Source organism: Chryseobacterium sp. 22543 (assembly GCF_052044565.1).
In the GTDB taxonomy this organism is placed as follows: domain Bacteria; phylum Bacteroidota; class Bacteroidia; order Flavobacteriales; family Weeksellaceae; genus Chryseobacterium.
In genome coordinates, this window is the sequence record NZ_JBQENH010000001.1 from 459,525 (window position 1) to 574,867 (window position 115,343).

101 protein-coding genes and 1 pseudogene (1 of these 102 only partly in view) are annotated in these 115,343 nt (G+C 37.7%); 54 read left to right on the forward strand and 48 right to left on the reverse strand.

Features of this window, described 5'->3' with window-relative positions; translation table 11 throughout:
* Nucleotides 1-6: 6 nt before the first annotated feature.
* From ACTJIP_RS01950 to ACTJIP_RS01985, 8 genes are all read right to left on the reverse strand, one after another.
* Nucleotides 7-2,187, reverse strand: coding sequence for an outer membrane beta-barrel protein (locus ACTJIP_RS01950; RefSeq protein WP_440704049.1), 2,181 nt, complete (start codon nucleotides 2,185-2,187; stop codon nucleotides 7-9).
* 381 nt (nucleotides 2,188-2,568) lie between these two features.
* Nucleotides 2,569-3,120 carry a DUF2652 domain-containing protein gene (locus ACTJIP_RS01955; RefSeq protein WP_047388034.1) on the reverse strand — a complete coding sequence of 184 codons (552 nt, stop codon included), beginning with the start codon at nucleotides 3,118-3,120 and terminating at the stop codon, nucleotides 2,569-2,571.
* Nucleotides 3,121-3,179: 59 nt separating this feature from the next.
* On the reverse strand, nucleotides 3,180-4,592 hold the full coding sequence (locus ACTJIP_RS01960; RefSeq protein ID WP_077418744.1) for an efflux transporter outer membrane subunit: 1,413 nt from the start codon (nucleotides 4,590-4,592) through the stop codon (nucleotides 3,180-3,182).
* A gap of 16 nt (nucleotides 4,593-4,608) precedes the next feature.
* Entirely contained in the window at nucleotides 4,609-7,749 is a 3,141-nt protein-coding gene (locus ACTJIP_RS01965) for an efflux RND transporter permease subunit (protein ID WP_077418562.1), read from the reverse strand.
* Between the two features lie 9 nt (nucleotides 7,750-7,758).
* Nucleotides 7,759-8,904, reverse strand: a complete 1,146-nt coding sequence (locus ACTJIP_RS01970; protein WP_077418561.1) for an efflux RND transporter periplasmic adaptor subunit — start codon at nucleotides 8,902-8,904, stop codon at nucleotides 7,759-7,761.
* A 218-nt stretch (nucleotides 8,905-9,122) separates the two neighbouring features.
* Nucleotides 9,123-10,037 carry a helix-turn-helix domain-containing protein gene (locus tag ACTJIP_RS01975; protein WP_077418560.1) on the reverse strand — a complete coding sequence of 305 codons (915 nt, stop codon included), beginning with the start codon at nucleotides 10,035-10,037 and terminating at the stop codon, nucleotides 9,123-9,125.
* A gap of 102 nt (nucleotides 10,038-10,139) precedes the next feature.
* Nucleotides 10,140-10,886, reverse strand: a complete 747-nt coding sequence (locus ACTJIP_RS01980) for a metallophosphoesterase (RefSeq protein ID WP_440704050.1) — start codon at nucleotides 10,884-10,886, stop codon at nucleotides 10,140-10,142.
* Nucleotides 10,887-10,996: 110 nt separating this feature from the next.
* Nucleotides 10,997-12,385: an MFS transporter gene (locus ACTJIP_RS01985; RefSeq protein ID WP_440704051.1), complete on the reverse strand. Its 1,389-nt coding sequence runs from the start codon at nucleotides 12,383-12,385 to the stop codon at nucleotides 10,997-10,999.
* A gap of 144 nt (nucleotides 12,386-12,529) precedes the next feature.
* On the opposite strand from ACTJIP_RS01985, the gene ACTJIP_RS01990 reads away from it, so the two are divergent.
* On the forward strand, nucleotides 12,530-13,000 hold the full coding sequence (locus ACTJIP_RS01990) for an Lrp/AsnC family transcriptional regulator (protein WP_047388015.1): 471 nt from the start codon (nucleotides 12,530-12,532) through the stop codon (nucleotides 12,998-13,000).
* A gap of 150 nt (nucleotides 13,001-13,150) precedes the next feature.
* Here the strand turns inward: ACTJIP_RS01990 and ACTJIP_RS01995 are convergent, their stop codons facing one another.
* Together ACTJIP_RS01995 and ACTJIP_RS02000 are read right to left on the reverse strand one after the other, a co-directional pair.
* Entirely contained in the window at nucleotides 13,151-13,666 is a 516-nt protein-coding gene (locus ACTJIP_RS01995) for a hypothetical protein (RefSeq protein ID WP_440704052.1), read from the reverse strand.
* A gap of 16 nt (nucleotides 13,667-13,682) precedes the next feature.
* Nucleotides 13,683-14,735, reverse strand: a complete 1,053-nt coding sequence (locus ACTJIP_RS02000; protein WP_139348574.1) for a hypothetical protein — start codon at nucleotides 14,733-14,735, stop codon at nucleotides 13,683-13,685.
* A gap of 454 nt (nucleotides 14,736-15,189) precedes the next feature.
* Between ACTJIP_RS02000 and mnmE the strand changes: the two genes are divergently transcribed.
* The 5 genes from mnmE (at nucleotide 15,190) to ACTJIP_RS02025 (ending at nucleotide 19,339) form a co-directional block, all read left to right on the forward strand.
* On the forward strand, nucleotides 15,190-16,575 hold the full coding sequence (mnmE, locus tag ACTJIP_RS02005; protein ID WP_440704053.1) for a tRNA uridine-5-carboxymethylaminomethyl(34) synthesis GTPase MnmE: 1,386 nt from the start codon (nucleotides 15,190-15,192) through the stop codon (nucleotides 16,573-16,575).
* 521 nt (nucleotides 16,576-17,096) lie between these two features.
* Nucleotides 17,097-17,447 carry a helix-turn-helix domain-containing protein gene (locus ACTJIP_RS02010; protein WP_440704054.1) on the forward strand — a complete coding sequence of 117 codons (351 nt, stop codon included), beginning with the start codon at nucleotides 17,097-17,099 and terminating at the stop codon, nucleotides 17,445-17,447.
* A 121-nt stretch (nucleotides 17,448-17,568) separates the two neighbouring features.
* Nucleotides 17,569-17,805, forward strand: coding sequence for a hypothetical protein (locus tag ACTJIP_RS02015; RefSeq protein ID WP_139348573.1), 237 nt, complete (start codon nucleotides 17,569-17,571; stop codon nucleotides 17,803-17,805).
* A 128-nt stretch (nucleotides 17,806-17,933) separates the two neighbouring features.
* Nucleotides 17,934-18,494 carry a TetR/AcrR family transcriptional regulator gene (locus tag ACTJIP_RS02020; protein WP_440704055.1) on the forward strand — a complete coding sequence of 187 codons (561 nt, stop codon included), beginning with the start codon at nucleotides 17,934-17,936 and terminating at the stop codon, nucleotides 18,492-18,494.
* Nucleotides 18,491-19,339 carry a sialate O-acetylesterase gene (locus ACTJIP_RS02025; RefSeq protein ID WP_077418550.1) on the forward strand — a complete coding sequence of 283 codons (849 nt, stop codon included), beginning with the start codon at nucleotides 18,491-18,493 and terminating at the stop codon, nucleotides 19,337-19,339. Before ACTJIP_RS02020 ends, ACTJIP_RS02025 begins: the two co-directional genes overlap by 4 nt.
* Nucleotides 19,340-19,375: 36 nt before the next feature.
* On the opposite strand, the gene ACTJIP_RS02030 is transcribed toward ACTJIP_RS02025, so the two are convergent.
* Nucleotides 19,376-20,074, reverse strand: coding sequence for a DUF1826 domain-containing protein (locus tag ACTJIP_RS02030; RefSeq protein WP_180564178.1), 699 nt, complete (start codon nucleotides 20,072-20,074; stop codon nucleotides 19,376-19,378).
* Between the two features lie 193 nt (nucleotides 20,075-20,267).
* Here ACTJIP_RS02030 and ACTJIP_RS02035 point away from each other — a divergent pair, with 193 nt between their 5' ends.
* The gene (locus tag ACTJIP_RS02035) at nucleotides 20,268-21,086 is read left to right on the forward strand and encodes a helix-turn-helix domain-containing protein (protein WP_440704056.1); all 819 of its coding nucleotides are present in this window, start codon (nucleotides 20,268-20,270) and stop codon (nucleotides 21,084-21,086) included.
* A 2-nt stretch (nucleotides 21,087-21,088) separates the two neighbouring features.
* On the opposite strand, the gene ACTJIP_RS02040 is transcribed toward ACTJIP_RS02035, so the two are convergent.
* The 3 genes from ACTJIP_RS02040 to ACTJIP_RS02050 form a co-directional block, all read right to left on the reverse strand.
* Entirely contained in the window at nucleotides 21,089-21,532 is a 444-nt protein-coding gene (locus tag ACTJIP_RS02040) for a YybH family protein (RefSeq protein ID WP_077418547.1), read from the reverse strand.
* Between the two features lie 160 nt (nucleotides 21,533-21,692).
* Nucleotides 21,693-23,558 carry a T9SS type A sorting domain-containing protein gene (locus tag ACTJIP_RS02045; RefSeq protein ID WP_440704057.1) on the reverse strand — a complete coding sequence of 622 codons (1,866 nt, stop codon included), beginning with the start codon at nucleotides 23,556-23,558 and terminating at the stop codon, nucleotides 21,693-21,695.
* A gap of 71 nt (nucleotides 23,559-23,629) precedes the next feature.
* Nucleotides 23,630-28,498, reverse strand: coding sequence for a PKD domain-containing protein (locus ACTJIP_RS02050; RefSeq protein ID WP_440704058.1), 4,869 nt, complete (start codon nucleotides 28,496-28,498; stop codon nucleotides 23,630-23,632).
* A gap of 530 nt (nucleotides 28,499-29,028) precedes the next feature.
* Between ACTJIP_RS02050 and glsA the strand changes: the two genes are divergently transcribed.
* From glsA to ACTJIP_RS02110, 12 genes are all read left to right on the forward strand, one after another.
* Nucleotides 29,029-30,042 (forward strand): glutaminase A, encoded by a 1,014-nt coding sequence (glsA, locus tag ACTJIP_RS02055; protein ID WP_440704059.1) that lies wholly within the window; start codon nucleotides 29,029-29,031, stop codon nucleotides 30,040-30,042.
* A gap of 906 nt (nucleotides 30,043-30,948) precedes the next feature.
* Nucleotides 30,949-37,974 (forward strand): SDR family NAD(P)-dependent oxidoreductase, encoded by a 7,026-nt coding sequence (locus ACTJIP_RS02060; protein WP_440704060.1) that lies wholly within the window; start codon nucleotides 30,949-30,951, stop codon nucleotides 37,972-37,974.
* Nucleotides 37,975-37,993: 19 nt separating this feature from the next.
* A complete protein-coding gene (locus tag ACTJIP_RS02065; protein WP_440704061.1) occupies nucleotides 37,994-42,247 on the forward strand; it encodes a beta-ketoacyl synthase N-terminal-like domain-containing protein in 4,254 nt (1,417 codons plus the stop codon).
* Nucleotides 42,235-42,534, forward strand: coding sequence for an acyl carrier protein (locus ACTJIP_RS02070; protein WP_002977699.1), 300 nt, complete (start codon nucleotides 42,235-42,237; stop codon nucleotides 42,532-42,534). The genes ACTJIP_RS02065 and ACTJIP_RS02070 overlap by 13 nt, the downstream gene beginning before the upstream one ends.
* The gene (locus ACTJIP_RS02075) at nucleotides 42,525-43,307 is read left to right on the forward strand and encodes an alpha/beta fold hydrolase (RefSeq protein ID WP_219073035.1); all 783 of its coding nucleotides are present in this window, start codon (nucleotides 42,525-42,527) and stop codon (nucleotides 43,305-43,307) included. Before ACTJIP_RS02070 ends, ACTJIP_RS02075 begins: the two co-directional genes overlap by 10 nt.
* Nucleotides 43,300-45,702 carry a glycosyltransferase gene (locus ACTJIP_RS02080; RefSeq protein WP_440704062.1) on the forward strand — a complete coding sequence of 801 codons (2,403 nt, stop codon included), beginning with the start codon at nucleotides 43,300-43,302 and terminating at the stop codon, nucleotides 45,700-45,702. The genes ACTJIP_RS02075 and ACTJIP_RS02080 overlap by 8 nt, the downstream gene beginning before the upstream one ends.
* Nucleotides 45,703-45,717: 15 nt before the next feature.
* Nucleotides 45,718-46,989, forward strand: coding sequence for a condensation domain-containing protein (locus ACTJIP_RS02085; protein ID WP_228408886.1), 1,272 nt, complete (start codon nucleotides 45,718-45,720; stop codon nucleotides 46,987-46,989).
* Nucleotides 46,986-48,239 (forward strand): phthiocerol/phthiodiolone dimycocerosyl transferase family protein, encoded by a 1,254-nt coding sequence (locus ACTJIP_RS02090; RefSeq protein WP_077418539.1) that lies wholly within the window; start codon nucleotides 46,986-46,988, stop codon nucleotides 48,237-48,239. Before ACTJIP_RS02085 ends, ACTJIP_RS02090 begins: the two co-directional genes overlap by 4 nt.
* Nucleotides 48,236-48,787, forward strand: coding sequence for a hypothetical protein (locus ACTJIP_RS02095; protein WP_077418538.1), 552 nt, complete (start codon nucleotides 48,236-48,238; stop codon nucleotides 48,785-48,787). Before ACTJIP_RS02090 ends, ACTJIP_RS02095 begins: the two co-directional genes overlap by 4 nt.
* A 69-nt stretch (nucleotides 48,788-48,856) precedes the next feature.
* Nucleotides 48,857-49,819, forward strand: coding sequence for a Fic family protein (locus ACTJIP_RS02100; protein WP_440704228.1), 963 nt, complete (start codon nucleotides 48,857-48,859; stop codon nucleotides 49,817-49,819).
* Between the two features lie 239 nt (nucleotides 49,820-50,058).
* On the forward strand, nucleotides 50,059-50,385 hold the full coding sequence (locus ACTJIP_RS02105) for a nucleotide pyrophosphohydrolase (protein WP_440704063.1): 327 nt from the start codon (nucleotides 50,059-50,061) through the stop codon (nucleotides 50,383-50,385).
* A gap of 7 nt (nucleotides 50,386-50,392) precedes the next feature.
* On the forward strand, nucleotides 50,393-52,570 hold the full coding sequence (locus tag ACTJIP_RS02110) for a DNA/RNA helicase domain-containing protein (protein ID WP_219073039.1): 2,178 nt from the start codon (nucleotides 50,393-50,395) through the stop codon (nucleotides 52,568-52,570).
* A 42-nt stretch (nucleotides 52,571-52,612) separates the two neighbouring features.
* Here the strand turns inward: ACTJIP_RS02110 and ACTJIP_RS02115 are convergent.
* Nucleotides 52,613-52,973 (reverse strand): annotated as a pseudogene (locus ACTJIP_RS02115) (XRE family transcriptional regulator).
* Nucleotides 52,974-53,182: 209 nt separating this feature from the next.
* Here ACTJIP_RS02115 and ACTJIP_RS02120 point away from each other — a divergent pair.
* The 4 genes from ACTJIP_RS02120 to ACTJIP_RS02135 all read left to right on the forward strand — a co-directional run bounded on the left by ACTJIP_RS02120 (nucleotide 53,183) and on the right by ACTJIP_RS02135 (nucleotide 58,286).
* Nucleotides 53,183-53,686: a hypothetical protein gene (locus tag ACTJIP_RS02120; protein WP_440704064.1), complete on the forward strand. Its 504-nt coding sequence runs from the start codon at nucleotides 53,183-53,185 to the stop codon at nucleotides 53,684-53,686.
* 997 nt (nucleotides 53,687-54,683) lie between these two features.
* Entirely contained in the window at nucleotides 54,684-55,853 is a 1,170-nt protein-coding gene (locus tag ACTJIP_RS02125) for a PD-(D/E)XK nuclease family protein (RefSeq protein WP_219073041.1), read from the forward strand.
* 449 nt (nucleotides 55,854-56,302) lie between these two features.
* The gene (locus tag ACTJIP_RS02130) at nucleotides 56,303-56,623 is read left to right on the forward strand and encodes a GIY-YIG nuclease family protein (protein WP_219073042.1); all 321 of its coding nucleotides are present in this window, start codon (nucleotides 56,303-56,305) and stop codon (nucleotides 56,621-56,623) included.
* 520 nt (nucleotides 56,624-57,143) lie between these two features.
* Nucleotides 57,144-58,286, forward strand: coding sequence for a 1-acyl-sn-glycerol-3-phosphate acyltransferase (locus tag ACTJIP_RS02135; protein ID WP_440704065.1), 1,143 nt, complete (start codon nucleotides 57,144-57,146; stop codon nucleotides 58,284-58,286).
* 129 nt (nucleotides 58,287-58,415) lie between these two features.
* Here the strand turns inward: ACTJIP_RS02135 and ACTJIP_RS02140 are convergent, their stop codons facing one another.
* Nucleotides 58,416-59,465 (reverse strand): alpha/beta fold hydrolase, encoded by a 1,050-nt coding sequence (locus ACTJIP_RS02140; RefSeq protein ID WP_440704066.1) that lies wholly within the window; start codon nucleotides 59,463-59,465, stop codon nucleotides 58,416-58,418.
* Between the two features lie 227 nt (nucleotides 59,466-59,692).
* Here ACTJIP_RS02140 and ACTJIP_RS02145 point away from each other — a divergent pair, with 227 nt between their 5' ends.
* Nucleotides 59,693-60,238 (forward strand): hypothetical protein, encoded by a 546-nt coding sequence (locus tag ACTJIP_RS02145; protein WP_077418530.1) that lies wholly within the window; start codon nucleotides 59,693-59,695, stop codon nucleotides 60,236-60,238.
* Nucleotides 60,239-60,688: 450 nt separating this feature from the next.
* Here ACTJIP_RS02145 and ACTJIP_RS02150 read toward each other — a convergent pair whose 3' ends face one another.
* Together ACTJIP_RS02150 and ACTJIP_RS02155 are read right to left on the reverse strand one after the other, a co-directional pair.
* Nucleotides 60,689-62,173, reverse strand: coding sequence for a serine hydrolase (locus ACTJIP_RS02150; protein ID WP_440704067.1), 1,485 nt, complete (start codon nucleotides 62,171-62,173; stop codon nucleotides 60,689-60,691).
* An 87-nt stretch (nucleotides 62,174-62,260) separates the two neighbouring features.
* Nucleotides 62,261-62,833 carry a helix-turn-helix domain-containing protein gene (locus tag ACTJIP_RS02155; protein ID WP_077418528.1) on the reverse strand — a complete coding sequence of 191 codons (573 nt, stop codon included), beginning with the start codon at nucleotides 62,831-62,833 and terminating at the stop codon, nucleotides 62,261-62,263.
* A gap of 187 nt (nucleotides 62,834-63,020) precedes the next feature.
* Here ACTJIP_RS02155 and ACTJIP_RS02160 point away from each other — a divergent pair, with 187 nt between their 5' ends.
* Nucleotides 63,021-63,914: a CPBP family intramembrane glutamic endopeptidase gene (locus tag ACTJIP_RS02160; protein ID WP_440704068.1), complete on the forward strand. Its 894-nt coding sequence runs from the start codon at nucleotides 63,021-63,023 to the stop codon at nucleotides 63,912-63,914.
* Between the two features lie 100 nt (nucleotides 63,915-64,014).
* Here ACTJIP_RS02160 and ACTJIP_RS02165 read toward each other — a convergent pair whose 3' ends face one another.
* Nucleotides 64,015-65,493: a hypothetical protein gene (locus ACTJIP_RS02165; RefSeq protein ID WP_440704069.1), complete on the reverse strand. Its 1,479-nt coding sequence runs from the start codon at nucleotides 65,491-65,493 to the stop codon at nucleotides 64,015-64,017.
* 426 nt (nucleotides 65,494-65,919) lie between these two features.
* Here ACTJIP_RS02165 and ACTJIP_RS02170 point away from each other — a divergent pair, with 426 nt between their 5' ends.
* The 11 genes from ACTJIP_RS02170 (at nucleotide 65,920) to ACTJIP_RS02220 (ending at nucleotide 70,487) form a co-directional block, all read left to right on the forward strand.
* Nucleotides 65,920-66,135, forward strand: coding sequence for a RebB family R body protein (locus tag ACTJIP_RS02170; RefSeq protein ID WP_034697211.1), 216 nt, complete (start codon nucleotides 65,920-65,922; stop codon nucleotides 66,133-66,135).
* A gap of 17 nt (nucleotides 66,136-66,152) precedes the next feature.
* Nucleotides 66,153-66,668, forward strand: coding sequence for a hypothetical protein (locus ACTJIP_RS02175; protein WP_077418525.1), 516 nt, complete (start codon nucleotides 66,153-66,155; stop codon nucleotides 66,666-66,668).
* Between the two features lie 38 nt (nucleotides 66,669-66,706).
* On the forward strand, nucleotides 66,707-66,895 hold the full coding sequence (locus tag ACTJIP_RS02180; RefSeq protein WP_077418524.1) for a hypothetical protein: 189 nt from the start codon (nucleotides 66,707-66,709) through the stop codon (nucleotides 66,893-66,895).
* On the forward strand, nucleotides 66,892-67,722 hold the full coding sequence (locus ACTJIP_RS02185) for a hypothetical protein (RefSeq protein WP_077418523.1): 831 nt from the start codon (nucleotides 66,892-66,894) through the stop codon (nucleotides 67,720-67,722). Before ACTJIP_RS02180 ends, ACTJIP_RS02185 begins: the two co-directional genes overlap by 4 nt.
* A 41-nt stretch (nucleotides 67,723-67,763) precedes the next feature.
* Entirely contained in the window at nucleotides 67,764-68,150 is a 387-nt protein-coding gene (locus ACTJIP_RS02190; protein WP_077418522.1) for a hypothetical protein, read from the forward strand.
* Nucleotides 68,151-68,173: 23 nt separating this feature from the next.
* The gene (locus tag ACTJIP_RS02195) at nucleotides 68,174-68,401 is read left to right on the forward strand and encodes a hypothetical protein (protein ID WP_440704070.1); all 228 of its coding nucleotides are present in this window, start codon (nucleotides 68,174-68,176) and stop codon (nucleotides 68,399-68,401) included.
* 462 nt (nucleotides 68,402-68,863) lie between these two features.
* Nucleotides 68,864-69,121, forward strand: coding sequence for a RebB family R body protein (locus ACTJIP_RS02200; protein WP_047378383.1), 258 nt, complete (start codon nucleotides 68,864-68,866; stop codon nucleotides 69,119-69,121).
* Between the two features lie 78 nt (nucleotides 69,122-69,199).
* Nucleotides 69,200-69,457 (forward strand): RebB family R body protein, encoded by a 258-nt coding sequence (locus tag ACTJIP_RS02205; protein WP_077418520.1) that lies wholly within the window; start codon nucleotides 69,200-69,202, stop codon nucleotides 69,455-69,457.
* An 82-nt stretch (nucleotides 69,458-69,539) separates the two neighbouring features.
* Complete coding sequence (locus ACTJIP_RS02210; RefSeq protein ID WP_077418519.1) at nucleotides 69,540-69,797, forward strand: RebB family R body protein; 258 nt, start codon at nucleotides 69,540-69,542, stop codon at nucleotides 69,795-69,797.
* Between the two features lie 84 nt (nucleotides 69,798-69,881).
* The gene (locus tag ACTJIP_RS02215; protein ID WP_047421299.1) at nucleotides 69,882-70,139 is read left to right on the forward strand and encodes a RebB family R body protein; all 258 of its coding nucleotides are present in this window, start codon (nucleotides 69,882-69,884) and stop codon (nucleotides 70,137-70,139) included.
* Between the two features lie 84 nt (nucleotides 70,140-70,223).
* Nucleotides 70,224-70,487 (forward strand): RebB family R body protein, encoded by a 264-nt coding sequence (locus ACTJIP_RS02220; RefSeq protein ID WP_047378387.1) that lies wholly within the window; start codon nucleotides 70,224-70,226, stop codon nucleotides 70,485-70,487.
* 68 nt (nucleotides 70,488-70,555) lie between these two features.
* Here the strand turns inward: ACTJIP_RS02220 and ACTJIP_RS02225 are convergent, their stop codons facing one another.
* From ACTJIP_RS02225 to ACTJIP_RS02240, 4 genes are all read right to left on the reverse strand, one after another.
* Nucleotides 70,556-71,233 (reverse strand): response regulator transcription factor, encoded by a 678-nt coding sequence (locus tag ACTJIP_RS02225; protein WP_440704071.1) that lies wholly within the window; start codon nucleotides 71,231-71,233, stop codon nucleotides 70,556-70,558.
* A 7-nt stretch (nucleotides 71,234-71,240) separates the two neighbouring features.
* Nucleotides 71,241-71,885: a sensor histidine kinase gene (locus ACTJIP_RS02230; protein WP_180564200.1), complete on the reverse strand. Its 645-nt coding sequence runs from the start codon at nucleotides 71,883-71,885 to the stop codon at nucleotides 71,241-71,243.
* Nucleotides 71,886-71,959: 74 nt separating this feature from the next.
* On the reverse strand, nucleotides 71,960-72,604 hold the full coding sequence (locus ACTJIP_RS02235) for a hypothetical protein (protein ID WP_180564201.1): 645 nt from the start codon (nucleotides 72,602-72,604) through the stop codon (nucleotides 71,960-71,962).
* Nucleotides 72,591-73,301, reverse strand: coding sequence for a hypothetical protein (locus ACTJIP_RS02240; RefSeq protein WP_440704072.1), 711 nt, complete (start codon nucleotides 73,299-73,301; stop codon nucleotides 72,591-72,593). Before ACTJIP_RS02240 ends, ACTJIP_RS02235 begins: the two co-directional genes overlap by 14 nt.
* Before the next feature lie 206 nt (nucleotides 73,302-73,507).
* Between ACTJIP_RS02240 and ACTJIP_RS02245 the strand changes: the two genes are divergently transcribed.
* The 3 genes from ACTJIP_RS02245 (at nucleotide 73,508) to ACTJIP_RS02255 (ending at nucleotide 75,996) form a co-directional block, all read left to right on the forward strand.
* A complete protein-coding gene (locus ACTJIP_RS02245; protein ID WP_440704073.1) occupies nucleotides 73,508-74,143 on the forward strand; it encodes a LysE family translocator in 636 nt (211 codons plus the stop codon).
* Nucleotides 74,144-74,319: 176 nt separating this feature from the next.
* Nucleotides 74,320-75,192 (forward strand): helix-turn-helix domain-containing protein, encoded by an 873-nt coding sequence (locus tag ACTJIP_RS02250; RefSeq protein WP_428169256.1) that lies wholly within the window; start codon nucleotides 74,320-74,322, stop codon nucleotides 75,190-75,192.
* 81 nt (nucleotides 75,193-75,273) lie between these two features.
* On the forward strand, nucleotides 75,274-75,996 hold the full coding sequence (locus tag ACTJIP_RS02255) for an FAD-binding oxidoreductase (protein WP_219073049.1): 723 nt from the start codon (nucleotides 75,274-75,276) through the stop codon (nucleotides 75,994-75,996).
* A gap of 112 nt (nucleotides 75,997-76,108) precedes the next feature.
* Here ACTJIP_RS02255 and ACTJIP_RS02260 read toward each other — a convergent pair whose 3' ends face one another.
* From ACTJIP_RS02260 to ACTJIP_RS02275, 4 genes are all read right to left on the reverse strand, one after another.
* Nucleotides 76,109-76,687 (reverse strand): NAD(P)H-dependent oxidoreductase, encoded by a 579-nt coding sequence (locus ACTJIP_RS02260; RefSeq protein WP_077418511.1) that lies wholly within the window; start codon nucleotides 76,685-76,687, stop codon nucleotides 76,109-76,111.
* A complete protein-coding gene (locus ACTJIP_RS02265) occupies nucleotides 76,684-77,706 on the reverse strand; it encodes a saccharopine dehydrogenase (protein ID WP_077418510.1) in 1,023 nt (340 codons plus the stop codon). Before ACTJIP_RS02265 ends, ACTJIP_RS02260 begins: the two co-directional genes overlap by 4 nt.
* Before the next feature lie 53 nt (nucleotides 77,707-77,759).
* On the reverse strand, nucleotides 77,760-78,326 hold the full coding sequence (locus tag ACTJIP_RS02270; RefSeq protein ID WP_219073248.1) for a Crp/Fnr family transcriptional regulator: 567 nt from the start codon (nucleotides 78,324-78,326) through the stop codon (nucleotides 77,760-77,762).
* A gap of 469 nt (nucleotides 78,327-78,795) precedes the next feature.
* Entirely contained in the window at nucleotides 78,796-80,565 is a 1,770-nt protein-coding gene (locus ACTJIP_RS02275; RefSeq protein WP_440704074.1) for an aminopeptidase P family protein, read from the reverse strand.
* 403 nt (nucleotides 80,566-80,968) lie between these two features.
* Between ACTJIP_RS02275 and ACTJIP_RS02280 the strand changes: the two genes are divergently transcribed.
* Together ACTJIP_RS02280 and ACTJIP_RS02285 are read left to right on the forward strand one after the other, a co-directional pair.
* On the forward strand, nucleotides 80,969-81,406 hold the full coding sequence (locus ACTJIP_RS02280) for a DUF6526 family protein (RefSeq protein ID WP_047387789.1): 438 nt from the start codon (nucleotides 80,969-80,971) through the stop codon (nucleotides 81,404-81,406).
* A gap of 199 nt (nucleotides 81,407-81,605) precedes the next feature.
* On the forward strand, nucleotides 81,606-82,712 hold the full coding sequence (locus ACTJIP_RS02285; protein WP_440704075.1) for a DNA topoisomerase IB: 1,107 nt from the start codon (nucleotides 81,606-81,608) through the stop codon (nucleotides 82,710-82,712).
* Between the two features lie 119 nt (nucleotides 82,713-82,831).
* On the opposite strand, the gene ACTJIP_RS02290 is transcribed toward ACTJIP_RS02285, so the two are convergent.
* From ACTJIP_RS02290 to ACTJIP_RS02350, 13 genes are all read right to left on the reverse strand, one after another.
* Nucleotides 82,832-83,722 carry a helix-turn-helix domain-containing protein gene (locus ACTJIP_RS02290; RefSeq protein WP_077418506.1) on the reverse strand — a complete coding sequence of 297 codons (891 nt, stop codon included), beginning with the start codon at nucleotides 83,720-83,722 and terminating at the stop codon, nucleotides 82,832-82,834.
* A gap of 139 nt (nucleotides 83,723-83,861) precedes the next feature.
* Complete coding sequence (locus ACTJIP_RS02295; RefSeq protein ID WP_440704076.1) at nucleotides 83,862-86,108, reverse strand: TonB-dependent receptor; 2,247 nt, start codon at nucleotides 86,106-86,108, stop codon at nucleotides 83,862-83,864.
* Between the two features lie 145 nt (nucleotides 86,109-86,253).
* A complete protein-coding gene (locus ACTJIP_RS02300; protein ID WP_077418504.1) occupies nucleotides 86,254-87,141 on the reverse strand; it encodes an urea transporter in 888 nt (295 codons plus the stop codon).
* A 177-nt stretch (nucleotides 87,142-87,318) separates the two neighbouring features.
* Entirely contained in the window at nucleotides 87,319-88,020 is a 702-nt protein-coding gene (locus ACTJIP_RS02305; RefSeq protein WP_077418503.1) for a hypothetical protein, read from the reverse strand.
* Nucleotides 88,021-88,085: 65 nt separating this feature from the next.
* Nucleotides 88,086-88,874: an urease accessory protein UreD gene (locus ACTJIP_RS02310; RefSeq protein WP_077418502.1), complete on the reverse strand. Its 789-nt coding sequence runs from the start codon at nucleotides 88,872-88,874 to the stop codon at nucleotides 88,086-88,088.
* Complete coding sequence (gene ureG / locus ACTJIP_RS02315; RefSeq protein ID WP_045499433.1) at nucleotides 88,875-89,513, reverse strand: urease accessory protein UreG; 639 nt, start codon at nucleotides 89,511-89,513, stop codon at nucleotides 88,875-88,877. It lies immediately after the preceding gene.
* A gap of 131 nt (nucleotides 89,514-89,644) precedes the next feature.
* Complete coding sequence (locus tag ACTJIP_RS02320; RefSeq protein WP_232538978.1) at nucleotides 89,645-90,343, reverse strand: urease accessory protein UreF; 699 nt, start codon at nucleotides 90,341-90,343, stop codon at nucleotides 89,645-89,647.
* Nucleotides 90,336-90,845 (reverse strand): urease accessory protein UreE, encoded by a 510-nt coding sequence (ureE, locus tag ACTJIP_RS02325; RefSeq protein ID WP_180564213.1) that lies wholly within the window; start codon nucleotides 90,843-90,845, stop codon nucleotides 90,336-90,338. Before ureE ends, ACTJIP_RS02320 begins: the two co-directional genes overlap by 8 nt.
* Nucleotides 90,835-91,482: a hypothetical protein gene (locus ACTJIP_RS02330; protein ID WP_077418499.1), complete on the reverse strand. Its 648-nt coding sequence runs from the start codon at nucleotides 91,480-91,482 to the stop codon at nucleotides 90,835-90,837. Before ACTJIP_RS02330 ends, ureE begins: the two co-directional genes overlap by 11 nt.
* 173 nt (nucleotides 91,483-91,655) lie before the next feature.
* On the reverse strand, nucleotides 91,656-93,377 hold the full coding sequence (gene ureC, locus ACTJIP_RS02335) for an urease subunit alpha (protein WP_047387764.1): 1,722 nt from the start codon (nucleotides 93,375-93,377) through the stop codon (nucleotides 91,656-91,658).
* Nucleotide 93,378: 1 nt separating this feature from the next.
* On the reverse strand, nucleotides 93,379-93,747 hold the full coding sequence (gene ureB / locus ACTJIP_RS02340; RefSeq protein ID WP_047387761.1) for an urease subunit beta: 369 nt from the start codon (nucleotides 93,745-93,747) through the stop codon (nucleotides 93,379-93,381).
* An 11-nt stretch (nucleotides 93,748-93,758) separates the two neighbouring features.
* Nucleotides 93,759-94,061: an urease subunit gamma gene (gene ureA, locus ACTJIP_RS02345; RefSeq protein WP_047387758.1), complete on the reverse strand. Its 303-nt coding sequence runs from the start codon at nucleotides 94,059-94,061 to the stop codon at nucleotides 93,759-93,761.
* Between the two features lie 154 nt (nucleotides 94,062-94,215).
* Nucleotides 94,216-94,581 carry a hypothetical protein gene (locus ACTJIP_RS02350; protein WP_077418498.1) on the reverse strand — a complete coding sequence of 122 codons (366 nt, stop codon included), beginning with the start codon at nucleotides 94,579-94,581 and terminating at the stop codon, nucleotides 94,216-94,218.
* Nucleotides 94,582-94,987: 406 nt separating this feature from the next.
* Here ACTJIP_RS02350 and pruA point away from each other — a divergent pair, with 406 nt between their 5' ends.
* The 3 genes from pruA to ACTJIP_RS02365 all read left to right on the forward strand — a co-directional run bounded on the left by pruA (nucleotide 94,988) and on the right by ACTJIP_RS02365 (nucleotide 97,590).
* Nucleotides 94,988-96,613, forward strand: coding sequence for an L-glutamate gamma-semialdehyde dehydrogenase (gene pruA, locus ACTJIP_RS02355; RefSeq protein ID WP_077418497.1), 1,626 nt, complete (start codon nucleotides 94,988-94,990; stop codon nucleotides 96,611-96,613).
* Between the two features lie 306 nt (nucleotides 96,614-96,919).
* Nucleotides 96,920-97,141, forward strand: a complete 222-nt coding sequence (locus ACTJIP_RS02360; RefSeq protein ID WP_077418496.1) for a cytochrome C551 — start codon at nucleotides 96,920-96,922, stop codon at nucleotides 97,139-97,141.
* A 242-nt stretch (nucleotides 97,142-97,383) separates the two neighbouring features.
* Entirely contained in the window at nucleotides 97,384-97,590 is a 207-nt protein-coding gene (locus ACTJIP_RS02365) for a hypothetical protein (protein ID WP_077418494.1), read from the forward strand.
* Nucleotides 97,591-97,994: 404 nt separating this feature from the next.
* Here the strand turns inward: ACTJIP_RS02365 and ACTJIP_RS02370 are convergent, their stop codons facing one another.
* Nucleotides 97,995-99,623 (reverse strand): AraC family transcriptional regulator, encoded by a 1,629-nt coding sequence (locus tag ACTJIP_RS02370; RefSeq protein WP_180564216.1) that lies wholly within the window; start codon nucleotides 99,621-99,623, stop codon nucleotides 97,995-97,997.
* A 301-nt stretch (nucleotides 99,624-99,924) separates the two neighbouring features.
* Between ACTJIP_RS02370 and ACTJIP_RS02375 the strand changes: the two genes are divergently transcribed.
* Nucleotides 99,925-101,085 carry a thioredoxin family protein gene (locus ACTJIP_RS02375; RefSeq protein WP_077418490.1) on the forward strand — a complete coding sequence of 387 codons (1,161 nt, stop codon included), beginning with the start codon at nucleotides 99,925-99,927 and terminating at the stop codon, nucleotides 101,083-101,085.
* 217 nt (nucleotides 101,086-101,302) lie between these two features.
* Here the strand turns inward: ACTJIP_RS02375 and ACTJIP_RS02380 are convergent, their stop codons facing one another.
* The gene (locus tag ACTJIP_RS02380) at nucleotides 101,303-102,325 is read right to left on the reverse strand and encodes a 3-oxoacyl-ACP synthase III family protein (RefSeq protein ID WP_077418488.1); all 1,023 of its coding nucleotides are present in this window, start codon (nucleotides 102,323-102,325) and stop codon (nucleotides 101,303-101,305) included.
* Between the two features lie 73 nt (nucleotides 102,326-102,398).
* On the opposite strand from ACTJIP_RS02380, the gene ACTJIP_RS02385 reads away from it, so the two are divergent.
* The 5 genes from ACTJIP_RS02385 (at nucleotide 102,399) to ACTJIP_RS02405 (ending at nucleotide 106,460) form a co-directional block, all read left to right on the forward strand.
* Nucleotides 102,399-103,298: a magnesium transporter CorA family protein gene (locus ACTJIP_RS02385; protein ID WP_077418486.1), complete on the forward strand. Its 900-nt coding sequence runs from the start codon at nucleotides 102,399-102,401 to the stop codon at nucleotides 103,296-103,298.
* A gap of 107 nt (nucleotides 103,299-103,405) precedes the next feature.
* Nucleotides 103,406-104,992, forward strand: a complete 1,587-nt coding sequence (locus ACTJIP_RS02390; RefSeq protein ID WP_077418483.1) for a patatin-like phospholipase family protein — start codon at nucleotides 103,406-103,408, stop codon at nucleotides 104,990-104,992.
* Nucleotides 104,993-105,030: 38 nt separating this feature from the next.
* Nucleotides 105,031-105,531 carry a DUF2199 domain-containing protein gene (locus tag ACTJIP_RS02395; RefSeq protein ID WP_232538979.1) on the forward strand — a complete coding sequence of 167 codons (501 nt, stop codon included), beginning with the start codon at nucleotides 105,031-105,033 and terminating at the stop codon, nucleotides 105,529-105,531.
* Entirely contained in the window at nucleotides 105,532-106,005 is a 474-nt protein-coding gene (locus tag ACTJIP_RS02400) for a hypothetical protein (RefSeq protein WP_077418479.1), read from the forward strand.
* 2 nt (nucleotides 106,006-106,007) lie between these two features.
* Entirely contained in the window at nucleotides 106,008-106,460 is a 453-nt protein-coding gene (locus ACTJIP_RS02405) for a hypothetical protein (protein WP_077418477.1), read from the forward strand.
* Nucleotides 106,461-106,502: 42 nt separating this feature from the next.
* Here ACTJIP_RS02405 and ACTJIP_RS02410 read toward each other — a convergent pair whose 3' ends face one another.
* Nucleotides 106,503-107,033, reverse strand: a complete 531-nt coding sequence (locus ACTJIP_RS02410) for an NAD(P)H-dependent oxidoreductase (protein WP_180564218.1) — start codon at nucleotides 107,031-107,033, stop codon at nucleotides 106,503-106,505.
* Between the two features lie 91 nt (nucleotides 107,034-107,124).
* Between ACTJIP_RS02410 and ACTJIP_RS02415 the strand changes: the two genes are divergently transcribed.
* Nucleotides 107,125-107,502: a winged helix-turn-helix transcriptional regulator gene (locus tag ACTJIP_RS02415; protein WP_077418472.1), complete on the forward strand. Its 378-nt coding sequence runs from the start codon at nucleotides 107,125-107,127 to the stop codon at nucleotides 107,500-107,502.
* A gap of 76 nt (nucleotides 107,503-107,578) precedes the next feature.
* Here the strand turns inward: ACTJIP_RS02415 and ACTJIP_RS02420 are convergent, their stop codons facing one another.
* Nucleotides 107,579-108,139: a DNA-3-methyladenine glycosylase I gene (locus tag ACTJIP_RS02420; RefSeq protein WP_077418470.1), complete on the reverse strand. Its 561-nt coding sequence runs from the start codon at nucleotides 108,137-108,139 to the stop codon at nucleotides 107,579-107,581.
* 163 nt (nucleotides 108,140-108,302) lie between these two features.
* Between ACTJIP_RS02420 and ACTJIP_RS02425 the strand changes: the two genes are divergently transcribed.
* The 3 genes from ACTJIP_RS02425 to ACTJIP_RS02435 are packed head-to-tail and all read left to right on the forward strand — an operon-like array spanning nucleotide 108,303 to nucleotide 110,678.
* A complete protein-coding gene (locus ACTJIP_RS02425) occupies nucleotides 108,303-109,217 on the forward strand; it encodes an alpha/beta hydrolase (RefSeq protein ID WP_077418468.1) in 915 nt (304 codons plus the stop codon).
* A gap of 38 nt (nucleotides 109,218-109,255) precedes the next feature.
* Nucleotides 109,256-109,612 carry a hypothetical protein gene (locus tag ACTJIP_RS02430; protein WP_077418466.1) on the forward strand — a complete coding sequence of 119 codons (357 nt, stop codon included), beginning with the start codon at nucleotides 109,256-109,258 and terminating at the stop codon, nucleotides 109,610-109,612.
* A gap of 52 nt (nucleotides 109,613-109,664) precedes the next feature.
* Complete coding sequence (locus tag ACTJIP_RS02435; protein ID WP_077418464.1) at nucleotides 109,665-110,678, forward strand: TQO small subunit DoxD; 1,014 nt, start codon at nucleotides 109,665-109,667, stop codon at nucleotides 110,676-110,678.
* A 169-nt stretch (nucleotides 110,679-110,847) separates the two neighbouring features.
* On the opposite strand, the gene ACTJIP_RS02440 is transcribed toward ACTJIP_RS02435, so the two are convergent.
* From ACTJIP_RS02440 to ACTJIP_RS02455, 4 genes are all read right to left on the reverse strand, one after another.
* Nucleotides 110,848-111,444, reverse strand: coding sequence for a hypothetical protein (locus ACTJIP_RS02440; RefSeq protein ID WP_077418462.1), 597 nt, complete (start codon nucleotides 111,442-111,444; stop codon nucleotides 110,848-110,850).
* A 402-nt stretch (nucleotides 111,445-111,846) separates the two neighbouring features.
* Nucleotides 111,847-113,424, reverse strand: coding sequence for a DHA2 family efflux MFS transporter permease subunit (locus ACTJIP_RS02445; protein ID WP_077418460.1), 1,578 nt, complete (start codon nucleotides 113,422-113,424; stop codon nucleotides 111,847-111,849).
* Nucleotides 113,425-113,566: 142 nt separating this feature from the next.
* Nucleotides 113,567-114,670 (reverse strand): HlyD family secretion protein, encoded by a 1,104-nt coding sequence (locus ACTJIP_RS02450; protein ID WP_077418458.1) that lies wholly within the window; start codon nucleotides 114,668-114,670, stop codon nucleotides 113,567-113,569.
* Nucleotides 114,671-114,686: 16 nt separating this feature from the next.
* Nucleotides 114,687-115,343, reverse strand: partial view of a TolC family protein gene (locus ACTJIP_RS02455; RefSeq protein ID WP_180564220.1) — the final stretch only. The gene runs 657 nt beyond the window's last position; only the last 657 of its 1,314 coding nucleotides appear in the window; its start codon lies beyond the right edge, outside the window; it ends in the stop codon at nucleotides 114,687-114,689.

The following is a 115,343-nucleotide window of genomic DNA, read 5'->3' on the forward strand; positions in this document are numbered from 1 at the left end:
TTATGATTATTTTCCACCGCCACCATTTTTCTCTACATCGGTTTTAGTATTTTCTTTTACCTTCTGGTTTCCGAAACGCTTTACAAACGTAAGAGAAACTCCGTACCAATCCCATTTTGAATACTCTCTGAAAGTCCCATCCTGGCTGTAAGTAGTGTTATCACCATAAGGTCTTTTGAAAATATTCATCAGCTGCATGCTCAGTTCCATCTGAGTTTTCGGGAATATTTTGGTGACTGAAATATTGTGGAATACGTTGGTATTATTCGCATATGAATTTCCATTGTTCTGATTGGCAAGTTCCACCCATGCACTCAGATTAATGTTTTTATTGAAAAGGTTGGTATAAGAAACATTCGCAGAGGCTCCCCAATAACTGATATAATCTTTGGCACCTAGTTTATTTTTCTCGTTAAAATCTTTATTATTAATGTAATACCATCCAAATCCGGCATTTACATTCAGTTTATTTTTCAGGAAGTTCTGATTGGTATTGGCAAAAAGGTAATATTTTTCAACTTTTCCATCAAAGTTCCCTGGTAGAGAAACTGTTCTTCCGTTTTCCGTTACATAAGTAGTCCAGTAATCCTGATTGGTGTGCATATATCTTGCGGAAAGAAAATACTTTTTCAAAATTCCGAATTTCAGATAAAGCCTGTCGTTGGGGTTTGGATTCAGATAAAGGTTTCCTCTGGAATACGTTCCATTAATTTCAGGCGTCACAAAAGGGTTAAATTCAGAATACCAAGGTCTCCAGATACTTCGGTTATAGGTAAGACTCAAATCAAATTTCTCTGAAAAATTATATTTCAGCAATAGATTGGGAAGAAAAGTTCCGTAAGAATCTCTTCTCTCTGTACCTGCCACATCCTGTCTCACTTTATAATCAATATATTCATATCGGATTCCGACTCTTGTTTCCAGTTTTTCGAAAAATGTTTTGCTATAATTGGCATATAAAGAGCTCAGATGATCTTCATAATGGAATCTGTCGTTTTGGGAAAGATTAGCGTATTCCGGTGTACCATTATCAATACTGAATCCATAGAGACTGTTAGGAATAACATGATTGTTCAATTCCGTTTTCCCTCCTACTTCCATCGTACCTCCTGTTTTACCAAAAGGTTGTGTATAATCTATTTTCAGATAATAATTACGCATCTGATTGGAACTGATAGACCCCAGCTGCTGATTGGTTATCACACCCTGCTTATTAATCTGCTTGTCAATCAAATTATCATTGTCATTACTGGAATAATTGGTTCCTAAATTAATATCTAAAATTCTATTTTTTTCTTTATCATAGTATTTATAGAAAGCATTAGTACCCAGATTACGGCTGAATCCCCAGTTATTTTGAATTTGGTGAAAAGATTCACCCGGATCTCCATCTTTTGTAGTCATCCCATCAGATTCTGCTGAAAGCAAATTCCTGTTCTGGGAATACTCCAGTACAAGTCCGAAATTATTTTTATCATTGATTTCAAACTCTGAAGTGGAAGAAAGAGATGGACTTTCATTTCTCATTACATTTTCCAGATTAAACTGAGTAAGTTTATTTTCAGCATAACGGTTATCCCATGTCTGATTCTTCTGCACATAAGTTCCGTCATTATAACTTCCAATAAGGGTTTGGGTAAATTTTTTCTTATGATAGTTGAGATTAAAATTTGTGTATTGTGAGTTTTTGGTACTTTGTCTGTTGTTGAAAGATATACTTCCTTTTAAACCTTCATCATCCCTTTTCTTTAAAACAATATTGATGACGGAACCTGACGTTTCATAACGTGAAGAAGGACTGGTAATCACTTCAATTTTCATCAGGTTATCGGCAGGAATTGTCTTAAGATATTCCTTTAATTCCTTCCCTGTAAAAACCGATTTTCTATCATTGATGTATACTGTAACCATCTGTCCTTCGGCTTTTACATCATCATTATTATCTATGCTTACCAAAGGAGTCATTCTAAGAACGTCCCATGTTGTATTTCCTGCCAGAATTGCACTGTTGGCTACATTAAATACAGTTCTGTCTACTTTAGATTCTACGGTCGGCTTTCTGGCAACCAGGGTAACCGCTTCTATTTCTTTTGTATTTCCTTTTACAGTATCCTTTGCTGCCGGGGCCTGCTGAGCCATTGCAAATGAACCTGCTAGTATCGCTATTGGAAATAAGATTACTTTCATGTGAAATTATAGTTTTTTCTATAAGACCATTATCTTCACAAGTTTGTTACATCAAAAAGTAAAAAAAATAAAATAAATCCTTAATTTCCAGCAAGATATCAACTGAAAATAGAAGCATAAACTGGAAAACAGTGAAAATTTTTCAATAAACAAACACAATATAAATCACTTCCATAATAAATATTCTTAAAAACATATTTTATCTGTAATTTAATTTTTATTAAAAAACTTTACAATTTGTCATTGATATGAGAGTCTTCATTATGAAAATAAGTTGTTCATTCATTCAATTTCTAAAAGTCTTACCAACAAAAAAGCCCGGATCTCACCCGGGCCGCTAGCAATAGCAAATTTACAAGGAATAATATTAAAAAATATATGCTAGTTTAAATTTTCAAAATAATGGATAACGCCTACTTCAGGCAGACGACGCGGATCCTTATTAAAATCCGACTCCTTATTTTTGCTGTTTTCCAGAAAAGAATTGCTGAAAAGAGCATAAGAAGGCTGTTCTGCCAGTCCGTTTTTCAAAAGCTGATGGGCTTCCACAATTGTTTTCCCATATAGTTTTCTGAAGTTTCCAATATTGTATTGTGAAAAAGATCCATAATGAACAATAAACTTGAGAGCCAGATCAATAGTAGTGCTTAAACTCTTACTCAGCTCCTCTATCTTTCTGTTGAAAGCACTTCTCATCTTCCACAGCATTTTTGAAATGCTCTGGTAAGACGGATTTTCATCATAACGGTAAAATAAAATGGCATCTCCCTCAATCTCGGAAATTTCAAAATACTGATCGTTCACATCAATCAGTGTAGACAATAGCTGTCTTACAATATACTCGCCTGTATACAATTTTGTATTGAACACAAATTCGGTAAATCCGCTGAAATCCGGAATTAAAATGATTCCCTCCTGTATATTTGTCTTCATAATGATAATGGATTAAAAACCTGCTTCATCATTACAGACGAAGCAGATTCAATTTTACTTTATTGCCACCCGCCTCCTACTGAGCGGTAAAGTGCTGTTATAGCATTCAGTCTCTGGGTTTTCAGAGAAGCCAGTTCCAGTTCTGCCTGAAGTTTATTCGATTGGGCAATGATCACCTCTACATAAGTTGCTGAATTATATTTAAATAACAGATCAGCTTTTTTCACCGCTTCACCGGATTTCACGGCCAGCCCTTCTGCAATTTTCTGCTGCTCTTCCAGTTTTTGAATTTGTACCAGTGCATCAGAAACTTCGGCTACCGCTTTTAAAACAGACTGTTTAAAGTTGATTTCCGCCTGATCAGCAACTACTTTAGACTGTTCATACTGCGTTTTCAACTGTTTTCCATTCAAAATAGGCTGTGCTACTGCTCCTGCCACCATTCCGAAAAGAGATCCCGGAACGCTGAACCATTTACTGATCTGGAAAGCATTTACACCACCCTGTGCTGTAATATTCAGTGACGGATACATACTCATTTTGGCAACGTGAATCGCTGCAGCGCTCTTTCTTACGTCAAGCTCAGCCGTTTTAATATCCGGTCTGTAGCTTAATAATTCTGACGGAACTCCCGCCGCAATATGATCCGGAGACTGTACATTGTTCAGGCTTGCACTTCTTTCAATTTTCCCGGGCATTGAACCCGTCAGCAGACTCAAAGCATTTTCCTGGGTTGTCACAGAACTTTCAATCACCGGAATTGATTTCAGAATCTGATCTTTTACAATTTCCTGCTGCTGTACTGCCAAAGCTGTTGTTAATCCCAGTTCCTGCTGTTTGATCAGAAACTTCAACGTATTATCAGCATATGCCAGATTGGATTTTGTAATTTCCAGCTGAGTATCCAGCATCAGCAGATTATAATATCCCTGCACTACAGCAGACACCACTTGTGTTTTTACCACCTTTGCTGCTTCCTGTGTTTTAAGATATTCTGCTAAAGCCTGCTCTTTTCTGCCTTTGATCTTACCCCAGATATCTGCTTCCCATGAAAAACTAAGAGAAGTTGTATAATCTTCCATATACCTTTTCCCCATGAACTGTCCGGCCATCATTCCATTCATACTGTTGTCTGAGGGACGGTTGATATTCGCATTGGCAGAAGCACCGATCGTCGGGATATTTCCCCATTTACTCTGAGTATACGCCAGGGAGGCAAATTCTATCTGCTTTAAAGCCACCTGAAGATCATTATTCTGTACCATCGCTTTATCAATCAAGCTTACCAGAACCGGATCTTTGAAAAAATCTTTGTAGCTGATCTTAGCAATATTTTCATTTTGCCCTGAAACAATACTATCATTTCTGAAAGCTTCGGGCATTTTAACCTCAGGCTGCTCATATTTCTGAACTTTACAGGAAATTGCCGTCCCTGAAATGAATGCGATATATGCTATATTTTTAATTTTCATTTTTAAATCATTTGAATTAATATTCCCAATCCGCATCTGTTACTACCTTTCCATTGATTCTCTCATGCAAAGCCTGGAATACCACAAAAAGAACAGGAACCACAAAAATTCCTAAGATCGTTCCGAAAAGCATCCCTGAAATGGCCGCATATCCAATGGAGTGATTACCCATTGCTGAAGGTCCTACCACAAAGATCAATGGCAGCAATCCGGTAATAAATGCCAGAGAGGTCATCAAAATAGGACGTAAACGTGCTTTTGCTCCTTCCACTGCAGATGCAATAAGACTTTTCCCTGCTCTACGTCTCTGAATAGCAAATTCCACAATCAGGATACCATTCTTCGCTAAAAGTCCAATCAACATAACGAGAGCAATCTGTACATAAATATTGTTAGACAGCTCCGCGAATGTAATTCCGACAAATACTCCTGAAAGTCCTACCGGAATAGCGATCAATACAGCTAATGGAAGGATATAACTTTCATATTGTGCGGATAAAAGGAAGAATACAAAAACGATACATAATCCGAAAATCATGACAGATTGCGAGCTTGAACCTGCTTCTTCACGGCTCATTCCTTTATAATCATAAGTATATCCCGGAGGAAGTACCTGCTTGCTCACTTCTTCAATGGCGGCCATCGCCTGCCCTGTACTGTATCCCGGAGCAGCCATTACCGTTAAGTTGGATGAGTTGAATAGATTGAAACGGTCTACCACTTCAGCTCCCGTTACCTGTTTAAGGCTTACCAATGTATTGATAGGAACCATCTGGCCTAAATTATTTTTAACGAAAATTCCGTTCAGGGATTCTTTATCCTGTCTTGTTTCCGGAGTAGACTGTACCAGAACCCTGTAATACTTTCCAAATCTGTTGAAATCTGAAGCCTGAATACTTCCGTAATATCCCTGCATTACTCCCAGTACTTCAGAAACATTCACTCCCAGCTGGGCAGACTTCACTTCATCTACAAGTACTTCAAACTGAGGATACGTAACATCGAAGGTGGTAAATGCTACCGCCACTTCCGGTCTCTGCATCAGGGCTCCCATCATTCCATAGGAGATATTTCCCAAATTCTGAAGTTCTCCGTTTGTACGGTCCTGAAGCACAAGCTCCATACCACTTGTATTTCCGAAACCGTCTACCGTTGGCGTATTGATCACAAGGAAATTGGCTCTTTTATCCTGAGAAAGCATACCCTGCGTCTGGCCTATAATGTCATTGATGTTATTCACAGCTCCTCTCTCGCCTCCTTTTTTTAATTTAACAAAAATAGAAGCTGCAGAAGATGACATGGAACCACTGAACAGGTTTAATCCGTCTACTGAAATTACTTTGTCCACAGCAGGATTTTTCATCAATAGGTCTTCCGTGTCGGAAACTACTTTTGAAGTTCTGTCCTTTGATGCTCCCGGAGCAAGGTTTGCTGTTACAATAATAAAACTCTGGTCTTCATCCGGAATAAATCCTTTAGGTGTTGTCATAGACATCCATGCAAACAATCCTCCGAAGGCCACAATGATGATCAGGGCCACCCATTTTCTTTTTAAAAGGAAGAGTACAGCTTTACCATATCGGAAAGTCAGCTTATTGAAGCTCGCATTGAATCCTGCAAAGAAACGGTCTTTGAAATTCATTTTTTCATGCGTTCCCGGATGGTGTTGTTTTAAGAATAAAGCACACAGCGCCGGGCTCAGTGTCAATGCATTGATTGCTGAAATCACAATTGCAATTGCTAACGTCAAGGCAAACTGCTGGTAAAACAATCCTGTGGAGCCACTCATAAAGGCTACCGGAACGAATACGGCAGACATGATCAACGTAATAGAAACAATAGCTCCTGTAATCTCACTCATTGCCGACATCGTGGCAGCTCTCGGATTCAGTTTTTTATGCTCCATCTTGGCGTGAACCGCTTCCACCACTACAATAGCGTCATCCACTACAATACCAATCGCCAATACCAGGGCAAACAGCGTAAGAATATTAATAGAGAATCCGAAAACCTTCATAAAGAAGAAAGTTCCTATAATAGATACCGGAACTGCAATGGCCGGAATCAGAGTGGAACGGAAATCCTGAAGGAAGATATACACCACAATGAATACCAGGATAAATGCTTCTATCAATGTATGAATCACCTGCTCTATGGATTGATCCAACGCTTCTTTTGTTGCGTATGGAATTTCATAATCCATTCCTTCCGGGAAAGATTTTTCCAACTCTTTCATTCTCTCCTGAAGAGCAATCTGCACTTCATTCGCATTAGATCCTGCCATCTGGAAGATCGCCATCGTTACGGAAGCTTTTTTATTATAATTGGAAGAAACCGTATAGCTGTATGCTCCGAATTCCACTTTGGCAATATCTTTTAGTTTTAAAACAGAACCGTCGTTCAATGCTTTGATGGTGATATTTTCATATTGCTCAGGCTCTGTAAACTTACCTTTATACCGAAGAACATATTCCATTACTTCTTTACTTCTCTCTCCTAATCTTCCTGGTGCTGCTTCCAGGTTTTGAGTCTGAATGGCACGGGAAACATCGGATGGGGTAAGATTGTATGAAGTCAGCTTATTCGGGTCAAGCCAGATACGCATAGAGTAATCTTTATTTCCATACACCATTGCATCTCCTACTCCTTTTACCCTTTTCAGCTCCGGAACGATGTTGATTTTCGCATAGTTTTCAAGGAAAAGGTCGTTCATTTTTCCATCTTTACTGGTCAGCGAAACCATCGCAATCATACTGTTCTGTCTTTTCACTGTTGTGATTCCCGCCTGAATTACCTCCGCAGGAAGCTGGTTGGTCACCTGCGCTACTCTGTTCTGCACATTAATCGCTGCCTGATCGGGATCTGTTCCCAGTTTGAAAATAACAGTAATGCTTAATGTTCCGTCATTACTTGCGGTAGAAGTAATATAGTCCATATTTTCCACTCCGTTGATAGCATTTTCCAAAGGTGGCGCTACCGACCTGGCAATCGTTTCAGCATTGGCTCCCGGATAAGCAGCGGTTACCATAACAGTAGGCGGTGCAATGTCAGGAAATTTGGTAATCGGAAGGCTTACCATCCCGACAATCCCCAGTATAACAAGCAATACGGAAATAACCGTTGCCAGTACGGGTCTTTTTATAATTTTCTTTAACATGATTTCTTCTTACGATTTTTTCTGTTGAGCATTTTTCTTTTGTGCCACGACAGGGGTTCCCGGCTGTAATCGGTCAAAGCCGCTGGTAATATATTCATCTCCTGCCTTAAGTCCTTTGGCTACAATGAAGTTATCGCCGGCTTTTCCATTCACTTCAATGGGAACCATTGCTGCTTTTCCACCCTTAATTGTGAACACAAACACTTTATCCTGAATAGTTCTGGTAGAAACAATAGGAAGTAAAACAACATTGCTGTAGAACTGATCCAATACAATTTTACCGGTATTTCCGCTTCTTAAAAGATTATTGGGATTGTTGAATTTTGCTCTTAATGTAATTGATCCGGTTGTCTTATTAAACTGTCCTTCTACGGCATCAATCTTTCCTTTTTCAGCATATTGCTCACCACCGGAAAGAAGTAATGATACTGCCGGAGTATTTTTGATCACTTCATCAATGTTGTTTCCTACATACTGTTTTTGGAAATTATTAAAATCATTTTCGCTCAAACTGAAATATGTATATACCTGATGAATATCTGACAATAAGGTAATCGGTTCCTGATTCCCCGGTGTCATCAAACTTCCCAAACGATAGTTGAATCTCCCGATAAATCCACTTACCGGAGCTTTGATGGTAGAGAAATTCATATTGATTTTAGCTGATTCAATAGTGGATGTAGATTGGCTTACGGCTCCTCTTGCTCCATTGTAAGCAGCTTCAGCTTCTTTTACCTGAATTTCTGAAACCATTTTATTTCTGAACAGTTCTTTTTTCCTGTCAAGATCAATTTTAGAAGTTGAAAGGGTGGCCTGAGCGGTGATCAAAGCTGCCTGAGCACTTTTCAGCTGCTCGCGAAAAACCTGATCTTCAATTTTGAATAACGGCTGCCCTGCTCTCACAAAGTCTCCTTCATCTACATAAATTTTACTTAAATATCCTGTTACCTGAGGTCTGATTTCCACATTGGAAACACCCTCTACAGATGCTGCATATTCTCTGGAAAGAGAGGCGTCTCCCTGGGTCACTTTTGCCACAGGTAATTCCGGTGCCTGCTGCTGATAGCCTTGGTTCTGATTATTTTTCCTACACCCCGTCAAAACGATCAGTGAGAGGAAAAGTAGGGTTGATTTTTGAATAAAAAATCTTTGCATAACAATAGTCCTTTTAAATTTTCCGGACAAAAATCGAACGAAAAAAATTCAATAGGATTATTCAAAAAACCTCTTGTTTTGTCAAAAAGACTCCTTATTTCAAAAAACATGAAAAATATCATCCATAGACAATATAAATGGTACTATTTGTTATTTTTAATCGAAATTATAGTTTAAATTTGGTAAAAAGACGTCTTAAAATCATAAATCACTCATTATCAATACAAATCATCCTTTCTGTATTCCAAAGGGGATCTTCCCACATGTTTTTTGAAAAACTTACTGAAAGACGCCTGATCTGAAAACTTTAATTGAGAGGCGACTTCTGCAATATTCAGGTTAGGATTTCTTAGCAGTAATCTGGCTTCTACCGCTAAAACCTGATGGATAATATCTCTTGGGGATTTGAACACCGTTTTATTAATGACTTTCGTAAGGTATTTACGGCTGATAAAAAGCTTATCGGCATAAAACTGCACGTTATGCTCTTCTTTGAAATGACGCTGAACCAGCGTGAAAAAGCTGGTCGTCAACTCATCTTCTCGATTGGTTACCTGATGAGGTTTTTCTGTTTTCTTGAAGTAATTATCAATTTCATAGATGACCAGCGAAAAATGATGCCAGATCATTTCATTAAAATAATAATTATCTTTTTCCTTATCATTCAACACTTTAAGTTCATCGAGATGGAAATTCAGTTTCCTGTACACATCAGATTCATTCCTGATGATATGAGTAGGATCTGACGAAAGGCTCTTCAGAACATTATTTGACTTATAATTAAAACCTGCGTCAGAAATAAAATTCAATGAAAAGAAAATATACTTAGCATCATAGTCTTCAGTAATTTCATCCAGCCAAAAAGTTTCTAACATCGGGCAAAAAACAATATCACCTTTGGAGACTTCATAGCTTTTGTCATCCAACCTGAATGTGACCCCGCCCTTCTGTATCATGAAAATGCAGAAATAATCTGAGCGGTAAGGAATATTTGGCTGTATAATATAATTAGCCTTATCAATTTCCATCACCACAAATTCCTTGATTCTAAGATCAAATTCCACCTGCTGCAACACTTCATCAAAAGCTAGCTGCGAAACAAAATCAGATTTTGGCTGGGATTTTTTAGACATTGGAAAGAAAATTAAGCACGAAGATAATTGAAAAAGGAAAAAGAGCCAAGAAGTAAAGAGAGCTAAGAAGGCAAATAATCGAATTTTACTTTTTATTGTTTCCTAAACAACAATCAGCAATTCTTTATCATATCCGTTGTATTTTTCATCAATATAGCCGTGAGGATTACAGATAATTTCTGTTTCTCCGATTTTATATCTGCACGGAGTATGAATATGCCCATGAATCCAGTATAGTGGCTGATAGTGCGTAATTAAATCTTCCAGATCAGAAGCATAGGCTGTTGTTAACGGATCCTCTTTGTAATATTCCGGAACAGATTGTATACTGGGTGCGTGATGGGTAATGACTGTATTTTTAAGTCCTTTTGAATCTTCAAGACTTTCCTTCAGCCATTGTTTTGAAAACTGATGGATTTTAAAGGTATCCAATGTCCTCATTTTGGAATAGGAAGGATCTCTCCTGATCATTTTATAGTCATTCATTTTGGGCTGGCAAAGCATTCCGTACTGAACCGGATTCCCAAAGATGGAAAAATCCGTCCATAAGATTGCACCGTGAAAACGAATACCGTCAATATCTGCAAATGAATTTTCCAGTACGTGAATATTAGAACTGAAGGCAGCTTCTTTGATCTTATTGAGTGTTTTTGGGTAGGCCCCTTTATAATATTCATGATTACCCAAAACATATATCACAGGTTTATTGGGAATTGCATTTTTAATCCATTCAATTCCTTTGGTTCCCAAATTGACATCACCTGCCAAAACAACAATATCAGAATGATCAAAACATAATTCCGTACTCCCAAACTCCCGGTGAAGATCACTGATGATCTGTATTTTCATGATGTTTAGTAAAAAACAAAGGTAATGAAGTGATGTGGAAAGACAAAAAAAGAACCGATACCTAAGCACCGATTCTTCGTCATATAGTTTGTGTATTTTTAGACTGCCTGTTATGAAACAACAACTTCTGCCTGCTTCACTTTTAAGCTTTTCAATATAAAATAAAACAACATTCCGAGCGCTATAAGAGCATAACTGATTAAAACAATCAGATTCAGACTTCCTACTGAAAACTCTGAAGGAAAGATCTGGCTCATTAACGTCATGAATGACAATCCAATCCCAGCTCCCAAAAAGTAACTTGTAGAGCTCAAACTTGATGCCAATCCGTAGTTTGAAGGTTCAACATCCTGGATTCCCATTACAGAAAGTGCGGTAAAACAAAATGTCATTCCTACCCCCGAAATACATGCTGCGCCTAATAAAACTACAGCTAGCGGGTGTCCGGTATAAACAGAGATCAACAGTGACAATCCTCCCATCAGCATAAACAACCATCCTAAAACTCCCATCTGGGATGAACTCAGACGTTTTGATATATGAGGCAGAATAAATTTAGCCGTCAGAGCAGATATGATACTGAACGGAACAAGCATTAATCCTGCAGAAGCAGCGCTATAACCCATATCTTTCTGAAGCATCAGTGAAATCAGGAATAAAAACCCGATAAAAAATGCTCCCAACGTAAAGAATACAGCATTGGAAACCACTAAAGATTGATGTCTGAATAATTTTAAATCAACTAAAGGTTCTGCAACAAATTTCAGTCGGTAATATACCATAACCAAAAGCAGTATTGCCAGAATCAAGGAGCCTACAACCATGAACGGCTGTTCTTTAATATGCACCAATTCATGGGTACCGTAAGTAAGACTTAAAAGCCCAAGCACCATTAATATTCCGGAAATCATATCTGTTTTCTGTGCGGTTTCATTTTTCTCATCTGCAGGCAGATAGAAATAAGAGAGCACAAGTGTTACCAGAAGAATAGGTACATTAATCAGGAAAACCCAGTGCCAGCTTAGGTAAGTACTGATAATTCCCCCTACCGAAAGGCCGCTTCCTGAACCGATTGCAGCAAATGAACTGAAAATTCCGATAGCATGGTTTCTTTCCTGTTCTCCTCTGAATGTATTGGTCACAATGGATAATGCAGAAGGCATCACCAATGCAGCTCCTAATCCCTGTAAAGCACGGAATATTGCCAGCACTTCAAAGTTTTGAGATAATCCTGCTCCCAATGAAGTGAGCATAAAAATCAGTGCTCCGAGTAAGAACATTTTCTTTCTTCCAATCTGATCTGAAAGCTTTCCACCAATAATCAGAAATCCTCCAAAGAACAATACATAAAGTGTCTGCAGCCACTGAACCGTTTCTGCTCCGATCTGAAACTGCTGTTGAATAGAAGGAATTGTTAAATTAATAATGGCAATATCCAAAGCCTCCACAAATGTTCCCACCGATGCTAAAATTAATATTACATTCTTCCTTTTATCCATATATTCAAATTTCCTGCAAAATTAAAATTTACAGAACGTATTTAAAAATTTAACCTTAAATTTGGAACAACATCAGGAATATTAAATATAATAAAGAACAATACTACTGATACACAATACAACAATCCATGAAAACAGAACAAAATGGCAACTGAAAATTATATCCCTGACGAAAAAGACTTGTCTATCCTGCGACTTCTTCAGAAAGATGCAAAAATGAGTGTCCGAGATATTTCGGCAAGAATCAATTTGAGTCCTACTCCTACGCATGAGCGTATTAAACGTATGGAAAAACAAGGAATCATTAAAGAATATACCGCTGTAGTAGACCGTAAAAAGGTCAATAAAGGAATGATGGTGATCTGTATGATCGCACTGAGTGTTCACAATAAGAAAACAGCGGGAAAATTCATTGAGGAAGTGGGCAAACTGAAGGAAGTTGTAGAGTTTTACAATATCAGCGGAGATTTTGATTTTATGCTGAAGATTCTTGCTCCCAATATGGATGAGTTCCATGAGTTTTTTGTGAACAAATTATCAGAAATTGAAGGAATTGGCCAGACCAAGAGTATTTTTGTGATGAACAGCATCAAGGAAAGTGCTCAGATTGTTTAAACTCAGAAATAAAAAAAAGAGGTTGTCCCAAAACTGCCACTCTGAATACAGACAGCCTGCAAATGCAATTCAGAAATGAGATTCTTCCTACGTCAGCATGACAAAAGCCAATAATTTAGCTTTTGAGACGACCTCTTTCTATTATTTTAATTATTTCCAGTAATTCCAGACTGATCCGTCAAATATTGCCAGTGTTTTGCTGGTTGTATCATAACAGATCATACCGGGATAAGGATTTTTTACGCTAAGATGCGGTGCTGCTACTTTTGGAAGAATCATTGCTTTATCCTGAGATTCAAGAACCAATACTCCATCAGCAGTACTTGCTGCCTCTCCCATAATCACTCCTTTACCTGTTTCTGCAGAATTATTAAGAATAACTGCACTTGAATTACCAGTATCTGATAAAGATTTCCAGGTATCATTTTCGAAGACTTTTACTTTATTATCCGTAACATCAAAGATCAGTGTTCCATTTACCAAAGTCCCTGTAGGAAGTCCGGATGTTGCAGGAAGAATCAAGCCTTTTGTATTTCCGGGAACATTATCAAAATCCAATACGGTACTGTTTCCATCTACCGTCTGTTTACCAATAGCTATCTGAGCAAAAAATGAGTTAAAAACGATCAGGGCAACGGCTATACTTATATTTCTTATATTTTTCATACTCTTAGTGGTTAGATTAATCATTACAGCTTTTTTGCACACATTTCCATTCTGTACCGTTATAAAGCTTTACGCATTTGTCCTGGATATCATATAAAAGCATTCCTTCTTTCGGATCGGCAATGGCATCATCAGATTGCGGTGTCTGGCTTACATGCTGAACTCTCGTCATGACAAAACCTTTATTTTTTGATTCCATGGCCAGGAATCCATTAGGTATATTTTCCGGCCAGGCATTATTTTTCTGCTGTACTGTAATCCCAAATTTCGTAAATCCATCAGGTGTTCCTGAAACCGCTGGTTTTGTACAGAACCCATCCAGGTCATCGATGATAACCGGAGCATTCCCACAACTTGTTTTATCTTCGGACAGTCCTTCAGGCCAAAGACCCGGACACATGGCTTTTGTTGCATTAGGACCGCAGAAGCTTGAATTCCCCATCCCTAATCCTGTAACAGATCCCATGGCAATTGTTACAATCTGACTATCATCACTAATAATAGAAGCTCCCCCACCCCCACTTACGTCTGCTTTTGCAATACAGTAAGCTTTTCCGGTAGGAATTCCAATATATTCAACAGAAGGATACGTTGTAGACTGCTGGGTAAATGTTCCGCAAATCTCTACAACACTGTTTGTTCCCATTTCAATAACTGAGGTTGTTCCAGGGTAAAATCCTCCAAAAGTTGGATCTTCCTGAACTACCGATCCTACAAGAGATAAGAAGGATTTGGTTCCTAATTTAATTTTTGAGTTTTTCTGAGATCCGAAAGTTCCTACTTTCACTGTTCCTGTAGATTTAACACTGGCTCCATCACCGATTTCCAGAACCCCATCAACCTGAATACTATTAGATTGAAGCTGCCCGGATTGAATGACAAGTGTTGCCCCATTCGGAATACTTATATTCGTACTTACACTAAGGCTGCCATTAAGACAATAGGTATTTCCACTGGTCATGGCCTGTCCTGTGTAAGGAATACACTGAGCATATGCTACAGCGCTGAAAAAGAGCATTAATAAAAAAATGACTTTTTTATTAATTTTAAAAAAAAATAATTTATTCATGTACATTTACAATATTTTAACAGATTATTATTGTTTAATTGGAAAATATTTAAATTTTCAACATCATCGACGGACTAAGAATCAATTAACATACCAAACAGGTGTTTAATTTTTTATAATCTTAAAATACTCATCAAAATCCATATTTAACAATCCTATCAAAACATTCACAAAACACTATATTAAAACACATTAAACCTTTAAAAAAGATTACAATTAAGAATTTTTTTATATTATTTAAAAGTTTAAATATTCTTTTTCATCCCTAATTAGGTGATGGAATAAAGAATCCTATTTTTACATGCAGCATCCTTATTCACAATACAAAATGATCAAAACCATGATTAATTTTATCTGGATTCACTCTTCTCTGTTTTTCATCCGAATACAACAATAGATAATCTGAATAACAGACGTCAGCGAAAATTCATATTAAAAACCGTAAATTTGCAGCATGAATAACGATACGATATGTGCACTGGCTACTGCCAATGGAATAGGTGCTTTAGGCATCATCCGGGTTTCAGGAAATGAAGCTTTATCTGTAGTTCAGAAAAGTTTTCCGGCAAAAAATCTGGAAAAACAGAAATCCCATACCATTCATTACGGTTATTTTATGGATGAGGAGGAAGCCATTGATGAAGTAATGCTTTCCATCTTTCTGGCACCAAAAAGTTTCACCACTGAAAACTCTGTGGAGATTGCATTTCACGGCTCGCCGCATATCGGAAAACGTATTCTTGAAACACTGATCAAAAACGGAGCGAGAATGGCCAAAGCAGGTGAATTTACACTTCGTGCTTTTATTAATGGAAGAATTGACCTTTCCCAGGCAGAAGCCATTGCTGATGTGATTGCCTCTGAAAATGAAGCTTCCAGAAAGGTAGCCATCAATCAACTGAAAGGAGGAATTACCAATGAAATCTCTGTATTAAGAACGGATCTTTTAAATTTCGTTTCCTTAATTGAACTGGAGCTTGATTTTGCGGAAGAAGATGTGGAATTTGCCGACAGAAGTGCCTTAAGTGGATTATTGGATAAAATTGAAGTCAAATTAAATTCGTTGATTGAAAGTTTCCAATACGGAAATGCCATTAAGAACGGAACAGCCGTTGCCATCATTGGAAAACCGAATGCCGGAAAGTCTACGCTGCTGAACTCCCTTTTGAAGGAAGAAAGAGCAATTGTAAGTAATATTGCAGGAACAACAAGAGATACGATTGAGGAAATTCTTCATATTAAAGGACATGCTTTCCGATTGATTGATACGGCAGGACTTCGTGAAACAGTGGACGAAATTGAAGCTATCGGGGTAAAAAAAGCAAAAGAAAAAGTAGAGAACGCCAATATTCTTGTTTATCTGACTGATGCTGCTACTGAAGATTTTTCGGAGGATATTGAAATGATTCAGTCGCTGCTGAGAGAAGATCTGAAGCTGATCATCTGTGCAACAAAAATTGACGAAGTTGTTCCTACAAAATATGAAACAGTAGAGAATATTTTCAGAAATGCCATTTCTCACGAATTTGATTTTATCAAAATCTCAGCTGTTGAAAATCAAAACATTCAGGATCTGAAAAATGAATTTTCATCTTATGTTGAACATTTAAAATCTGAAGAAAATAACGTTGTGATCACCAACCAACGTCACTTTGAAGCCCTTAGAAAGTCTCTGGAAGCAGTTCATAAGGTAAAAGAAGCTATTTCCTCCCAGATTTCTACAGAATTACTGGCTTATGAGCTTAGAAACGCCCTGGAACATCTTGGAGAAATTTCCGGAGAGGTTACTAATGATGAGGTGCTGGGGAATATTTTTTCTAAGTTTTGTATCGGGAAATAAAATTATCAAACTACTGATAATCAGTAAGTTATATTTTTAAAGTTATTTATATAACATATTGATTTAATGAAACTTATGTAATTTTGAAGTTTCTAATGCTACAATTTTTGTCCCTTTTCTTGTCCCTTTGGTATAAAATCACAAAAATTTGAGCAAAAGAAAATAGAATGGTTATAGAATCCTTGGTCTAAAATAGTCTAATGATTATTAAATGATCTTTAAAGAGGATAATGGATTCTATAGACCCTTATTTTGGAGAAATCATTAATTTTTGACATCCAATGCTTGATGATTTATAAAAATTGTAATCAATCTAAAATCCTATTTAATTTGAATGAATCCCTATAAAAAATTAAATTTTCAATTATTTTTTCTCAGATAAACCTCTTCTTTGAGATAGATTTTGCATCAGTTTAAAACGCATTGACCCTGAATAGAAGGAGTATAATGACATTCCCAAATGCCATTATTGAAGCCTGTGGCCTAAAAAAGAATTCTTCTGGACGTAAAAGAATCTGATCATGAGCTCGAATATCAGAATTGAAAAAGTCTGCCAATATTGTGGTGCAAAATTTATAGCCAAAACAACCGTTACCCGATATTGCAGTCATACCTGCAATAAAAAAGCTTATAAACTCGAACAAAGAAATACAAAAATAAGCCATGCCAGGTATAAAGCACGCAATATTGAAGAACGACAGTACCCACCAGTACCCCATCCGGTATACCTCACGGCAAAGGAAACTTCTGCCATATTAAAATGCAGTACAAAAATGGTGTATTTTTTAATCAGTAGCGGCCGCCTGAAAGCCATCAACCTATCTGTGAGAAAAACAAGAATTAATGTATTAGATCTGGCACTAATTTATTAGAATCAATAGCCTCCAAAATAGATCAAAATTGACTTCATAATATTTTTGAGGACTTCAATAGCTTTTGCTATAAGTCAGTTTGACAAAGGCCAACTATAATCTAATCCCTAATACCAAGATCATGGCAAAAGTAACCCTTCGCCATAAACCGATAGGTAAAGGAAGAAAAAGTTTGTATTTAGACATTTATCCCCCTATCCAAAGTGAAACAACCGGCAAGCTGCTTAGAAAATTTTATCTTAAACTATACATTTACAATCGACCGAAATCCGAATTTGAAAAACTCCATAATAAACAAACCGTTTCATTAGCTCAGCATGTACGTGCCCAGCGGCAAATTGACCTTGCTTGGAGCTAAAAAAAACAATTTCAATCATCTGATTTACTGCCTGTTATTTTTAACATCTATTTCTATCTATCTTTATTTTCAAAATAAATGTCTCAAAATTGAGACATTTGTCATATATTTGAGGTGTCTAAAAAATAATGAATACACAACAAAAAATTATTGACACAGCAATATGTGTGTTCAATGAGAATTTTTCGGCAACATTTGAAGAGATCGCAGTAAACTGTAATCTTAACCGCAGGACATTGCACCGATACTTTAAAAACCGAAACGAATTATTGGAAGCCTGCAATGCAAATATGATGAAGGCCTGGGAAGAGGCGGCCATTAAAGCCTGCAACAGTTCTACCAATCCCCTGATACAACTGGAAAATTTATTATATGCTGGTATTGACAGCGGAACGAAGTATGCCTTTTTAATTAAGCTGAACGAAGTGGAGCCTGCTTATACAACTGAAATAAGTAAGGATTATTTAAAAGCAAGAAGCAATATATTCAGTGCAATAGTAACGTTGCAGAAAGAACAATTGATAGACAGTACACTGCCATTAACGTGGATAAGAATTCTGTTCACCAGTGTTATCACAGCAACTATCACCGCATACAGATCGGGAGATATTGCTCCTAATGAAGTAAAAAAATTAGCCTGGAATTCATTCAGCAGAAGCATAGGCTTAGTATTAAATAAACAAAAATGATACATTCTTTTTTAATGATAGGCCAGTCCAATATGGCCGGACGTGGCTACGCGAAAGAAGTTCCGCTTATTTTTGATGAACATATTAAAATGTTGAGAAACGGATTATGGCAGATTATGTCAGAACCAATTAATTTTGACCGTCCGAGCTCAGGTGTAGGGCTCGCTTCATCATTTGCAGCTTCCTGGAGAAAAGATCATCAACAAGATGAAATTGGATTAATTCCATGTGCTGATGGAGGAACCAGCCTTGATGACTGGGCTGTAGGGAGTGCTCTGTTTGAGAATGCCCTATCACAGGCCAGACTTGCCCAGCGAACAAGTGAGATTAAAGGAATCTTATGGCATCAGGGTGAAAGTGACTGCTCTCCTGAAAAGGCAGAACAATATCAGGAAAAATTCTCTAAGATTATTAATGCTTTACGCCAGGAACTCAATATTCCCGAAGCCCCGCTTATCATTGGCGGATTAGGAGATTATTTACCCAACGGATTATTTGGTCAGTATTTCATTCACTATTCTTTCGTCAACCGGGAACTTGAGGACTTTGCGCAATCTAATGAAAACTGTTATTTTGTTTCCGCAAAAGGGCTTACGGCTAATCCTGATGGTGTTCATTTCAATGCGCATTCACAAAGATTATTAGGAATCAGATATTATTGTGCTTACCGTGATCTAAAACATCTTCTGAACCCCAACGTTAATGAAAATGATATTTTGAACAAAATCTATGATCGTCCTTATACCAAGACTGAAAGACTTAAGCTGCTGGAACACGAATTTGCAATTGGGAATATTGAAGGTGAGCATTATTTAATACAACTAAAAGCTATAGGGCAAGAGTAAAAGAACATCTTACTTATTATTTCAGCATCTAATATATCAGCAAATCAACAGCAACCGATATTCACCATCGTTTTCTACAGGAGCTCTATGAACACATGGCAGCGCCTGCTGTTCCGGATGATCTACAGCGATTCTCCAAAGATGACCCTTCCCTAAATTTACTGGTTCTGCATTGGGTTTAGGCTGATAATGAAGATCAAAGAAATATTCTCTGAGGAAGTCTTCAAATTCTTCTTCGGGGCCATCGTGTAGTTTTTTGAGCTGTTCCCGGATTTCAGGAATCAAAATTTTCTGTTCCACATGATCATTGGGAATGATATCACTTGCAGCTCCATGGTAGGTACATAAAAAAGTATCTGTTCCGATGGGTGAACGATCTACATGATATGAATATACATCTGTTGAAATGAAACCGAGTTCTTCATCCCGTTCATAACATTTAAGCAAATTAAGAACCGGAGAAGCGCCAAAATCATTTAATAACTGTAAATCATTTAAGATCATTTTTCTTGCCATATCTCCTTCTTCTGATAATTGTAATGCTAAAAGATCCTGAGCGGAAATTACTGTTACATCTTCATTTAACTGAAGTTGAGAAACGATTTCTTTAAAATTTCCAACTAAATTCCGATGCCAGCAAATTGCATTCATCATTCCTTGAAAACTGGTATTTACAAGTTCAGAGAAAGAAGATACCACCTCTATTTGCTGATTGTCAGAAAATATATTACCCATTTTTTGAAATAAGCGGTTTAATTGCTTACTGGCTACAAAAATACGGAATAGGTTATTTAAATCGTCATTATAAAAATCAGATGTACTTTTAATATGGAAGTTTTTATTTGACATTCTTCTTTTCTATTCATATTATATTTATTCCTAACTTCGAAGAAACTATCTGTCAATGAATTAACACCCATTACCAGCTATGCAAATTTTACCTTCCGCCAGCTTAGCACCTTACATAAAGAGTTATACCGTTGTTACCATTGATAATGATCTCAGGGATGAAGTTTTTTATCCCAGCGGATATATAGATCTGATCATTAATATTTCCGGTGGTGCTGCAGCTACTATTATTAATGGAAAAAGAAAGGATACTCCGGATATAGAGCTTCTGGGACACCTCACACTTCCTACCAGGCTTACTGTTGCACAGGGAACTTCGGTGCTGATAGCAAGGATCTATCCGTATGCCGGTACTTTATTCTTTTCTGATCCTTTGTCGGAATTCACGAACTACGCTACTGATATGTATGATGTAGCAAAAAGTGGAAGCACAGATTTATATGACCGCATCATGTTTGCTGATAGTCTTTATAAAAAAATCAATATTTTGGAAGCATACTTTCTTCAACAGTTGAAAAAAAATGGAAACCGGGTAAAGAAAGCTATCATGGTTCAGGCACTCAGCCAACAGTTTTTAATGAATCATCATACATTGGACCTGCCGGCTTTGGCACAGGCTTCAGGGTTATCGGAAAGATATATTCAAAAGCTTTATCTTACGAATGTTGGAATAAGCCCCTCAGCTTTTGCTGCTGTCATCAGATTTAACAAAAGCCTGCAAATGGTTCTCAACACCCCGGAATCACTTACCACTATAGCTTATGACTGCGGGTATTATGACCAGGCCCATTTTATCAAAGAGTTTAAAAAGTTTACAGGCATCACTCCTTCTGTCTCCAGACAGTCACTGATTAAAAATGATATGGATCTTCAGCAGGCTGTCAATATTGGTTTTTAATTCTATTTTGCAGGATGATTACTGCTGAACATGTCGCGGTGCATTTTCCAACCCTCTTTTGTATTCTTCCAGATCACTATTACTTTTCCGTCATCCAGTTTTTTACCTTCTACATCTGTCATTTCGTAATAACTTTCTTCAGTGACTGAGGTTTTACCATCTCCATACAGGTTTTGAATCGTAAACTTGACCTGAACCTTAGGTCCATTTTTAAAGAAATTGAGTAACTTTTCTCTTCCGCAAACCGGTGTTGTATTGGAAGGAAACAGACAGGCATCATCTGTATATCTGGTCAGAATAGATCCGTCATTTTTGTTAGCCAGATCGGCATAGATTGCATTACTGGCTTCAATAGTCTTTCTTACCGTTTTCATAAGATCTTTAGTCTGGGCATTACACCAGGAAGTAAGTATTAATAACAAGCTTAGAATAAGTAACTTTTTCATTTTATTTTTTTATACAAAGCAAATTATTCTGACAGACAAAAAATTGTAAAATAACGAACAAGTTTATTTTTTCAATTAAGAGTATCCAATAAAAAACAGCGCCCCCTTTTGGAGAACACTGTTTTATATATAAGGTTATTAATTTTCAGTTTTGTTTTTTTTACTTCTTCAATATCTTTTCTGTTACTGTAGAAGATTTGGTTTTAAGTTTAATATAATATACTCCTTTCTGAAGAGAAGATAATACCACCTGTTCCTGCATCAAATTCAAAGTTCCCTGTTTTACCAGTTGTCCTGTTGCACCAAAGATTTCATAAGAAACCAAAGGTTCTTTACTTCTGATTGTAAGTACATCCTGAACAGGATTCGGATATAATTGTATTCCTGCCTGAACAGCTGTTTCTTCTACTGACATCTGGCTGCATGCTGATTTAGCAAATTTTGTAAAAAAAGACTGAGATTTCCCTCCTGATACATTGACAGCCATTGTATTGACATTATCATTGGTATCTGTAAACAATTGGTCATGAAAAAAGCCTCCCACCACATAATTGCCATCTTTATCTGCAGCCACTGCTGTAAATTCATCTATCACATAAAAGTTACTGTGAATCTCTCCCGTTCCCAAAACATCTCCGGTATCTTTGTTAAGTCTTACCAATAAAGGATCCGATCTATCTCCATCAGGGCGCACCATTGCATAGCTTCCCCAGACATCAGACCAGCTTCCTTTGGCAAAAGCAATTTCATTTCCATTAACAGCAATTGTTCCTTTGGTAAAACGGTAACCAAACTGAAGACCAGACATACTATCCGGAGTTCTTGCCCATTGTACTGTACCTGACGCATTCATCTTCATGACAAACGGAACGGCTTCCACATAACTTCTCAGAGGAAAAGTATAACTTCCGAAGGTTGCAGGCACTGTTATTCCATTAAAATAACGTCCTGAAATATAAACATCTGAAGTAACCGGATCTTTTACAATAGAATGAATTTCATCATCAGTACTTGTTGTACCATTATTAAGTTCTTTTCTCCATACCTCAGTTCCGGTTGTACCATCAAAAGCCAGCACATACGCTGCTTTCGTAAACGGAACATTATTGTAAGAAAGATCAACCAGATTACTGAATCCGGGATCCATCCTTTTACCGGCAAGATAATAGCGGTTCAAACTTTCATCGTATACTACATTAACCTTTCCCTCTCTTCCCACTGCATTTATCGCATCTCCTGTAATAGGCAAAAGCAAGGGAACTGCCGGTGTCATATTACCATTATCATAATTGAACTTCACGGCATAATACTGATAGGTTGATGTAAAGGATGAAGGTACTGTAATCAAACCATTTAAATGGGTTCCCGCTCTGAATCCCATCACAGCATGGATGTTTTTGGAAGAATCCATGTACATCATCTGAACGTCACACATACGGGATGAATAATTAACGTCTCCCTGCAAAGGCTTGCTCCATGCCAGTGTACCGTCAGAAGTATTATATTTCAACAGAAAGGCTGCTTTGTGGGCAGGATCTATTGTTTGGTCATAATGGGTATACAACGGTAATGTATGGGTATCATCGAAATGTACAGGAACAGCATTTGGATCTCCTACATAAGAATTATTATAAATGGTAGCCATCACATATAATCCCCCGTTATTATCTACTTTAATATGCCAGGCATTTTCTCCGTCTCCCGATCCCCCTATTGGTCTGGACCATCTTATATTTCCTTCACAATCAGCAGAGAACAGAAAAAGATCACTCAGACCGTAATTGGTTACAGAAGTACCATTCAGATTTTGTCCCTGTTCGCGCATTGTTGCAAGATAGTAAGTGTTATTGTTGTTATCTACTACAATATCCCTTATTGATTCATCAAATACATAATGAAACCCCGGATCAGCAGAACCTGTTAATCCTCCTGCCTGTTTTCCCCATTGCCATTGGTAAGTCTGGCTAAAAGATAATCCTGGTAATATCAGAAGCAGTCCCCAAAGTTTGTTTTTTAGTTGTATCATAAAAGTTCATTTAATTATCACATACTATAAAAAAACAGTGCTCTCCGAAGAGAACACTGCTTGATAAGCTACTAATTTTTAATTAGTTTTCCTTGTAATGATGTGTCTCCCGTTTGTACAATAACAATGTAAACACCCTGCAACCAGCTGGTAACTTCCACGTCAACCTCTCCGGAAGCCGCTTTCAGTTCCTTACGGAATTTGACATTGCCCATGGCATCAAAAACCGTAACCTGTTTTGCCAGTAATTTTTCATTACCTGTATTATACGAGATTTTCACTTTTTCCTTAGCAGGATTTGGTATCATTTTCAGAGAAGAAACCGAAGCAGCAATCACACTTCTTCCTGCACTTCTCATACCCATCCAGTTAGGATCTACCGCTTTGGTAGTAAACTTACAGGTTTCATTTGAGAATAAGATCTCATCAGTACCCTGGAAGCTTGAGTTTGGATAGAATGCCAATGGATTAGCGTTCATATCATATACCCCACCTGCAGGAATAGTAATAATGGATGGAATATAAACTCCAAAACCATTAAGACTTGAAACCGTAAGACTTATAGGCTGGCTTCCGCCATTGTAGATTACACCATAAACATTATAGTGATCTCCAACCCATTTCATGTCTTTAATACTCGCTTCCAGCTTACATTCTGTTTCGAATCCACATTCTTTACCTGGATAGTAATTCATGGTTCCGGAAGTAAACTGACATCCTAAATGATCGATCTGAAGCTGATAAGTTCCAGGAGTACTAATATATAACGGATAGATGAAATCATTGTTTCCGCTCTGGATATTATTTCCGAACAACTGCCACTCATGATGATCGAAGATTCCTTTAGGTCCTATAATATAATTCTTTCTAAGACATTGATCATAGCATCCTGTTGGGAACACCCACATCAGACTCTCAAGACTTAATGGAACCTGCGTGTTGCCTACTACTTTACAACCGCTTGGTGCAGTGTAAATAACCTGATAAGCACCACCTTCATTTACAGTAATAGACTGACCTGTCATTCCGTTGCTCCAGTTATAAACTCCTGCAGACGGTCCAGATGCAGTCAGCACAACCTCATAAGGCTGACAATTTGCCATATTGTATGTTACCGAAATTGGTGCCGGTGGGCTATTTACGGTAACTGTAAAGCTTTTACTGCTTGTACATCCTGATGCACCTGGTGTTCTTACTTCCAGCGTATAAATGTAGGTACCTGCGGCTAATGGTCCTGTGCTCAAAGCAATCGGATAAGGAGATGAAGTCCATGGTACGACTACCGAATTTCCTTTTTTCCATTGATATTCCAATGTATTATCCGTTACAATACCGGTAAGTACTGTTGAAGATCCTTCGCAGATATTAGCCGTTCCGGATATGTTAACATATGGAGGGTTTTTAAGTGTTACAGGTATTGCTTTTGTGCTCATAACACTTGTTCTACATCCATCTGATGATACAAGCACCGGCCAATAGTTACCAGATTGTGTTGGAGTGAACACAGGAGAACTTGGTGCTCCTGACACAGGTTGAGAACCATTCATCCAGATATACTGACTTGGAGATCCAAGCGTACTGGTAAATACGATATTAGGAGCACTTCCCATACACGCAACAAGAACAGGAGGCGCTATATCACCGTCAAGAGTAGCCTCTTTCACATTTACACCAATGACAGCAGAAGTATATTCACATCCCATAGGTGTTTTAATTTTCAGCTGAATTGTTTTTGTTCCTGCCGTATTATATGTTATTGTAGCATCCGGCCCTGTTGTAACATAAGATGTACCATCAAAGATCCAGGTATATGTATTTCCTGAAACATATGTTATTGGACTGAACGTAATAGGCGAACGTGCACATAACCAGGCCGGAACCAGGAAGTCCGTATTAGGAATCGGAGCTAATGTAATAGTCTTCGTAGTGGTACACGTTGGTTTCCCTGGTGCAGACACTGTCATGGTAAATGTATAAGTACCTGGTGCCAGATTATAAGTAGCCGACTGCCCTGTTTGAGTAGGCTGTCCCGGTGAAGTAAATGTATACGTAATAGACCCCGGATTGATTTCAAATATGGTAGAAGTGTTGAACAACGTTACATTATATCCGTTTCCGCTGCACACTGTACTGATATTGAATTTAGGTTCATAGTTCTTTCTTACCTCTACTCCTTTACTGTACCAGCATGAACCGTATCTCAGACGTACAAAAACGATGTGTGCTCCTGCAAGATTAGTCTGATATACCGGTGAAGCTGTTCCCTGACCGGAAACTAAAGTAAGTACAGTATCTGACAACCATTGGATTTCATCCGGAACTCCATTATAAGTTAAACCTGAAACTGTAATGTTATTACAAGCTGACCATGCCGGAACGAAGTTAATCTGAGGGTCTGTTGTACAGCTTCCACTGCTCGGACAAGACTGAGTCACATTAATATTCTGAGAAGAAACCACACAGCCGTTAATATCTACAGCCTGTATTCTATAAGTTCCAAAAGCACCGGCACCTGATATCGTGTATGAATTGGTGGTTGCCCCTATTATCTGCGCATTATTTTTATACCACTGCCATGAAATAATATTCGTAAGCCCGGTAGAACTGTTAGCCGTAAGCGTATACGGTGTCATTGTTGTAGGATCACAAACCGCAATATTATACACCGGAGAAACTGTAATAATGGTTTCAGGATATACAATAAAGTTAGCACTTGCCGTCGGCTTATAATTACATCCGTTCGTACCTGTATAAGTTACAGTAACCGTTTGAGAAATATTATTTCCTGAATTGTTCTGGATATATCCGTTATTCGGGAAACTGTAAATTCCGGCAGGGTTAAAGGCTGTAGTATACGTTCCCCCAGGAAAGGTGAAAGTCACATTCGTAGCTGAAGTGATGGTTCCCTGATTTACCGTGAAAGTAAGGTTTGATCCTAAACAAATTCCGCCAACATTTGTAAAGCTCACTACCGGAAGGGTAATTAAAGATACCGGCATAGTGATAATCTTCGTCACTCCACATTTCACTACTTTTAAAATCAAATCAGTAGTACTCGTTGAAGAAATTTCGTTGAAATTTACCGTAATATTAGCGGTACCCTGTCCTCCAATAACACTTCCGAAGTTAGAACTCGCAAATGACCATTCCATAAAATCCGGAACAATTCCATTCAGATTGGCACTGAAATTTTGAGTGCTGCTCGGACAGAAAGGCCCTGAATTCGGATTAATAACAATCGTGCTAAGATCCAGTTTCGTTACATTGAACGATTTTGGAGCCGAAAGACATGCTGCACTGCTGATGGATTTATTCTGTGCAGACACTGTATATGATGTAGCGCCAGCGTTAAATATAACCGTTACAGAAGGACCTGCATTACTTCCCTGAATAGTTCCGTTGGTAACACTCCAAACCGGTACCATTCCCGAGTCAACTGAGCTGATGGTATAAACGTAAGGTTTTCCAGGGCATACTTTTGTTTCTCCGGAGATTGTTCCGTTAGGAGCCTGTGGAATTGGTAATACCTTAATAATTCTTGCATTACTTTCACAACCTCCACCTTGCTTGGTAGCTGTAACAGTATAAGTTCCTGCTGTCGCAAAGTTGTAGTTAAATATTCCTGTCATTACAGGAGAAGTATAAGTAGAACTTCCTGTTGTTACTTTCCAGATAACAGGGATATTAGGCGAGGCTGTAAATCCTTGGCTTGTTCCTGCACATATTTCATCTACACCTCCGCTTATCACTACCGGCGCCTCTACTATAATATCAATAGATGCCTGCCCTTCACAAGTCAATAAAGTATTGAAATAATTAGCTGTAAGGTGATAAGTACCTGGCTGACTTGCTGAGAAAACAACTTCATTTCTCTGCTGGGTATTTGTCAGCTGACCTCCTGCAGGACCTGATACATTCCATTGAACGCTCGTTGTAGGCCATTGAGGAATTGAATATGTGTACTGTCTGCCGGTACATATCACTTCCTGCCCTTTAACTTTTGCATTCTTTAAAACTACAGGAATTTTGATCGTAGTCCACTCAGGACAGGCACAATCAGACATATACATTACATATCCGAAGCCATCAAGCGGATCTACCTGATCCCAAACCACTTCAATTTCGTTACCGTTAGTGTTAACAATTGTTCCACCAATAACTTTCCACTGTCCTTTGTTACATCCATCCTGTGCATTGTATTTTTCAGTACTTCCTTCGCATACTACGGAGGCACAGTTGATCTGTACAGGATCTGCTTTTAATACCTTAATCTGTTTTTTAATTTTATCCTGACAGCCGCACTTGTTGGTTACGGTCAATTGAATTGTATAATTTCCAGGATTAGCATACAAATGAGATGGTTCAAAAGCTGTGGAAGTTGTACCATCGCCAAAATCCCAGAAGTAATTGATGATATCAGACCCTCCGTTCTGTTCGGAAAGATTATCAAAATAGATCGTCGTATTTTTACATACCGTATCGCCCAAATTCATCAATTCAAATTTTGCGATCGGTCTGTTGATCTTCACAATACAGATAGTCTGAGTTTCAACAGTTCCATCATTGTACGTGATGACAGCCTGCAGAGATCCGTTACCTGCTGATCCCCAGCCTACATTGGCTATGGTATTCGCAGGTCCGGAAGTAGTTACCGTTCCTCCGGAAACCGTCCATTGTACACCAAAAACATTAGGTCCCTGCACCTCATAGGTGACAGCTGATGCCTCACAGACACGCAGACATTGGGATGAATTGATGTAGGAAAAGGCGACTCCATTGTCTGGAACCTGATCATCTTTTTCGCCACGGAATTCCTGGCATCCGACCTGAGCGGTCCATGTAATTCGAGCTTGTGCTTGCAGTACCCAAGGTACCAAAAGCCAACATAGTAGAAGCCATCTAAAGATGTGCTCCCTACCAAAATAGGTGTTGTTTTTCATAGTTACTAAAAAAGTTATTAATTTTTTTGTCAAATTAATAAAAAATTTAATACAAAAATCATTTAATAGTGAAAAAATAACATAATTTTACAATTGAATCCCAACGATATAGATAAATTCATATTTATATGTTATTTCACCACTCTATTAGTTATATAAAAAAATCTATTCCTATCTTAATTTTTACAGCTAAAGACCATCATAAACCAAATAAAATTCTAAATTTTAATTTATTAAAAACCAAAAAACACTACCAAAAGATAAATTTGTTTATTTTTTACTAAAAAAATTACATTTAAATTAAAATTAATAACATTAATAAAGATGAAAATAACAATCTTCTCATCCATTCATTATTCTTCAAATAATCTTCATACATCTTGACCTCACAACCTTCTTGTACAAATACACACATCCAAAACCAGAATGATATCCTAGGGCACAATAAAGGAAAATTGCCAACAAGGTTAAAAAACTTTATCTTTGTTTTTCGAGGCTTATCATAAACATTTTATTTGAAGATCTTCCCTATGAAAAACAACAGCTTTTTATTTTCTGCAAAAGGAATTTGTACCGCAGCTTTTCTTTCCTTAAACACAATAGTTTACGCTCAGAAACCGGCAGACATTTCAACAATTTCAGAAAAAACATTAAACACTATTCTGGAAAAAAACAGAGCTTATTATACACAGGGCAAAGTGGCAGATTACATTCCTGAACTGGGAAAAATAGAGGCTAAAGCAATCGCGTTTTCAGTAGTAGATAAAAATGGAAAAGTATTCAACACCGGAGATGTGAGTAAAAAATTCACGATGCAGAGTATCTCCAAAATCATATCATTGATGGTGGCTGTAAACGAAAAAGGAGAAGCGCATATTTTTAACAAGATGGGATATTTCGGTTCCGACAAACCTTTCAACCATTTTTCAAACCTTGAGACCACAGGCAAACCGCTCAATCCCATGATGAATGCAGGAGCTATTCTTACTACTTCGTTAATTTCAGGAGACGGCGAGAAACCTTTCCTTAAGATTCTGGATATGGTAAGGTATATTACCAAAAATCAGACAATTGAGTATAACAAATCTGTTTATGAATCTGAAAAAGCAACCGGACACCGTAACCGGGGTATGTTTTACATCATGAAAAACAGTGGACTGATTTCAGGAAATGAAGATCAGCTGGATAATTATTTCAAGCAGTGTTCTATTGAGCTTACCGCTGAAGATCTTGCAAAAATCGGTTATTTCTTTGCCAACCAATGTGTAAGGTTTGACGGAGATGCCACTTATAAGAATGCAGATATAGCAAAATTGGTGGAGTCACAGATGCTGACCGCCGGAATGTATGAATTCAGTGGTGAATACTCCAGAACCGTAGGTCTTCCAAGTAAATCCGGTGTCGGAGGCGGAATTACCGTAAGTGTTCCCGGAAAAATAGGAATTGGTGTATTCAGTCCATCTTTGGATCAACATGGAAATTCACTGGCTGGATATCACATGATTTTAGATCTTGCAAAACAATACGGATTAAGTATATTTTAAATCTTGAAAGCCTGTTCATCGGATAATAAAATTACATTATCCAATAATCTTTAAAAGGCTTATTCATCAGAAACATCTCAACCATCAAACCTATAAAAAACAGTAAGTATATCAAACACTTACTGTTTTTTTATGAATTTCGGAAAGATATATTAATTATTCTTAAAATTCTCTATCTATTTATTTATCAAAAAGATAGAGAAAGTTCATAAATAATTCAAATTAAATCACAATATATTGATTAATTTTATTTAAATTCGCTTTGCCGTTTTATCAGATTGATAAAGGCAATTTTTACATTTCGGAACCTTATTCATTCTATATTATCTTTTTGTAATATATGCAAAAACAAATCTCTTGTTTTTGAAATATTTTATTTTTTATTCCTATATTTGCTTAACATTTCTTTAACTATAACTATTTATAATTAAAGTTGAGAAGATTGTACCGGCATGTTTCTAAGAATAAATAAACAATAAATATATTTTAATAACATATGAACAATTGATATTTTTATATTAATAAATAATTATCAAATTGTACTTATGGTTAAAAAATATATACATTTTTATTATTTTTATTCACTCATAACAGAAAAACACCATCAATACTAATGGCATCCGTGTTCTGATATGAGATATCATTAACTATTCCTATACCGTAAATGCTATGAAAAACTTGACCAAAATCAGGCTAATGCCTTTTGAAAAACCGGATACCAACCTTATATCATACAATCTATTAACAAACAATAGATTTTTGAATAATTACCATAAAAACACATACATCATTAAAGATTTAACAAAAACCAATTTTATTATATCGTAACAAAAGCGATCGCCTTAATACCGAAAGGCCTTACATTTTGTTATGAATCTCTTGCTATCATTCAATAATTATCACGCCATGAAAAACTTAACCATTATTGGACTGACGCCTTTTGAAAAACCAGACGTTAACCTTATCCCTAAACTACACCAGGCGGGTGCATTTCCCGTTTTAAGTTTAGGAAATGAGTTAGTGACTGCCCAGGAAGCGTTACATCAACTTGATCAGATAGACGTACCATCGTATGGTATTTATTTTTCTAATGACAATTTCACCGCTCTCCAAATTCCTGAAAAAGTAAGGTTTGCAATCCTTCCGTTCGGAATGTCGAAGCCTTTCAACCTGCCTGCTGTTTATCAGGTAAGCAGTCTGGAAGAAGCCAGACAAGCTGAACAATCAGGAGCAGAAGGAATCATTATCAAAGGAAATGAAGCAGGTGGATGGGTAGGCTATGAATCCACGTTTGTATTATTTCAGCGTGTGATCAAAGAAATTCAGAACATTCCGGTGTGGGTACAGGGAGGAATAGGTCTCCATACCGCAGCGGCATCAAAAGCATTGGGAGCAACAGGAGTTGTACTGGACAGCCAGCTGGCTCTGTTTCCTGAAAGTTCAGCTCCTAACGAACTGAAAGAAGTCTGCTCAAAACTGAATGGTACAGAAACTAAGGTGATTGCTAACCATCGTGTATTGGTAAGACCCAATTCACCTGCATTACCAGAAAACACAACAGCTGAAGATCTGAAACAGTACTTCACTGGTCTGGACCTCAGTACATGTTATATCCCGATGGGACAAGACATTTCGCTGGCAACAGATCTGTATGAGGATTTCAAAACCGTGAAAAAAATGGTTTTCGGATTCAAAGAAGCCATGTATGGACACCTAAAGCAGGCAAAAGCACTTAAAGTAATTGATAAAGACAACACTTTAGCTCAGGAACTGGGTCTTCGTTATCCTATCGCTCAAGGTCCGATGACCCGTGTAAGCGATGTACCGTCATTTGCGAATGCAGTAGCAGATGCCGGAGCATTACCTTTTGTTGCCTTATCCTTATTGAAAGGAGAATCTGCAAAATCTCTGGTAATGGATACTAAAAGACTGGCTGGTGAAAAAACCTGGGGTGTAGGAATCCTGGGATTCGCACCACAGGAATTAAGAGATGAACAGACATCATATATATTAGAAGCTAAACCTCCTGTCGTTTTAATTGCAGGCGGAAGACCAGCCCAGGCTAAAGTATTTGAAAAAGCCGGAATAAAATCATTCTTACACGTTCCTTCCCCTGCCCTTCTGGATATTTTCCTGAAAGAAGGCGCCAGAAACTTCATTTTTGAAGGGCGTGAGTGCGGAGGCCATGTAGGTCCCCTTTCAAGTATGGTTCTTTGGGAAAAACAAATTGAACGTATCTTAAAAGAAGAACACCCTGAAAACATCAGTGTCTTTTTTGCAGGAGGAATTCATAACGCCTTTTCAACTGCGTTCGTTTCTATCATGGCTGCACCGTTAGCTGCAAGAGGAGTGAAAATTGGTGTATTGATGGGAACCGCTTATCTCTATACCAATGAAGCTGTACAGACCGGAGCCATTCAGGAAGAATTTCAGTCGCAGGCTATGCAGGCAAAAGATACAGTTCTACTGGAAACAGCTCCCGGACATGAAACCCGTTGTTTAAATACAGCATTTGCCCACCATTTCAATACAGAAAAAGCAAAGCTTCTTGCTGCCGGAATGGATAAAAAACAAGTGTGGGAACAGCTCGAGAAATTAAACGTAGGCCGTTTAAGAATTGCGGCTAAAGGTATAGAGCGTCAGGGTGATCAACTTGTCAATATTCCTAAAGATGACCAACTAGACTTAGGAATGTATATGATTGGGCAGGTAGCTACCATGCACAATCGTGTGATCTCATTAGCGGCTCTGCATCAAAGTGTTGTAGACAACTATGAGCATATTCAGGAGGCAGCGTTACCGGAAGAACCGGTTTCTACAGAAAAACCTCTGGACATCGCTATCGTAGGAATGGAATGTATTTTCCCGGGTGCTAAAAACCTTGATGAATATTGGAGAAATATTATTTTAGGAAAAGACAGTGTTACCGAAGTACCTGATGAAAGATGGAATAAAGAATTGTATTACCACCCGGATTCTGACGGACCGGATGTATCTCACTCAAAATGGGGTGGATTTATTCCTAAAATCGATTTCGATCCATTGGCATTCGGAATTCCGCCACAATCTCTTGCGGCCATTGAACCTACACAGCTGTTAACTTTATTGGTTGCAAAACGCGCCATGGAAGATGCAGGATATGGTGAAAAACACATCAACAGAGAAAACATTTCTGTTATTATAGGTGCTGAAGGAGGAAATGATCTTGCCAACAGCTATAGTTTCAGAGGATATTATAAGCAGGTTTTCGGAGAACTTCACGAAGAAGTAAAAGAAGCCTTCCCACATACCACAGAAGACTCATTTCCGGGTATTCTTGCCAATGTTATTGCAGGTAGAATCACAAACCGACTGGATCTTGGCGGCAGAAACTTTACCGTAGATGCTGCTTGTGCTTCATCATTAGCAGCTATTGATCTTGCTTGCCAGGAACTTGTATTAGGAAAATCCGATATGGTACTTGCCGGAGGAGCAGATTTACACAACGGAATCAATGATTACCTGATGTTCTCCAGTACTCATGCTCTTTCCAGAAAAGGAAGATGTGCTACATTCGATGGTGATGCAGATGGTATTGCCCTTGGAGAAGGTATCGCTATCCTTGTTTTAAAAAGATATGAAGACGCAGTACGCGATGGTGACCGTATTTATTCGGTGATCAAAGGAGTTGGCGGATCCAGTGACGGAAAAGCTCTGGGATTGACTGCTCCAAGACAGATAGGCCAGGTAAGAGCGTTGGAACGTGCTTATTCCCAAGCTGGTATAAGTGCTGCTTCTGTAGGTCTTGTAGAAGCTCACGGTACAGGAACTGTAGTCGGTGACAAAACTGAATTAAGTGCATTAACTAATTTATTCAGCCGTTCAGGGGCATTACCGGGACAGACTCATTTAGGTTCTGTAAAAACACAGATCGGGCATACAAAATGTGCGGCAGGATTAGCAGGATTAATCAAAGCGTCCCTTGCCGTATATCACGGGGTAAAACCACCTACCCTTCACCTTCAGCAGCCTAATGCTTATTATAATGCAGCAACCAGTCCGTTTGCCTTCCATGCAGAAAGTGGATTGTGGGCGGAGAAAAACCGGTATGCAGGAATCAGTGCGTTTGGATTTGGAGGAACGAACTTCCATACGGTAATTGCCAATCATCCTAAACAGGATAATTCAATCGCAATGCAATCGTGGCCTTCAGAACTGTTTGTTTTCCGTGGAGAGACTTACGAAGAAGCAAAAGGACAGTCGAGCCAGATTAAAGCTTTATTAGAAATCAATGATGGCATTCCATTAAAAGATCTTGCTTACAGTTTAAGCATCAGTTCAGAAAAACCAATCCAGTTCAGTATTGTTGCAGACACCGCTGAAGATCTGATGATGAAGCTTGAACTAGTACTACTAGGGATTGAGACAAAAGATACCTTTACTGTGAATAAGAAAGAAGGTAAAGTAGCCTTCACATTCCCAGGACAGGGCAGCCAGAGAATTAATATGGCTCGTGATTTATTCGTCGTTTTCCCTGCTATGCGTAAGATTATTGATGAGTATCCTGAACTTGAAAAAGTAGTTTTCCCATCTAAAACATTTAATGAAGCTGATTTAAAACAACAAAAAGAAACCATTAAAGATACCCGTTTAGCGCAACCTCTTTTAGGAATTGTAGACCTTGCACTGGCTAAATTCTTAGAATCATTAGGCATTATTCCTGATATGCTGGCAGGTCATAGTTATGGTGAAATACCGGCTTTATGTTTTGCCGGGGTATTTGGAGAAGATAAACTGGTTGACTTAAGTGTTCAGAGAGCTCAGTCTATTTTAAACTCAGTAGAAGGTGGAGATCCTGGTTCAATGCTGGCTGCAAGTGCTACAGCGGAACGTTTACAGCCGATTATTGCAAAAGTAGAAGGATGTTATCCTGTAAACTTCAACGCTCCTGCTCAATGTGTCATTGCAGGAAGTACTGAAGCGATCAATAAATTACTGGAAGTTCTTAAACAGGAAGGTATTTCTGCTAAAAAACTGGAAGTTGCATGTGCATTCCACAGCCCATTATTGGCAAAATCCAAGGATTTATATGCTCAGGTATTGAAAGATGTTCCTTTCCAGGAAATGCAGATTCCTGTTTGGTCTAATACTACAGCTGAGGTATATCCGTCAAATCCATCAGAAATAAAAGAAAGACTTACTGATCATCTGGTACAGCCTGTAAGATTTGTAGAACAGCTTCAGGCGATGTACAATGACGGTGCAAGAATATTCATCGAAGTAGGACCAGGAAAAGTCCTTACAGGATTAACCAAATCCTGCCTTGAAAAAGATCAGCTGACCTTATATGTTGAAGACAACAGCCGTAATAAATTCAGCCATCTTCTTTGTATGCTGGCACAATATTTAGGAACAGGCCGAAGCTTCAATATCGATAAACTTTTTGATGGCCGAAGCGTTAAGGTAATTGATCTTAACCAACCTGAGCTTTACAAGAAAAGCCCTGCCATCTGGCGTGTAAACGGGCAAACTGCCCACCCAACTAATGGTAATCTGCCATCTAATGGTGCTTTACCACTTATAAACCCTATTCCCATGAACAATTTTACTAATAATCCACAACCCCCTGCAACTGAAGCTCAGTCTACTGCTGAACGTATGCTGCAGGAATATTTAAACAGCATGAAATTAATGATACAGGCACAGCGTGATGTGATGCTTTCCTTTATGGGACAGAATCCTCAGGCGTTCCCTGCTCCTGTATATCATTCACCAGTACAGACTCCTGCTCATCAGCCAATATCTACCATTCCGGTTCAGCCTGTTCAACAGGAAAGACCCGTAGCCGTTGCTGCTGTGAAACAGGCCCCTTCAAGAGATATCAAATCCTTATTACTACAGGTGGTAAGTGATAAAACAGGATATCCTCAGGAAATGCTGGGTATGGAAATGGACCTTGAAGCTGACTTAAGTATTGATTCTATTAAAAGAGTTGAAATCATCGGAACACTTCGTAACGAACTTGGAACTCTGGGTAACGGAAACACCAGTGAAGATACTGTTATGGAGCAATTAGCAGGAATAAAAACCTTAAGTGGTCTTGTTTCATGGCTTACTGAATTCTCAGGAGCTGAAACAACTGCTGCCCCTGAAAAAAACGGATCTGCAGCTGAATCAACAGCTTCAAAACCACAAGCTCAACCGGCATTCTCTCTTGAAGACCTTCAAAATGCTATTCTGAATATCGTAAGTGATAAAACAGGATATCCAAAAGAAATGTTAGGTCTTGATCTTGATCTGGAAGCGGATTTGAGTATAGATTCCATTAAACGTATGGAAATTATCGGTGATCTTAAAACCAAAATCGGTTTTGGTCAAAACCTTGAACAGGCTGATGATGTTATGGAAAAACTCGCTGCAATTAAAACACTTCGTGGTCTGGCAGGCTGGATCAACGAAATGAATGGTGAAGCGAACGAAACAAAAAGCGAAACCAAGGAAACAAACATTGCAGAACCAACTCAAAATGTACTTTCACGTCTTCGTTTTGATATCACTCCTACTGACGCTTCTTTAGTACAAAACACAGAAATATTGCAGGGAAAACGTTTCGCAATTACTCAGGATGAAAGAAAACAAACCTCAGCGATCAAAGAAGCTCTGGAAAAACATGGTGCAATTGTAGAAATAGTAGATACAGAAAAAGATCTTTCAAACATTGAGGGATTAATTATGCTGGACCTGTTCTCAGCAGTTGATAAACCAAGCATTATTGATCACGTAGATCTGATCAAAAAACTGGATTTTGATAAAGCTAAATGGGTATACCTAGTTTCAGACATCACGGCTCATCTTCAGGAAATCACTGATGTAAGTATATTACGCCACCATCAGGGATATCCGGGACTTTTCAAAAGCTTAGCAAGAGAATTTGATAATACAACATGCAGACTGATCAGTCTGAGTACTCCTCAGGAAGTAGATCAGATTGCTGAAATTACATTAAAGGAGATCCTTACAAAGGATAAACCTGCTGAGATCATTTACAAAAATGACCAACGACACAGAGTAGATATCATTCCTTCCCCATTGTCAACGAGTCTGAGTGAAGCTCAAATTCAATTAGATCAAAAATCTGTGGTATTGGTATTGGGAGGTGCACAGGGAATCACTGCAGAATTGGCAAAACACATGTCTCAGGCGTATCCTTGTACTTATATTCTGGTAGGAAGATCTGCAGATCCTAGAAATGAAGTTTCTGCTAAAGAATTTGAAAGTATGAAAACAAAAGAGGAAATCAGAGGTTTCCTGATCAGATCCGGACAATTCACTTCTCCTGCAGAAATAGAAAAAGAAACGACGAAGATTTTCAAAAACAATCAGATCCTACGCACAATCCGTGATATGGAAGAACTTGGAAATACCATTATTTACCAATCATTGGATCTTTGTGACGAAGAAGGTTTAAGCAACCTGATCAGCAGTATTTATGAAAAATATAACCGTCTGGACGGAGTAATCCATGGAGCAGGTCTTTTAGAAGATAAACTATTCAAACAAAAGACGACAAGTTCTTTCGGACGTGTATTTGATACCAAAGTAAAACCACTTCGTGTATTGGCTGAACAGCTTCGTACAGACTGTCAGTTTGTAGTATTGTTCTCAAGTATTGCTTCCGTATACGGTAACAAAGGCCAGACAGATTATGCCGCAGCAAACAGTGTACTGGATGATTACGCGAATGCTTTAAACAAAAGATTAAAAGGAAAAGTAATCTCTATCAACTGGGGACCCTGGAAAGGAGCCGGAATGGTCTCTTCCACCCTGGAATCAGAATATGAACGCAGAGGAATATCCATGATTCCTTTGGATGAAGGGAAAGAAATCTTTCTTAACGAGATCAAATATGGAACTGAAAGCCAGGTGCTGATCATGTCAGGAAATAATTGGTAAAACGCTGCATAAATTCAATATGAAAAAAACAGATGTTGCTGTAATTGGCCTTTCCTGTGTCTTTCCCGGGGCACAGGATGCCAACACTTTTTGGCAGAATATTGTCAATAAAGTCGATTCTACCGAGCTGGCTCCGGCTGATCGGATAGATCCGGTTCATTTCAGTGATGCAACAAGTCCCGTTGACCGTTTCTACTGTCAGCGCGGAGGGTTTATCCCTGATTATACATTCGATCCTACGGCGTTTGGTATTCTGCCATTGGCTGTTCAGGGAACGGAACCTGACCATTTGCTTACCCTTGATCTGGTACAGAAAGCATTGGAAGATGCTGGTGTATTTCAAAAGAATGCTTCCCTTGAAAAAGCAGGAATTATTATCGGTAAAGGAAACTATACCGGTCCGGGAGCTACCCGTGCTATTGAAATTGTAAGAACCGGAGAACAGATTTCTTCGTTACTGCAGGAATTACTGCCCCACGTTTCTACTTCCGATATTGAAAAGGTAAAACATGCTTTTCAGGAACGCAAAGGACGTTTTGCAGCAGATACTGCTATGGGATTAATTCCTAATCTTGTAGCCTCTCTTGTAGCCAACCGTTTCAATTTAGGCGGTGCCGCATTTACTGTAGATGCAGCCTGTGCCTCTGCTTTGATTGCTGTAGACCATGCTGTACAGGAACTTCAGAGAGGACGTTCCGACATCATGATTGCAGGAGGAGTACACACAGGACAGAACGCTGCGTTCTGGAGTATTTTTGCCCAGCTGGGAGCCATGTCCCGTCAACAGCAGATCAAACCGTTCAGTATGGATGCTGACGGACTACTGATTGGTGAAGGTTGTGGTTTTGTCGTTTTAAAACGATTAGAAGACGCCGTTCGCGATCAGGATAAAATCTATGCTGTTATTAAAGGGATTGGAGTAAGCAGTGACGGTACCGGAACCAGCGTGATGAGCCCGTCCGTGAAAGGTCAGTTAAAAGCTTTGGAACAGGCATGGATCAACGCTGATTTAGATAAAAATAAAGTGGGATATCTTGAAGCTCACGGCACAGGAACACCCCTTGGAGATAAAACAGAACTTCAGACCTTAGCTCAATTCTTCGGAAAAGAAGAAGCTGCTCCGATGGCAGGTATTGGTTCTGTAAAGTCCAATATCGGTCATGCTATGCCGGCTGCCGGGATTGCAGGATTAATTAAAACCTGTCTGGCATTGCATCATGATACTTTGCCGCCAACATTATATTGTGAGAATCCAACTGCAGAGATGCAGAACACAAGGTTTGAGCCTGTACAGGAAGCCAAAAACTGGTCAAAAACAGGACTTCCAAAAGTAGCTGCTGTGAATGCTTTCGGATTTGGAGGAATCAATGCACACGTAGTTCTTGAAGGCTATGATATGCCTAAAAAAGATCAGGTGCTGATATTGGCCAGACCTACTCATGAACAACTGCTTTCAGCATTACAAAATAATGAAACAGCCATTGGTGAAGGAGATTTCAGAGTTGCTATATTCGACCCAACACCTGCAAGAGTAGAAAAAGCCATTAAAATAGTTTCCAAAAATATCATCTGGAAAAACAAGCAGGATATCTGGTACACCTCTACCCCATTATTAAAGGATGGTGGTAAAGTAGCTTTTGTATTTCCTGGCTTAGATGGTCTTGCAAAAGGTGAAGTAGAAAGCGTTAGTCGTTATTTTGGATTGACAGCTCCTATCGAAACAGAAGGTGAAGGTCTTTTAACTGATGCATTAAATATTTTCAACAACTGCAGTATCCTTGATAATTCACTGAAAAAACTGGGAATTATCCCGGATATGAATGCCGGACACAGTTTAGGAGAATGGCTGGCAGGATATTCATCCGAATTAGCAGAAGCCAATTCTGTAAAAGCATTAATTGATGTGCTTCACCCTGAAACTTTTGAATTAAAAGACTCCAAGTTCATCGCCATAGGAGCCGGAATTGATGTTATAAAACCTTTTATTAACGAAATTTCAAACCTTTATATTTCCAATGACAACTGCCCTAATCAGGTGATTCTTTGTGGAAGTAATGCCGCTTTGGATGAATTGGTTCCTTTGTTAAAAGCCAATCAGATTTTCCATCAGGTATTGCCGTTCCAATCAGGATTCCACTCTCCTTTTATCGCTGATAAACTGGATATCATCCTTGCAGGAATGGAAAAAGCGCAGTTCCAGAAGACAAAAATTCCATTGTGGTCAGCCACAACATTAGAACCTTATCCTGCAGATCAGGCAGCGATCAGGAAACTAAGTGCCGAGCATTTGGTTCAGCCTGTCCGTTTCCGTGAACTGACCGATACATTATATGAAGAAGGCGCAAGAGTATTCATTCAGGTGGGTACAGGAGGATTGATAGGATTTATTGATGATACCTTAAAAGGAAAAGCCTTCAGTACAATTGCTTCCAGTGTTCCTACCCGTTCTGCATTAGCACAGTTACAGCGTGTGGTCGCTTCATTATTTGTAGAAGGTAAAACAATTGCTCTTGACTTTTTAGAGATACAAAATCATACAAAAAGAACGTCAGGAAAAGGGATTAAGCTGGAATTAGGTTCTCCTATCATCCGTAATTTTAAAGAAGTGAAAGCTTTAGCTCAATCCTTTGATGCACCAAAACAATATACAGCAACAGCTTCAGCTATTGCCACAAAAAGCGGCCATCCGCTGGTACAGGCATTCCAGGATAATGTAGCCGATATGATCCGTATGCAGGAAGAAGTATTGACTTTATTCCAGAACCGTCCGGAAATCACGATTCAGCGCCCTGCACCTGTAACACAAACTGCTCAAAAAGCACCAAGAAGCACAACCTTCTCAAAAGACCTGTATGTAACCCTGGAAAGTCATCCTTATCTGATTGACCACAGCTTATTGAGACAGCCTAAAGGATGGGCTCATGTAGCGGATATGGAACCGGTAATTCCGATGACGATGATCTTTGAACAGCTTGCTGAAATTGCAGAAGCCGAAATTCCGGGAACGCTGGTCCATAAAATCATGAACGTAAGTGTATTCCAATGGATGAACGTAGCCAAACCTTTCGAGAAAAGAGTGAAAGGAGAATGGCGCTCACCCAACCACGCCTATCTTGATATTGAGAACTTTGCCAATGCAGAAGTAATCTTAACATCTACTTCTGTTCCAACACCTAATTTCAATATTTCCATTGGAAACCTTTTACCTATCGAAAGAACTCCTGAAGAAATCTATGACATGCATATGTTCCATGGAGACAAATACCAGGGAATCACTGAAGTTTCAGCCGTTGGAGACAAAGGAATTATCGGAAAAATAAAAGGAAACGGCGGTAAAGGTTCTTTACTGGACAATGCAGGACAGTTATTCGGACTTTGGCTGCAGCTTACTTTGGTGAAAGACCGTATTGCATTCCCTGTAAAAATCAGAGATATTGAATTCTTCGGAGATATGCATGATCAGGAAGGTATTTTTGAATGTATATGCATGCTGACAGAACTTAATGATGAATTTGCCATCGCAGATATCATCCTGAAAAGAGACGGAAAAGTATGGTGTGCCATCACCGGCTGGCAGAACAGAAGACTGGAAATTGATGCCGCCTTATGGAATGTTTCCATGTCACCGCTACACAACCGTCTTTCGGAAGAGATTGCTCCCGAAGTATTCTTTTTCCACCAGGCGTATACCAGAGTGGCTTCATGGGATTTTATCCTGAAAAGGTATTTTAACCAGACGGAAAAACAACATCACCAGCAGTTATTACCCAACAAAAAGAAAAACTGGATGGTAAGCCGTGTAGCGGTAAAAGATGCCGTAAGAAATCTTCTTCGTCAGGAAAAAAATCATGCCTGCTTCCCGATCACCTTTGAAATCCGTTCCGATGAAGTGGGGAAACCTTACCTCATCAGTGATTTTACAGAAGACATCCATATTTCATTAGCTCATAAAGGCAAAGAAGCCGTGGGCATTGCGAGATATGGAAAATCTGTAGGAATCGATATGGAACTGATGGAAGAACGCAGCTCAGGATTCTACGATATGGTATTTACCGACAACGAATTAGCCTTATTAAAAGACAGAGATCAGGCAGAATGGACCACCCGTTTCTGGGTAGCCAAGGAAGCCTACGGAAAGTTCATGGGAACAGGACTGAAAGGAAATCCTAAAGCCTTCGAAGTCGAAATGATAAAAGATGATCACCTGTGGATCAACAATATTGAAATCAAAACTATTAAACATAAAAATTATATTATCGGATGGACACTGTAAACGCAACATTAAAAATGAACCACGAAGAACTTTTCACTTTATTAAAAGGTTTTATTACTGAAGTGATAGGGGCTGAATTTGTAGAAGAAATGGACATTACTCCGGAAAGTTCATTCACCAAAGATCTTGAAATGGACAGCATCGAGATTGTTTCATTCTCAGAAAAAATCAAAGCGCATTTTGGCGATCAGATCGACTTTACAGGTTGGTTATCTTCTATGGATCTTGACCAGCTTATTAATCTTGACCTTAGTATGATCATCAATTATATCTACGAATGCCAATAATCACTGTCAATAACAGACAAGTTCATATACAGGAACTCAACAAAGGAGCCGAACAAACCGTGGTATTGATCCACGGTATGTTCAGTAACCTGTCCATTTATTATTTTAATATTGCCCCAGTACTGGCAAAGCATTTCCATGTGGTGATGTACGATCTGAAAAGCCACGGAATGAGTGAACGCTTTTTGGATGGGTATGATCTTGACAACATGTCATCCGATTTAATAGGTTTAATAGATCACCTTCAACTGGAAAAAGTACACCTTGTCGGCTATAGTTTCGGAGGTCTTATCGCTTTAAAAACAGCTTTAGAATATCCTGACCGCGTGAATCAGCTCGTGGTAACAGAAGCTCCGGATCCTCAGGACGAAAAAGCCCGTAACATCATTGATGAATACAGCAAAGAATTTCTTGAGCATTATGTCGCCAATTTTACCGATACTACGAAAGTGCAGATGGGTAAAAGACAAATGGAAAAGAACCACCGAATGTATGAATTTCTGTTTAACCAGACCACCATTAAAGCAGATATGATCAGGGAAAAACATTTCCTTGGTGAAGCCCGTTTCAATGAACTGACGGCTCCTACTTTATTGCTTTATGGTGCTGATTCCAACTGCAGACCTACCGGAGAGTGGCTTCAGTCTCAAATCAGCCAGTCTGAACTTGAATTAATCCCGGGCGATCACAATATTCCTATCCAGGAACCCAATCTGATTGCGGAAACAATCGCTCAATTTTTATCTAAAATTTTAACACAAAACCATGGCTAAATTTGCATTTATAGTTCCACCATTGACAGGACATGTCAACCCTACCCTAAGCATCGGTGCTACGCTGCTGGAAAGAGGACATGAAGTAGCCTGGATCAGCCTTGACCCGACTTTAGAGGCTAAACTTCCTGAGGGAGGAAAATTATTACTGATCCAATACGATCAGACCGACGAAGAAAAGAAAGAAAGTGAACAATATCTCGATATTATTTCAAAGAAAGTAGTGTACGGTATAGACAGCGTGAAGTTCCTTTACGAAGAGGTTCTTATCCCGCTGAACAGACATTGCTATAAGGGTATTGTTTCATTATTAAAAACATATCAACCCGATTTGATTATCGGGGATCATCAGTTATTTGCAGCCCCAGTTGCAGCAAAAACACTTGGAATTCCTTGTGCGACTTCCGTTACCGCTCCGGCCGCCATTAAAATCATGAATGAACTGCCTAAGGTACACGAGTGGGAAGTGAATCAGATCATTGATTTACAGAAAGAACTGGGCTTCCAGGAAGAACGTTCCCTGGCGACTTCAGACCTGTTGACCCTTGTTCTGACTTCCAGTTATTTCTTTGGTGAAATGGATGATCTTCCTGCTCAATATCAGTTCACAGGTCCCGTTCTTACAGAAAGACGTGTTTCATCTGAATTCGACTGGGAAAAGTTAAAAAGCAAAAACAACAAAAAGATCCTGGTAAGCATTGGGACGACCTTCGATCATGATCATAAAAAAGCATTCTTCCAAAAGGTAATTGATGCCTTTAAAGATGAAGATCTAACCGTTGTAGTGGTTTCCGATCCTCAACTTTTCGAGGAATGGCCGGATAACTTTATGGTGTATCAGCAGGTTCCACAATTGGATCTGTTACCTCATCTTGACGGTGTGGTTTGCCATGGCGGTCACAATACCGTATCTGAAACATTATCACACGGTATTCCTTTGGTCGTGATCCCTATTGCCTATGACCAGTCACACGTTGCAGGACGTGTTGTACGTACAGAAGCAGGTGAACGTCTTAATTTTAACCGATTTAAAGGAAATCACCTTAGAGAAGCTGTACAGCAGGTTCTGAACAATCCGAGCTATAAAGAAGCAGCTCAGAAAGTGGGACAATCTTTTGTAGAAGCCGGAGGTTCTGCTACAGTGGCCAACTTATTGGAACAAGCAATATTGAAAGCTTCAAAACCTGAAAAACCGTCTAAATTTTTATTTGTAGTTCCTCCGTTTTTCGGACATGTGAGCCCTACTTTAAGTGTTGGAGCAAGTCTTATTGCCCGTGGACACGAAGTAAAATGGTTCGGAATTACCCCATTAGACAATAAACATATTCCGGAAGGAGGTTCTTATTTCTATCCTGAAGAAGATCTTGTTCCGTATCAGGAGGAAATTGCCCGTATTTTAAAGAGACAGGATGACGGACCAGCCTGTTCAGGACCTGAAGTGATGAAACTGGCATTGGAAGAAACCTATGTTCCTTTCGCTAAAATGATGATGCCGGGACTTAACAGACTTACTGAAAGCTGGATGCCGGATGTTATCGTGAATGACTGTATTACTTTCGGAGGCGCTCTTTTCGCTCACAAAAATAATATTCCTTGTGTAACGACAACACCTGTTCCACCGGATGTGATGGGAGATACGGAAAAAAGTGCCCCAAAAATCTGGGAATGGCAGCAAAACCTGATCAAAGACCTTCAAAAAGAAGTAGGCATTCATGAAGAAGGTATTTATATCCATTCTCACAAACTGAATATGGTGTTTACATCACAGGCTTTCGCTGGCTTTGAAACGGTTCCGTCTCATATGAAATTCGTAGGTCCGGTAAAAGGCCGTCCGAATGATGCTCCATTTGACTGGGATAAACTGAATGCTTCTACCACTCCAAAGATCTTTGTATCATTGGGAACATTGTTGGTAGACATCAGAAAAGCTTTCTTTGAAAAAATTATCGCTGCATTTAAAGACCAGCCGGTTACGGTAATTGCCGCTACTCCACCGGAAATCTTTGAAGAATGGCCGGACAATTTTATTGTGAACAGCTTTGTACCTCAGTCAGCAGTGATGCAGCAAATGGACATGGTGATCTGCCATGGTGGATTCAATACCGTAAATGATACTTTCCGAAACGGATTACCAATGTTGATCACCCCTATTGCTTATGATCATTTCCATATTGCAAAACTGATTGAGCAGGCAGGCTGCGGAATCAGTATCCGATACAAAAGACTGCGTGTAGATGCGCTTCGTGAAACCGTTTTTGAACTGTTGGAAAATCCTAAATACAGAATTGCTGCTCAGGAAGTAAGAAACACATTTACCCTTGCCGGAGGTAACGATAAGGCAGTAGAATTATTAGAGAATTTTGTACAGGAACATTCAACACTAGCTCCCGTATAGCCTATGAATCAACACATGAAAAGAAGATTATTATTTGGTGAACGCATGTTATTGGGGGACGGAACAGAACCTTTTAATGCGGTCATCCCGTTCAGACTGAGAGGTACTTTTACTTTAAAAGATATCCAGCAGGCTCTGGCTCAAATTCAAAATAAACATCCATGGCTGAGAGCATTGATCAGCCATGATGAAAAAAACATCCCGTGGTTCAACGTTCCGGAAAAACACATTTCTATTCCTGTAAGAATCATCACCCGACAGAGTGAAGATCAATGGCAGGAAGAATCCAGAAGAGAATGGAATACTCCATTTAATTATGAAAAACTGCCCCTGATCCGGTTTATCTGGATCAAAGGGGAAAATGTTTCTGATATGCTGTTTGCATTCCACCACTGTTTATGTGATGGAGGTTCTGCCATGTCTTTCCTGAATGAATTTCTTAAGGTGCTGGATAATCCGGCTGCTGAAATCGGGACAGAAAATCCGATTCTGGGAATACAGGATGTAGTTCCTGCCCATATTCTGAACAGCCGCAGACAGAAACTGAAAGCTAAGTTTATAGGAAGGCTGGCTGCTACTGCCATCAAATGGATTCCTGTAAGCAAAAAAGCTGTAGAAAGAAAGAATGACTACCTGATCAACTGGAAACTGGATGAAACGGTAAGCAAGGAATTAATCGCGTACTGCAAATCTCAGAAAGTGACCGTGAATACCTTTTTAAGTGCGGCCGTCTTGCAGGCATTTAAAAAAGTAAGGGCTGAAAAATCTTTCAACAAAGTTTCCTGTCCGGTAGATATCAGACGTTTTGCCAGTCAGATTAAAGAAGATCATATCTTCGCTTTCGGGCTGATGATTGTGGTTTCAGCTGATGAAAAACTAAGCTTTGAGAACAACCTCCGCGCGATGCAGAAATCTGTGGAACAAAAGACCTCAAAACTGAATCCTTATATCACGATGATGGTCATGGAATCCGGGCATAATGCACTGAATAGTTTCACCAAACTGTTGAAGAACGGAAAATCCTCCAACGACTGTATGTTTTCCAATCTGGGACGTATTCAGATTCCTCATGAGTATAAAGAATTTACCGTTGAGACGATCTTCAGTCCGTCAGTGATTGGTCCTTTGGGAAATACCACTACCCTGGTGGTTTCTACCTACCGTGGAAAAATGGATTTTTCATTCATGGGAAGCGAAGGCTATTTACCCTATACAGAGGCATTGGCTATCCGCGATGAGGTTATGCAGACGATTTATTCACAAATTAAACAGACCGTAGTATCATGATCAAGAGACCTTTAATGATGGTGGAAAGGATCATGTATGTAGATCCTGAAACGCCTTTAAACTGTGTGTATACCGCAAAAATCAACGGACAGATTTCTGAGGAGACTTTTAAAACAGCTTTAATCAAAATCCAGCAGAAACATCCCATGCTGAGAGCTATCGTTGATCATACCATCGGACGCTATCCTTTTTTTATGGGACAGAAAGATATTGAACCTATTCCTCTTCGTATTGTAGAGCGAAAGACAGACGATGACTGGTTCAAAGAATCTGAAAAAGCATGGTTCCAACTTTTTGATCAACCCAAAAAGCCTCTGGCCGAAGTAGTATGGGTGAAGGGACATGACCATTCCGAAATCCTCTGGATCATGCCGCACTGCATTTCAGACGGAACTACCGGAGTGACCTTAATGCGTGAACTTCTGAGCTTGCTGGACAATCCTTATTCTCCATTAATTCCTTATATAGCTTTTGAATCGGTAGATGATTTTCTGCCTTCGGATTTTAATACGGGAATCAAAAAATACAAGGCCGGTCTTTATCTGCTGTTTGCCAGAATATTTTTTTCTATCCAGCGAAAAAGTAAAAAGAGAAACCTTGGAAAAAGCTACGCCATTCACTGGAAAATGACCCCGGAGGATACAAACCTGATCACTGAGAAATGTAAAGCTAACGGAATCTCCGTGCATGCTTTGCTGTGTTCTTCCGTGATGCAGGCCTTTCGTGATGTTCAAGGAGAGCGTGCCAAAGGTAAGGTGATCAGTCCTGTGGATGTACGTCATTTTATTCCGGAGATCAAGGAAGATAATTTGTTTGCTTTTGCCCCAACCGTAGAGCTTTCCATCAAGAAAGACAGCAAGGATGTTCTGGGGAATGCCAAGCAGATCAAAAGAGACCTTATTGAGAAAATCAGTAAGCTGGAAGCCCGTGAGCTCCTGTGGATGGGAGAACGTATGCACCCTATTGTAGGACGTATGATCAATATGCTGAAATCCAGCGAAGGCGGGCATGATGTGACCTTATCCAATATGGGAAAAGTGAATATCCCGAATGATTACAAAAACTTCAATCTGGAAACCGTATTCAGTCCTACCGTGGCTTTCCCATGGCTGAACTCCAATACCTTAGTCGCCAGTACCTACAACCAGCAGATGGACTTCACCTTCATGTCCAATGAAAACTTTCTTCCGAAAGAGGAAGCCCATCTGATAAAAGATAAAACCATTGAGCTATTGACCATCTCTCTATGAAATTTAAAATAAAGCCTCCAAAGCCAAAACCCATAAAAAAAACCACCCTGAAACGCTTTCTCATCAAGCGTACAATTTACTATGTCCTCCCAAATGTATTTTTTAATTTCATCATCGCCTATGCCAGCTTCAAAGAGTTAGGCTACACCCATTTTTTCTCAGGAACCCAAAATCTGGCCCGTCTTACCCTCCCGATGGCTATTTTCCTTCCGGTAGTCCTTACCATTGATATCATCAAAAGAGTAACGGATGCCGCCAGCCAGGAAGCCATAGAGTTTACGGTAGACGAACAGCTGAATATTAAAAAGTTAATGACCAAACTAAGCATCTTACACGGCCTGATTACAGGTTCATTGGTACTTTCCCTACTCTTTATAGGACAATATAATTTCTCAAAGGATTATAAGCTAGATGCTACGGCAATGGCTGTGGTAGTGGGTGTTTTAGCTGGGATTTTGTCTGTGGTGTTTGTGTATTTGCCGGTGTGGAGATTGAGGAGGTGGATGTGTAGGAGAACGCAGGCTATGGCTGTGGATTTAAATTCATAGTTTACTTTATATACCTATTTTTAATATAAATTCATATCTTTGATAGTATCATATGATACTATCAAAGATATGAAACCTCCCTATACCATTACAGACACCATTCTATTTTTAGTGGCTTCTATTTCTGAAAAAATAGGAGAAATAAATGCTTCCCATCTTTATAAACCAGTAGCCGAACTAAGGAAAAAAAACAGAATCAAAACCATTCAGTCTTCATTGGAAATTGAGGGGAATACAATTACTGAAGAGCAGATAACCGCTTTACTGGAAAATAAAAGAGTCATTGCTCCACCAAAAGATATTCTTGAAGTTCAGAATGCGATACAGGTATATGAACAAATCAATCAACTGAATCCTTATCACTTAAAAGACCTGGAAAAAGCCCATTCCATTCTGATGAAAGGACTGGTTGATCATCCTGGTAAGTTAAGAATCACTAATGTGGGAATCATTAAAGGTTCAAAAGTAGAACATATAGCACCGGGAGGTACAATGATAAAAGGATTGATGAAAGATCTCTTTGCTTATCTGAAAAAAGACAAAGACCTGATTCTAATTAAAAGCTGTGTCTTCCACTATGAGTTTGAATTCATTCATCCTTTTACAGATGGTAACGGAAGAATGGGCAGGCTCTGGCAGACCCTGATCCTGATGCAGCAATATCCCGTATTTGAATATCTACCCATAGAAGCCCTCATCAAACAAAAACAGTCTGAATATTATCATACATTATCAGAATCTGATAAAAAGGGAAATTCTACCACTTTTATAGAATTTATGCTCGGTATTATTCTGGAATCTTTACAAGAGCTTTTGCAATCCCAAAATAAAACATTGTATACAGAAGACAGAATTTTCTTATTTAAAGAGAAGATAAATCAACAAAAGTTCAGCAGGAAAGACTATATGCAAAACTTCAGGAGTATTTCTGCACCCACAGCAAGCAGAGACCTGAAATGGGCTGTTGAACAGGGGTTTTTATTAAAATCCGGAGAACAGAGGTTAACAGAATATTACTTTAAAGAATACTGATGTAAATATTGTTTGTAATTTTTATGGAGATTGAGACGGTGAGTGTATAGAAGAATATAATATTTTAATAGAGCTATTATAATGCTTCTAAAACATTTATTAATTTGTATAAGAGCTGAAAAATATAATATCCATTTATATACAAAATTTTCAGAATAAACTGATATTTTCAAGACAATTATGCTAAAGTTTTTTATTATTTTTAAAGTTGAATTAATTCACTTTATTAAATAATACTCATGATAGATAAAAGTACAATAGAAAAGCTTCTAAAATTTCGTGATGACCGAGACTGGGAACAGTTTCATAATTCAAAAGATTTAGCATTAGCCTTATCTATTGAAGTTTCTGAACTTTTAGAAATATTCTTATGGAAAAAGAATGAAGATTTTGATAAAGATAAATTAGAAGAAGAATTGGCTGACGTATTTATGTATGGTTTACTTCTTGCAAATAAAAATAATATAGATATTAATAGCATTATTTTAAAGAAATTGCAGAGAAATAATGAGAAATATCCTGTAGAAAAAGCAAAAGGAAAATCAAATAAGTACGATGATTTGTAGTACAAAAATGAAGAATTTTACAATTACAGAGGAATACGATTTTGATCACCTCATAGAAACAAAAATAAATAAAAATCACAGAGACTACTTATCTTGGCCAATAGTTTATTTTTTGAAAAATAAAAATACTAAAACGGCTTATGTGGGAGAGACTACAGATGTACTAACAAGAATAAATACTCACCTAAAATCAGAAGAAAAGAAACAACTTTCATCTGTAAATCTTATCTTAAGCAATTTATTTCATAAATCTGCCACATTAGATTTAGAATCAAATCTCATCAAATATATTTCTGCTGACGGACAATACACTTTACAAAATGGTAACCTTGGTATCTCTAATCACCAGTATCATGAAAAGAAAGTGTATTGGGATTTATTCAAAGATATCTGGGATGAACTCAGACAACTAGGTATATCCCGTCACTCTCTAGATTTTATCAATAATTCAGATCTTTTTAAATATTCTCCTTATAAATCTCTTTCGAAAGAACAAATCAAAGGATTGAAAATGATTCTGAATTGTTTGTTAGATGAAAATTCAAAAGTTAGCCTTATTCATGGAGGAGCTGGAACGGGAAAATCCATTTTAGCCATTTTTTTATTTAAATTACTTAAAACTAATTTAGAAGATTTTAACTATGCTGATTTTGATGAAGATGATGATGAACTTTTCCTTTTATTAAAAAGGGTAAAAGAGAAGTTTACAGACTTAAATATGGCGTTGGTTATTCCAATGGCATCATTCAGAAAAACTATTTCTAATGTTTTTAAGAATGTAAACGGTTTATCACGAAAGATGGTAATAGGACCTTCAGATTTAGCACAAAATAAATATGATCTTATTATAGTTGATGAAGGACATCGCTTAAGAAGACGAGTAAATCTAGGTTCATACTTTGGAACATTTGATCGCAACTGTGAAAAATTGGGTTTAGATAAGTTTACCGCTTCCGAGTTGGATTGGGTAATCCTACAAAGTAATAAATCTATTATTTTTTATGATCAATATCAATCTATAAAACCCTCAGACACCCTTAAAAAAAGTTTTAAAAAATTAGAATTGGAACCTTCAACACGTGTCGAAAAATTAAAAACTCAACTTCGTGTACGCGGTGGAAATAACTATATAAAGTTAATTCATAAAATTTTTGATGCCCCTTCAACACTTTCTTCAAAATCATATAAAACTGATGACTACGAATTCTATCTTTTTGATGACTTGTCTCAAATGATTGATAGAATAAAAAAGAAAAATGAGATTTATGGTTTGTCAAGAATGGTGGCCGGTTATGCTTGGGAATGGGTTTCAAACAAAAATACAGAAGCTTATGATATCATTATTGGTGAAAATCAATTAAAATGGAACAGTATTTCTGTAGATTGGATAAATTCTCCTAATTCTATAGATGAGGTGGGGTGTATTCATACCACGCAAGGTTATGATTTGAATTATACCGGAGTTATTATAGGACCGGAACTGGACTATGATTTTACATCGAAAAAATTGACTGTTGATAAGCAAAAATATAAAGATAAAAATGGTAAAAATTCCATTCAAAATGAAGAAGAATTATTAGATTTCATTATCAATATCTATAAAACTATATTATTGAGAGGAATTGAAGGCACTTACGTTTATGCATGTAATGAAAACTTGAGATGTTTTCTTCATCAATTTATCCAGCCTTATACCACTTCTACACAGGAGAAATTAATACAAATTTTTCATACTCCTACAGAAAATTCAATTCCTTTCTACGATCTTAATATTGCAGCGGGTTCTTTTTCTGAACTCCAAGAATTAGAAAATGTAAAATATCTTGAAGTAGAGAGCCTAAACAATAGAGATGATTATTTTGCATGTACTGTAGTAGGTGAATCTATGAATAAAATCATTCCTAATGGGAGTATTTGTTTGTTTAAAAAATATAACGGAGGTTCTCGTAATGGTCTAATCACTCTAGTTGAAGGAAGAAACATTACTGATTTAGAGTTTGGCAGTAACTACACTATTAAAGAATACTCCAGCAAAAAATTAACTGACGAAGAAGGTTGGCATCATGAAGAAATAGTATTGCAGCCAAAGTCAAATGATTCTAACTTTGAACCAATCATTCTTAGAGATGAGGAAACAGTCGATTTTAAGGTTTTAGGTATTTTTGTAAAAGTATTGAATAGATAAAAAAGGTTCAACATGTGCTGAACCTTTTTATAATATCTTAAATTATATCTTTTCAATCAACTTCTCCAGCCTGACTATCATCTCATCCTTCTCCTTCAGCATCCTTTCATAAAGTTCCATCTTTTCTTCATGCATTTTCAGAATGGCTTCTACTGGATTAAAAATAGGATGAATATTAATCGCCGAAGCTCCATCTTTGAAATCACCAAACGTATTAGAAATAATATTCACAACCTGCTCCTCATCAAAATTCTGAAACGCTTCCACCAGAATTTTCAATACTTCAGAAATTCTTTCAGTAAAGGATCTTCAATAATTTCTTTCTGTTCCAGCAGAGAAACTTTCTTCTGGTTCCAGTAGTCCCAAGGTCAAAAGTTAATGCTTCCTGCTTGATACCCAGCATTTTTCTGAATCCTTAAAATGGGCTCCTCTCCTATTTTGTCATTTCTCACTTTACACACTCTTTTTTTCTTCAAAAAGTCAGAAAAAACAAACCTCATTATCCCGTTTGCATTTTCTGATGAATGCTCCCTTAAAATCTTACAACGCCCTATTTTTCTACGCTTTATACTTCCTATATTTAATCACAACAACAACCAAAAACACAAGCATATGGCACTAGACAATTTAATCAGTATAAGCTTTTCAGAAAGCGATTTAAAAACCATTGACAAAGCAATTCAGGACATTCAGACTGTCCTTACAGGGAAAACCATCAACCTTACTCCGGATCAGAGACAGCAATACGGAAGAATTGCAGAGCAGAACAAACTCTTTGTGAATAAAGCCAAAACCTATATGGAACAAAATGTTCAACATGTTCCAAACTTCCTTGATAAGGCAGAATTCGACAGAGATTACACAGCCAGGGAGCAGATAGAACAAAGGCTGCAACTATTAGATTCCTTGGCTGAGCAACTTTCAGACACCAAAGTACTGTTGGACCACGATAATTATCATAACGCCATCAGTTTCTACCGAAGCATCAGATACCTTTCTGAAGAAAATGTACCCGGTACCAATGTGGTCTACGAAGGAATGAAGCAGTTTTTTGTGGCTGGACAAACTTCGGTCCCCACTGAAACACCTCCGCCCTCTTCAAACAACAATCAGTAAGAATAAAACACTTTTTCTGAGAGCACGTGAAAACGTGCTTATTTTGTGGTTACCCGTTTGCTTGCTTTGGGTTGGGAATCGCAAAGGCGCAAGGTCTTATCATGGGGACGCTTTCTAAGGCGCAAGGATTTTATCTCCGATAAAATTTCTATATCCTGATATATTTCACTCACTGAAAATCTTCGATTTTCTTGCGCCTTAAACAACATATAAATATTAAAAACTTTGCGTCTTTGCGTTTAAAACAAAAGAATAAGTCATTTTATCCGCAGGTTTATAGTAACTTTTTGTGGTTACCCGTCTGCTTGCTTTGGGTTGGAAATCGCAAAGGCGCAAGGTCTTATCATGGGGATGCTTTTTAAGGCTCAAGGATTCTATCTCAGATAAAATTTTTATATCCCGATATACTCACTTGCTGAAAATCTTTGATTTTCTTGCGCCTTAAAAAAATATATCAATATTAAAAACTTTGCATCTTTGCGTTTAAAACAAAAGAATAAGTCATTATATCTGCAGATTTATAGTGATTTTTTTAACGCAAAGGCTTCATTGATAGAAATACATGATTTGAGGGAGCAAAGGAATGGTGGCTGTGCCACTGATGAAGCCGGATGGATAGTGCTCATGATTCTTACAATGGTACTTTACTCCTCTTACCCCCTTTACTAACACCCTCCAGGTAGTATAGCAACGGTCTCTACCCTCTTAAGTAACGGTCTCTATCCCCTTATATAAGTCCCTGCACCCCCTTATGCAACCCCCTCTACCCCCTTACCCAAGGGGGTAAAGCCCCTTCATGAAGGGAGTGGAGACCGTTCATGAAGTCCCTCCAGAGGCTTGGTGAAGGGGTTACAGGGACTTCGGAAGGGGCTACAGGTATTTCTGAGCACTATTTATGGTATTTTTAAAGAAAATTTACGCTTTCCCGTAAGCAAAAGCTGGAGATTTTTATTATCATTGCTAAAAAAGTTTTAAAAACAAGATTAACTAATACATCATGAACGATTATATTTCTTTTTTCAGAGAGATCCAGGCCCACTCCAGGTTTGAAATTGAATATGAAAAAAGACATTCTAAAAAGCTGGCCTCTAAATTTAATGCGATGAAGTTCCTCCACTGGAACGAAAATAAAGTCTCTGAAATATTAGCGTTTTTTCTAAATCCAAATGAAAACCATGGTCAGGGTGATATTTATTTGAAGCTTTTCAAAGAAGAATTAGGATTGTATTTCCCTTATGATACTCCGGAAAAAGTTCAGGTTATTTTAGAGGATTCAACCTTTGAAAACCGACGGGTCGACATTGTTCTGAAGAATCAGGATCAGTCAAGTATTCTGGGAATTGAGAATAAAATTTACCCCTGGACAAAAGATCAGGAAAATCAGGTTGAAGATTATTTGAAATATTTACAGTATATCAGTAATAACCATTATCAGCTTCTCTATTTAACCCCGAGATCAAAGGAATTAACAGAGTACAGCGGCGGAAAAGAAATCGAAAAACTGATAGAAACAGGAAAGCTCTATTTGATCAACTACGAAGAACATATTATACCAATATTAAAAGAATTTATAAAAAATACAGAAAATGAAAGAGTACGTTCTTTTTTGGTAGATTTTGAAAGTCAACTTATTGAAAATTATATGGGAAAAGAAAACTTAGATATGGGTTCATTGAATCATTTTATCACAGAAACTGAAGAAAATATAGAAACAGCTTTTAAAGTATCCAACACTTTAAATTCGATTAAACAGGAAATGAAAAATCTTGTTGATCAGCAGATGCTTCAACTGACAGATGAGTTAACCGAAGAATTAAAAATGCGTATCATATATAATGAACAGTTTCATCATTTTGAAATTCCTGTCTTTAAAAACTTATTCATCAAATTCAATTATGAAGAAGGTGGAGTTATTTATGGTTTGGTAAAAACACCTCAATATAAGGATTCACACCACGATAAAATATATCTGAATGATCTTAGAAATTATTTAGGAATAAAGTTCAGAACATCACATTGGTGGCCTCTGTTTTTCTTACAATATGCTAATATAGAACATGATGCTTCATTCTGGATTGATGTAAGAAATGGCAAGTTTAAAAAATTTATGAAAGATTTTATTATTGCGGTTATAGAAGCTCCTGAAAATTTAAAACTAGATCTGTAGAAGATTCATACCATTTGTCATTTCGTAGGAATCCGGACAGAGATTTGGATAATAAATTATGATAGAATAAGAGTTTAGATTCCTGCAGAATGACAAGGTGAATGCATATTTTTTTGTGTATGTATGTGTGCATAGCCACTTATTTGCTCCAGACTTAATACAAACTATCCGCTTAGACTATCCACGAAGTTTGTCATTCCGTAGGAATCCAGACAATGGTTTGGATAATAAGTGATGAGAAAATAGGAGTTTAGATTCCTGCGGAATGACAAAGATTGTGTCTCATTAACTTGTTTGGTTCGTAGTATATCTTTCACCTTTTCTTACAAATAAAAACTCATACTCAATTGAGAAAGAAGCTATCATTCTTCTTTCAATACTTTGATTAAATCCAATTGAAAATCAAGTTGAAAAATATTTTTTGTAACTTTTATAAAACAAATACACAAATGATTGAGTTTTCAACAGGAAGATATACCTACTATATCTATATTCTTACCAATAAAAATAGAAAAGTACTTTATACTGGCGTTACAGGAAACCTCCACATAAGATTGTTTCAACACAAAACCAGACTAAATCCAAGTAGCTTCACAGCAAGATATAATCTTGAGTTTCTAATTTATTACGAGAAATATGATTGGATTCATCATGCCATTGAAAGAGAAAAGGAAATTAAAAACTGGTCAAGAATTAAGAAGCTTGAGCTTATAAGGAAGACAAATCCTAATTTAGAATTTTTGAATTACTTGTTTGAAAACTGGCTTTGATATGAGTAGTATTTCATATCAAATGACAAAATTGTTTGTCGTATAATGAAGTAAAACTATCCGCTTAGACTATCCACACAGTTTGTCTTTCCGTAGGAATCCAGACAGAGATTTGGATAATAAATTATGATAGAATAAGAGTTTAGATTCCTGCGGAATGACAAGGTGGGCGCATATTTTTTTTGTGTGTGTATGTATGTATGTATGTATGTATGTATGTATTTATGTGTGTGTGTGCATAGCTACTTATTTGCTCCTGACTTAATACAAACCACCCGCTTAGACTATCCACGAAGTTTGTCTTTCCGTAGGAATCCAGACAATGGTTTGGATAATAAGTGATGAGAAAATAAGCAGTTTAGATTCCTACGGAATGACAAGGTGAACGCGTATGTAGATCGTTTGTTATACACGGTTCAACTAACTCCTACGCCCTTCATAATACTTTAACATCCATTATACCCATTCCCCAGATAAATTTTCGTTCTTTTGCAAAAAGTTTTAATTTTTAAATAATTGCATGTCGAAGTTTGATGAAATACGGTATTTTCATGATCATGAAGTGAATGAAAGATTGCAGAGTGTAGCCCGTGATCCCATGATGAAAGCACTGATGAACTTTACTTTTCCCGGTGTGGATGAGCAGGTCTGGCTGGAACAGTTTAAAGAGATCCACTTTATAAGTGATTTTCAGCATCATTTTGTAGCACATACCGTTCGTCAGATCCTTGCGAAAAGTTCTGAAGGTTTAACGACCTCGGGCTTCGATAAGCTGGATAAAAATACGCCCTACCTTTACATTTCAAATCACAGAGATATTGTATTGGATACTTCACTGCTTAATCTGGCTCTTCTGGAAAGCGGCCATATTATGACTGCTTCTGCCATTGGCGATAATCTTGTGAAAAGGAACTTTTTGAATGTACTGGCAAAGCTGAACCGCAACTTTTTAGTTCAAAGAGGATTGTCTCTTCGCGACCAGCTTAAAAGTTCACAAACCATGTCTGAGTATATTGATCATCAATTGCATCATGAAAACCGTTCTGTATGGATCGCCCAGCGTGAAGGCCGTACCAAAAACGGTAATGATGCCACTCAACAGGGTGTTTTAAAAATGCTTGCCATGGCATCGGGAGATCAGTCACTCATAGAGTATTTTAAAACCTTAAAGATTGTTCCTATATCCATTTCTTATGAATATGATCCTACAGATTCTTTAAAAATGCCTCAGCTTCTGGCACAGCACAGGGATGAGGAATACATTAAAGGTAAAAATGAAGATTTTACCACTATGCTCAGCGGAATATTAGGGCAAAAGAAACGAATTCATCTGCATGCCGGTGATATTATTGATACCGAACTGGATAAAATTGCCGCTACTATTGAGAATAAAAACAAACAGTTGCAGGCTATTGCACAGGTGATTGACCATTCAATTATTAAAAATTATAAGCTTTGGCCGACAAAATATATAGCCTACGATCTGATTCACAATACAGATACATATGCTTCACAATATACCGAACAGGAGAAACAGCTGTTTATCCGAAGACTTGAGATGCGTATAGACCCGTCTGATCCGGTGTCTAAGGAGTATTTCCTGGCGATGTATGCCAATCCTTTGGTGAATAAACTGAAGCTTGAAGAAGGTTTTGAAGGCTAATGAACAGTTAGATAAAAATAAAAAACCACTGCTATTGAGTAGTGGTTTTGTTTTGTTCAGGGTATAAATTGAATATCAAAATCCTTTAATTCTTTCTTTCCAACATTATACTATTTAATCCGACAGATGTTATTTAGATTGCGACATAGAATCTACCTCTATAATGGCATCTGCAAATGCTTTGGGAGCTTCCTGTGGTAAATTGTGTCCAATTCCGCCTGTCAGGGTATGATGGGCATATTTTCCGGTATATCTGGAGGCATAACTTTCCGGTGCAGGAAACGCAGCTCCGTTGGCATCACCTTCCAGGGTAACTGTTGGGACCGTAATGGACGGAGATTTTGCCAGTTTAGCTTCAAGCGCATCATATTGTTTTTCTCCTTTCGCCAATCCCAGACGCCAGCGGTAATTGTGGATTACGATATCAACATGGTCAGGGTTATCAAATGCTCCGGCAGAGCGTTCGTAGGTCTGATCATCGAAAGCCCATTTTGGCGAAGCTGTTTTCCAGATCAGTTTATTAAATGCCACAGTATTGGCTTTGTATCCCTTATACCCTCTTTCAGTTGAAAAGTAATACTGATACCACCATAAAAACTCGGCATTTGGAGGGAGAGGTTTCTCGTTTGCCTTTGGGCTTCCTATTAAATATCCGCTTACGGCAACCAGGCCAGTGCAACGTTCCGGCCACAATGCAGCCATAATATCAGCAGTTCTGGCTCCCCAGTCAAAACCACCGATTATCGCTTTATCAATTTTCAGGGCATCCATAAAAGCAATGATATCCAATGCAACTGCGCTCTGCTGACCATTGCGCTTTGCATTGGGAGATACAAAAGTAGTAGTACCATAGCCTCTTAAATAAGGAACTAAAACACGGTAGCCCTTTCCGGCAAGTATAGCTGAAGATTGTTCAAAACTGTGGATATCATAGGGCCATCCATGAAGAAGGATAACGGGCTTTCCATTTTCAGGTCCTACTTCCGCATATCCTACATCCAGCAATCCGGCTCTTACTTTCTTTGTATGTTGGAAAGCTGCTCTGACAGCTGTATTTTCAATGTCTTTTTCGCCAGCGGTATAAGTCTGTGCTTTCAGAGACCATAATCCCATTCCTATAAAAATAAGTAAGGATAAAATGGCCTGTACTTTTTTACTGAAGTTCAATGTAGTATTCATAATAGTGATGTTTTGTAATGGTAAAATTATTGCAAAACAGAGATAGAAATAAGTGTAAATACTTTGAACAGGCCATATTGAACGGTGAATACTGATTTTCGCACGGTAAACCAGACAGCAGAATACATAAAGATGCATGAAATGATTATCAAAATAGGCAAAACAGAATTCATCATTCAACAGTTTTTCCAAAAACAGTATCTTCGTATCTGAAAAAATTTGACAAAATGAAGAAAATAGTATTGCTGGCTTCGGCTGTCCTTGTTCTCAATTCATGTGTGGTAAGAACGGCTACAAAAGTAGTTTCAGGCGCTGTAAGCTTAAGTTATAAAGCTGTAAAAGGAACCGTAAACGGAATCAGCTGGGCGGTAAGCAAAGCGAAAGGGAAAATTGATGAAGACCGTATAGACGGAACCTGGAAAGTGGTAGGTGTTTACCGTGGTTCTTTCGAGGATTTTTCAAAAGATCAGAATCCTGACGGCTCATTCACCTCAGAATGTACGGAAGGTTTTGACCAGATTGTTTTCAAGGCTAAAAAGTCTAAATTCAAACCTGTACACTGCAGTTCACAAGATGAAGACTGGGTAAAGTATTCTATGGAGTTCGGAAAAAATCCTTCAACGAAAGAAAAGGAAAATTATATAGAATACAATTCCAACAATTATATTTCTGTCATCGATGCTAATAATAAGACGATGATTCTGGAAGGAAACCTGATGCCTAAGCTGGGGTTTTCCGGAGCTAAGCTGTATCTCCTGGAAAAAGTAAAATAGATTTTAAAAATCAATATAAAACAAATCCCTGCTCTCATTTACTTTGACAACAGGGATTTTTCTTTTAAACGTAAGTTTTTTTTAATAAATTGCCATTGAATTTGAGTTAATTCAGTTGAGTACAATGTATTCTTTGTTTTGCAGCTCTACAATGGAATTTTTTAAACTTTTTACCCTTATCCTTTTATTACAATATTTTAAAACAGGCAAAAATGAAATCCTTAGGTGCAAAAATTTTTACAAGTATTGTTATTATTTTAATCCTGATTAAAATAATCTATTCCTTCAATGTTGAATATAAACGTGGATTAAGATTTGACCATACAATAGGTAATCTAATTATTAGTGTTGTAGCCATATTTATTTTATTCTTTTTGCTCAAATGGTTAAAAAAATAAGTGTTATCAGACTTTAAATCTATTTGAAGTCCTAAAATCCAGAGGATTTACTTTATTTCTGTTCAATGTCAACTATTTTCTTTCCCTGCTCTCCCAGATAGTGAACTACCAGTTTTTCATAGACTTTATAGCCATCATCTACATTGGTAAATATCACAATCCCCTTTCCTGAATTGGGCAGTACAATGGCAATACACCTTGTTCCCTGATCGGCACCTCCATGAGATAAAGCATATTCACCATTCCCAAAATCATAGATTTCAAAACCTAACCCGAAATATTTACCTTCTTTTACTTTTACCTGTTTTTTGATCATTTCCTGAAAGACTTCCGGCTTCAGATTTTTTCCTTTCATAACGCTGATCATAAAATTTCCGTAATCTTCTATCGTGGTATGCATATCATCGGCAGCATTGGCTGTTTTAATTTTTTCTATAGGATAAGCATTTCCCTTTTCATTGTATCCTGTTACAAATCTTGATTCTGTATTCTGATCCCAGATATAGTTTGTGTTATGCATTTTGAGAGGCTGAAAAATAAGTTCTTTCGCAAGCTGGTCCAGTGATTTTCCAAACTTTTTTTCCAGCGCTTTCCGAAGGTATTCAAAACCTTCTCCTGAGTATTGGTATTTTGTACCGGGATCAAACTGAAAGTTCAGTTTTTTGTCGGCGTTCATCCATCTCCAGTTGGGAAAGCCGGTCTGGTGGCTCAGGATCATTCTGGTGGTCAGTTTCTGATGTCTCGGATCGTTGATGATATCCGGATCAGTCCAGTATATATCCAAAGGTTCATCCAACTTCCATTTCCCTAAGCTTATAAGCCTTAATGCGACCATTGCCGTGACAGGTTTGGTAAGAGAGGCTACATTAAAACAGGCATTAAGAGGAGCTGAAATTCCTGTTTTAGTATTTCCAAAAACTTTTACCTTCTGTAGTTTTCCTCCTTCGATAATTCCTAATCCCATCGTTGGAATATTATTTTCTTTCAGCCAGCTTTGCATCGACTGATCGTTATCAAACATTGTTTCATTATCAGTAGTCTGCTTCGGATGGTGATCAAAACTCAATGAATTCTTAAGTTTCCACTCAGCATTTTCCAAAATCCACAGATGAGTAAACTTTGCTTCCCCAACCAATTTTTCAGCTTGATCTCCTACCTTCTCATAAAACAGATGATCTCCGTTCTGAATGGCAGCATATATTTTTCCATCTTTATACATGGGATAAATCTCAGTACTTTTATCAACTAATACTCGTTTTAATTGGTAGGTTTCCGGAGACTTGCACAATCCGTTTTTAAAATCAATGATGAATTTCTTTTTATCCTCAAAGCCGCCTTTATCGTGATAAAATTCAAATCCGTCGCTTAACATGCTTTCCATCTTCCCGATGTTGCAGGTATTGTAGCCTGCTGAAAAAAACAAGCTGTCTTTCAATATAATTGTTTTATAAAGAGGATCTGTTTTTTCTGTCTGTGCATGAACGATACTCATCAACAGAATAAAAAAAGGAAGGATAAGCTGTGCAGATTTTGTCATTGTTATTTTTTTGACAAAGGTTCAATTTCATTTTGTTTTTTTAATAAAAATGAACCCGACAAAAACCCGACAAAGCCACGACACAAATTATAACATACTGAATTTCAATTTGAAATACAGTTTCTTTTTGCGGTCAATCTCTGCAGCATTCCGGAGGATCATAAATACATTGGACAGTACAATAAGGATCATCAGAATAAGAGTAAACTCTTTTCCGAGCTTTAAAAAGATACCGAGCATAAATACAATGGGTGCCATAGCTGTCCAAAACATTTGCAGTGAAATAATCTGTTTGGTGAGACTGTTTCTCTGCTTCATGATAAACATTAATAGAAAGGGAGCCAGAATATTTAATGGCGGTACAACCACAAATAATAAGGAAGAGAGATTGATCATTTTAACCAAAGAATAATTGATCGTTTCAGGTTCTTCTGCGGTTTCTGTTGTTACCTCATTATTTTCCTGGGAAATGATGATTTCTTCTTGCAATAATAAAGATTCCTCTATTTCCAAAGTCTGCGCCAGCGTTCTTAAAGTATGTCCCTTAGGTTCTGTTCCGGATTCTATCCGCTGAATAGTTCTTACAGAAATTTTTGATTTTTCTGACAGTTCCTCCTGAGTCAGATTTTTTTGTTCTCTTATCGCTTTTAGTCTGGACATGTTCTAAGGTAATTCTGAAAAAAATGTTTTGGCTAATTTACAGTTTTCCATTATTAAAAAACGGAAGACCTCTTTTTTAAATTGAACAGTGCTAAAATTAATATTCATATAAGAAATAAGTGTACTTTTATTAAAAAATAACCTTCTATTTTTCAACTATTTATAAACTACAACACCAAATCAGTTTATGGAAAATACAATATCCAAATCCGAAATCAGGAAGAATATTGCCACTTACCTGTTTCTTACCCTGCTTTTCTGTCTCCCGGTCTATTATATGTGCATTCGTACCGGGAAACTCGGTGGCGGAATTATATCCTATGCTACCATTGTGATGTGGTGCCCGGCCATTGCAGCACTTCTTACCTGCCGTATCCGGAAAATTCCTGTTTCTTCCCTGGGCTGGAAATGGGGCCTTACGAAATACCAGATCATGGCTTACTGTATTCCTGTTCTTTACAGCTTTATTCCTTACCTCATCATCTGGATCAGTGGAGCTGGCGGCTTTTATAATCATGAGTTTATAGCAGAAGCCGGTAAAGGTATGGGCTGGAACCTTTCTGATGGTCTGACCGTCATCCTGTATGTAATTCTGATGAGCAGTTTTGGTATGGTACGTTCTGTAGGATCGGCATTGGGTGAGGAAATAGGCTGGCGGGGATTTCTTACTCCGCAGTTAGCAAAGATCAATTCTTATACTGCCACCTCCCTTTGGATGGGTCTCATATGGGCTATCTATCATTATCCTCTTCTGCTTTTTTCCAATTATAATACGGGTGGTCCCAAATGGCTGGCTCTTCTATGTTTTACGGTCATGATATTTGCATCTTGTTTCATTTTCACCTGGTTACGGTTAAAATCCGGAAATTTATGGACAGGTGTTATTTTACATGCCAGCCACAACCTTTTTATACAGTCTATTTTCACACCGCTTACTGTGGATACGGGAAATACCAATTATTATATAGATGAGTTTGGGATTGCCCTGCCCATTGCAACCGCTGTTGTTGCCTATTTCTTCTGGAGAAAGAGAAAGGAATTACCTGAAAAGGAAACTGAAGATACCCTTCTTTCAGCATAGCACTATTCATCAAAAAACAGCCTTCTGTGTAGAAGGCTGTTTTTTGAAATATCAGTGAAAATTTGTATTGTAATTAACCATTAGAGTCCGGGCTTACTGTTTAATCAGCAATTTCCAACAGTTTTTTGTAATCTTTTCTTTTCTGTGGGATGATTGGGTTATACGTAATTTCTTTGTCAACCCAGCGTTCAGGCTTTAAAAATGAGAGTATAAGCTCCATATCTTTGTCATTAAATCCTTCATTAAACCTGCTTTTTTCTTCTTTTGGTATGGAAGTTAAGGCTTTTTCATCTTTTCTACGCGGAGCGAAATGCGCCCCTGTATAATCTCTTTTTTCGTCTCTGAATTTTGCTTCTATAGTAGGTTTAAGCTGCTGCTTCAGTTCTTTTATCTCATTTTCTGTTTTAGGTGTGGTCATTATTATTTTGTTGATCTCTTCACCTAATTCGTACTCAATTCTTTGATTGATGTCTTTTATTTTTTCCTGAAGAAATTTACCTGATCGTGTTGGTGGTTCACTCAGCAACAAACGTTCATATCCGGTGGCATCACCTCCTTTTTTAGTCTTACCTTCATTCTCCTTCTTCCAGGCAAGCATTCTGCCTCCGCTCTCACTGCCTTCTTCTTCCATGTACCTTACCGTGTATCCTAACATCGCCATCACTTCAAGGTTACCGCTTCTGAAGCCCAGATGCTTTACATGGGTGAAATTTTTCTCAAAATACTCATACAGCTTAAACTGCCCAAAACGGGTATTACCTCCCCATGCTAATAAAGATGGTGTTTTATCATCCCAAAATTCGGTGATGTTGAATACTTTGGAAGGATGAATATACCTTTTGACCTCATTGACAATGTCATCAAACTTAGATCCTCTCTCTTTCACATAGCCTTTATCTCCGGTAATAATAATTGCATCATACATCTCTGCTACTCTATAAACAATCTGCCTGATCCCTGTATAACTTGTATCGTGCTCTATATGAATATCTCCTCCTTTCCCACTGAAACGGGACCATAAAATAAGTAAGTTGGTACCGCTGGTGGGTATTCCTTTTTGTTTCAGCCATTCTTTTATAGCCTCATTTTCATCGCTATTGATATTGACCCTCCATCTTTCTTTTAGCTTAGCTTGTAAGGCCGGCGAGTATTTTCTGGCAATGTAATCTGTTCCATAGTTCACCCCTTTAATATATCCCTTTCGCTGATACTTACGTGCTTCATCTTCTAATTTTTTCTTACCGGCTTTATCTCCCCTTAACTGTTTTACTTCTACAACATGTATTCTGTCCTCACCTATCCCGGAATCTCTATAGAATTTTTTTATAGAATCTGCTTTATCGGTATGGTCTTTGACCGTGCCGTCGCCTTTTGAAATGACAACATGAAGCTCCTCATCATCAATTAAAGTCGCGGCAATTCCAAACATATCACCGGTGGCATATCCGGGCTGGATAAGCACTTTAGGTTTAAATTCAGGTTTGGGGCCACGTTGACGTTCAGGTCTTGGTGCTGGTCTGCGAGCAGCAGCATCTGTATTGGAAACAGCTTCTTTGTTTTTTTTTCTATTTCTTATCATATCGTTTATTATAATACGTTAGGGAACAAATTTCAAGGTAAAGCTCCCGACAAAATAGAGGGGATCTACCCATTTTTAGAAATTCAGGGTTTCCCCTTATGGGCAGATAGTGTATTTGTGTATCATGTAGTAATGATGATAGAAATACAGTTATATGGGCTGTTCTATTTTCCGATTCTGTTATTTACTGACACGATGGTTATCTAAAAAATTCACTCGTAGGAGAATTCCCTTATTTTTTAAAATTCAGTTTTTTCCCTTAATGAAGATTTATTCCGTTTGATGAAATTTGTATCAGACAAAAGAGATCAACAGTCTCACAGTGAAGACCTAACCAAGACCTAACAGTAAGGTTGAGTTGAAACAAAGACTTTGAAAGAAGATGTTTGAAAATAAAAAATAATAGTAACCCATTAAAACCAGAATATGGCAGAAACCGTAAACACCCAGACTACAGATGCAGTAACGCAGACCAATGTTACCGTACTTGGTGAGTCTCCCGCACAGGCTATGAGTATGCTTTACCAGATGGCCACGCATGCCAGTGGAATTTCTATTCAGAATTCTGTAACAAACCAGCAGAACTTGAACCAGCTCAACCCTGCGATTGTTGCAGATGCCATTAAAATTTTAAAAGGATAATATAAAACCTTACAATCATGAGTGAACACAACAGTGAAACCCAACAATCCCAGGCAGCAAATGCTACCACTCCGGCGGAGAAAGCTGTAGTATTTGTGAACAGTGAGGTACTGGCCCCTCCTAAGGCTTCCCCAATGACCGGAGTAACAAAAGTAATGATAGAACAGTCTACAGGAATGATGGTTCAGGATTTACAGTCTTTTTTGAAAGGATTTGAGCAGGTAGGTTTGATTGCATTAAGCAGGCTGGCCAATAATCTACTAACGTATGGAACGACTTTCGGTCCGGCTCCTGGTAGTAAAGAAACTTCCACTCAGATGGCAGAGCACCTGCAAGGCCAGGATGCAGGAAAGGGAAATGAAATGATGAAAGATCTGTTCAAAATGGTAAGTGAATATGCTGAGGTGAAGGCTAAAATTTCCAATACTATTTATAATGTCAACACGCCTCCGGTTCCAGTGGCTCTTCCTTCTCCTCCCTCGTTTACGGAAGTTTCTCCTGAGACTGAAGATCCTGAAAAAAAAAACGAGTAGATCCGGTTCCGGAAGAAGTCTCATCAGAAAAGGAAGGTATGAGAAAAAGCTTTATCACGGCTGATCATGGGGGAAAATTAGTATTAAAGTCAGTAAAACTGACACAGCCACTCGTAAAACCAGAGATTAAGGAAGCAGTAATTCCTTCAGTAGAACCTGAAGTTAACCGCAAGAAAAAAACAATAATAAATCAACTCCTTGAAAAAATTAAAATAAATAAAAGATGAATTATTCTTCAACAACCAAACCCGCCAAAATTTTAAATCTAGAAAATTTAAATGATTTAAATGAACGACTTTACCTGACCCGAAGCAGTGATATTTCTTATTTTGACACGAGAAGTACTGATGTTAAAAAGACGGAACATAATGCAGAGCGAGTTGTATTTAATCTTCAGACCTCAAACATTAATATTCAGCCTGCCATAAGACTGGTGAACTGCATCAACAGAGGAAATAAAAGATACAATCATTTCCAGTCTTTTGTAGTGGAACCTATAGACAGATCAACTGGAATCGCCGTCATCATGGTCAAGCTGGATGATCCGAAAGCTTTTTATTGTAATGTGAGAATTTTACCTTTTACCACCTTAAATGAAATTGCAGTTTCAGATCTTGATTCAAAACTTCTTACCATTAATCTTGAAAAGGCAAAATGGATTCTCAAAACAGATATCACGATCACTCCATCTGATACGGGAGAAGCTCAGTATTCTGTACATGATGTGGATGTAGCTGCTATTGCCGAACTGGTAAGCCAGGAAGAAATAATTGAATTAAAAAGAGAGCTGGAATTCCAGGCTTCTAAGCTGATTGCCCATTATTTCCAGGAAATCCTGAGTATTGTAGTGAATGAAAACCCTCCAAACAACGGCAGGCTTCCTGTAATTCCGGATGATTATATCCTTACCCTTCCTCCGAACCAGTTAAAAGAAATGTTGTCAGCCACTGCTATTTCAGCGTGTATTGCGTTGGAGATAACGGGTTATAATGTAGTAAAAGATATCAACCACGACTGGAAGGCTGCAGCTGCATTTATTAATTATCTGCTGTAAAGTAAGCGTTTACTTTTTCCAACATTATAAAAACAGTACTTATGCGCAGAAGAACCCGCAAGAAGGCACCCGCTCACAAACCTCCGGTACCTGTAACGGAACCTGAAATCGTCGAAAAAGAAATCATGCCTTTTGTTTTAAGACATGAAGAGGAAATCATTAATTACATCAGAGATAAAGCCGTCAAAGAGACCATGAAATCACTTGGCCCTTTGCTGGAAAAGCTGGAAGAAGCTGTGAAACAACAAGAATCACCTCAGGCACAGGAGACTATACCACCACCTCAGGCTGATCCTCCTATGATGAACTATGAAGAACAGTTGAAAAGACTTCAGGAGGCCTCAACAGCAAAGGTAAAGGAGAAAGAGCTCAAAATAATAGACCGAATGAATAAGCTGAGTGCCAGATTTGGTAATATCCGCCCTTAAAAACATCAAAACCAACAGATATTATGAACGAAATCGATACTATAATTATGGGAATGTCTACCGCTGTACCTAACGCCATTTCAACACAGGTAAATGCGCATTCTACAGGTGCAATGCAGATCAATTCTGCCCTGAACCAGCAACGAAATAACATGACGGCAATCGGCAGCTATGTCATGGGTCTAAAAAAAATGAGTCCAAAGAATATGAAAATAAAAGAACTGGAGACCATTAGGAAAGGACGTTTCTAATTTCAGTTCAACCCAAACTACGGATGTGGTTTATTTCCCTGCAGAGATGAAATCCGGTGCCCTCAACATATATACAATCAGGTCAACATTTATTTGCACCGTCTTTCAGATTCTGTCTATGTACAGAAGCAATCATTCAGAATCCATCTTTAGCCCAAAGGAATCCAGCATTGCCAGCATACCTGCAGTAGAAATTTATTTTTAAGACAGATATTAAAAATAAAAGCCACATCCTTTTATCAGGAAATATGCTTTAAACTCACACAGATTTTACAGATAAGGGTTTCAACCATTGTATTCAGAGCCACCCCTCAAGTCTAATTTATTCATAACCTGTCAATACCAATGCCTTTGAAATGTATCATCTGCAGGATCTGTAGTGAGTTTAAAATAAAATACAAAACTAGTTTACCTCAATAATTATTAACCGAGATCAGATCTCAACAAAAAACAAAAACAATTATGCCAGTTAATGAACAAATCACAGACGCAGTAACGCAATCGAACGTGAAAGTAGTAGGAGAATCTCCTGCAATGGCTTTAGCCAACGTGTACCAATCTGCAGCCCATTCTACAGGAATTATGTTTGAAAATGCAGTGAATGCACAAAACCAACAGAATATTTTAGGGCAGGCAGCTACCACTCAGGGTATTCTGCAGATCTACAGCCTGGATACGGTAGCAGATGCGGTTTCCATTGCTAAGATTCTTAAGCCTTAATTTTTACACTTTTTTGATAAAAAGTAATTCTCAGCCGGAAAATCCGGTCGTTTTTTAACCTAATAAACAATAATCATTATGCCAGTTAACGAACAAATCACAGATGCAGTAACACAGTCGAACGTAAAGGTAGTTGCAGAATCTCCTGCAATGGCTTTGAGTAACGTGTATCAATCTGCTGCCCATTCTACAGGAATTATGTTTGAAAATGCGATGACTGCTCAAAATCAGCACAATATCGTAACGCAAGCAGCTACCACACAAGGGATCACTCAAATCTACAGTAAAGATACTATAGCTGATGCCATCTCCATTGCTAAAATCCTTAAACCTTAATCCATTTTTGCAGACCGCAAATAAAACAATTTTATACCACCGGAAAACCCGGTTATTTTAACCCAAATAAACAATAATCATTATGCCAGTAAACGAAAAAATCACAGACGCAGTAACACAATCGAACGTAAAAGTAGTAGCAGAATCTCCTGCAATGGCACTTGCCAACGTATATCAATCAGCAGCCCATTCTACAGGAATCATGTTTGAAAATGCAATAAATGCACAAAACCAGCAAAACATTGTCACTCAAGCAGCTACTACACAAGGAATCACTCAGATCTACAGTCTGGATACCATTGCTGATGCTGTTTCTATGGCTAAAATCCTTAATCCTTAATCCATTTTTGCGAAAAGCTTAAATACCATTGCCCGAACAACCGGAAAAGCCGGTTGTTTTTAACCCAAATAAACAATAATCATTATGCCAGTAAACGAACAAATCACAGACGCAGTAACACAGTCGAACGTAAAGGTAGTTGCAGAATCTCCTGCAGTAGCTTTAAGCAACGTATATCAGACAGCAGCACATTCTACAGGAATTATGTTTGAAAATGCAGTGAGCGCGCAAAACCAACAGAACATTGTAACTCAGGCAGCTACTACACAGGGTATCGCACAGATCTACAGTCTGGATACCATTGCTGATGCTGTTTCTATGGCTAAGATCCTTAATCCGTAATTCATTTTTGAGGAAAGCCTTAAATAATTATTTTAAACAACCGGAGAATCCGGATACTTTTAACCCAAATAAACAATAATCATTATGCCAGTAAACGAACAAATCACAGACGCAGTAACACAATCGAACGTAAAAGTAGTAGCAGAATCTCCTGCAATGGCTTTAAGTAACGTATATCAATCTGCAGCACATTCTACAGGAATTATGTTTGAAAATGCAGTGAATGCACAAAACCAACAGAACATTTTAGGTCAGGCAGCTACCACTCAGGGTATTCTGCAGATCTATAGCCTGGACACTGTAGCAGATGCGGTTTCTATTGCTAAAGTATTGAATCCTAAATTATAGTGTATTTTTAGATTTCTTGTTATCAGGGAGTGCATTCATGTACTCCCTGATTCTTTTTTTGGATAAAACTATTTATCAAATAATACGATTTCGTTCGGATCTATAACCTGATTCTGCACTGCGTAAATAACGAGACCTGCCATATTTTTCACTCCTGTTTTGATCATCAGGTTGGTTTTATGGGTTTCTACAGTTTTGGGAGAAATAAAAAGAGAATCAGCTATTTCCTTAGTGCTGAGCTGTTGACAAACCAGCCGCAGAACATCCACTTCTCTATCGGTAAGCTCATTCTTTGAAAAGGCATGAAACTCCGGAAGCTTATTGGAAAGCTGACTTCTCATGACATCAATCTGATCATTGGAAAAGTAATGTCCTGTGTGGTGAACAGTTTTGATGACGGCCAATAATTCTTCTAATTCAATTTCTTTGGGTAAAAAAGCATGGGCTCCCATTTTCAGCATTTGTCCCATAAATGAACGGCGGTAAAAACTGGAAAGAACAATGATTTTTGTCTCCGTTTCTCTTTTGGCCAGTTCAGACATTACTTCAAGGCCATCACCATTCGTCATTCTCAGGTCCAGAATCAGAATATCTAAAGATACGGAATCCTCGGTGAGAAATTGATAGCCGCCTGTTGAGGTCAGCGTAACTTGATACTCTCCATTATGATCAATATATTTTTTCAAAAGCTGTACAAACAGCAGGTCATCATCTACAATTCCGATTTTAATTTTTGTGTGTTCCATGTTTATTTTATTGTATGGCCATACAGGCTATGAATTTTGTGCCTTTTTCGGGCTGTGTTTTAAGTTTATAAATGGCTTGAATTTTTTGTGCTCTTGACTGAATATTCCTCAATCCTATACCTCCTAAGTGGGGTTCCATGATAAAACCTCTCCCGTTATCTTCTATGGTCAGCATCAGATAGTTTAGAGATATTCTCAGGGATACATCTACTCTGGTAGCTCCAGCATGTTTCAGAATATTGGTGATCAGTTCCTGAACAATTCTGAAAAGGTTCAGTTTTACCGGACTGCTGATCGGAGCTCTTATCGTAATATGGCGGAAAATGACTTCTATATTTTTATTAACCTGTTCAAGATAGTCTGCAATCAAATCTTCCAACTCAACTTCATCAAGATCCGGCGGTGTAAGATTATGAGATAATTCCCTTATCAGCTGCATGGATTTTTTTAGATCGCGATTAAGCTCTTCGGGGTTTTTATCCGTAAGATTCAGACGGATGAGATTCAACTGTGAGATAATATTATCATGAAGTTCTTCTGCAAGACGCTCCCTGTCCTGTTCCTGTAAAAGCAGTGTATTCTCCCAATATTCCTTTTTTGTATTCCGGACCAGCTGAGATACTTTCTGTTTATTTTTCTTTATACTTTTCAAATAATTAATAACCAATAACGTAATGAATAACGTTGTTAAAAAAAATAGTCCAATACCGATCCATATCCATAGAACTATCTGATCCTGATTTTCCCAACGCCACATCCCAGATTAATAAAAGCAATATAAAAAGACAATAGCAAGATGCCTCTAAAAAGCCAGATAGGTGCTACCCAACTCAGATGGTTGCTGATTAAAAAATTAAAGGTCGTGGATATGATGCATTCAATAGAAAAAAACAGGAAAACAATGACGTTCACGATAAACATATCCCGATCTGCCTTCCCTTCCCTTATGATCTTCATAAAATAAGAGGCGGCATAACTACAAATAATAATACTGGTGATAATATTGGAATAAAAAGTAACCTGTGTATTATCCTGCACACACAACACATTAATAATCAGTATCAATATTGCATAACCATAGATCATCCACCTTAGCTCACGGGAAAGCCGGATGTAGTAGTTGCTATAAATCACAGTAAGAATCATTAAGCCAAAAAACTGGCTCAATATATAGTTGTAAATATTGAGTGTATTTAATTTCATCAGCCGGTCCGCCAAGTCCGTCAGCTCCAGCATGAATTCTCCTGAGAGAAGTATAATCACAGGAAGTTTTGTTTTTATCCCTTCTCTTACCAATACAATCAGTCCTGTACATAAGACCAGGTTAATAATAATTTGTAAATACAGGGATAAGCTGTTATACGAAAACACTGGTGCTTTGCTTCAAAAGTTGATAATCATTAAGAGTATCAACGGTAAAAGGAGGTCTTGGAGTAGAATAATTTTCTGCAGTCTCACTCATATGATTAATCGCAAGGCTTTTCACTGTTATAATTTCGATATGATAAGGAAACTCCGGATCTTTTTTCTCCAGATCATCGGTAAGTCCAAAGAAACTGGTACAGGTTTGTCCTCCTGTAATTCCCATTTTATCATAATCTGAAAACGGAATTGAAATCAGCTGAAAAATAGCTTCTGTTTTCTGAGCCTGTATCCATGATGTACCGAACATGTTCCATCTGAAATTACGGTTAATGGCTGATTCAGACGTAATTGGAGGTGATATCACTTCTCGGTCATTGCTGCTCTCCATCTTCTCTTCAGGAAATTTGCTTGAAAATTCTTTAATAATGATGGTACTAAAATCGGCATCCTTATCACTTTTAGAATCAATCAGAAAAAATTTCAGCTGCTCCTCATGAATACCTACATACGCATGAATTGTCTTCAATTCTACGGTTCCAAGATTCTGTTTCCATTGTTCAATTTCGTCACCTGAAACACTGAAATGAGTTCCCTGATTTAAAAAATTCAAAATTTCTGCCCCATTTGTATCAATTCCGTTTTTATAAGAATCAATAAGATTTTTCCATTTTCTGATGGCTTCAAAGATGTTTTCAGTAGTCATGATACTATTTATTTGTGAATGATAATTATTTTATGTGTTGAAATTTACAAAAAAAAACAGACTGCTATTTATTTTAAATCACATTCAAGTGGAAAATAAAATTTAATTGAGTAAAAATTAATATTTCTGCAATTTTTTATAATATCGGATCAGGGACAGTCTGTATCTTTGTGCCGGGAATACTCCCGTTTAAATAACTACTGTCAATGATTCCATTTCACGAACTTATATTTTTCATCCTGGCTGCACTCATCTTAGTGATCAGTCCCGGTCCTAATATGATTTACCTGATTTCAAAGTCTATAACACAAGGGAAAAAGTCCGGATTTATTTCCTTGGCCGGAGTAGTGTGCGGGTTTTTGTTCCACATTATCATGGTATCTTTTGGTCTGACTGCAGTTTTGCTGGCTGTTCCATTGGCTTATACCGTTCTTAAAGCCCTGGGAACGGTCTATCTTTTATATCTGGCCTATCAGGCTGTAAAACCAAAAAGCAGGAATATTTTTGATGTTGATAAGAATGTTGCTCATGACAGTCCCAAAAAGCTTTTTACCATTGGTTTTTTAACGAATGTATTAAATCCGAAAGTGGCTGTCTTTTACCTGTCTTTCTTTCCTCAGTTCATCAAACCTGAGTATGGTTCCGTATTCACGCAGAGCCTTGAACTTGGAGTAATTCAGGTTCTAATCAGCTTCACCATTAACTTTATCATTGTATTAACTGCTGCAAGAGTTGCCTTATTCTTTTCCAATAATCCGGTCTGGATAAAGATTCAGAAATGGTTTATGGCCAGTGTGTTAACCTATTTAGCGATAAAAATGGCATTTTCAAAAGCAAAATAAAATCCGGAACAGGTTTCTTTCTGTTCCGAATCCCGTTGTATATTCATATAAAATCTGATCTAAAGAAAATATTATCATTATGCACCGCGAATTTGAGATTAATATTCCGGATGTAAAACCGTGAAAATACGTAATTTTACGGTTGCGTATTTATCCTCATCACAACTGGCTTACAGATGAAACAGACTATTCCTACTTACGATTTAAACGGCATTTCTCACCACAGATTCCATGTTAAAAGAATGGATAAACGGACTCAGGATGCTGAAGATATTCTTTTAGACAAAGGAATACACCGGGACAGTCATTACATTTTCACCTGTATGGAAAGCGGTCATGTAAAAATGATGGTAGATTTTAAAACAATTGAATCAAAAGATTCCGGTATTTTCTGTGTATTGCCGGGGCAGGCCCATCAGGGACTTTTGATGAAAGACGTTTGCGGATGGTTTGTAGCTGTAAAAGCGGAACTTGTTCCTGATATGGTACGTGCTTTTTTTGATGAATCTCTGGGTGAAATACAGCCACTGCTTATTGACAAAAAACTCATTAAAAAAATAACCACAACAGCCAGTATGCTTCATGCCTCTTATACAAACGAGATGCTTTCCTCCAAAGAAGGATTTCTGGTTGTTCATTCATTGCTTAATGCATTCCTGGGTATGTTTGCCTTGATTTATTCCCAGAAGAATCTACCTCCTGCTTCCAGTGAAAACCGGGCTTTACAGTTATCGAGAACGTTCAGAAGCTTGGTTCGAAAGGATTTCAAAACCTCGAAAAGTCCATCCGAATATGCAGAAATTTTAAATATCACAAGAGGATATTTGACGGAGGCTGTCCGGGAAGCAACCGGAAAACCTGCACAACACTGGATTCATCAGGAGATTTTAATTGAAGCTAAAAGATTGCTGGTCTTTACGAGCCTAAGTGTAAAAGAGATCGCTTATGAATTGGGATATAGTGACCATACTTATTTCAGCCGCTTATTTTCCAAACTGGAAGACCAATCTCCATCAGAATTCCGGAATCTACATCAAAACAAACACTAACCACGAATAGTCCAATTATTCCCCCGAAACAGCTATCGGTATTTTCTGATTTTGCAACGTCCTTTGCAATAAAAATGATTTATGCCGAGTTTACCAAAATGGATCAACGACACTGTAGAAAATGTCTGGTCCTCAAAATTTAAAGACTGTACGGTTATCCAGATAGAAAAAATTACGAATGATCTTCGTCTTGTCCGTTTTCAGGCTGACTTACAGGATGTTTCTTACGAACCTGCGTATGCAATAGCGATAAGAATCAATGGCCGCGATTTCCGGAATTATTCTCCCTTTAATTTCAACCAGGAGGCCGGCACTTTTGATATCCTATTTCACCTACATGATACATCTGCTGCCGGAAGCTATTTTGTTACCCAGCTTTCTGCCGGAGATTCTATAAAGCTTTTAATGCCCAGAGGAAAACAATTCTTTGCTCCCAACGCAAAAATTCATTTTTCTGTGGGTGACGAAACTTCACTGGGAAGTTCACTTTCGATCAAAGAAGCCGTGGAAGAAAATGGTTCTTTATTCATCTGCCTTCATGAACTGGAAGAATGTTCTGCTCTTGAAAAACTGAATTTATATGGCTATCACAGCCCCAAAAACAATACCATGAGGATGATTGAAGCGCTGAATGATTTTCTGAGGGAGGAAAAAGAAGCTATTTATAATGATGATGCTGTTTTCTACCTCACCGGAAACGGAGAAAGAATGTCTCTGATCAGGAAGTTTCTTAAGGCCAAAGGAGTTTCTCCCAAATGTATAAAATCACAGGCATACTGGATTGAGGGGAAAAAAGGATTGTAAAATGGCAAAACAGCAGTATTTTTACTTTAACAGAGAAACCTTTATCCGGTAATAAAAAATCAATTATTACCGGATAAAGTTATCATCAACTCTACATCTTAAAATTTATAGATTATTTCTGTTTCCTCCCTAATTCCTTCACTTTTCTCAACCATTGCCCCCTCTGCTCATCTTTAGAATTCCGGATGATCCCGATATAGGTCAGTTTTACAGGTTTTACGCCGCAATATTCCAATATGGATTTTTTAAGCTGATTCACGCTGGGTCTGCCAAAAAACAAACGGTAATACCAGCCCGGCTGATCTAAAGTGGTAATTATATGTGCCGTTTTTCCTTTTAAAAGTTTATCCCACCACACAGAATTCTCCCGGTATTTATAAGCCATTCCCGGTAAGAAAAGGCGATCTATAAATCCTTTCATCAAAGCTGGAAATCCTCCCCACCAGACAGGATGTACCCACACCAAATGGTCAGCCCACTGAATAATCTCCCATGCTTTCATCAGATCCGGTTCCAGTTCCATTCTTTTCTGGTATCCAAACTGCAGATTAGGATTAAAGTTTAAATCTCTTATAACAATTTCCTTTACTTCTGCGCCTGTTTCTGCAGCTCCTGCACTGTAAACTTCTGCCACGCCAAAGTTGAAAGAATCTTTATTGGGATGCCCGTTGATAATTGCTATTTTTTTCATTGTGTGATATCGATATTGATGGTTTCATAGCTATGAAGCTGTGTCATTAATGATAAAGGCTCATGCAGCTGATGGCTGAAATACACATTATTTTCATGGGGATTTCTCAGCAGTTCTTCGGTATGCAGAACAGCAGATAAAGCAGTAAGTTCTGCCTGTCCTTTCATACTTCGTAAGCTCAGTTTCTTCTGACCTTCTTTATCTTTTACCACAATTTCAAACACAGACTGATCTCCGTTTCCACTGGATCCAAAAATCATTTTTCTTTCTTTTAATGATAAAATATTAAAAATTCTAAGGTACTGAAAGGATCCCAGCAGCCATGTAATGAATTTAGAATTATAGGTCATTTTTACACTTACTCCGGGAATTCGTTCCACCTTATTAAGAATATAAAGATCTGGTACATCAAAATTGTAAGCCTTTCTCTCTCCTATTCCAAAAGAGAACTTAAAAGGTTCCGTATCCAGAAAGTGTCTGATAGAAACAGGCCTGTCGTTCTTATAATGTACAAAAGGAACAGCTACGTTTTCTGCCATAAAATGAGCTGAACTCTCTCCTGCCAGATCTTTTACCGAATAATAAACAAATACCTTTACTTCCTTAATATCATCTGAACTGGAAAGAGTATTGACCAATCCCGGTACAATTCCGCCCATCCATCCTGAACTGAAAACAATTCTGCTGTTTACGTCTGCTTTTCCGGCAATAGCATAAGCTTTTACCAAGGCCGGAGTAGGCTTGGTGATATCCAGATAATCTATATGATGAGCAATCGCAAAACGAAGTATATGATCTTCTCTATCATTCACAGAAAGAATGATGAGGTTTATTTTTTTTTCCAGAATAACCTTAAAAGAAGCAGGATCTGTAACGTCGATTCTCAGGTCTTTATCCGTTTGTCCACCTTTTCTTCCTCCAATAAAAATGGTAAGATGAGGGTTTCTTGATTTCAGAATGCGGGAAATAGTTTTTCCAACCAATCCATTTCCTCCAATGATTAAAATATTTTGCTCCATAACTTTTTTTGACAAAAGTATAGCGCTCCCATTTCAATGAACAGGACAAATGTCTAAAAAGAAACTTCCTTTCTGATACGACTCAAATGCCGCTGTGTAATTCCCAGGTAAGAAGATAAATACTGTAATGGAATTTTCTGAATATAATCAGGATAATTTTCAAGAAGTGCTGCATACCTTTGGCTCGCACTGTCTCTCTGAAGCTGAAAAAATCTTCTTTCCAGTTCAAGATATTCCTGTTCAGCAATAATTTTTAAAAACTGGGTCCAGTTCAGTGCATTCTGAACCAGAATATCCATTTTTTCTTTTTTCAGGATCAATAATTCTACATCGGTAATAGCCTGAATACTTTCTTTACTGAGACATCCTGAAATAAATGATGAATAAGCCGCAATCATCGTGTTCGGAAACTTGAAACAATAAGTCATATCTTTTCCGTCACCGGAAGTATAGAAAGACCGGAAAATTCCGGAGTTTATGAAAGCTACTTCTCTACACCGCTCGCCTTCCTGTACGAAAAAGTCGTTTTTATTCAGCTTCCGGACTTCGAAAAGTTGTAGAAACTCTTCAATTTCGTTCTCTGAAAACAGATTAAAGCTTCGAAAATAATCCTGTATCATCATTCTTAAAAATAAGGGTGTTCTAATGAATCACGAAAATAGATAAAAGATGAATGCAACATGCTTTATAAACGCAAAGTTTTCATTTTTTCTAAGATTTTATTTTAAGTTAGCGAAGATGAGATCAATTTCATTGATTCTTTTTAAGCGAATGTATAGCCATGCAAGTTTCAATTGAGAACAAAAAAAATCACCTCAGGACGAGATGATTTACCGTTTTGAATTTACTTGAGTTATTTATGAAGATATGAATGATGTTTTGTTGGGACAAAGATAGGTCAACGCCGTTTTTTATCAATCAGTAGAATCCCTAGAATTATATCCGTAAAAATACGGTTGTACAAAAAGAAAAGCCCTGCAGGAAATACCTTACAGGACTTTGGTTTATCTAACAATTCTTTTGTTTAATGTTTAAAGCTCAAGATATAAAGTGATGATTTCATTAACTTTAAACCCTAACTAAACTTTATTAAAGAGGGCTTACCAATTGCAGGAACCAGTCTTTAACTTCTCCTTCCAAATAAGGAGCGAGCTTTTCTTCACACGTTTTATGGTAACCATTCAACCATGCGATTTCACTTTCTGAAAGGATTTCTTTCACTACAGTATCTTTGAAGAACGGGCAGAATGTTAAGGTTTCAAATTCATAGAATGTTCCGTGAATTGTTTTTTCTGCTTCTTTTACTGCGATCAGGTTTTCATGACGGATTCCATAATGTCCTTCAAGGTAATATCCAGGTTCGTTTGAACATACCATTCCCGGAAGAAGTTCCTGAGGGTTCAGGTCTTTTCTGATGTTTTGGGGTCCCTCGTGTACATTCATGAAGCTTCCTACACCATGTCCTGTTCCGTGGTTGAAGTCTTTACCTTCCATCCATAAAGGAAGTCTTGCGATAGCATCAAGGTGCACTCCTTTTGTTCCTTTTGGGAATTTTACCATTGATAAACGGATCAATCCCTGTAATACCAATGTTGAATTTCTTTTAAACTCATCCGAAGGTGTTCCTAAGGCGAAAGTTCTTGTAATATCTGTAGTTCCTTCAAGGTACTGACCTCCTGAATCTACCAGGATTGTTTCCTCATTGGTTACGTCTTTGCTTCCTTCTTTTTTGGCAGAATAATGCATGATAGCACCATTATCTTTATATCCCACGATAGAACCAAAGCTTTCCCCGACAAAATTTTCACCTTCTGCACGGAATCCTCTTAGCTTCTGTCCGATAGAATATTCATTCATCGCTTCTTTTCCTGCATTGTGAGTTAACCAATAAAGGAATTTTACCATAGCGACTCCATCTCTTACCATTACTTTTCTGAACCCTTCCAGCTCAGCTTCGTTTTTCTGGGCTTTCATCAAATTACCAGGAACCGGAGCTTTGATAAACTGGTTGTCTGTTTTTAAAGTTTCAAAAATCTGTTGATTGCTGTTTGGAGAAACCAGTACTTTTTCATTTTTGAAGGTCTTCAGGTAATTGTAGAATTCTTCGTAAGGCATCATCTTCACAAAGGAATCATCCATTTGTTTTCTTGCTCCTACTTCCATTTTTTCTAATCCTGTAAATAGAACAGCATCGTTTTTAGTAATCACAATATATCCTAAAAACACAGGATTGCTTTCTACATCACTTCCTCTCAGGTTAGCCGTCCATGCTACGTCATCCAGACTTGATATGATATGTACGGTAGCTTCCTGATCTTCCATTTTCTGACGGATGGCAGCAATTTTATCAGAGACGGATTTTCCCGCTCTTTCTACCGGATGTACGAAAATAGGGTTAGCAGATGGTGTTCCTCTTTCTTTCCAAACTTCTTTTAAAAGCGGAAAATCTACCAGCGTAATATTTTTTGAATTAAATTTCTGAGAAAGCAGTTCCCAGTTTGCATTAGAGGCTGCTAAAGCATTTACAGCCACTTTACCTCCTGAAGGGATTTCTGAAATAATCCAGTCGATATAGTTGGGAGTTCCTTCCATACCGTCTTTGAAAAGATCGATACCAGAACCATCCAGCTCGATAGCAGCTTGTGTAAAGTATCTTCCGTCTGTCCAAAGTCCGGCTTTGTCTTTGGTAACTACCACAAAACCAGCAGAACCTAAGAAACCTGACAACCAAGCTCTCTCCTGCCATTCTTCGGGAAGGTATTCGCTCATATGCGGGTCTGCAGAATATACTATAAATGCATCAACATTATTTTTCTGCATTTCTTCACGAAGCGCAGCAACTTTTTCCTTTGAAGTCATTCTTTTCTTTTTTAAACACCGAAAGTTACGAAAAATTTGAAGTTGGAGCTGAAATCTAACGGCTATTTTACTTAATAATCTGTTATTTTATCCCGAATTCTTTTTGAAGAGATCTGCGGTTTGATTTTATATGTTTTTGTATTAAACGACATTGATTATTTACCCCCTAAAGTCACAAAATCTTTTTTAATATTCTGTTTTTTAAATGACAATCCTTGTGTTTGAAAAGTATATTTAAGCTTTCTGACACTTAATACATGTAAATGGATTGGGAATAAATTTATAATTTAAAAACATTAAAACCTTAAACATATTTGATAAAATAAATCATTTTCATCTAAAAAAAACTACCACATTATCAAAATAATAAATTTTTGGAAAGATTATTGCTGTATTCAACTCCATGAAACAGCAGAACTACAATAACCACAGGAAGTTTTATCCACCTCATCATTTTATTTACCTTCCTTTACTCATCCTGTTAGAGATTTTCGGAATTTATAAAATCTGGGATGACCCGGGAAATCAGCTGACCTGGATTTTATTTTCTATTGTGATTTTTCTGCTTTTTTATCTGGCGTTTATGACGCGGCAGCATTATGCATTGGGGCTTCAAAACCGAATGGTAATTCTGGAATTTCAACAGCGGTATTTTGAAATTTTCAATAAAAGATCGGATGAAACTGTTGAAAAACTAAGATTTGATCAGATTGCTGCATTGAGATTTACCTATGACGATGAGTTCAAAGAGCTTTTATACAGAGCTCTTCACGAAAACATCTCAGGAGATGAAATTAAACGGTCTATAAAAAAATGGAGGGCTGACCGACTCAGAATCTAACACCTCAACAAAATATATGGTTATGAAAAAGTGGAGCTTTTACAGTATTATGATATTAAGTTTGTTGACACTAACAAGTTGTGAAGCAGTAGAAACAATTTTTAAGGCAGGAATGTGGTGGGGAATTCTCTTAGTCTGTATAATAGTAGGGATTCTTTTACTGATTTTTTCGAGGGGTAAAAACTCTTAACCATGCTTTATGGAGAAGAATACAGATCTGGAGATGATTTCTCACCTTAAGCCTTCAAAAATTGTTAAAATAATGAAGGACCCGGAAGCTTCTGCAAAGGCGGTACATCTTGTATATACCACCGATGCAGAGACCGCCGGAATTACCCGTAAGAAAACAGGAAAGAAATATTCCTATTATAAAGACGGTGAAAAGATCAAGGATAAGGAAGAAATTACAAGAATCAACAGCCTGGTACTTCCGCCTGCCTGGGAAAATGTATGGATCTGCGCCCTTGACAACGGGCATCTTCAGGCAACGGGCTTTGACATCAAAAAAAGAAAACAATACCGCTACCACCCTCTTTGGAGCGCTTTAAGAAATCATACGAAATTTTACAGAATGCTTCAGTTCGGATATGCGTTACCGGAAATGCGGCTGAATATAGAACAGGATCTTGCTTTGAGAAATTTTGAAAAGCGAAAAATTCTGGCTTTAATTGTGAGCCTTATGCAAAGAACCAATATCCGTATTGGTAATACTATTTATGAAAAGCTGTACGGTTCTTTTGGACTGACTACTTTAAAGGATAAGCATGTCAAGGTAAAAGGACAGAAAATTACGTTCTCTTTTAAAGGCAAAAAAGGCATTATGCATAACGTTGACCTTAGAAGTAAGAGGCTGGCAAGACTTATTCAGAAATGTAAAGATATTCCGGGAAAGGAACTTTTTCAATATTTTGATGATGAAGGAAACCGCCATTCTGTGGATTCAGGTATGGTGAATGAATATATAAAAGAGATCAGCGGCGAAGATTTTACGGCTAAGGATTTCAGGACCTGGTCTGGAACGGTAAGTGCTCTGATCGCTTTTAAAGAGATCGGGTATGCAGAAAATGATACTCAATATAAAAAGAAAGTAAAAGAAGCTCTGGAGATCGTTGCAGAAAACTTAGGAAATACCTCAGCTGTCTGCAGAAAATATTATGTTCATCCTTTAGTTATTAATCTTTACGAAAACAATACCATCAAAAAATACCTTGACGAACTGGAAATTATAGAAGAAAATGATGGAAAAGCTGATCTGACAAAAGAGGAAAGGCTGGTTCTGAAAATTCTTGAAAATGAGAGGATGTGAGAAAATGGAAGAAAGGAAGCAGGGAGATGGAAGTTCTGAAATCAAATTCCGAACTTTCAACTCATTTTGATCAAGCTTCTGCAATACTTCCAGCATCCGGCTTCCTACTCCCAGCCTTATTATATTGAAATCCTGTTGTTATTCAAAAACTGTATTCTGTATTCCTTTGGAGTAATACCTGCAATTTTTTTGAAAAGCTGGGTAAAATGGGAAGCAGTATGAAAATTCAGTTCGTAAGCAATTTCAGCAATATCTTTACTGGAGTGAAGTAATGCTTTGCTGTAATTGATATCTATCTCATTGATCCACTGTTTTGGGGATTTCTGGGTAACACCTTTTACACATTTATTCAGGTAGCTTTCTGTTACAGATAGTTTATCGGCATAGAACGCCACTCTCTTTTCTCCCACATGATATTTAAACAAAAGATCCCGAAACTGAAGGGACAATTCCATAGGGCGCGTCGCAGATTTGTGATGGGTATCAGAATCTGTGCTCAGCATTTTGATTAAAATAAGATGAAGCATCGTTACTACTACATCATTGATATTGAGATTATTTAGCCACAACTCCTGCTCCATGATAGGAAGAAGCTGGGTAATGGTTCCATAAGTCAGGCTGTCCAGATTCAGGAAAGGAGTCATGAAAAAGATACTGCTTTTATGCTTTGGCAGTTCCTGTTCAGACAGGATATTATTTTCATAAGCCAGGAAGAAGCCTTCAATATCGTCTGATAATTCTACAGTTGCCGTGATGGTTCCTTGTTTGATAAAGATAACCCCGCCTTTCCCAGCATGATATTCTTTATTTTCAAGATATTGTCTGATATGACCGTTGGTAACGAAAATGATAAAATTAAACGTTGTACGATACGGAATGACCGGCATCAGAATGCCTTTAAGGTAATTTTCTATCCGATAGAGCTGTATATCAGCATTATTGGCTAATATCTTGTCCGTAATATTCGGAAGAAAGAGTTTTTTATATTGAAAATTGGATAGAACTTCCATATCCTTTTTATGATTATTTAAAGTTATACAAAATATTTTTAAGACTCAACACCGAATCAGTGGAAAGTAAAAGGGCAAAAGCAACTCCCGCATCCAGCAACCTCCTCTCTCACCCCTTTATACTCTCCCACTCATTCATTTAGAACTTATAATACACTCCTACCCTTACTCCAAAAGGACTTCCTGGTGTATAAGTAAGATCTGTAATAGGTTCTGCTTCTCCTTTCAACTGCGTTTCTGTTGCAAACTGGGCTTCATTCCATTTTACATTGAAAAGGTTGTTAAGCTGAACATTTGCACCCCATTTCCGGCGGTTATAAGAAAGCATTAGATCATTTACAAAGTAAGATTTGGTTCTGATACTGTTATCCTCTACTGCTGGTCTTGCTCCCAGATATCGGTATTGAAGTCCTAAAGAAAAGCCATCCAGGAAATCCCAGTTTACCGATCCTGTACTGGTAACTACGGGAGCCAGCGGAACATAGTCCTGTCCTTTTTCTTCTTCAGTAAATCTGGCGTGGGAATAATTGATATCCGCATTCAGATAAAAGTTTTCCAATGGCTGGAAACGTACTCCCAGATCTGCCCCGAAACGTCTTGATTTTCCTGAAGGTTCTACTACCGCATCGTCTCCTACATAGACAAATTCCTGCTGCAGATCCATATACCATAATGCAGGAGTAATAATCAATGATTTGAACGGATGTAATCTCACCCCAAAATCTGCTCCAATAGAATATGGAAGGGTATTTTCGTTTTTATTGGGAACGACTACTCTCAGGTCATTGGAGTGGAAGCCCATCCCTGTTTTCAGGAACCACATCACGTTATCATTCTGAGCGTAGGAGAAATTCAATTTCGGGCTTAGTCTTGTTGCTTCTTTTGACTGTCCGGACGGCAATTGTTCTACATCCAGCAGATTATGCATATTAAAGATAAAATGATCTACTCTCAAAGCAGGGTTAATGGTCCATTTTCCTGTCTTCCATACCAATCCTGAGTAAGCATGAAGGTTGGTTTCCGTTCCTGTCACATCAGATAATCTGTCAAGCAGCATATCTCTGTGATACACATGGTTAAGCTGTAAAGTATTGATATCATCATTCCTTAACCCTATTCCAGAAGTCCAGTTTAAAGAACTATTAGCCAGGGCAAAAGTTTTGGTATATTTCACTTCGGCACCGTAGATATTTCTTCCGTCGGTCTGCTGAATTTCATCTCCATGATCTTTATCTTTTAAATTAAAGGTAAAATCAGAATACAGATTGAAATTATACTTTGAATAGAAAGCCATGGCATCAATCTGCTCAGAAGGAGATATAATGTGCTTGAAATTCATCTGAAGATTTGTTCTGGAAGTTTTTCCGCCTTCCGTAGGGTCTATACTTCCCCATCTGCCAATGATTCCTTCATCTAAGGCACGTTCCGGAATCTGTCCGGAAGCATTCCATGAAGAATTGAATGTTGAAAACTGAATATTGAAATAGTCTTTATCAGTTAACCATTGGTTGTATTTCCCGAAGATGTTAACTCTGTTGAAATTCTGTTTTACATCAAAAGGGCCGTCTGTATAGTTGTATTCTGCTGCGATATAGGCATTTTTTCTTCCCAGATCATCATGCAGAATATTGAACATTCCCAAGACTCTTTTTGAATTGAAAGAGCCTCCTTCCAGTTTAATCATACTGTTTTTCAATCCATTATAGGTCTGAAAATCTACATATCCTGCCGTATTGAAATCACCGCGATCCATATAATAGGCTCCTTTTCCGAAGTCAATATTGTTTACCGTTTCAGGAATCACAAAGTGTAAATCTGAGTATCCCTGACCATGGGCATGAGAAACGATATTCACCGGCATTCCGTCCACATTAACGCTGACATCGGTACCGTGATCGGCATCAAATCCTCTTAAAAAAAGCTGTTCGGCCTTTCCTCCTCCGGCATGCTGTGCAATAAACAATCCCGGAACTTTTCTCAATAAATCCTGCGCTGAGTTTACCGGAAATTTATTCAGATCAACCTTGGTAATGGCTGATAAAAATGAACTGTGATTGATAGCAACTTCAGAAATCTGAAAAGGCTTATGCTGTAAAAAAATAACTTTATTTTTATCTTCATCGCTGGTCACCACCCATTTTACCCCATCATATCCCTGACGGCTGATCACAAGGGTATCAGGAAGTGATTTTACAGGAATGGCAAATATACCATCTGCCGCTGTATGAGTATGGCTGTTCCCGTGGTCATATTTTACCAAAGCATCTGCAATGGGAAATTTGTCATCTGCATCTTTGATCAGCAACTGTTTTTCTGCTTCCTGCGCCATCATTTTTCCACTGAATGCCATGACCAGAAATACGGCTGCTATTTTTGTTATTTTCATTTTTTATTTGTTTGTATAATGTATTAATGATTTTAGAAGTCAAATGAAAGACAAGTGAATCATCAGTCATTCGTAGGAGAACTTTAAACTTTAAACTTTAAACCTTGAACGTTAAACTTTGAACTTTGAACTCCCTTCTAAAACTCTATTCTTTAGTTTTAAGAAATACTTTCTGAATTAAAAGCGTAATCCACGTTCCGGCTACGAATGGAAAAGTAAATACTCCACCCACGATATCTAAACAATGATTGTCAATCAAAAGATCATCAATGGCAATCGTGATAAGAACGGCAATAAGTACCCATAAACCATCTGTTTTTTTAACTCCGGAAAAAGCAATTGCTGAAAGCACGGCATTAAAACCAAATAATCCCATGTGGATTTCTTTAATAGGCTCTCCGTTCAACTGTGATAATCCTGCACCAAGAATAGATGCTGCCAGCCCATATAAAGCGGCTATGGGAGAACTGATGAAAACGGCAAGAAAGAAAATCATTCCTGAAAGTACTCCACCCTGAAATATTACTTCGCCAAAACCATTGGTACAGGCAAGAAAATCATCATATTCTGTGGGCACCACTTCACTGCTCAACATCGCAGATGGCGGAATATGCGTAAAATGATGGAGTGCAAATACCAATATCCATGTAATGATAATGAAAGGAAAGGTAAACACCGGAATTTTCTTCTGAATAAAGAAATGCTGAATAACAGCTGCCAATGCTCCACCCAACACTATTAAAATCCAGATCAGCAATGTAGTTTCAAATAGAAAGGACAACGCTACTCCTACAAGTGCCGCACTGAAGCCGTAAAGCCCGGCATTGATTTCAGATTTAGCATAGTTAAGTTTCATGGCAGTAAAAGTTCCGGCCGCCGTTGAAAGCAATACTGCAATCCCGCACTGCCAGCTTCCCATAAAGATTCCTGTAAGAAACAGAAGTCCTGTCCATCTGTTTTCCTGAAGCATAATCTGTCCGATTCCTTTCAAAACATGGTCTATAAAAGGTAGTTTTTTGAAAAATTCGTTCATAGTTTTTTTGTATAATGTATTTTGTACAATGTAAAATGTATTGATGATTTGAGTGAGACAGTAAAAGTAATAGCTGGAAGCTAGAAGTTGGGAGCAGGAAGTGGGACTCTACCCTAAAACTCTCATTCTCTCTGACCTTCAAACTCTACCACTCGTACCCCAAATCCCGAAACTCGTTTACCATCCAAGAAAGACCATTCCTATTCCGCAAACGGTTACCACAGCTCCGCTCACCACTCCCATATATCTTTCCAGCTTTTCAGTATTGAATAGTGTTGAATAACCATAACGTCCCAGAAGAACCATTCCAAGCATTGTCAGGACGGTAGTTATGGTGAAAGACGTTACCAGAACAGCAATTTCAGACATTGAATGTTTTACTCCCGAATAGAATAATAAAGGAATTAAAGGTTCACTGGGTCCCATTACGAAAATCATAAAAAGTACAAGCGGAGTCACTTTTATTCTTTTTTGAGGCATTACCACTTCACTATGATTATGTTCGTATACATAAACATCATCACCCATTACATCAAAATGCTTATGAGGCTTGTTTCTGATGGCCTGAATGAAACCATATACCAGATAAACTCCTCCAAAAATAAGCAGTGCCCATCCTGAGAAATTTCCTCTGATATCCTGAAACCAGGAGATCTTATTGAGCTGCCATCCAAGGAAAACCCCGATAAAGCCTAAAATCAGAGAACTGAATACGTGTCCGAAACCGCAGACAACCGTTAATACTGCTGTTTTCATTCCGCTCCATTTCTTGGATTTTGAAATCACAATGAATGGCAGGTAGTGATCCGGCCCTGAAGCGGTGTGTATGAAACTTATTGAAACGGCACTCAAAAGAAGCGCCCAAACTGTACTATCCATTTTTTACTTTTTTGTTTTACTTGAGAGCCTTGTCAAGGTTTTGAACCTTGACAAGGCTCCCTTTTTTACTCGAGTGACCAGAGAATTTCCTGAATATACAGGAAGAAGTTGTACATCAACTCTCCTCCGTGTCCCAAAGCTCTTACGACAAAACCATTGTCATCCATTGCAGAGACTCCGACTTCCATTTCTTCATGATGCTGTGCCGCTGCTTCAACGATCTCTTCAATCAATCCATTCTTGTCTACATTTCCCTTCGTACTATAGAAGATCAGGGTTCCCTGGTGGGTATACTGTTCCAGATTTCCGATACTGCTGATCGGGATCATATCAGGCTGAATGAGAACATTATCTTTCACTACCAGCTTATTGTTGTGGTAGATTTCCATCACATTCTGAAAACGCTTCAGTTTAAAAACTTCTCCATAATGTTTTCTTCCGCAGGTAATAATCTCACTGATGATGATCTGGCTGTTGTTCCCAATATGAATATTCGCTTTGCTCTTAAAATTGGAATCTTCATGCGGAACTATGGGATGAGGAACGTAAGCAAAAGAGGTTTCATCTTCCATAGAAACATTAAGCTCCTGAAGTGCTTTATCCTTCATATTGAAAAGCCTCTGATAGGATTGTGACTGCAGCTGAAGCGCAGCACCTTTTTCAAGAGCAACCTCCAGATGGTAGTGGTCTCCATCCAGAATTCCCGGAGAGGAGCTCATCACCATCTGATAAAGTTTTTTGTCACTTTTCCGCTGCCCTACAGAAACCACTCTGAAAGGAAGTGAGACATAAAGGTCTTTCACATAGGATTCTCCTCCCTTAAATCCTGCGATAATATTTAAACGACTGTCCATTTATCTTACTAAGTTCGGTTCTTCAATTTCCTCGAGAAGAGCATATTTTTTAATCCAACCTATTACTTTGTCCAGTCCTTCATCTGTTTTAAGGTTTGTAAATACAAAAGGATTTCCTTTTCTCATTCTTCTGGCATCATTTTCCATTACTTCAAGGCTGGCTCCTACATACGGGGCAAGGTCTATTTTATTGATAATTAACAAGTCTGATCTTGTAATACCAGGACCTCCTTTTCTAGGAATTTTCTCTCCTTCTGCTACGTCAATAATGAAGATGGTAACGTCTGCAAGGTCCGGGCTGAATGTCGCTGAAAGGTTATCACCTCCACTTTCGATAAGAACCAGTTCAATTTCAGGGAAACGTGCTGCAAGCTCATCTACGGCTTCAAGGTTCATACTTGCATCTTCGCGGATGGCAGTGTGTGGGCAGCCTCCTGTTTCTACTCCGATAATTCTATCATGGGGAAGAAGACTGTTTTTTGCCATAAATTCAGCATCTTCTTTTGTATAAATATCATTAGTGATTACTCCAAGGTCATACTTTCCGAATAATTTTCTGCTTAAACGTTCCAGTAATGCAGTTTTTCCTGAACCTACAGGTCCTGCAACTCCTACTTTTATATATTTTCTATTTTCCATTTTTTTAAAATTTTAATTGTTTTTTAACGCTATGGACGCTAAGTTTTTTACCGTGAATATTTTACGATCGCAAAGGCGTTTCACTCAGCAATGTGCATCGTATTCTGCATCATCAGCTATTTACCTTTTCCTTACGACATATAAAGTCTTGAATACAATCTCTCATGCTGCATACACCTGATATCGAAAGCGGTATTACAAAGTCCTATCATATCTCTGTCCAGCTCTATGGTTTCCCAGACTGTTTTTTCCATTACAGGATAAAGGGAAAATAAAATATCTTGTCCATCCAGCTGTCCAAGAGGAACAAGCTTTACCGCATTGGTGATCATTCCCGCCACTGAGGTATAATAGAATCCTAAAAGAGCTTCATACAAAGGAATTTTCATTAGGTAGGCATACACTCCGAACACAATACAGTAATGGGAATTGGCTTCTTTATTCTGCACTGCTTTTTCAAACGCTTCCATAAAAGGGAAACGGTCTCTCCTTTTAAAGATTTTGATCAGCCTGATCCCCAATTTCTGACTGGCCTGGCGGATTTCCTTCGGACATTTTATAGCGTTACACTCATTATCAAGAAGTAACAATGCCTGCAAATCTCCTTTTTCCGCTGCTTCATACGCCAGTTTTACAAAAGCCCCATCATTAAATTTAAGGTTGTACTGAAGCATATTCTGCACAAATTCTTTGGCTGTACCTAAATTATGTACAATCCTTTCCTGCACATAGGTTTCAAGTCCGTTGGAATGAGTATACCCTCCGATGGGAAGTGTCGGATCTGCAAGATGAAGCAGTCCTGACAGGAAATTTATGTTGATATTATTCATCTTTCGGAGCTGCCATTTTTAAGATTTTTGTAAAGATTGTTGATCCCAGACTTCCATGCCCGTGGGGTTCTACATTGGATTTAAGAAGATTCAGCAGTTTCACAGATTGTTTCTCCGGGTTGAAACCGCTTGCCTCCAGCCATCTGAACATCGGCATTTCAAAAGGAAGCAATACTTTATCATTCTGAATGAAGAGCGGAATATGTTTGTTTCCGATCTCATAACATACGGTACCCATTTTCAGGAGCGAAGCAGGTGACATCACGATCGCTTCCGTCTCCAGAACATTTACCGCGATTATTTTTTCCGCATCCTCAAAAAGAATATCTCCTTCACGCAAACGCTGTCCTTCTCTGAGAAACTTGATCGCAACGTCAGTTCCCTGTCTGGTTTTTTTGCGCTGGATTCTTTTGGTAGTTTCAAACCATTCCAGATCAAGATAATCTATGGTTTTCCCTGTAGGATTTTCAGAGAGATTGCCTGTGATTTGATTAATTATCATTTTTGGATTTTTTTCTAAAGTCTAAGTTTTTGGAGATTCCTACCCCGAATGTTGAACCACTGATTCCTGCTACATAGTTCTTCGTCCAGCCTTCTTCTTTGGTTTTAGTCTGAAGCATTGAAAGTTCTGCAAATTTGAATTTCAGGGCCCAGCCTCCTCCCAGTAATATTCCAATCAAGGGATAGGCACGAAGACGGAATCCGTTAAAGTTCTGCATTGCATCAGCAGCCGTTGACAGCTGCTGTCCCCAAACATAGTGAGCATCTACCTGCCCGATCAGTACAAAGTACTTTCCAAGCATCAATGAAGGGCTGTACCAGATACCTGCTTCATTTTGTTTGTAGACTACATTATGATCAACTGTATTCTGTGAGTAAGCATAATTGACTCCGATAAGGTCATTATTGTTAATGAAGTACCCTACTCCAAGTGGTGCGCTTGAGACAGTACTGCTGCTGCTGGATGGAGTTGTAAGTTTAGAGTAATCTAATGAACCATACACCATAAACTGCCCTTTTGGTCCATCTTCATCACTTTTAAGCCTGTGCCCGCCCAAAAACTGAGCGCTCAGATTTCCTGAAAGCATAGACATTCCGGCTACAACAAGAGAAACAACTGTTTTATTTAAATATTTCATTTTAAACTTAGTTCTATAATTATTTTAAATTCAGTGAGTAAACCTGGGATAAAGAAGTACCTGAAAGTGTCATTCTAAACGAAATGTAGTGAAGAATCCCTATGAGATTCTTCCTTCGTCAGAATGACAAAGCCCAATAGTTTCGCTTTCAGATACTGTACTTTAAATTGATCTTAGAATAAGTAATACAGCTGTGTTAAAGGAAGTGTTTCCGCAGGTTCGCAAGTGATGTACTCACCGTCTACCGTTACTTTATAGTTTTCAGGGTTCACTTCAATTAAAGGAGTCTTATCGTTATGAATAAGGTCTTTTTTGGAAATATTTCTACAATTTTTTACCGGAAGAATCATTTTCTCCAATTTGTAAGAAGCAATGGTTCCGTTGTCGATAGAAACCTGAGAAACGAAATTCGCACAAATACCAAACTTGGCTTTTCCATGAGCTCCAAACATATTTCTGTAAATAATTGGCTGAGGTGTTGGAATAGATGCATTTGGATCTCCCATTTTAGCAGCAATCACAAACCCTCCTTTTACAATCATTTCCGGTTTTACTCCGAATAATGCAGGCTTCCAGATCACCAGATCCGCCAATTTACCTTCTTCAAGAGATCCTACATATTCTGAAATACCATGTGCAATAGCGGGATTGATGGTATATTTAGCCACATATCTTTTTGCACGGTAATTATCGTTTCCACTATCCTGATCTTCAGCTAAATCACCTCTCTGCTCCTTCATTTTGCTTGCCGTCTGCCATGTTCTTGTAATCACTTCTCCCGGTCTTCCCATCGCCTGAGAATCCGAACTCATGATGCTGAAAACGCCCATGTCATGAAGAATATCTTCTGCTGCAATGGTTTCAGGGCGAATACGGGAATCAGCAAAAGCAACATCTTCAGGAATATTCTTGCTCAGGTGATGACAAACCATCAACATATCTAAGTGCTCATCAATCGTATTGACTGTGTAAGGACGTGTAGGGTTTGTAGAAGCGGGCAGTACATTTGGGTACATTGCTGCTTTAATGATATCCGGAGCGTGACCTCCACCAGCTCCTTCTGTATGGAATGTATGGATCACTCTTCCGTTGATTGCTCTCATTGTATCTTCCAGGAATCCTCCTTCATTCAGCGTATCGGTATGGATAGCAACCTGAACGTCATATTTATCCGCTACTTTCAGTGCTGCATCAATTGTTGCGGGAGTTGCTCCCCAGTCTTCATGGATTTTCACACCTAAAGCACCTGCTTCTACCTGCTCTTCAATAGGTTCTTCTGCCGAACAGTTTCCTTTTCCGAAGAAACCAAGGTTCATAGGATATTCTTCTGCTGCCTCAAGCATTTTCTGCATATTGAATTTTCCCGGAGTCACTGTTGTAGCATTAGTTCCGTCATTCGGACCTGTACCACCGCCAATCATTGTTGTGATCCCGCTGTATAGAGATGTTTCGATCTGTTGAGGACAGATGTAGTGAATATGGGTATCAATACCTCCGGCTGTTACGATATATCCTTTTCCACCGTGGACTTCAGTTGAAGCTCCAATAATCATATTAGGACTTACACCATCCATTGTATCAGGGTTACCTGCTTTTCCGATTCCTACGATCTTTCCGTCTTTGATTCCGATATCACCTTTTACAATTCCCCAATGGTCAATGATGACAGCTCCTGTGATGCAAAGGTCCAGAACACCTTCATCTCTTTTAGCAGTAACATTCTGTCCCATTCCGTCACGGACTGTTTTTCCTCCTCCGAAAACGGCTTCGTCTCCATAGTGAGTGAAATCTTTTTCAATTTCAATGATTATTTCAGTGTCTCCCAGTCTGATTTTGTCTCCGGCTGTAGGACCTAATATATTGGCGTATTGTTTTCTGTCTACGTGTAAGCTCATCTTAATGATTTTTAAAGTTTAATTCTTCAACTTTTGCAAGGCTTGCTTTTTTCTGTTCTTCGGAATCTATCTGTCCGTCGACAAGGTTGTTGAAGCCCATTGCTTTTTTGGTTCCTCCTATTTCTACCAATTCCACTTCTTTTTCTTCTCCCGGTTCAAACCTTACTGCAGTACTTGCTACAATATTCAGTCTCTTTCCGAAAGCTTTTTCACGGTCAAAGCTCATCGCTTTATTGACTTCAAAAAAGTGGAAGTGTGAACCTACCTGAATAGGACGGTCTCCGGTGTTTGTTACTTTTATTTTTACAGTTTCTCTGCCTTCATTGCAGATAATTGTACCTTCTTTTACAAAAATTTCTCCTGGTATCATAATCAGTAGTATTAGCGGATTGGGTTGTGTACGGTTACCAGCTTAGTCCCATCAGGGAAAGTGGCTTCAATCTGAACATCGTGGATCATTTCTGATACGCCGGGCATTACGTCATCTTTAGTAAGAAGATTAGCGCCTTCCTGCATCAGTTCGGCTACTTTTTTTCCATCTCTTGCTCCTTCAAGCAAAAAGTGGCTGATGAGTGCAATTGATTCAGGATAGTTTAATTTAAGGCCTCTTGCCTTTCTTTTTAGAGCGAGTTCGCCTGCCAGAAATAGCATAAGCTTTTCCGTTTCTCTCGGTGTTAAGTGCATAGTATTTTTATTTAAAATTGGACAAACAGTACTGGTTCACCTCTCCATAAAGGCAAATAGACATGTTCAAAAAATGTAAAATGGGAATGATTTTTACAGATCTGTATTGAGTGAATACAAACCACAATGGATCATTAAAAATTTAAAAAAGGGATTAGCAGCCCGCTATCTGCAGACAGTGATACAGAATGTATCTTGGTGCTGTAATGTAGGTACGGTTTTGAACAGCCGCAACCTGTGTATTGTAAGTGTAGCCTGCAAAGAAATAATTGAGCCACTGCTGTGCAAGTACTGAGTAATCAAATTTCACTTTCTCCCAGTCATTGGAATCCTGTACATCCTGCACATCTGAAAAACTATACATTTCAGGCTGGGTCTGCTGATCGGATTTCTGCTGAAGGAGATTGATTTTTGAGATAATATCAGAGTATGACTGAGTTTTCCCTTTATGTGCAAAAAGACCTGCACACAACGCTGAGAAAAACATCAGAAAAGAGAAAAATAAAACTCTTTTTTTCATACTATTAATAATGGTGTAAAATTAGAACAATCTTAAAACCTTGGCTATCAAAAAAATTATTTAAAATGTTCAAAATCGCAACAAATACAATTTTATGTAATTTTAACATTTCATGATAAATCCCTTATTTATAATACTTAAGCATAGTTTATGAACTATGACAAATATTTTATTGTCCTTATTCCTATAATTCTGATATTCCACTTTATCTTTTCCTTCTATTTAAAAGATCGAGTAAATACATCCAATATTATCAACACAACATGTTAAAAATCCTTTATTCATTAGCTATTACTTAACAATAAGCTTTATTTCATAAAAACAGGCGGTATTTTTTTCTTTCCTTATAATTATCGTAAATTTGTATACACATCTTATTTAATTTAATAAAATAATAAAACGTAATATGTCAAAAGCAATTTCGCAAGTACCATTAGCGGTAAATGAGCCGGTAAATTCTTATGAACCGGGATCTCCGGAAGTTAAAAGCCTTATCGACACTTATAAAAAAATGTGGGCTGAAAAGGTGGAAGTTCCAATGATTATCAATGGAAAAGAAGTGAAAACTGATACAAAAGTACAGCTTCAGTCTCCTCAGGATCATGCTCATGACTTCGGTTTCTACTATCAGGGTGGTATGCAGCATGTGGATGACGCTATCAACGCGGCATTGGCAGCTAAACAAGAATGGAATGAACTAGGCTGGGAACAGCGTGCAGCAATTTTCTTAAAGGCAGCTGATCTTTTGGCTGGTCCTTACAGAGATGTGATTAATGCTGCAACAATGATCGGACAGTCTAAGAATGTACACCAGGCTGAAATTGATGCAGCTTGTGAATTCATCGACTTCTTAAGATTCAATGTAGAGTTCATGACAGAAATGTATGCTGAGCAGCCCGTTTCTGACAATGGAATCTGGAACCGCGTTGAATACAGACCATTAGAAGGATTCTGCTTTGCAGTAACTCCGTTCAACTTTACTGCTATTTCCGGAAACCTTCCTACTTGTATGGCAATGTTAGGAAACGTTGTAGTTTGGAAGCCGTCTGACAAGCAGGTATATTCTGCAAAAGTAATTATGGATGTATTAATTGAAGCTGGTCTTCCTGCGGGAGTTATCAACATGATCTTTACAGATGGAAAAGAAACTGCTGAAAAAGTATTGGCACACCGTGATTTTGCTGGTCTTCACTTCACAGGTTCTACAAAAGTATTCCAGGGAATGTGGAAAATGATTGGTGATAATATCCACAACTACAGAACATATCCAAGAATTGTTGGAGAAACAGGAGGGAAAGATTTTGTAATCGCTCACCCATCTGCTAACGTAGAAGCTGTAGCTACTGCATTGGTAAGAGGTGCTTTCGAATATCAGGGACAAAAATGTTCTGCTGCTTCAAGAGCTTATGTACCTAAGTCTCTTTGGGCTGACGTGAAAAAAGTAATGGAAACTCAGATGAATTCTATTAAAGTAGGTTCTCCGGAAGATACTTCTAACTTTGTAAACGCAGTAATTGACAAAAATTCTTTCGAGAAATGTAAAGGATATATCGACAGAGCAAATGCTTCAGGTGAAGCTTCTGTAGCAATCGGTGGAAAAGTTGATGATTCTAAAGGATGGTTTGTACACCCAACAGTAATTGAAACTACAAATCCTCACTACGAAAGTATGGTAGAAGAGATCTTCGGGCCAATCTTATCAATCTTTGTATATGAAGATAAGGACTGGAAAGAAACGCTAAAACTTGTAGATTCTACTTCTCCTTATTCATTAACAGGTTCTGTATTCTCACAAGACCGTTACGCGATCAATGAAGCTTATAAAGCTTTAGAGAATGCTTCAGGTAACTTCTACATCAATGATAAACCAACAGGTGCTGTAGTAGGACAACAGCCTTTCGGTGGTGGTAGAGCTTCAGGAACAAATGATAAAGCAGGTTCTAAAATGAATCTTCTGAGATGGACCTCTGTAAGAAGTGTAAAAGAAACTTTTGTTTCTCCAAAAAACTACAAATATCCTTATTTGGGATAATAAAAGATAAATGATCATTGATAAATGATTGAACAGCCTCGGAATTTCGGTTTCGGGGCTTTTTTGTGGGATGCAGAGTTCAAGGTTTAAAGATTTAAAGTTCAAGGTCTAAGGTTTAAGGTTATTGGTAGCCAGAAATATACTTTTACTTCTCCAATACTTCAATACTCTCTCCCCTAATCCCTACAACCTGTTACCTTTTACCTAACATCTTTTAACAAACTTTACCTATATTTTACGACTTTCCCTACCCTCTTAGGAATAATTGTTGATTTTGAATAGGTATACACCCCAAAATAAAATAGTATGAAAAAGTTATTGCTAACAGTCATTGGAATAGGAATATTTGCAGTGAGCTGTGGAACCAAAGAATCGACAATGTCATCGAGCAATCGTGATTCAGCGACAGTAGAAAATACTCAAAAAAGTATACCGCCTACAACCACTGATACAATGACTACAAAAATGACAAATCCTGACAGTGTCAAGATAAAAAAAGATTCAGCGGTAATGTCTCCAGTCAAATAGTATTGATATACGTTCAATTTAAAAATGGAAAATCTGCAGATGAAATCGCTGCAGATTTTTTTTATTGGATAAAGCCAATGGGACGAATATTTTTTTGTTAGTGAGTTAAAATCCACCCCCTATTGAATTTTAATAATAACATCTTTTATCTTTTATCTTTTATCTTTTATCTTTTATCTTTTATCTTTTATCTTTTAATTAATCTTATATTTGATTATTACCAAACATTAATATATACTACTATGAAAAAATTCTGGATAGGAGCAGTTCTTGGACTTCTTTTCCTTGGAAGTTGTGCTCAAAATAAAGAAAAACGAGAGGAATATAAAGATGCCCACAACAAGGAATCTTTAAGAAACAAAATGGGTGATTCTGCTGTAGCTAATTCTATACCCGCTCCGGCAGCTGATACTTCAAAAACCAAACCCGACAGTCCAAAAGTTAAATAAAATCACAAATCCACAGACTTCTGTGGATTTGCACTTAAAAAAACTTGACTGAAAAAAAACCGGGCAATCAACCCCGATTATAAGATATGGTTTATATTCTGTGAACAGAATACTTCCTTTAAAGATAAAAACAGGAACCGTGGCTGTTTCAATGATGAAATATACACGCGTTCCATATATAAATTTTCATGGTTTAGTTTTCAGCTTAGGGATGATTTTCTTACTATAATATTATTTCAGGAAAAGAAATATTCCTTCAAAAAATAAAAGAGATAAGCTGTAGTATGATTGTATTCATGTCCCTCGAACTGGCGCAAAGATAGGATAGCAAAGGGTTCCTGTAAAACAATAGGTTGTTCATTTTCGTGAAAACAGTAAGATAGAATTTAAAAACCTATCTATTTTTAATCATTTTCAGGAAAATGAACATTTTTATCTGATTGATTTTCAGCATCAAGATATTTAATATAGGCTGATGGAGAATAGTCTGTGACCGCTTTGAAAACTGCAGCAAATTTACTGTGTGAAGAGAAGCCGCATTCATCAGCAAGGATGCTTATTTTATACTGTCGGTATTTCTCATCGTTGATCAGCTTATCCACAATATATCTGATTCTCAGTCGGTTGATATACGATTTAAAGTCAGCACTCTTATGCTGATTGATTACATAAGACAGATATTTTGTATTGGTATTCAATTCACCTGCAAGGAAAGACAGAGACATTCCCTTATTGTTATAGAGATCACCTTTCTCAAAATCTTCAAGAAGTTCAAGCAGCTTTGATTCTGTTTCGGAAGTCATCAGAGAATCATTTCGTCTTCGGTCTGTTTCAGAATCTTTTTCATCAATTTCTTCCACAGATATATTGGAAAACTCAGAACCATCGGATTGTTTTAAAGGATGATTACTTCTGCTGCTGATCATTTTCAACTGAGTTCTTATGATATTTCTGAACTTTGAACGTTGTTTTTTCTGTTTCGTTCTGAAGAAAACAAGTAAACCAACCAACAATGTAAACAGGACAATAATAGTGGCATTTTTCACCAGATTCATCTGTCCGTTCTTCTTACTGGTCTTCCCTTTTGAAACCTCTACTCCTTTCATTGTGAAGCTTTGATTACGAGCTGCAATACTGTCGTATGTCCGTACATATTTCACAGCATATAAAGAAGCTTTGAAATTATCCCCCATCCCTTCATAGTAATCATTTATATTGGAGTATACTGCTTTTTTCAATGTAAGACTTCTGGAGGTGTCTGCTATTTTTTCTGCTTTTTTCAGGTATAGTTCCGCATCTTTCCAGTTTTTCTGCTTCAGACGGATTCCTCCCAGACCATTATAAACCAATCCGAGCGTACAGCTTCCGACTTTGAGCAAACCTTCAGCTTTCCTGTAATAATTTTCAGAAACAGGATAGTCATTCAGTTTGAAATAGACATCACCAAGCAATTGATAGGAAGCAGCAGCTGTTCTGTTTTCATTACGGCTGTTGATTCTCTCAAAATATTTCAGAGAAGATTCTATAAATCGTATTGCATTTGAGTAATTGCCCAGTTCCATTTCATAGAAAGCCATTTCCTGATTCAGGAGTCCTGCCGCCTCATTACTTTTTTGAAAATCAGTAATCCTGCCGGAAGCTTCCAGTCCTTTTACAATGTATTTTTTAGACCTTTCATACAACCCTACCTGTCTATATTGCCTGGCAAGTAATCGGGTTACCACAGCCATCTGTTCCGGGTCATTTATCTGATTGATTATCGAGTGGGCGTTTTCACTATAGCAAATTGCTTTTTTAAGCTCGCCGGCATGATGATAAAGTTCTGAAGAGAGAATAAGAGATTGTATTTTCTCAGAAGGTTTCTGTGCCAGCATATAAAGAGAATCTGCGGTCTTGATCGCTTTGGGTAAATCCTTATGTGCGGTAACAGAAGACGTTCTTTCACAGATAAGCTCAAAGTTGTTTTTTTTCTGAGCGAATATTGGGACTGCTGTTACCAGCAAAAACAAAAATTTCAGGATATTTTTAGACATACAGAAACAAATTATTATTTTTATTTTATAATAATTCATCATTATTTTCACTGGGTGTCTTTTTGTTTTTTACAAAACTAGTGATATTTTATTTTTTATTAAAATATTATATTGAAATTTAATCATTTAACTTAAAACAGCGATTTACATTAATTTTAATAATTAGACCGAAATAATAAATGATTATCCTTCATATGAACCGATGCCTGTTTTAAAACCAAAATTCCTTTATAATTATTTTCAATATGAACGGCTCATGTGTCATCATATTTATTACATTTGCAGGGAATAAAAAGTTTTTATGAAAAAAATAGCAATACTTTCCTCAATCTTTATAGGAGTTCTTGCATGGGCACAGGGAATTAAATTTGAAGACGGCAATTTTGCGTCTATCCTTGCCAAAGCAAAAAAAGAAAAAAAACTGGTCTTTATAGATGCATATGCTTCATGGTGTGGACCTTGTAAACTGATGGTAAAAAATATCTTCCCACTTCAGTCTGTGGGTGAATACTATAATTCTCACTTCATCAATGCTAAAATTGACATGGAAAAAGGTGAAGGAATTGAGTTGGCTAAAAAATATAATGTAAAAGCATTCCCTACTTACCTGTTTATTGATGGAAACGGTGAAGCAGTACACAGAACGTTAGGATATGTTGAAGAAAAAGACTTTATCCAGTTTGCCAAAGATGCCGAAGATCCAAACAAAAGACTGACTTCTTTAAAAGAGCAGTTTGAAAAAGGAGAAAAAGATCCAGAGTTTCTAAAGAATCTTGCAGGACTTACAATGTATAATGATGCTGAGTTTGCCGGTAAAGTACTTAACCGTTATTTCCAGCAGAAACCAAGTTTAGATCAGGAAGATGTTCAAATGCTTCTTTCAGGGGTTCAAACTATAGACAGCCCTTTGTACAAAATTTTTCAGGATAAGAAAGCGGATATCGTTAAATTCTTCCCGGAAGATAAGTATGAAAAGTTTGACAAAAACATCAAGTTGAATACCGTTTCCAAAAAAGCATATAATGCAGATACAAAAAAATGGGACGACAACTATTTCATGTCTGAAACTCAGAAATTCCTAAGCAAAGAAGAGGCTGACAAGATCTTAAAAAGAATGAAAGCCAACAGAGCTTTAAAGAATAAAGATATTCCTGAGTATGAAAAATTGATCATTGACTTATACAAAGACTATTCTGCAGCAGGTTCTGAAGAACTGAATTCTCTTGCGTGGAACTTCTTTGAAAACGTAAGCAATAAAACATCTCTTGAAAAAGCAATTGCATGGGCACAGGAATCTGTAAAGAAAGATCAGAACTTTGCTAATACAGATACTCTGGCAAATCTTTACAATAAGATTGGGGATAAGAAAAATGCAAAAACATGGGCTGAAAAATCTATTGAGCTTGCAAAAAGTACAGGACAGGATTCTACTGATACCGAAAAATTATTGAAAAGCCTTTAATAGGAATACATAAACCAAAAACCGCAGAACTTTAGCAGTTCTGCGGTTTTTTTATATTGTTTAGGGAATAGATGTTGCCAACCGCCCCGTCAAAAATTCTTTGAATTTTCCCCACCCCTCCAAAGGATGGGAATTTTCACGTCTTCAGCTGTAATATAAGTGGAACATAAAGCTTTCTTTCTGTTTTATAGATACAAAAGCTATTTACTCTCTTCTCTTAGTATTCAAACAGCACACTTCCCCAGGTAAATCCGCTTCCGAAAGCTGAAAGAAGTACCAAATCACCTCTTTTAATTTTCCCTTGTTCAATCGCTTCACTTAAAGCAATAGGAATAGAAGCAGCGGTTGTATTTCCGTATTTCTGAATATTGTTAAAGACTTTTTCGTTCGGTAATCCGAATTTATCCTGTACAAACTGAGCAATTCTAAGATTCGCCTGGTGCGGAATGAACATATCTAGATCTTCAACTGTTTTCCCTGCTTTGTTCAATGCTTCCATCATCGTTTCAGGAAACCTTGTCACCGCATGTTTGAACACGAAGTTACCGTTCATGATTGGGTATACTTCTTTGTTGGTTACATTTTCAGGCTCTTTTCTCATTCTGTCACTCCATCCGAATTTTGAACCCGGGAACTGCGTACAAAGTTCGTCTGCATATTTACCTTCAGAATGCATATTCACCGCTAAAATATCTCCTGAATTTTCATCTTCTGAAGCTGAAAGTACAACTGCTCCTGCTCCATCTCCGAAAATAACAGAAACTCCTCTGCCTTCATCAGAAAAATCTAATCCGAAAGAGTGAACCTCCGCTCCTACAACAAGAATATTTTTATAAGTACCTGATTTAATAAATGCATTGGCAACACTCATAGAATATACAAATCCCGAACATTGATTTCTCACGTCCAGTGCTCCAATTGTATCGCATCCCAACATATCCTGAAGCAATACCCCGCTCCCAGGAAAATAGTAATCCGGAGAAAGGGTTGCAAAAACAATAAAATCAATATCTTTTGAGGTAAGACCTGCGTTCTGAATGGCTTTTTCTGAGGCTTTAAACGCTAAATAAGCAGTAGTTTCCTGAGCGTCATTCCTGTTTTTTCTATGTCTGCGTTCCTTGATACCCGTTCTTTCCGTAATCCATTCATCATTGGTCGTCATTAGTTTTGCTAAATCATCATTTGTAACAACGTTATCTGGAACATAAAATCCCACACCTTTTATTGTACTTTTAATCATATAGTTTTTTAATTTTGGCAAAGATAAAACTTATTTAACACATAGTTTTTCAAAATATTAGTATTTTTACTTTATGCCAATTGATACGATATACAGAACCTCCCAGTGCGAATGGGTAGATGTAGAGGCTCCTACTGCAGAAGACCTGAAATTTCTTCATGAAAGATATGAAATCAATAATCTTCTTCTGGAAGATACCATGGATCCCAACCACCTTCCCAAATATGAAGAGGACGGAAATATCAAATTCTTTCTCCTGCGTGAAAGTACAGAACTGGAAAGAAAGAATCTGAATACCATCAGTGATATCAGTACCAAGATCGGGATTTTTTTGGTGGAGAATACCATTATCACCATCCACAGGATGAAAACCAGAAGTATCACCGAAGTCAAGAAGAAAGTTTCTTCGATTCAGGAAGACCTTAATCCTCAACAGATCACACTGATGATCGCGATATTGATTATGAAAAGTTTTGATGATGAATCTTTAAGTCTGTTTGAAACTATGGACAATATAGAGAATGAGATTTTCCTTAAAAATACCAATCATACAAGCCAGATCCGCCGTCTTTATAAACTGAAAAGAAAATCAGGATTGAATTCACGGGTACTGGTGATTTCTACGGATGCCATTGATAAATTTAAATTATTGAATTTACAGGACTCCGAAATTGTTGATTTGAAAGATAAACATAAAGATGTAGTGGCAGATTTTGATCACTTGAATATTCAGATCACCAACCTTATTTCCATGTTCCTGGCACTTTCGGATCAAAAGGCCAACCAGGTTATGAAAGTTCTGGCTATTTATTCTATTTACTTCTTACCGATCACCTTTATTGCCGGGGTTTATGGGATGAATTTCGATAATATGCCTGAACTTCATCATAAATACGGATATTTTATAACGCTGGGAGCTATGGCTACGGTCATGATCAGTACGTTTATTTATGTAAGACGTAAACAATGGTGATTAATTTTTATATAAGCACAAAGACGCAAAGATTTTATCTTCGATAAAAATATAAACCGGTTGATTGCTTTTTGCCTTTAACCCAAACACCATCAAGACAAAATACCATGACCTCGGAAAACCTCAACAAAATCCTGGAAGATTCTTCTCTTTCGCAGGCCTCCAAAGATAAACTGGCTGCTTTGCATGAGAATATATCTGCCAAAGAATTCTCTGATCTCCTGGATCAGTCTGGGAATCAGTATATAGAGTTTGTGCAGGAAGGTGGTGGTGTCTGGGGAAGTGCACTGGTAGGCTATCTTTACGGGCTGGAAATATTTGGTATCCGTTTTCTGAAAGTAGCAGGAACGAGTGCCGGAGCCATTAATACGATGCTCATTGCGGCCTGTAAAACCAAAGAAGAGCCCAAAAGTGAGCTTATCAAAGATATCCTTTTCAGCTGGGATTTTTCCGATTTTATGGATGGAAAAACTTATGTAAAAACGACGCTGCATGCAATGCTTAACAATAAGGATTTTTTTAAGATCAATGCCATTATTGCTGCGATCCTGTTCATTATCCTGATCAGTATTCCTTTTTTGGTTTCTTCAGCTACTATACTGAATGCCAAACTGATGTTTTTGATTCCTCTGATTCCGGCTGTCATTCTCTTTTTCTGCATTCAAAAACTGTATAATAATTTTAGGAAAGAAAACAGCGGTCTCAATCCCGGAAATGTTTTCCAGAATACCATGCAAAATGCACTGGATCAATTTGGAATCAAAACGGTGGCCCACCTCAACGAGAAATTTATTCAGAAAGAACGGAATCTTAACCTCAACTACCGGTATGGAAACGGTCAGGAATATTATATAGTGACTCTGCAGAATATCGAAAAGATTAAAATAAAAAATAAGGAACATATTGATCAGACCCGATATCGAATTTTCTATGAAAGTGCCCTCAATAATGATTATTATAAAAACAATCCGTTTTACCTTCTCAAATCTGAATATGTTGTCATTACCACCGATATCAATGCTAAAATTAAGGTGGAACTTCCTACAATGGCCAATCTCTATTGGTCCGAAGAGGAACTGAAGCACATCAGCCCGGCGGAATTTGTAAGAGCATCTATGGCTGTTCCTTTTTTCTTTGAACCTTTTCAGAAACAGATCAATAAAGATGACAGCTCTGTAAAATACGCCTGGAGATATTGGATGAATACCAAACCGGAAGATATCAACCCTGCCGGGGTTTTCATTGATGGAGGCAGTATTTCCAACTTTCCTATTGACCTGTTTCATGCCGATGAAGTTTTTTATCCAAGAATGCCTCTTTTCGGAGTACAGCTGACTAGTGATTCTGCTATTCTTTCGGAAAGAGGGAAAACCAGTGCAGAAATCATGAAAACACCCTTCAGCTATGCCGGAAATATCATCAGTACGTTGAAAGGTTTTAATGACAAAACTTTCCTTACCAAACATACTTTTTACCGTTTATACAGTATACAGAGTGTGAACTGCGGTACCAGCAGCTGGCTGAATTTCTTTATGAAAAAAGAGGAAAAGGAAGAACTTTTCAACAGAGGTTTCCAGGCAGCCCTTGATTTTCTCAATGGTTTCGACTGGGAAAAATACAAATATGAACGCATGATGCTCACCATGAAAGAGAAGAAAATACTGAAAGAAGAGGATACGCCGACGGTGGGATAAGGATTTTTAGGTATTTTAGCCGAAAAGCAAATTTAATCATGAAATACATCTGCCAATGCTGCGGGGAAGAAAAAGAAGACTGGCCGGCAATAGCCTATTCATACCCTTATTTTTATTCCTGCTTATCCGAAGAAGAATTAAAAAATGCTGAACTCAGTTCAGACCTGTGTGTCGTCAAAGATCCTGAAAATACACACCGATTTATCCGCACAGTTCTTGTGCAGGAAGTTAATGATGACTGCAGAGATCTGGATTATGGAATATGGGTTTCATTGAGTGAGAAGAGCTATAATGAATATGTTGAGAATTACGATAATAAGGAATTTGAAGCTGAATATTTCGGATGGCTTTCTACCTATCTTCCGGATTATGATTTTCAGGAAAGCGTTCCTACAACTGTGGTGGTAAATAATGCAATCGGCAGGCCATTTGTTTATCCTCACCAAAGCTATGAACATCCTTTTGTACATGATTTTTATAATGGAATTACAAAGGAAGAAGCAGAGAAAAGAATCAACAGGATTTTAAATAAAGAATAAATGAACTGGATTATCAGAAGTACAAAGAAAGTAAAATTCCATACCAATCTTCAGGAAATTTTAAAGCCTATATGGGATGATCTGACTATTTATCACTGGATCTTAACTGATCTGGATTTTATATCTGAACAGCCACTTCCCATTAATTTTGATGAAGATTTTTTTGTTTTGGATCATCGGGAATTTGAAAAGCTTTATCAAAGCAATACTCAGATGATTTGGGGGATAATATCCGCTGTTCCAAATAATATTGTACCAGATACTTCATTAATCTCTAAACTATCTGCTGAAGATTCCATCGTTTGGGAACCTAATCATTTTTTAATTCAGGAAAGTATTTTAGAAATTATTGCTTTTGATAGCGGGTATACTATAGTAAAGTTTAAAGAAAAAAATCTTTCAGATAAATTTAAAGAATATTTTCAGGAACAGGCAGTAGATCTGCAAAAGTTCAATGAAAAATATATGAGTTGAACATGAAAAAATTTATCTCTGAAAAATTTCATATTATTCTTTTGGTACTCACTTTAGGATTGATCATATTCTGCATGGTAGACGAGAATTTATGGGTAAAAAAAATGCTCAAAAGTCCTAAATATACAATTGGAGAGGCTATTACGGATTGGCATCCAAAGAATAACAATGGTGTAGGAACAGATTATAGCTATCAGGTTAGTAATAAAATATATTATAAAACAACAAATTGTTCTTACAAAAAAGGAGATAAATTTCTCATCATTTTTGATTCTATAAAACCTAAAAATGCAAAAGTTCTTGACATTTATTCTATTGAGAATTATCTTATAGATTTAAAAATTCCCGCAAAAGGCTGGAAATATCAAGATGTCCCTTTTAATATTGATAGTAATACAATAAAGAAATATATTCAGGACTGGAATGTAGAACCTTTTGAATACATAGAAAAGTAAGTTGAACTCATTTAATTAAAGTCCAACTTTACTTTTACTCTGTTATAAAGCATCCAAAAACTCCAGATACATCGGAACACTTCTGTTGATCCATTCATCGGAAGAATCTCTTTCAATTCCGTAGTAAACAAAAGGTTCTTTATAATCTGCTTTTATATAATCAAACGTCAATTCATAAGGCCTGAAAAGCTCCTTCATGGTATATTTATACTCTCCGGATGTACTGTATCCTTCTTCATCAATTCCAGCAGTAACAGCCAGTGACATTTTCTTTCCTGCAAGCTTGAAACCACTGTTGCTTCCATACGCCCAACCATATAAAACCACCTCATCCAACCATTGTTTTAAAAGTGGCGGGCTGCTGAACCAGTAAAAAGGAAACTGAAATACAATTTTATCATAAGATTCCATCAACTTCTGCTCCTGAGTTACATTGATTTTTCCATCAGGATAAGCTTCGTATAATTGATGAACCGTATATTTTTCAGGATATTTTTTTAATTCGTCAGTCCATTTTTTATTGATCACAGATTTTTCAATATCAGGATGGATAATAATTACTAAAGTCTTCATTATGTTTAAATTTCTATTACAAAATTACGATACGTAACTTACATTTTGTACATTAGCCACCCATTGTATGGTACTATAAAAAATGTAAGTAATGACTAAAATAAAGGAAACTTCAACGAATTTTGCCAATAAAAAAGCGCTTGCTGATGAATGTCCGGAAATCTATGCTTCCAACATTATCGGGGGACAATGGGCATTGGCTATCTGCTGTTATCTGATCAATGGAAAAATGAGATTCGGAGAACTGAGAAAAAAGCTTCAGAATATTACAGAGCGTATGCTTACTCTTCAGCTTCGCAGGCTGGAGGAGGACAAAATCATTACCAGAACAGTATTTGCCGAAGTTCCTCCAAGGGTAGAATATGAGCTTACAGAAATCGGGTACAAGCTGAAACCCATTATCCTCGAGTTTGAAAAATGGGGAAATGAGCATAAAGAAGTAGTGAATAAAGCTACAAAGAATGATTGAGATTCCTACGGAGTGACAAAAAAGAGGTGTTTGACATTATTTACACACTCTGTCATTCCGTAGGAATCTATGTTTATTATTGATCCAAACTTCTCTTCCACAAAGGTTTTTGAGCCAAAACCTTTGAATGTATCGGACAGGTTTCATGATGGGCTCCTTTCAGATATCCGGTACTCATGAGAAATTCGTTGACAATCTCTCCACCTGTGAATTTGAATGTTTTTTTGAATAACTTCATCCATTCCTGCAATGTTTTAGGATGATGATGTTCCAGCCATTTTTCAAATGACCCGAATTCTTTCTGAAGCTCTAAAATCGTTCTGGCATTTTCAATCGCAGCATTTACCTTTAATTTATTTCTGATAATTCCGCTGTCATTCAACAGTCTTTCGCGGTCTTCTTCTGTATATGCTGCTATTTTCTGAATATTAAAATGATCATAGGCTTTTCTGAAACTGTCTTCTTTTTTCAGAACGGTTTCCCAGCTTAAGCCTGCCTGGTTGATTTCCAGAATCAGCCTTCCAAACAATTCATTATCATCATGAATTGGAAATCCATAATAGTGGTCATGATAATTTTTGTGCAGTTCTTTTCTGCTTTCGGGCTGCATACCTTCTATTGCTAAACAATAACTCATTACAATATTCTGTTTAAATTCTAAATAATGTTGTAAAAATAAATCAGATTTGTGACAACTGTCCGTCAGTAGTGATTTTTATTTTTTAAATTTAATGATAATTCCATTTATTTTATCCTGCTCACAGAATATTCAGTAGTTTAGAGGATCCTAAAACGCTATCATGAAATCACTGTTTTCTATTATCTTTATTGTATGTTCTATTGTTTTAAATGCACAGAATCTATATTCTAAAGCCTATGGAAATCCAAAAAACATTCCTGTTATTTTTATTCATGGAGGACCGAGCGGAAATGCCACTTTATTTGAAGGAACTACAGCTCAAAAGCTGGCTGATAAAGGATTTTATGTCATTGTCTATGACAGACGCGGTGAAGGCCGTTCAAAAGATGAAAATGCCACTATGACTTTTAAAGAAAGTTTTGAAGATTTAAAAGGAATTTACACAGCTTATCATATTAAAAAAGCAAATATTCTTGCTCACAGTTTCGGTGGAATTATCGGGACTCTATTCACTTCACAATTTCCTGAAAAAGTAAATTCTCTGACTCTTGCCGGAGCTTTATTTACCCAGCAGGAAACTTATGATCATATTTTAAAACAGGCAAAAGAACATTTTAAAAATGATTCTGTACAGCTCAAAGAGATTTCGGAAATAGAAAATCTGGATAAAAATTCTGCGGCCTATAGAAAAAGATGTTATGAAATGGCCGGTAAGCTGAGTTTCTTCGATATGCCCAATCCTACTCCCAAAAGTGAAATGCTGAGAAACGAATACAAGGCAGGTGAGTTTTATAAAAACAATATAAGAAATCCTGATTCACCCCTTAAATTCTATAAAAATGAAACTCTGAACAATCTGGATAATACTCCCGTTCTAAAAGACATCCGAAAAAAAGGAATTCCCATTTTTGCAGTGTATGGTAAGGATGACGGAATATTTTCAGAAAAACAGCTGAATGATCTTAAAAATATCGTTGGGGTGAAAAATTTCAGACTTATCGACAACTGTTCCCATTATTTATTTGTAGACCAGCAGGAGGATTTTTTACAATTTATTAAGCTTACATTAAAATAAAGTGTAGTTTTGTAACCATGCCCCATTCAGGACTCCATATGAAAACCTATAAAGCTGTCATTACGATGCTTGTATTGGTGTTTTCATTATCACCGTGTTCTGTAAAAAGAAATGTTCTTGATATTTTTGATATTCAGTATATCAGCGGGCTGAATAAGGTAAAGATAACTTCATCTCTTTCTTCCAGCTGTGATGCTGCATCCGCTTCAGCAGGAGTTTCAGTCTCAAAAGCTAACATTCAGGGCCAATACAAAGATTCTTTTTCCAATTTTTATTCTTCTGCAGAGGTTTCTGCTGAAGAGAAGATTTTTTTCAATGAATACTCAGGGCATTCTACAGGAAACAGCCCGCCGAAATATATTCTGTTTAAAAGACTGAAGCTTAATCTGGTTTAAACTTTTTTAACCTAATTAAAAATCAGTTTTTTACAATACAATATTAATTTCAATGAAACATACTCTAAACAGCCAGTCTTCGGACATGGCCGGATTATATGCTTTATCCCTCCGCATGGTGATCGGATGGACTTACTTTTCAGCCTTCTGGCGCAGACTTATCCTCGAAAACAAGCTTATTCCTGATGAGCAGGGATATATCGGGGAAAAATTCAATCACTTTTTACCGAATGCACTCGGTATAAAACCTATTATTGAATATCTGGTCACCCATCCTGATGCCTTACAGCGATCCATGATGATTTTCACTATTATTGAAGCTATTGTGGGATTATTCATTATTCTCGGGTTATTTACACGGCTGATGAGCATCGGCATCTTCAGTCTTGCCCTTGGGATTCTATTGGGTTCCGGCTGGCTGGGAACAACCTGTCTTGATGAATGGCAGATAGGAGTTTTAGGAGTTGCTGGCGGATTTGTTCTGTTTCTTACCGGAAGCGGTCCTTATTCACTGGATTACTATTTCATGAAGAATAACAAAATCTTCACTCAAAAAAGAGGGTTTCAGTGGCTTGGCTCAGGAAACTTTCCTATCTCACAACCAAAAGTTCTTGTACTGGCAGGTTCGCTTATCATATTCGGGCTGACTCTTTTTACCAATCAGTATTTCCATGGAGGTGTATGGGGAACCCTGCATAATAAATCGGTAAAACCGAAACTGGAAATTTCAAATATTTCCCATACTAATTCGGATTTAAAATTTGAAGTCTACAGGACGGAAGGGGCCGATGTTTATGGCTCTTTCCTGATAGGCATCCATATTCTGGACAAAAATGGAAATATTTTAAAAGCACTGAATCATCAAGAACTTTCTGAATTGTCTAAAGAAAATATACAGAATCATTATGTCACCAAAGTAAAACCCGGAAAGCACAGCTTGGTAATTCCCTTGGGAGCAAAGGCTGATGTAACTTTGGATATTGATGATATTCTTCAGAAAAGTGAAATTCATGCGCTGAAACTGATTGATGTGAGCGGAATTGAGTGGATAGAGAGGATGAAGTAGATTAAATTTCAAGATTCGGGGTGCGGGTTTTATGTTCTCGCTAAAGCCGATCCTTAATTTATAATGGTAAAAGCGGACTTTAGTCCGCTTTTATTAATATTTTGAGATAAAATTGATTACAATAAGATCTGCGAAATCTTCAAAATCTGCGAAATGCTTTTGAAGAATCTTATTTCTCTGAGACCATTATATGATAACTGCATGAGCTGTCCGGGTCAAGTTTCAGCACTTTTATTTCAAGTAAAACATCCAGCCCCAGGGTATCGCAAACTCCCTGTAAAAATGGTTTTATGACCGGCCATTTCAACAGGCCAGCGATTTGCAGGCTCTGCGTTATTTTATGGTAACGGTCTACTCCTTTGATCAGCAGTTCACATTGGTGGTCATTTAATTCTTTAAATTCAAAATTATATTCGGGACTGGATGTAAAAATTGCTCCTATCAGTATTTTGGCTGCGGCCGGAATACCGGGCTGCAGATTAGGTTTTGTTTCAAGATTTCTCAGTGTCATTCTGGATCCGAGATCATACATGAAGGTACTGGAAAGCTGTTCAATAGCTTCGGCTCCATAAAGTCTGCCAATCTGCTTAAGCATTCCACCATAAAAAGCTCCTGTAATATCAGACAGGCGCTGGGTAAGTTCTGTAAAGGTTCCGGGAAAAAAATCTGAAATAATCTGAGCCTGATTCATTTCAGGAAGATAGACATCATGCTTTCTGAAATCTGATAATGCCAGATAGGTTTCCGGCAGTTGTATTTGATTCATATTTAATATTTTGTAAGTATGTTGAGATCATGGTTTAGTTAATTATTAAAACGAAAGACAATATTTAATAAAGCTTTCAGAAATAAGGACATTGTCTTTATTGAATATAAAAACAAAGTGGATGATAGTGCTCAATCAATTGATATTAAAAATGATATTCAGATAAAAATCCGGTACTTTATTGGGAAAACACCTTTTTGAAGAGGGTTTGAGGGATTAGGGAATCTATTCATATTTTTTCATTTGTTCTTGTAAAGCTAGAAAAAATAATTAAACTCTCCAATAAGTGATATTATTTTTTGTTTAACAGAATTAAAACTAAAAGTTATTGTCTGATATTTTTTTATGACAGAAATGAACAAAAAAAAACCTTCGAAAATATCGAAGGTTTTTAATTAAAATTTAGTGCATGGCTTCACTCAAATCTATTTTTTCTTTGCTCTTTCTTTCTTTTACGAGTAAGATAAACGGAATACATATCAGGAATACGATTCCGAGGTAAAGAAATACATCCATGTAAGACAATACCGTTGCCTGCTTGGTTACTGACATGTCGAGCATTTTATAAGCCGCATTCATCGCGGCGTCCGGGGTCATTCCTTTCGCTACAAAACTTGCCTTCAATGCTGCGAGTCTTTGCTGGACCTCAAAACTGTTTTCGTCAAGGTGGGAAATCAGGTTATTCCTGTACTTCTGGCCTGCATTGGCAATAAAAGTTGTAATTGCTGCAATCCCGAAAGATCCTCCTAGCTGTCTCATCATTCCGGTAAAGGCTGCTCCCTGACCAATCTCCTGCCCTTTCAATGTACTTAAGGACAAAGAGGTGATTGGAATAAACAGTAGTCCTAATCCTGCTCCTCTTACAATCAGCATCCAGAAAAATGCATCTTTACTGGTGTCCGGTGTCAGAATTTTATATCCCCAGAAACTATAGACAAAGAAGATGAACAATCCTAAAGAAACCAGGATCTGCTGTTTTGCTCCTTTTGCTAGCAATCTACCAATGATTGGCATCATGAAGGCCGTCGTTAAAGCTGCAGGAATCATCAAAGCTCCTGACTGAAGTGCCGTCCACCCTAAAATACTCTGGGTATACAGTGGAACGATGAATGTGGAACCATAAAGCCCAAATCCAAGCACGAATGACATCATGGTTCCGATTCTTAAATTGCTGTTTTTAAGCACCCTGAGCTCAACAATTGGATATTTAAAGGTAAGTTCCCTCCAGAGGAATAATATAAATCCTAAAATTGCTGCTGCTGTGAAGGCTACGATCATTCCGCTTTCAAACCAGTCTTCTTCATGTCCTCTTTCCAGAATGAACTGTAATGAACCTACCGTTACCGCCAGTAAACCAATTCCAATCCAATCTACATCCGAGACCTTACGTTTTTCGGCATATTTCGGACTTCTTACAAACTGCAGCGTCATCAAGGTTGCGGCAATTCCAATCGGAATGTTAATATAGAAAATATATGGCCAGCTGAAGTTGTCAACGATATATCCTCCAAGAGGCGGACCTAATGTAGGACCAATGATTACTCCCAGACCATAAATAGCCTGGGCCATACTTCTTTTTTCAATCGGATAAGATTCCGTAATAATCGTCTGTGAAGTTACCAATAAGGCTCCCCCACCGATTCCCTGCATCAATCTGAAGAACACGAGTTCCCAGATATTGGTCGCATTTCCACATAAAAATGAAAATATGGTAAATATAATGATGGATGCCGCAAAGTAATTCCTACGTCCAAACTGCTGGGAAAGCCAGCTCGTCATTGGTACTATAATTACGTTACCAATGGCATAAGCCGTAATTACCCATCCCACTTCAGAAAGTGTAGATCCAAGATTCCCCTTCATTTCATTCAAGGCAACATTGACAATCGTGGAGTCTACAATTTCAAGAAGGGCACAAAGGATAGCAGTAATCGTAATGATCACTCTACGCGCTCCATATTCTACTAATGAATCTTGCATAAGTTTTTATGATGTAAAAAATCAATGGCGAATTTTGTTTCACAAGTGAATCCTGAATTATAAAGCAGTCTATTTTAAATTGACTACAAAAACTGATTCACTACTGACAACGAAGTCCATTGACTTTTAACAATTTTAAATGTTATTTCAAAGCAACTTCTGCTTTCACGTTCATTCCTGTTCTCAGTCTTTTTGCAATATTCTTGTCAAGATTTACAAAATCGATTTTTATAGGAAGTCTCTGAACTACTTTTACGAAGTTACCACTCGCATTATCCGGAGGAAGAATAGAGAAAGTAGCTCCTGTAGCCGGAGAGAATGAACTTACCACTCCTTCAAATTCCTGATCAGGGAAAGCATCAATCTCGATTTTCACCTTCTGTCCTTCTACCATTTTATCTACCTGTGTTTCTTTAAAGTTGGCTACAACCCATTTCTGATCGTTTTTAACCAAAGCAAACAACTGTGATCCTGCCTGCAGATACTGACCTGCCTGTGTAGACACTTTTCCTACATGTCCGTCTTCAGGAGCAAGAATTACGGTATATGATAAATTCAATTTCGCATTTTCTACATCTACTTCTCTTTGCTTAGCAACAGATCCGGCAACACTGATTTGTTGTGAACTTGCAGCTGTCTGAGAAGAAGCAATATGGGTTTGCTGAGCAATTTGATTTCTCTGATCAACTAAAACCTGTAACTGTCTGTCTGCAGATTGTTTTGCAGCTAAAGCCTGCTCATATTGCTGTTCTGTAATAGAATGATCTTTTACAAGATTAGCATATCTCTTCAAATCCTGAGAAGTTTTCCAAACGTTTACTTTTGCCGCTTCTATCTGAGCATTAGCAGTTACTACTGCCGCTTCTGAAGAACCGATATTTTTAGAAGTAGCTGTTGTAGTAGCTTCTGCATTTGAAATATTGCTTTTAGCAGTAGATAATGCTGCCTGAGCCTGTTCAAGAGCCATTTTCTGATCTCTGTTATCCAAAATCACCAACGTATCTCCTTTCTTTACAAACTGGTTGTCTTTTACTTTTACCTGAGCTACATATCCTGAGATTTTAGAAATTACCGGTGACATATTGGAAGCAATCTGAGCATCGTCAGTTTCTTCATGATACTGTCCGTAAGTAAAGGCTCTGTAACCATAGAATCCTCCTCCGATTACTACTGCCGCTAAAATGATAGGAAAAACTAAACTTTTTTTCTTTTTAGGTTCAGCTGCCTGTGTATTATTATTTTCCATTTTGGTTTCGATCTGATTATTTAATTGTTAAAGTTCCTGTTGTCTGTAATAGTTTTCTGTATGCTAAGGCAGCATCTGCTTTAGCATTGATCACTCCAACGTTGGCTGCAATCTGAGCCGCATCTGCATCCAGTAATTCTGTCATGGTTGCAAGACCGTTGTCGTATTTATTTTTTGTAATTCTGTAATTTTCATTTGCCTGCTCAGCAGATTTTTCGAAAACAACAATTCTCTTTTTTGAATAGTCTGTATTCTGATACTCTCTGTTGACATCAAGCTTAATGTTATCATTCAATAGCTCATCTGTAGCGGCAAGTTGTTTTTCTCTCGCCTGCGACTGTCTTAATGAAGAGTTTTCTTTCCATAAGTTGGATAAGTTATAAGAAACCCCGATTCCTACATTGATAGCATTGTATACAGTAAGAAACTTAGGAATATCTGCGGCTACATAGCCTCCGGTAAATGCAATAGAAGGAAGATTTTCAGCTTTTGCCGCTTTTGATCCCAACTCTGCCGCTTTTCTCTGTTGTGCCAAAGCCTGTAAGTCCTTACGGTTTTCTCTGGCTTCAGTTACATAAAAATCAACAGGTTTCACATCTGAACCTTCTTCAATATAGTTTTCATCTACTACTAACTCTGTAGTTTCAGGAATTCCTAGCAACAAATCCATATT

Bases quoted from the DNA above. Each gene is read 5' to 3' on its own strand.
- ACTJIP_RS02045 (WP_440704057.1), bottom strand. From the start codon at position 23,558: ATGATACAACTAAAAAACAAACTTTGGGGACTGCTTCTGATATTACCA.
- ACTJIP_RS02270 (WP_219073248.1), bottom strand. From the start codon at position 78,326: ATGATACAGGATTATTTTCGAAGCTTTAATCTGTTTTCAGAGAACGAA.
- ACTJIP_RS02450 (WP_077418458.1), bottom strand. From the start codon at position 114,670: ATGGAAAATAATAATACACAGGCAGCTGAACCTAAAAAGAAAAAAAGT.
- ureB (WP_047387761.1), bottom strand. From the start codon at position 93,747: ATGATACCAGGAGAAATTTTTGTAAAAGAAGGTACAATTATCTGCAAT.
- ACTJIP_RS02100 (WP_440704228.1), top strand. From the start codon at position 48,857: ATGAAACCTCCCTATACCATTACAGACACCATTCTATTTTTAGTGGCT.
- mnmE (WP_440704053.1), top strand. From the start codon at position 15,190: ATGAATAACGATACGATATGTGCACTGGCTACTGCCAATGGAATAGGT.
- glsA (WP_440704059.1), top strand. From the start codon at position 29,029: ATGAAAAACAACAGCTTTTTATTTTCTGCAAAAGGAATTTGTACCGCA.
- ACTJIP_RS02245 (WP_440704073.1), top strand. From the start codon at position 73,508: ATGATTCCATTTCACGAACTTATATTTTTCATCCTGGCTGCACTCATC.
- ACTJIP_RS02200 (WP_047378383.1), top strand. From the start codon at position 68,864: ATGCCAGTTAATGAACAAATCACAGACGCAGTAACGCAATCGAACGTG.
- ACTJIP_RS02280 (WP_047387789.1), top strand. From the start codon at position 80,969: ATGAAACAGCAGAACTACAATAACCACAGGAAGTTTTATCCACCTCAT.
- ACTJIP_RS02140 (WP_440704066.1), bottom strand. From the start codon at position 59,465: ATGAATACTACATTGAACTTCAGTAAAAAAGTACAGGCCATTTTATCC.
- ACTJIP_RS02070 (WP_002977699.1), top strand. From the start codon at position 42,235: ATGGACACTGTAAACGCAACATTAAAAATGAACCACGAAGAACTTTTC.
- ACTJIP_RS02400 (WP_077418479.1), top strand. From the start codon at position 105,532: ATGAACTGGATTATCAGAAGTACAAAGAAAGTAAAATTCCATACCAAT.
- ACTJIP_RS02380 (WP_077418488.1), bottom strand. From the start codon at position 102,325: ATGATTAAAAGTACAATAAAAGGTGTGGGATTTTATGTTCCAGATAAC.
- ACTJIP_RS02445 (WP_077418460.1), bottom strand. From the start codon at position 113,424: ATGCAAGATTCATTAGTAGAATATGGAGCGCGTAGAGTGATCATTACG.
- ACTJIP_RS02395 (WP_232538979.1), top strand. From the start codon at position 105,031: ATGAAATACATCTGCCAATGCTGCGGGGAAGAAAAAGAAGACTGGCCG.
- ACTJIP_RS02370 (WP_180564216.1), bottom strand. From the start codon at position 99,623: ATGTCTAAAAATATCCTGAAATTTTTGTTTTTGCTGGTAACAGCAGTC.
- ACTJIP_RS02305 (WP_077418503.1), bottom strand. From the start codon at position 88,020: ATGGATAGTACAGTTTGGGCGCTTCTTTTGAGTGCCGTTTCAATAAGT.
- ACTJIP_RS02255 (WP_219073049.1), top strand. From the start codon at position 75,274: ATGCCGAGTTTACCAAAATGGATCAACGACACTGTAGAAAATGTCTGG.
- ACTJIP_RS01960 (WP_077418744.1), bottom strand. From the start codon at position 4,592: ATGAAAATTAAAAATATAGCATATATCGCATTCATTTCAGGGACGGCA.
- ACTJIP_RS02150 (WP_440704067.1), bottom strand. From the start codon at position 62,173: ATGACAAAATCTGCACAGCTTATCCTTCCTTTTTTTATTCTGTTGATG.
- ureG (WP_045499433.1), bottom strand. From the start codon at position 89,513: ATGGAAAATAGAAAATATATAAAAGTAGGAGTTGCAGGACCTGTAGGT.
- ACTJIP_RS02430 (WP_077418466.1), top strand. From the start codon at position 109,256: ATGAAAACCTATAAAGCTGTCATTACGATGCTTGTATTGGTGTTTTCA.
- ACTJIP_RS02020 (WP_440704055.1), top strand. From the start codon at position 17,934: ATGAATACACAACAAAAAATTATTGACACAGCAATATGTGTGTTCAAT.
- ACTJIP_RS02210 (WP_077418519.1), top strand. From the start codon at position 69,540: ATGCCAGTAAACGAAAAAATCACAGACGCAGTAACACAATCGAACGTA.
- ACTJIP_RS01975 (WP_077418560.1), bottom strand. From the start codon at position 10,037: ATGTCTAAAAAATCCCAGCCAAAATCTGATTTTGTTTCGCAGCTAGCT.
- ACTJIP_RS02000 (WP_139348574.1), bottom strand. From the start codon at position 14,735: ATGAATAAATTATTTTTTTTTAAAATTAATAAAAAAGTCATTTTTTTA.
- ACTJIP_RS02040 (WP_077418547.1), bottom strand. From the start codon at position 21,532: ATGAAAAAGTTACTTATTCTAAGCTTGTTATTAATACTTACTTCCTGG.
- ACTJIP_RS02375 (WP_077418490.1), top strand. From the start codon at position 99,925: ATGAAAAAAATAGCAATACTTTCCTCAATCTTTATAGGAGTTCTTGCA.
- ACTJIP_RS02170 (WP_034697211.1), top strand. From the start codon at position 65,920: ATGGCAGAAACCGTAAACACCCAGACTACAGATGCAGTAACGCAGACC.
- ACTJIP_RS02225 (WP_440704071.1), bottom strand. From the start codon at position 71,233: ATGGAACACACAAAAATTAAAATCGGAATTGTAGATGATGACCTGCTG.
- ACTJIP_RS02155 (WP_077418528.1), bottom strand. From the start codon at position 62,833: ATGTCCAGACTAAAAGCGATAAGAGAACAAAAAAATCTGACTCAGGAG.
- ACTJIP_RS02075 (WP_219073035.1), top strand. From the start codon at position 42,525: ATGCCAATAATCACTGTCAATAACAGACAAGTTCATATACAGGAACTC.
- ACTJIP_RS02145 (WP_077418530.1), top strand. From the start codon at position 59,693: ATGAAGAAAATAGTATTGCTGGCTTCGGCTGTCCTTGTTCTCAATTCA.
- ACTJIP_RS02435 (WP_077418464.1), top strand. From the start codon at position 109,665: ATGAAACATACTCTAAACAGCCAGTCTTCGGACATGGCCGGATTATAT.
- ACTJIP_RS02220 (WP_047378387.1), top strand. From the start codon at position 70,224: ATGCCAGTAAACGAACAAATCACAGACGCAGTAACACAATCGAACGTA.
- ACTJIP_RS02365 (WP_077418494.1), top strand. From the start codon at position 97,384: ATGAAAAAATTCTGGATAGGAGCAGTTCTTGGACTTCTTTTCCTTGGA.
- ACTJIP_RS01955 (WP_047388034.1), bottom strand. From the start codon at position 3,120: ATGAAGACAAATATACAGGAGGGAATCATTTTAATTCCGGATTTCAGC.
- ACTJIP_RS02090 (WP_077418539.1), top strand. From the start codon at position 46,986: ATGATCAAGAGACCTTTAATGATGGTGGAAAGGATCATGTATGTAGAT.
- ACTJIP_RS02440 (WP_077418462.1), bottom strand. From the start codon at position 111,444: ATGAATCAAATACAACTGCCGGAAACCTATCTGGCATTATCAGATTTC.
- ureA (WP_047387758.1), bottom strand. From the start codon at position 94,061: ATGCACTTAACACCGAGAGAAACGGAAAAGCTTATGCTATTTCTGGCA.
- ACTJIP_RS02030 (WP_180564178.1), bottom strand. From the start codon at position 20,074: ATGGGTAATATATTTTCTGACAATCAGCAAATAGAGGTGGTATCTTCT.
- ACTJIP_RS02275 (WP_440704074.1), bottom strand. From the start codon at position 80,565: ATGACTTCAAAGGAAAAAGTTGCTGCGCTTCGTGAAGAAATGCAGAAA.
- ACTJIP_RS02410 (WP_180564218.1), bottom strand. From the start codon at position 107,033: ATGAAGACTTTAGTAATTATTATCCATCCTGATATTGAAAAATCTGTG.
- ACTJIP_RS02285 (WP_440704075.1), top strand. From the start codon at position 81,606: ATGGAGAAGAATACAGATCTGGAGATGATTTCTCACCTTAAGCCTTCA.
- ACTJIP_RS02360 (WP_077418496.1), top strand. From the start codon at position 96,920: ATGAAAAAGTTATTGCTAACAGTCATTGGAATAGGAATATTTGCAGTG.
- ACTJIP_RS02215 (WP_047421299.1), top strand. From the start codon at position 69,882: ATGCCAGTAAACGAACAAATCACAGACGCAGTAACACAGTCGAACGTA.
- ACTJIP_RS02250 (WP_428169256.1), top strand. From the start codon at position 74,320: ATGAAACAGACTATTCCTACTTACGATTTAAACGGCATTTCTCACCAC.
- ACTJIP_RS02060 (WP_440704060.1), top strand. From the start codon at position 30,949: ATGAAAAACTTAACCATTATTGGACTGACGCCTTTTGAAAAACCAGAC.
- ACTJIP_RS02385 (WP_077418486.1), top strand. From the start codon at position 102,399: ATGCCAATTGATACGATATACAGAACCTCCCAGTGCGAATGGGTAGAT.
- ACTJIP_RS02405 (WP_077418477.1), top strand. From the start codon at position 106,008: ATGAAAAAATTTATCTCTGAAAAATTTCATATTATTCTTTTGGTACTC.
- ACTJIP_RS01990 (WP_047388015.1), top strand. From the start codon at position 12,530: ATGGCAACTGAAAATTATATCCCTGACGAAAAAGACTTGTCTATCCTG.
- ACTJIP_RS01995 (WP_440704052.1), bottom strand. From the start codon at position 13,666: ATGAAAAATATAAGAAATATAAGTATAGCCGTTGCCCTGATCGTTTTT.
- ACTJIP_RS02420 (WP_077418470.1), bottom strand. From the start codon at position 108,139: ATGAGTTATTGTTTAGCAATAGAAGGTATGCAGCCCGAAAGCAGAAAA.
- ACTJIP_RS01950 (WP_440704049.1), bottom strand. From the start codon at position 2,187: ATGAAAGTAATCTTATTTCCAATAGCGATACTAGCAGGTTCATTTGCA.
- ACTJIP_RS02415 (WP_077418472.1), top strand. From the start codon at position 107,125: ATGACTAAAATAAAGGAAACTTCAACGAATTTTGCCAATAAAAAAGCG.
- ACTJIP_RS02035 (WP_440704056.1), top strand. From the start codon at position 20,268: ATGCAAATTTTACCTTCCGCCAGCTTAGCACCTTACATAAAGAGTTAT.
- ACTJIP_RS02265 (WP_077418510.1), bottom strand. From the start codon at position 77,706: ATGGAGCAAAATATTTTAATCATTGGAGGAAATGGATTGGTTGGAAAA.
- ACTJIP_RS02310 (WP_077418502.1), bottom strand. From the start codon at position 88,874: ATGGACAGTCGTTTAAATATTATCGCAGGATTTAAGGGAGGAGAATCC.
- ACTJIP_RS02240 (WP_440704072.1), bottom strand. From the start codon at position 73,301: ATGACTACTGAAAACATCTTTGAAGCCATCAGAAAATGGAAAAATCTT.
- ACTJIP_RS02105 (WP_440704063.1), top strand. From the start codon at position 50,059: ATGATAGATAAAAGTACAATAGAAAAGCTTCTAAAATTTCGTGATGAC.
- ACTJIP_RS02190 (WP_077418522.1), top strand. From the start codon at position 67,764: ATGCGCAGAAGAACCCGCAAGAAGGCACCCGCTCACAAACCTCCGGTA.
- ACTJIP_RS02390 (WP_077418483.1), top strand. From the start codon at position 103,406: ATGACCTCGGAAAACCTCAACAAAATCCTGGAAGATTCTTCTCTTTCG.
- ACTJIP_RS02110 (WP_219073039.1), top strand. From the start codon at position 50,393: ATGAAGAATTTTACAATTACAGAGGAATACGATTTTGATCACCTCATA.
- ACTJIP_RS02300 (WP_077418504.1), bottom strand. From the start codon at position 87,141: ATGAACGAATTTTTCAAAAAACTACCTTTTATAGACCATGTTTTGAAA.
- ACTJIP_RS01965 (WP_077418562.1), bottom strand. From the start codon at position 7,749: ATGTTAAAGAAAATTATAAAAAGACCCGTACTGGCAACGGTTATTTCC.
- ACTJIP_RS02130 (WP_219073042.1), top strand. From the start codon at position 56,303: ATGATTGAGTTTTCAACAGGAAGATATACCTACTATATCTATATTCTT.
- ACTJIP_RS02320 (WP_232538978.1), bottom strand. From the start codon at position 90,343: ATGAATAATATCAACATAAATTTCCTGTCAGGACTGCTTCATCTTGCA.
- ACTJIP_RS02025 (WP_077418550.1), top strand. From the start codon at position 18,491: ATGATACATTCTTTTTTAATGATAGGCCAGTCCAATATGGCCGGACGT.
- ACTJIP_RS02050 (WP_440704058.1), bottom strand. From the start codon at position 28,498: ATGAAAAACAACACCTATTTTGGTAGGGAGCACATCTTTAGATGGCTT.
- ureE (WP_180564213.1), bottom strand. From the start codon at position 90,845: ATGATAATTAATCAAATCACAGGCAATCTCTCTGAAAATCCTACAGGG.
- ACTJIP_RS01970 (WP_077418561.1), bottom strand. From the start codon at position 8,904: ATGCAAAGATTTTTTATTCAAAAATCAACCCTACTTTTCCTCTCACTG.
- ACTJIP_RS02015 (WP_139348573.1), top strand. From the start codon at position 17,569: ATGGCAAAAGTAACCCTTCGCCATAAACCGATAGGTAAAGGAAGAAAA.
- ACTJIP_RS02330 (WP_077418499.1), bottom strand. From the start codon at position 91,482: ATGAAATATTTAAATAAAACAGTTGTTTCTCTTGTTGTAGCCGGAATG.
- ACTJIP_RS02290 (WP_077418506.1), bottom strand. From the start codon at position 83,722: ATGGAAGTTCTATCCAATTTTCAATATAAAAAACTCTTTCTTCCGAAT.
- ACTJIP_RS02350 (WP_077418498.1), bottom strand. From the start codon at position 94,581: ATGAAAAAAAGAGTTTTATTTTTCTCTTTTCTGATGTTTTTCTCAGCG.
- ACTJIP_RS02205 (WP_077418520.1), top strand. From the start codon at position 69,200: ATGCCAGTTAACGAACAAATCACAGATGCAGTAACACAGTCGAACGTA.
- ACTJIP_RS01985 (WP_440704051.1), bottom strand. From the start codon at position 12,385: ATGGATAAAAGGAAGAATGTAATATTAATTTTAGCATCGGTGGGAACA.
- ACTJIP_RS02295 (WP_440704076.1), bottom strand. From the start codon at position 86,108: ATGAAAATAACAAAAATAGCAGCCGTATTTCTGGTCATGGCATTCAGT.
- ACTJIP_RS02175 (WP_077418525.1), top strand. From the start codon at position 66,153: ATGAGTGAACACAACAGTGAAACCCAACAATCCCAGGCAGCAAATGCT.
- ACTJIP_RS02125 (WP_219073041.1), top strand. From the start codon at position 54,684: ATGAACGATTATATTTCTTTTTTCAGAGAGATCCAGGCCCACTCCAGG.
- ACTJIP_RS02135 (WP_440704065.1), top strand. From the start codon at position 57,144: ATGTCGAAGTTTGATGAAATACGGTATTTTCATGATCATGAAGTGAAT.
- ACTJIP_RS02085 (WP_228408886.1), top strand. From the start codon at position 45,718: ATGAAAAGAAGATTATTATTTGGTGAACGCATGTTATTGGGGGACGGA.
- ACTJIP_RS02010 (WP_440704054.1), top strand. From the start codon at position 17,097: ATGAGCTCGAATATCAGAATTGAAAAAGTCTGCCAATATTGTGGTGCA.
- ACTJIP_RS02065 (WP_440704061.1), top strand. From the start codon at position 37,994: ATGAAAAAAACAGATGTTGCTGTAATTGGCCTTTCCTGTGTCTTTCCC.
- ACTJIP_RS02180 (WP_077418524.1), top strand. From the start codon at position 66,707: ATGAGAAAAAGCTTTATCACGGCTGATCATGGGGGAAAATTAGTATTA.
- ACTJIP_RS02080 (WP_440704062.1), top strand. From the start codon at position 43,300: ATGGCTAAATTTGCATTTATAGTTCCACCATTGACAGGACATGTCAAC.
- pruA (WP_077418497.1), top strand. From the start codon at position 94,988: ATGTCAAAAGCAATTTCGCAAGTACCATTAGCGGTAAATGAGCCGGTA.
- ACTJIP_RS01980 (WP_440704050.1), bottom strand. From the start codon at position 10,886: ATGAAAATACAGATCATCAGTGATCTTCACCGGGAGTTTGGGAGTACG.
- ACTJIP_RS02185 (WP_077418523.1), top strand. From the start codon at position 66,892: ATGAATTATTCTTCAACAACCAAACCCGCCAAAATTTTAAATCTAGAA.
- ACTJIP_RS02165 (WP_440704069.1), bottom strand. From the start codon at position 65,493: ATGATAAGAAATAGAAAAAAAAACAAAGAAGCTGTTTCCAATACAGAT.
- ACTJIP_RS02120 (WP_440704064.1), top strand. From the start codon at position 53,183: ATGGCACTAGACAATTTAATCAGTATAAGCTTTTCAGAAAGCGATTTA.
- ACTJIP_RS02425 (WP_077418468.1), top strand. From the start codon at position 108,303: ATGAAATCACTGTTTTCTATTATCTTTATTGTATGTTCTATTGTTTTA.
- ACTJIP_RS02160 (WP_440704068.1), top strand. From the start codon at position 63,021: ATGGAAAATACAATATCCAAATCCGAAATCAGGAAGAATATTGCCACT.
- ACTJIP_RS02095 (WP_077418538.1), top strand. From the start codon at position 48,236: ATGAAATTTAAAATAAAGCCTCCAAAGCCAAAACCCATAAAAAAAACC.
- ACTJIP_RS02260 (WP_077418511.1), bottom strand. From the start codon at position 76,687: ATGAAAAAAATAGCAATTATCAACGGGCATCCCAATAAAGATTCTTTC.
- ACTJIP_RS02195 (WP_440704070.1), top strand. From the start codon at position 68,174: ATGAACGAAATCGATACTATAATTATGGGAATGTCTACCGCTGTACCT.
- ureC (WP_047387764.1), bottom strand. From the start codon at position 93,377: ATGAGCTTACACGTAGACAGAAAACAATACGCCAATATATTAGGTCCT.